We start from the raw sequence: 115,343 nt of genomic DNA, 5'->3' as shown, positions 1-115,343 counted from the left end.
ACCCATCTCGATCCGGGCATTCGGCCGCGCCATGGCCACCGCCGTCGCGCTGGCGGGCGCGCTGCATGCCGGCGCGACCGGCGCAGCCAGCGTCGCTGCGCCGTCAGACACCGACGCGCTGTCGCTGATCATCACGTACCAGACGGCACCCGCGAACCGGCCGGCGCTGCGGCACGAACTGGCACAGTCGACCGCGCGCGAACTCGCGCGGTGGAAACGCGACGGGCGGATCCGCCAATACAGCCTGCTGTTCAACCGCTATGCGGATTCCGGCAACTGGGATGCGATGGCCGTGCTGACGTTCGCGTCGCCGGACGATCTGTACCGCTGGCGCACGGTCGAGCAGGCGCAACCGGCGGCGCTGTCCGGCAAGGCGCTGGCGGTGACGACCGCGATCCGCACGACGCCGGTCGATACGAAGCGCGCGGACATGCCCGGCAAGCCATCGCCGAACGCCGTGTACGTCGTGATTCCGTACAAGACGCTGGTGTCGGCGGGTGAGTACGAGCAGTACGCGGACAGCTACGTGATTCCACAGTTCAACGGATGGATGGACGAAGGCGTGCTGTCCGGCTATTCGCTCTTTACGAGCCAGTTTCCGGCGGGCCGGCCCTGGACCGCGATGGTGGTCCTGCAATACAAGGACGAGGCTGCGCTCAGCGCGCGCGAGGCGGTGGTCGCGAAGGTGCGCGAGCGGCTGAAGAGCAATCCGGAATGGAAGGCGATCAGCGACAGCAAGAAGAACGTGCGGACCGAGGAACAGGTGGTGATCGCCGATCCTGTCGCCGTGAATCAATGAAGCATTCGCTTCGATGGAACTTCCAATGAAAAAGCTCCCCCTCGCTTTCGTATCCGCATGTCTGCTGGCCGGCCACGCATGGGCCGCCGACTCCGCCGCGCCTGCGGCCGACGTGCCGCCACAACGCATCGTCCTGCTGGTCGACGAGATCAAGGCGATCCGCAACTTCCCGGTCGTGCTGGCCGAGCGTCTCGGCTACCTGAACGACGGCAACGCAACCGTCACGGTGATGAACATACGCGACGACGTATCGACCGCCGACATGCTGAAGGACGGGCGTGTCGATGCGGTGGTCGCCTACTACCATCACAACGTCGTCAACCAGGCTCACGGCATCGACACGGAGGCGGTCGTCACGCTGGGCGTGACGCCGGGCGCGAAGGTGCTCGTCGCGAACCAGGCGAAGGAGAAGTACCGGAACGTGGCCGACCTCAAGGGCGCGCGCTTCATCGCGGGCGGCGCCGGCTCGTCGAAGAGCACGGTCGCGAACGCGCTCGTGCTTGCCGGCGGTCACGCGATCGGCGACTACACGCGGCTCGGGACCGATGGCAAGGACAGGAACGTCGACGCGCTGCGCAACGGCGCGGCCGATTTTGTCGTCGCGCCGACACCCGACGGCGACATCTACGAGTCGAAAGGCGTGGCCACGGTATTCGCGGACCTGACGTCGGTCGACGGCACGCGCCAGGCGCTCGGCACGCTGTTTCCGTCGAGCACGGTGTACATGTCGAGCGCGCGCGTTCGCGCGCATCCGGAGATCGCGCAGCATCTGGCGGACGCGTTCGTGCGCACGCTGCAGTACATCGGCACGCATGCGCCCGAGCAGATCATGGCCGTGATTCCGCCGGAGATCGTCGGCAAGGACCGAGCCGCATACCTGAAGGTGCTGAAGGAAGAGATCCCGATGTTCGCAAACGACGGACGCATGCCGGACGACGGCGCGATGAAGGAGTGGCAGGTGCTCACCGCGGCCACGCCGGCCTATGCGTCGGTGAAGGTCGACCGGACCTATACGAACGCGTTTGTCGAAGCAGCGCTGCGCGCTCGGCAGTGAGCGAGCACGTGAGGTATCGAGCGTTCGTTGCCGATCCGGCATGAGACTTCACGAAGTGGCGGTCAAATGGCCCGGCTGTCGGCACTTCATGGAATGCGGACGCCGACCTGCATTCCCATACGCAAAACCGCGGCGACGTTGCGTGCCGCGCTGCGCACGTTGAACGCCGCATCCCGTAACGCATCCTCGACTGAACAGGGGCGGCGAACCGCGCTGAACAACGCGTCGATTCCATGCGCGTGGACGGCATCCGAGTCATGCGACAACGAGCCTGCCAGGCCGATCACGGGAATGCCACGTACGGCCGCCACGCGCGCGACGCCAATGGGTGTCTTCCCGTTGATCGTTTGCGAATCCATGCGTCCTTCGCCCGTGATCACGAGGTCCGCGTCCGAGAGCGTGCCGACCAGATCGATGGCGTCCGTCACGACCTCGCATCCGGGGCGCAGCCGCGCATTCAGCACGGCGAGCAGTGCTGCGCCGATGCCCCCACCTGCACCGGTACCGGGAACGGCAGCGATGTCCTGGCCGAGGTCGCGACGAAGCACGGATGCGAAATTGCGAAGACATTGGTCGAGTTGCTCGACCATTTCTGTCGTTGCGCCTTTTTGTGGTCCATAGATCGCCGAGGCGCCACGTGGACCGACCAGAGGATTGGTCACATCGCAGGCTACGTCGATCTGACATTGCGCGATGCGCTTGTCGAGACCGCTCGCGTCGATCTTCGCGAGCCGTGCCAATTCCGCCCCGCCGTAACCTATCTCATTGCCGGTAGCGTCGAGAAGGCGCACACCGAGTGCCTGTATCAGGCCGGCGCCGCCATCGTTTGTTGCGCTGCCGCCGATACCGATCACGAATCGCCGCGCGCCGGCGTCGAGCGCATCGATCATGAGTTGCCCCGTGCCGAACGTGGTCGTGATGCGGGGATCGCGCATTGGCGGCGGGACCAGGCCGAGGCCGCTCGCCGCCGCCATTTCGATGACCGCGAGCCCGGATTGTGCGGTGTAACCGTAAGAAGCCGCGATCCGAGCGCCGAGCGGTCCGACAACATCGACAGTGCGGCGCGTGCCGCCCGTCGCATCGATCAATGCCTGAACGGTCCCTTCACCACCGTCTGCGACCGGGACTTTGACGTAGCAGGCATCGGGAAACACTTCTCTGAAGCCCGCTTCAATCGCATCCGCAACGTCGAGTGCGCCAAGACTTTCCTTGAAAGAATCCGGTGCAATGACGATTTTCATGTTGTCTCCCCCAATTCTCGAACCGGTACAGAGTCCGGATGCTTGCCCGATTCCAATAAAACTGTCGCTGCCACTGTCGGACTACCGCTGGAATCGAAAATTTCCGTTGAACGGACATGCGCGATCATCAAAATGCAGGACTCCGGAAATAACTGGGTCGACGACGCCGCGCACATGAGTTCTTCAGGCTTGGGTGATATGGAACAGATTTGTCGTGCCGGCTCTGCCAAACGGCATTCCCGCAGCGATTACGATGAGCGACCCCGGCGCCGCATAGCCTTGATCGCGCGCGATGGCAGAAGCCACCTCGACCATGCCGGGCATATCGTTCAGGTCGTACTTGACATGCACGGAATGCACACCCCATGCGAGCGCGAGGCGGCGCGCGGTCTGGATGTTCGGCGTGACGCTCACGATGGGTGTCGCCGGACGCTCCCGCGATGCACGCAGGCTGGTAAAGCCGGAGCGCGTGAAGGTGACGATCGATGCGACGCCCAGCAAGTCGGCTGTTTGCCGCAGCGAAGCGCAAACCGCATCGGCTACGGTTGCTTCCGGCGAGAAGCAGGACTCGTGAACCGCCACGGTGCAGTGGGGATCGGTTTCGACCTCGGAGACGATCGCATCCATCACGGCTACCGCTTCCCGCGGGTACTTGCCCGATGCGGATTCGGCGGAGAGCATCACTGCATCGGCTCCGTCGTAGACGGCCGTCGCGACGTCCGATGCTTCGGCGCGTGTCGGCACGGGCGAAGCGATCATCGATTCGAGCATCTGCGTGGCCACGACCACGGGCTTGCCAGCCCTGCGGCAGGCTCGCACGATCCGCTTCTGGATGCTGGGCACCTTCTCGGCGGGCAATTCGACACCGAGGTCGCCACGCGCCACCATGACGGCATCCGATTGCTCGACGATCGCATCGAGACAGTCGATTGCCGCGGGCTTCTCCAGCTTCGACATGACAGCGGCGCGACCCTTTACGATCTCACGCACTTCCTCGAGATCCGTTGGTCGTTGCACGAACGATAGTGCAACCCAGTCCACGCCGAGGTCGAGGCCGAACTCGAGGTCGGCACGGTCCTTTTGCGTCAGCGCCGATATCGGCAATACGACCGAAGGCACGTTGACACCCTTGCGCTCGGACAGCCGACCGCCGACGACGACAACCGTTTCCGCGAAGTCGGCGCCGCAATGCTCGACTCGCAAGCGGAGCTTGCCGTCGTCGAGCAGCAACTCGTGTCCGGGGCTCAATGCCGCAAAGATCTCCGGATGAGGGAGCTGCACGCGGGAGCCGTCACCGGGCGCACTCGCGAGATCGAGGCGAAAGCGCGTGCCTGGAACAAGCGTCACCGGGCCGTCGGAGAACGTCCCGATCCGCAGCTTCGGCCCTTGCAAATCCAGCAGAACGGCAATCGGACGGCCGACTTCCCGCTCGATATCACGAATGATCGAAAGCCGTTCCTTATGCTGCTCATGCGTGCCGTGACTGAAATTCAGCCGGAATACGTCGGCGCCCGCATCGAACAGCGCTCGAATCGTCGCTCGATCGGAGCTCGCCGGCCCGAGCGTTGCGATAATCTTTCCACGTCGCTGGCGTCGCATATCGAAGTAGCTCCTGTTCCAAAGTAGGGCGGTGAGCTACTGTAGCGTTGGCTTCGAATCGCGTCTAATGGCGGTTTTTCAACGGGGTCATGACTGGCAGGAATGGCGCCGGACGCATGCGCATCGGCGAGTCGCCGGTTGCTGCCCGAGTTGCGGGTTACTGGTAGACAGCCGACGGCCATACGTTGAACGTCGTTTCGAACAACGCGGACATGTGCGCGCGGCTCGCATGATCGCTGCGAGCAACGAGTGCGAGGGGGCAGTGCAGCTTGTCGCCCGCCCAGAACACGATATTCATGTCGGGACCGATTTCCCGCGCGAGCCGTTCGCGGACAAGGCACAAGCCGACGCCCGCGTTCACGAGTTCGATCATCGAGGATTCCTGGTCGGCCTGGACGACTGTTTGCCTCGAGAGTCCGCGCTGCTTCATGACTTTGTCGACGAGCGCCGTTTGCGAGCTGCCTGCTGGCGTGCCGATCCAGGGCATGGCCGCCAGTTCCGCCCAGGAAGATCGCGTCAAACGGTCACGCCATTCCGCAGGGCCGGCCACCAGGTAGGTTTCGATGCTCAATCGGATGACGGTGAGATCCGCGTCGTCGACCGTGCCGAGATAGAAGCAGGCGTCCAGTTCGCCGTCTTTCACGCGCTGCAGCACGGAGCCCGAAATTCCGTGCTCGAGAACCACCTCGACCTGAGGATGGTGCTGCCGCATCTCGCGCAACAGCTCTCCCAGCCTGATGGATTCCGGGTCGATGATCGTTCCGAGCTTCAATGTGCCGGTGAGATGGCCCTGGATCGAGCGGGCCAGGTTGGCCATCTCGGTGGCAGCGTCGACCGTGCGTTGGGCAAGCGGCGCCAGGCGTTTCCCCGCAGGCGTCAATGTCATGCCTGACGGAGATCGATTGAACAAGGTCAGCCCCAGCTCGTCTTCGAGTGCCTTGATCTGCTTCGACACGGCAGACTGCGTCAAATGCAGCTGCTCCGCCGCGCGCGTCAAATGCCCGACACGCATTACCGAAAGAAAGGACCGCAGCTGATAAATTTCCATTGCTCGTCAGGGTAAATCCGGGCCGATTTTGGCGGCGCCACGAGGCCGGCTGGCGCGTTGCTATCTTCCGCTTATCGGCCGCGCGCCGCAACACGACGCGTCCGGTTTACATTCCCGACGCGAGCGGCGGTGCGCTTTGCGGCGGACGGCGGACATGCGTCGCCTGCTCGAACGAGTAGGCGATCGACAGCAGCGCTGCCTCGCGCCACGGTTTGCCGAGGATATCCATGCCGACCGGCACGCCAAGCGGGGCGGTGGGTGTCGGGGCCGAGAATCCGGCCGGAACCGTGACGGCCGGGAAGCCCGTCACGGACGCGAGAATGCCGTTGCGATCGGCCTGATTGAGCTCCGTCAAGGGCACGACGAGCCGCTTTTGCAGCGGATAGACGATCGCATCGAGGTGGTTGTCGGCCATGACCTTCGCCAGCACGGCGCGCGTCCTGGCGTCACGCTCCAGTCGAAGCTTGTAGTCCGGTTCCGCCATGCCGTCGCGGTAGGAGACGGAGGTCTTCAGGAAACTGTCGAGCGTCGCGTGGTTGAACCGGCCGCTCGCGTAGATCTGCCGGACCGTCTTCAGCGGGGCGTTCGGCATGGTCGTCGCGAGGTAGTGATTCATGACTGTCGCGAACTCGTATTTCTGCACGTCGTTATCGGCGATGAGCTTGTCCGATCCGAGTTCGGGCGCGTCGATATCGACGAGCGTCGCACCGGCCTTCTTCACTTGGGCGAGCGCCTGCTCCATGACGTCATTCACGGGCCGATGCTCGGGCGCGGAGCCGAACATCACGCGCAACACACCGATCCGCTTGCCCCGTAGCGCGTCCGCGCGCAGCGAAGCCACGTAGTTCGGATGCGGATGGCCTTCGGTGGCGGGATCGGCAGGGTCGGCCGCCGCCATGGTCTGCAGCATGGCGGCGACATCGACGACATGGCGGCCGAGCGGACCGATCGCGTCCTGCGTGCTCGACACCGGCATGATGCCGCTCAAGCTCAGCAGGCCATGTGTCGGACGCAGGCCGACAAGCGAATCGGCGGAGGCCGGCGAGCGCACGGAGTTCGCCGTGTCGGAACCCGTGCCGGCCATCGCCAGGTTGGCGGCGACCGCCGCGCCCGTGCCCCCGCTCGAACCGCCGGGCGTGCGCGTGAGATCGTAGGGGTTCAGTGTCTGGCCGCCGAGCGAACTCACCGTGGTGCCCGCGAGCGCGAACTCGTGCATGTTCGTTTTCGCCAGAATCACGGCGCCGGCTGCGCGCAAGCGGGCCACCACGAATGCATCCGTGGCAGGCCGCGCACCCTCGAGCGACAGCGAGCCGCCCGTCGTCGGCAAGTCGGCCGTGTTGTAGTTGTCCTTCAGCACGACAGGCACGCAGTGCAGCGGTCCGACCGGGCCCTTCTCCGAGAAGGCCGCATCGAGCCTGTCGGCGGTGGCGAGGGCGTCGTGGTTCAGCGTGAGGATCGCATTGAGCTTCGGCCCCTGTTCGTTGTAAGCGCTGATCCGGTCAAGGTACGTCCGGACGAGCGCATGACAGGTCAGGCGATGATCGTGGAACGCCTGCTCCAGTTGTGGAATCGTCGTCTCTTCGACGTTGAAACCCACAGCGAAAGCGGGCGTGGCCAATGCGGAAAGGACCGCGATCGTGGCGGCAAGGTGGCTTCTCTTCATGATTTCTCGACAAGGCGATAGGGTGACGCCGGAGCGCGCTGGATCGCGGACCGCAGGTGAATCAGGCGCCGGCTATCTCGTGCATGGAAAGCAATTCGATTGCCCGGCACAGCGCCGAGTGGTCGAGCTTGCTCATGCCGTGTGCGGCGCATGCATTCATCAGCTCCTGTGCAGAGGCGGTATGAGGCAGGGAAACCCCAAGTGCCTTGGCGCCCTGCAATGCGAGGTTGAGATCCTTCTGATGAAGCTCGATCCGGAAACCCGGTTCGAAAGTGCGCTTGACCATCCGCTCACCATGGACTTCGAGGATGCGCGACGCCGCGAAGCCGCCCATCAAGGCCTGTCGCACCTTGGCAGGATCGGCGCCGGCCTTCGACGCAAACAGCAGCGCTTCCGCGACGGCCTGGATGTTCAAGGCGACGATGATCTGGTTGGCAACCTTGGTCGTTTGCCCATCGCCGTTGCCGCCGATCAGCGTGATGTTCTTGCCCATCAGCTGGAACAGCGGCTTGACCTTCTCGAACGCGGCTTCGGGGCCGCCGACCATGATGGTCAGCGAAGCGGCCCTGGCACCGACTTCGCCGCCGGAAACCGGAGCGTCCAGGTACTGGCTGCCCAGGTCATTGATCTTTCTGGCGAACGCTTTCGTCGCGATCGGCGAGATCGAACTCATGTCGACCACGATCTTCCCGGGACCGAGCCCGCTCGCCACGCCATTTTCGTCGAACAGCACGGCTTCGACGTGCGGCGTGTCGGGCACCATCACGATAACGATGTCAGCGTGTCGCGCGACTTCACGACCGGACTCGCACGGCGTTGCGCCTTTCTCGATCAATTCCGCGGGAGGTCGATTCCGATCGTGCACGAACAATCGATGGCCGCCTTGCTGCAGATTGGCCGCCATCGGCGCGCCCATGATACCCAGTCCGATAAATCCAACGTTTGCCATCACATTACCTTTTCAATGAGTGTTTTGCGTTGCCGATATCGGCAACGCATCGCCGCATGGCCTAGAGCAGCACTTCGGGATTGACGCAGGTCTGCGGTTTCCCGCCGTTGAGTACGCTGATGACGTTGCCGGTCGCAATCTTGCCCATCGCGATGCGGGTTTCGGTCGTCGCCGACGCGATATGCGGCACCAGCACCACGTTGTCGAGATCGGCCAATCCGCTTTCGAGACTGGGCTCGTTCTCGAAGACATCGAGCGCGGCCCCGAAGATCACTTTGTCGCGCAGCGCGGCGACGAGCGCCTTTTCGTCGACGAGCGGCCCGCGGGCGGCATTGATCAGAATCGCCGTTCGCTTCATTTGCGCCAATTCCGGCGCGCCGATGTAGTGGTGCGTGTCGGGTGTGAGCGGCAGGTGCAGGGACAGATAATCGGATTCCCGCAACAGCGATTGCTTGTCGACGAAGGTCGCGCCCACCTGACGTTCGATTTCCGCATTGCGCCGGGCGTCCGTGTAGATCACCTTCATGTCGAACGCGGCTGCCTTGCGCGCGAATTTCGCTCCGATTCGCCCCATGCCGGCGATGCCGAGCGTCTTGTTGTCGACGTCCTGGCCGAGAAAGGCCATCGGCGCCCAGCCTTGCCATTTGCCGTCGCGCACGTAGCGTTCGGATTCGGAGATGCGTCGCGCGCTCGCAAGCAACAGCGCCCATGCATGCGTGGCGGTGGCGTCGTCGAGCACGCCTGGCGTGTTGGTCAAGATCACGCCGCGCCGGGTGGCTGCCTCGAGGTCGAAGTTGTTGAATCCGACTGCGTAGTTCGCGAAGATCCTGCACTGCGGACCGGCTGCATCGATCACGTCGTCATCGATCGTGTCGGTCAGCAGCGTAATCACGGCGTCGCGGCCCCGCACTGCCCGCAGAAGTTCGTCACGCGTGAGCGCACGATCATGCGGATTCACCTCCACTTCATGGAACTGGCGCAGATCATCGATGCTTTGCTGCGGAATCATGCGTGTGACATAAATATTGGCTCGTTTCATGGGTGCTCTCTTCGTAAGGATCTGACTCAACTTCGTTGCCGCGCCTCATCCGGCGACGCGTATCGAGCGCCGAAACGGGCGAGTTCATCGGCCATGGCCTGGTCGTCGGCAGGCGCGAGGCCGCTGACGCCGATTGCACCGCTCACACGCCCGTGCCGGTCGGTCAACACTGCGCCGCCAGGCAACGCAGTCAGCAACGGATCGCAGAAGTAGCTGAGCGGAATGTTTTCCTGCCGCAGCCGGTCGAGCAGCGCGACGGTCGTCACGCCCATGCGGACGCACGTATAGGCTTTTTGCTGCGAGATCTGGATGCTGCGCACGGGTGCGTCGTCCATCCGGAGAAAGCCGGCCAGAAAGCCGTGACCGTCGCATACCGCGATGCATATCGGCTTGTCGAATGCGTTGCTCGCGTTGTCGGCTGCGTATGCGAGAAGCGCCTGCACCAGTTCGAGATTCAGGTTGTCCACTGCGTGTGTCCTTCGTTCATTTGTCGATGGAACCGATCAGCGACAGAGCGTCACGCTCGTCATCGCGTCGCGCGTCTTCATGGACAGCAGCCTGCCCATTCAGCAGCGCCTGTTTCTTTTGCGCTCTCCGGAATACCCAGGCGGTCAGGATCGGCGTCAGCACCGCGGTTACGATCACGGATGCGGCCACCTGGATGGTGGCGGCCGGGGCGATCGCGGCAAAAGAGTGATCGGCCATCGCAATCGCCTGTGGCGTGCCTGCGGCGTTGCCGGCGGTGCTCGACGCAGCCGCGCCCGCCACGCCCGAGCCACCCAGCACCCGGTCGGCAAGAACGCAGACGATGCCGGTAATGGCAAATACCGCCATCCCGAGCACGATGCCCGGCATGCCTGCCGCGAATACCGATTTCAGATTGATCCCCTGGCCGAGCGTGAAGGCCATGAACGGGACGATCAGCGGTTCGTGCTTGCCGAAGAAATCGCGCAGCTCGCTGTCGAGATTGCCGAAGATCGCGCCCGCAAAGATCGGTGCAATGACCGACAACATGGTCAGCCACGGGATATTCGCCAGACCCGCGCCGACCAGGACGATCATGGTGACGAACGGCCCCGTCTCGATGCTCTGTGCGACGTAAGTGCCGGAATCTTCCTTGTTGCCGAAGGTGCTGGTCAGTGCGAGAAACATGCCGCCGTTCGTGTCGTTCATCGCGGCCAGAACGGCGAGCGTGCTGAGACCCAGGACACTCCCATGAAAGAAGCTGGCAATGGCGAGGGCAATCAGCACGGCAATGCCCACCTTCGCAAACAGGATGCCGAAGCCGCGCTTGAGCATGCTGGGCGCCGCTCGCAAGGTCATCTTGGTGCCGACGGTGAACAGGTACATCGCGAGAATCGTCGGATACCCCTGGTTGGTCAGCGCCTGGGTGAACCCGCCGATCTTCAGCGCGTTCGGAATGAAGGTATTGACCAGCATTCCGACAAAAAGGGGGACCACCATCATCCCGCCCGGCACCTTGTTGATGAACTGATAGATCCGCATCGCTACTGTCTCCTTGGCAGCACTTCATCTCGGCCCGCAACGGGCCAGCCCGCACGGACACTCGCACTATGCATTTTGTATTCAAAACACGATCATGTTATATGATGACTTTGAGGGCGCTCGCAACGTGTCGTAAACCCTGATTCGATGTTTGTTGCCCGCTGGATAAGGCTTTTGATGAAAATTCAGGCCCTGCGACCAACGCCGGGAGCTGGGCTGGCTATTTTCAGGAATGGATTTTGCATGCAATTTATGACGTTGCAGTACAGCATCGACTCAACGCGCTGAAACGCCCGATGGCCGGGCAAGCGAGGCAGGCACTGGCGCGATGAAGGGCCGGAATGTTGCGGCGTTGCGGCAGCGCGGCGTGGCGGACGCGTTCGGCACCACGCCGGCTAGCCTGTCCGATCTCGACCAACAGCTTGCTCGGGTCCGTTTGGCACTGGGCGGCCGGTCGGGCAACGCGCGGGCTGTTGCGCGGAAGCGTACTCGCAATCGACCGGTCAACGACGTGACCGCGCACCACGCGACTTTGTTCCGAGACCGATGCTCGGTGCGCCGCGCCGGGCGCATGACTCGCGTGCGCACCGGCCCGAAGGGTTCTCACCGGGCGTCATGATGCGCGTGCGGGACATTGTCGGGCGCAAACGATAACGGCGATTGATCCGGCCGGCCGCGTGCGGCGACGCCACGCAGAATGGCGGTCCACATGGGTCCCCACGAACGGTCGTCGAATTAGCCGCGCTCCGGAATTCTGCGTTTCACCCACATACGGCCGGGCGGCTCGAAGTACGTGCCGAACCGCACGAGTCCGGCCTTCTTCAGATGGCACGTCATCTCGAAACTCACCAGCACGCCCGGATCGTCGTTCTCGAGGATGTCGACGTCGATCGAGCGGATGCGTGGCTCATATGTCAAGAGAGTCGCTTCCATCTGCTGCTTCAGCATGTGGGCCGAGGCGGGCAGCGCCTTATAGATGTTCGTCAGGTCCGGCAGGCCGTAATCGGGCAGATGCTTGAGTGCGCCGGCGCGCGTGTTCAGGATGCGCTGCACGTTCTGCTGCACGCTCATGCATTCCAGCATCCGGTCGTCGTAGGCGTCAAGCGGCTCACCGCCGATCTGGCCGAGCAACATGTCGTAAAGGGAAGGCCCCGCCTGCATGGTCTTCCTCTGTCCGTTACGCTACGACGGGGGCGGGCTCTGTCGTCCCGGCTGCAACGTCGTCCCGATCGACGAAATCGATCGTCAAGTTGCCCTCGGCCGAGCTCGACAACACGATCTTCGCGGGCGCGGCGCCGGCCGCCATGCGCGCGAGCAGTTCACGGGATACGGTGGGCAGGATGCGCTGGTTGAGGAACACATCGACGTTGCGCGCGCCGGACTCGCGCGCGAGGCAAAGCTCGGCCATCGCTGCGATCAGCGACGCGTCGCACGCCAGCTCGACGTCGTGCTGCCGGCGCAGGCGCTCGGCGATCCTTGCCAACTTGAGCCGCACGATCGACGCAAGCGCGACGGCGTCAAGCGGCCGATAGACGAGCGACTGGAAGCGCGCGAGCAGCGCGGTCTGGAAGTGCGCGACAAGCTGCGGGTGAATCGCGTCGAGCAGCGCCGCCTGCGCGATGTCCGGATTATCGGCGGTGACCTCGTCGATCCGGGCGCTGCCGAGATTGGAGGTCATCAGGATCACGCAGTTGCGGAAATCGATTTCCCGCCCTTCGCCGTCGCGCATCATGCCGCGGTCGAACACCTGATAGAACATGTCCAGCACGTCGCGGTGGGCCTTCTCGACCTCGTCGAGCAGCACGACGCTGTATGGACGCTGCCGCACGGCTTCGGTCAGGATGCCGCCGCGGCCGTAGCCGACATAGCCGGGCGGGGAGCCCTTCAGTTGCGAGACCGTGTGCGACTCCTGATATTCCGACATGTTGATCGTCGTGAGCGCCGCCTCCCCGCCGAACAGCAGGTCGGCCAGGGCCAGCGCCGTTTCGGTCTTGCCGACGCCCGATGTTCCCGCGAGCAGAAATACGCCGAGTGGTGCATGTTCATTCTTGAGACCTGCCTTCGCGGTGCGCAGGCTCTCCGCGAGCGCAGCCAGCGCGTCGTCCTGAGCGACCACGCGCTTGGCCAACTGCTGTTCAAGGGTCAGCAGGCTCTGCAGTTCGTCTTCCATCAGGTTGCCGACCGGCACACCCGTCCATTCCGCGACGACGCGCGCGATCGCCGATGCGTCGACGTCCACGAAGACCAGCGGCGTCTTGCCTTGCCGATCGGCAAGCCGGCGTTTGGCGTCGTCGAGCGGGTCGCGGTCGGACGCTGAGCTGCCTTCACTGATCTCGGCCCGATGCTGGTGGACGAGACGGACCAGTTCGAGTTCGCCGACATAGCGGGCCTGCAAGCTTGTCAGGATATTGCGGGCCTCGGTCAACGCGCTTTCCAGCGCCGCGCGCCGGGCCGCAACATCGTCGACGCCGGCCCGCGCGTCCGAGTCGAGCGTCGCCTGTTCCAGTTCGAGCGCGGAGACCGCGGCGCGTGCACGCTGCAGTTCTGCCGGCGGCGATTCCAGGCCCATGCGCACGCGCGCGGCGGCCGTGTCAATCAGATCGACGGCCTTATCCGGCAGTTGCCGGGCCGGGATGTAGCGGCGCGACAGCTTGACGGCCGCGACGAGCGCCTCGTCGCGGATGTGCACGTTGTGGTACTTCGCATAGCGGTTCTTCAGGCCGCGCAGCATCAGGCAAGCCGCATCATCGTCGGGTTCGTCGACCTTGATGATCTGGAAGCGGCGCTCGAGCGCTGCGTCGCGCTCGAAGAATTCCTTGTACTCCGACCACGTCGTTGCCGCGATCGTGCGCAGTTCGCCGCGCGCGAGCGCGGGTTTGAGCAGGTTGGCGGCGTCAGCGCCGCCGGCGGCGTTGCCCGCGCCGATCAGCGTGTGGGCTTCGTCGATGAAGAGCAGGATCGGCATGGGTGAGGCCTGCACTTCGTCGATCACGTTCTTGAGGCGCTGCTCGAATTCGCCCTTCACACCGGCGCCGGCCTGCAGCAGACCGAGATCGAGCGTGAGAATGCGTACGTCACGAATGACGTTGGGCACGCTCCCCTCGGCGACGCGCAGCGCGAGGCCTTCGACGAGTGCGGTTTTGCCGACGCCCGGCTCACCAACGAGGATCGGATTGTTCTTGCGCCGGCGCGCGAGCACATCGACCATCTGCTGGATCTCGCGATCGCGGCCGAACACGGGGTCGATGTCGCCGCGGCGGGCCTTGTCGGTCAGATCGATCGCAAAACGGGCGAGGGTGTCGCCTTCAGTGGTTCGCCGGGGCGCAGGCGTCGTTGTCGCAACGCGTGCGGCCGTCTCTTTGGGGGTGTCTCCGGCCGGGACCGTCGCATTGTCATCCGCTCCGGCTTCGCTGCCTTCACCGAGCCGGCTCTCGCACGACCGATGGGCGAGGCGAGGCAGGAGCCGCTGGACCTGCGCGCTGCTGATGGACAGCAGCGGCCAGGCGTTCTGCGCACGCAGCACATGGGGCGTATCGACAATCGCCTGCAGCAGGTTGCCGGACCGGATGGTTGCCTCATCCGTCTCCGACGACGCGTGCATCCACGCATCCTGCAGCATGGTCGCCAGTTGCGGGGAGAGGGCGGGCTTGCCGCGCAGGTTGCGGGGAAGGTGTTCGATCGCGGCGATCAGCGCATCCCAGACGGTGCCGATGTTGATCCCGTAGTGCCGCAGAATCGCCGGAATGTCGCCGTCCGCCGCCTCGATCAGCTTGAGCAGCCAGTGCTCGACCGTAATTTCGTCCGCGAGACGCGTCTGGCATAGGCTCACGGCCGCTTCGAGCGCCTTGGCGCAGTGCGGATTCAGCCGACGGAGCAGGTGAGTAGTGTCGCGCGGAGTCATGTCGATGCCTGAGTACGGAAAGGCGCGAGCCGCAATCATCGGCGCGGCTCGCTCCCGGGTAGAAAGAGGCCAGCCAGAACAGGTCAGGCTGGCAAAGGAACCGCCAGAGGGCCCGGCGGTTCCGACCATACGATAAGGATCAGGAACGCTCGTTCCAGGTGTCTTTGTGGATGATGTTGCCGTCCTTGTACGACCACGTGATCGTTTCGTAGCGCAGCTCGACGTTTTCGAGGTGGTTGTGCTTTTCGTAGTCCGGGTTCTTGATGTCGTACATCACCGGATTCACAGCGACGATCTTGACGTTGTCGAGCTTCGTGTTGAAGTACTCCTTCTCCTTGCCGGCATCGTCGATCCTGTACCACTTGATCTCGACCGACTTGAGCGTCTGGCCGCTCGTCACCGCCTTGTACAGATACGGCGTCGCCGCGTCCGTTTCCTTCGTCAGCGTGATGGGCTTGTGCACACGCGTGCCCGTCAGCTTGCCGGTGTTGCCGTCGGTCGGGATGTGCACGCCGTGGTCGAACGCGACGAGTTCGACGCTGCCTTCACGGCCTTGAACCGTCACCGAACCCTTGATGTCGGCGCCGCCATCGTCCTTGAGCCACATATAGGCCGGAATTGCCATTGCTTCACTCCTCTGTACGTACTACTAAGATAGCCCGGAGCCAGCCCCCGAGCTTCAGAATCCCGAAGCGAAATGCTTCAGGGGCTAAAGTCTGCTCTTTACTTGGCCAAGTCCTGATGGTCGGGGAGATCCGGCACCAGCGTAATTTCCACGCGGCGGTTCTTCGCACGGCCGTCCGGCATGTCGTTGCTCGCGATCGGACGCGTCATGCCGTAGCCCTGGATCGCAAACTGCGTCGCCGGAATGCCCGAGGCATCGATCAGCCAGTCGCGCACGGCCTCCGCGCGTGCCGTGGAGAGCTTCAGGTTGCTGTCCGGATTGCCCACGTTGTCGGTGTAGCCGGCAACGAGAATTCGCTTGTCGGGATGTGACTTGATCATGTCGAGCGCGCCGACCATTGCGCGGTTCGAGCCGGGCTTCAACTGCGCGCGACCGCTGTCGAACAGCGACATGCTGTCGAGGGTGACGACAGCGGGCGGCGGCGGAGGTGGCACATACGATGCGATCGCATCGTTCAGCGCCGGCATCAACTGCGCACCTCGGTACATGCCGAACGACAGACGCAGCGGGATGCCCGTGCGCGCATACCGGTCAAGCTGATCACGATCGGCCACCAATGCCTGCAGCGCATCACGTTTCGCGGCGTCGTGATCGGCCGGGATCGTCGAATAGCGGCCGAGATCGGCACCCATTCGGGTCAGCAGGGTTTCGTTGTTCCTGGCCGCGCCCCAGAACGCGACGGCGGCGGCGCAAGCGAGCAGAGCGAGCGCGTGCGCCACGGCTGCCAAGCGAGGTGACATCCAGTATCGTCGGGGCATCGCCTCAATCAGCGGCTGCGGGAGTGGCCACGGCGTCGGCGAGGCGGCGGAGCTTGCACGTGTCACGCGAGTCTGCATTTCGACGTCGCGTTCCCACGGCGCGTCCGGTCCGCTTGCGGGTCCGCAGTCGATCCAGCCGGCGCCGAACAACGCCCACGGCGTCGCCGGCTGCAGTTGGTCCGCGAGCGCGCCGAGCACGACGCGCTGCGTCCAGCCCATGACCGACGCAAGGGCGGCTGCACGCGTCGCGGCCACGCGATCGCCGGGTGCACGCTGGACCGCATCCTCCGCCGCCCGGATCACGGGTTCGAGACGATCGGCGTCCGTCAGGTGGGCGGCCGAGGAAGCGCCGTACCACTCCGGCGTCGTGAGATCGACCGGGCCGGTGGTAAGCCGCTGATAGACCGCCACGTACCCGGGTAATCGCGTGCCCAGCATCCGGGCGGCATCGGCGACTGCCTGCCGAATGACGCGCAGATTTTGCATCAGCACGTCCACTCCCGTGTGCAACGCCGGCGCGACCGACAGAACGACGCCATCCGGGGCCCGGCCGTCACGCCATTGCCTGACCGCTACGGCCAGTCGCGGCAGATCCTGCGGACGATCGGCGCGCAGCCAGATGCCGCCGTCGCCGACGTGCACGTGCCGGGTTTCGCCAATCCGGTCGAACAGCGCGGGCAGACCATCACCGGTTACCAGCACGAGCGGCATGCGCGTGCGCAGGTTCACCGGAATGTCCGCCGTCGCGGCACCCAGCGCGGCAAGCACGCTCGTACTCTGCTCACGCGCGCGGGAAAGCCGCTGTGTGCGCCACCCCATCAGCGCGAGCGCCACGAGGCCGATGATTACCGCGAGCGTCCAGATGACGCCCGGACCGAGCGGCAACACCAGCCAGATAACCGCGAGTGCCAGCGCGGCTGCGAATGCGACCATGACCCGGGACGGATAGCCGAGCCCTTCGTGACCGCGATCAGGCGTCCACGTCGACGCCGCGGAGAGAACAGGCAGGTCGGATTTCACGGGCGAGCAGCCTTTGCTGTCACAAGATGCGCGAGCTGCACGTCGAGCGCCGTGGACCAGACGCCCCATACAACCGCCGCGGCAACGCAGGCGAGTCCGGCGATCGCCCATGGGGAAAGGCGGTAAAACCAATCGGAAAGCCGCCGTCCGGCACGATCCGCGATGAACGGTCGATCCGAGGTCGAGCGCAGCGTTTCCAGTTTGGCGTTGAGTGACGCAATCAACGCAGCGCGCTTCGCTTCGCCCTCGCGAGCGTACCGGCCGACGAATCCCATCTCGAGGATCGCCGAGTAGCATTCGAGCAGCGCGACCGACGGCGACGGCTCGCGCATGCGGGCGTCGAGCCGCTCGAACACGCGCTCGCCCGCTTCATGCAGGTTGAACTGCTCCACCTGCAGGGGCCTGTTCTCCCATCCGGACCGGGCGTCGCTCGGCAGATGTCGCAGTGCTGCCTCATCGAGCAGACCGCACTGTGCGACCAGCGCCTCGTTGCGTACATCGTCCGGAAAGCCTCGTCCCTCCAGGTCGCTTGCGAACTGTTCGACAAGCTGCTTGCACCGTCCGCGCAACGCGACCGGGTCCTGCGTCTGCCCACCCGAGCCGAGTGTCGTCACGAGCAGCGCCGTGTCGCGGAGCAGATCGCGAATCCCGTCGACGGTCGGGATGCCGGCGCCCGCCGCACTCTGCATCAGGGCAGTCTCGTTTCGGTTGGGATTCAGGGCGTTCATGAGCGCAGCACCGCGTAGAGTTCGAGCGAGGCGTCCGGTACCGACGCGGGAAGGTAGATCTGGCAGGCCCGCGCGGCGAGCATCTTCCCGTGTACGGTACTGGTCGAGTCCAGCGCGAAGTAGTGGTTGTCCAGACGCACCGGGATTGCGGCCGGCACCCGCTGCACGGCCTTGAGCGGAATGCCGAGCAGTGCGGAATTGATGATGTGCTCGACGTCGTCAGGCGCTCCGATCTTGCACAGCCGCGGAAACGTTTCAACAAGCTCGAACGCGGGAATCGGCGCGTTGACCGACAGGTACCAGTCTGCGGCGTCTGCGACGATTCGCTCATCGAGGAACTCGCCGGTCCAGGTGGTCGGCCCTTTGCGCGTGAGGCCGATCGAGACAACCCGGGACGGAATGATCGCGTCGAGCAGTTCTCGGATTGTCGACTCGAGCTTCGCAAACACCTCGTCGGCCCGCGCGTGGTCGTACGCCGGAATGTCGGTCAGCTGGGCGCCTGTCGAGAAAGTCATCAACGCGCTGGCCAGTTGTGCCAGCGTGGCGTACAGATGCTCCGGAGGCCGGCTCGGATGCGTCGAGAACAGCCGCAGCTCCGGCCACGCCGCATGGATGCAGTGAAGCAGCCAGAAGAGCTGCACGTCTGCCACGCCGTATTCGGCGACCTGCTCGATGCGCTCGCTACGGCGAGCACCGAGCGCGAGGCTCTTGGCGTGCAGGATGTCCGTCAAGCGATTGACCCGTTCGAGGTGCAACGAATGGCTGCCGAGCGTGAGGCAAGGCGGTACGAACCGCTGATCGATCTGGAACTGGCCGCTCGATCCACGCGTCAGTCGCGTGATCGCGCAGGTCGTGTCGTCGGCATGCGACTCGAAGTCGAACAAGAGCCTTACCGCATGCCGTTCCGCGGCGATCTCGGTCACGCCGGTTCCATTCAGGTCCGCGACCTTCACGAATTCACGGTATGAGCGCCGCGGGCGGGCAAGCGAGGTTTCGTCGAAACGGCAGTTGCTGCCGTTCGCATCCGGCAACGCCAGTGCTGCGAGCACGACGACGCTCTGAACGTCCGCCGGCACGCCTTGCGTCAGATCACGCGCAGAAGGCAGCGCATCGGCGATGCTCGTATCGACCGGGGTGCCATCCGGAAAGCACAGTCTCAGGCGGGTGAGTTTCAGGCGGCCCGTGGCCAGCGCTTCTTCGTCGACGTCGACGGCAAGCGTTCCCCACGGCTCTGCAATTGCCGCAGATACGTACTGACGTAGTGCAAATTCAGCCCATCGGTCCTGTTGCTGAAAATGCTGCTGCGTCAGGATGAGGCCCTCGTGCCAAAGTGGCTTCTCGATTCGCATGATCTCTCGTGTGGTGCGATTGTTCGTTATTCGGTGCAACGGCGTAACCTATACACGATCTTCTACGAAAGGCGCAACCAATACCGCTAAATCCAAGTAGTTTGGTTTACTAATGACTGTATCGAAGGGTGTGCGAAAACGTCAAATCCAAAAGCCGATTATTTCGAGATGGTTTGTTTTTGAGATTGTCCGGAACGCCACTGTGAAAATTGCAACGCAACAATCGTCAAGTCTCGCAAAGCAAGGCTATATAAGGGTTTGGCGTTGATGGCGCGTGGATGGAAACGATCTTTCGTGGTCGATATATTCTTTATTTGGATAAGGAGTGAGGTTGTGGAATGTGTAAGGTTATTTAAGATTTGACGGTTCGTGACATTTAAATGGCGTATCGATGGCGCGACACGCTTTGACGCGCGTCGGGTTTACCGTGTATAAGTGCCATGCGATTTCGCCGTACGAACGGAGACCGCACGATGAAGCATCGATCCGGGCACGCCGCGCATTGCATAAGTGTGCGTTGCATGGAACGGGTGAGCATCGTGCCGAATGCGTCGTGCGCCTGCCCAATGCTTGACCATTAACAATTAAGGATTGCAAATGGATAGCTTCCAGAGAGAAATTCCGAAGAGTCGCGTATCAATTACCCTGGATCTGCATACGGGCGGGGCCCAGAAGAATGTCGAGCTGCCGTTGAAGCTGCTCGTCGCCGGCGACTTCAGCGCGGGTCGCGAGCAGGCGCCGCTGGCCGAGCGAAAGAAGGTCAATATCGACAAGAACAACTTCGATGCCGTCCTGGCTGACTACGCGCCGGATCTCACGATTGCCGCGGAAAACACCCTGGCTGGCGATGGTTCGGAACTGCCGGTGAATCTCTCATTCCGCTCGATGAAGGATTTCGAGCCGGAGCAGGTTGCTCGCCAGATCCCGGAGCTGCAAGCGATGTTGGCGATGCGCAATCTGTTGCGCGACCTCAAGTCGAATTTGCTCGACAACGGCACGTTCCGCCGTGAGTTCGAGAAGATTCTGAAGGACAAGCGCCTCACCGACAAGCTGCGTGGCGAGCTGGCGCAGATCGTGACGGCCGCTACGCAACAGGAAGGTCATGCCTGAGCGCGGCCGGCCGAAGAGGGCCGTCACCGCCTCCCGCAACCACGCAGCCATACGAAACGGGACTGAGAGAGCCATGAAACAGAATGAAGCGAGTCAGCGCGCATCGGAAACGGTCGTGCTCGAGAATGACAGCGTTTACGCCGCGCTGTGCAACAAGATCAACCTGAAGCCGGTCGCGGAAGCGCGGCCGCTCGAAGCGTTTCGCGATAACGACACGCTGTCGGAAGCGTCGGCCGACGAGCGCGTTGCGCGCGGGATGGACGCGCTGCTCAACCTCATCGCGAAGGAAAGCAAGCCGGTCGACCGTCTCGACAAATCGCTGCTCGACTTCTACATCGGGCAACTCGATCGCCAGATCAGCCACCAGCTCGACGCTGTGATGCATACGCCGGACTTCCAGGCCCTGGAAGGTCGCTGGCGCGGCCTGAAGATGCTCGTCTCGCGCACCGACTTCCGCAAGAACGCTCGCATCGAAGTGCTGGACGTATCGAAGGATGCGCTGCAGCGCGATTTCGAGGACACGCCGGAACTGATCCAGAGCGGCCTGTATCGCCTGACCTACATCGAGGAATACGACACGCCGGGCGGGCAGCCGATCAGCGCGATGGTCAGCGACTTCGAGTTCACGCATTCGCCGCAGGACGTGGCACTGCTGCGCAACATCTCGAAGGTGGCGGCCGCCGCGCACATGCCGTTCATCGGCGCGGTCGGTGCGGCGTTCTTCGGCAAGAAGTCGATGGAGGAGGTCGCGGCCATTCAGGACATCGGCAACTACTTCGATCGCGCCGAATACATCAAGTGGAAGAGCTTCCGCGACACGGACGATGCGCGCTACGTCGGCCTGACGATGCCGCGCGTGCTCGGCCGCCTGCCGTACGGCAAGGATACGACGCCGGTTCGTGCCTTCAACTACGAAGAGGCGGTGAAGGGCCCCGATCACGACAAGTATCTGTGGGTCAACGCGTCGTTCGCGTTCGCGGCCAACATGGTGCGCAGCTTCGTGAACAACGGCTGGTGTGTGCAGATCCGCGGCCCGCAGGCAGGCGGCAAGGTCGAAGACCTGCCGGTCCACCTGTACGACCTCGGCACCGGCGTGCAGCCGAAGATCCCGACCGAAGTGCTGATTCCGGAGACGCGCGAGTTCGAATTCGCGAATCTCGGCTTCATCCCGCTGTCGTTCTACAAGAATCACGACTTCGCGTGCTTCTTCTCGGCCAGCTCGACGCAGAAGCCGGCGCTGTACGAGACCAAGGAAGCGACGGCCAACAGCCGCATCAACGCGCGCCTGCCGTACATCTTCCTGCTGTCGCGCGTCGCGCATTACCTGAAGCTGATCCAGCGCGAGAACATCGGCACGACCAAGGACCGGCGTCTGCTTGAGCTCGAGCTGAACAACTGGATCAAGGGGCTCGTGACCGAGATGAAGGATCCGGGCGACGAGCTGCAGGCGTCGCACCCGCTGCGCGAGGCGAAGGTGACGGTCGAGGACATCGAAGACAATCCGGGCTTCTTCCGCATCAAGCTGTTCATCATCCCGCACTTCCAGGTCGAAGGCATGGACATTGGCCTGTCGCTGGTGTCGCAGATGCCGAAGGCCAAGAGCTGATCTGACGTTCCAAGCATGATCCGCCGGGGCACTGATGGCGCTCCCGGCGGTGTGGTTGTGTGCCTGCACCTGAGAGAAAACCATGTCGATGATATTGCCGTCGCAAGCTTATGAATTGAAGCTGGCGCCGCATCCCGCGCCGACGTCCGTCCTCCGATTCACGGGCCGGGACGCGGTGAGCGAGTTGTACCGCTACGATATCGAGTTCACGAGTCCGATTTCCGGTATCCCGATGGACCAGGTAGTCGGTCGCCCCGCGAAATTCATCGTCGCCCCGGTCGATCCGAACATGGACTATCTGCGCAGGATGTTCGGCGAGAACGCGGAGCAATTCAGCAAGATGCCGCCGGCGTATTCGGTCCACGGCATCGTCACGCAGTTCGACGAGTTCAGCACGTCGGCCGATCAGACGCACTATCGGGTTCGGCTCGAGCCGAAGCTCGCCGACCTGAATCGAGGTGTAACGAGCCGGCTGTTTCAGAAGCAGTCGGTCGAGGAGATCGTTACCGACACGCTGCGTCATTACGGCTACCGGGCCGGGGTCGACTTCCTGTTTCAGCTGCGTGGCCAGTACAAGCGGCACGAGTACGTCACCCAGTATCACGAGACGACGTTTGCCTTTATCCAGCGCCTGTGCGCGGACGAAGGGATCTGGTTCCGGTGGGAGCAGAAGAAGGATCACGCGGTGCTCGTGTTCGGCGACGATCTGGACGCCTATGCGCGAAAGCAACGCACCGTGTCGTACCGGCGCGACTCCGGGCTCGAGAGCTCCGGTACGGACGCGATCAAGACGCTCGAAAAGCGGACCCGGCGCGTGCCGGAAGCCGTGCGTCTGCACGACTACAACCATCGGCAAGCCGGTGTGTCGCTGCTGGTCGAGGAAAACGCCGCGCGCGATGACAAGACGACGACCGGTGTCGATTACCGCTGGGGCGAGCACTATGAGACGCCGGAAGAGGGTAAGCGCGTCGCTCGTCTGCGGCACGAGGAGTTCCTGGCGACGCAGATCACCTTCAAGGGTAGCGGCAACCCGTTCTGGTTGGAGGCGGGTGAAGTCATGCGGCTCGATCCAAATCCGTCCGACGCGAAGCACGGGATCTTCGTCACATCGGTGGAGTCACAAGGCGGCCGCGACCAGTCGTATTGGGTGACTTTCGAGGGGATTCCTTCCGACCGCGTGTGGCGCACGTCGACGGCCTCGATTTCGCATCCGGTCATCGACGGCATCCTGCCGGCGCGCATCACGTCGCCCGGAAACTACAAGTACGCGTACCTGACCGAACAAGGTTGGTATGTGATCAAGCTGCCGTTCGACCTCGACGAGTGGAGTCCAGGTGGCACAAGCCGGCCGGTGCGGTTCGCCAAGCCATACAGCGGCGACAACTACGGCCACCATTTCCCGCTGATTGACGGCGCGGAGGTGGCGATCATCCACACGGGGGGCGACCCGAACCGTCCCGTGATCATCGGGGCGATGCACGACAACCTGCATCCGGACCTCGTCAACAACCTGAATCACACCCGGAACCTCATTGTGACCGCGGCAGGCAACACGCAGCGGATGGAGGACAAGGAAGGTGTCGAGCACATCCACCTGATGACGCCGTTTCAGGACAGCGAGCTCAATCTCGGGCACTTGGTCGACGGTGATCGCAAGGAGCGCGGGCACGGCGCGGAATTGCGCACCGACGGGCCGGTTGCTGTTCGGGGTGCAAAGGGCGTGTTGGTTACCGCCGAAGGGCAGCCAGGCGGTGCAGGCCAGCACCTCGCGATGCAGGATGCGGACATGACGCTCGAACAGGCCGAGCAGATCCTGCATACGCTTAATGACTCGGCGAACGCTGCAAAGGCGTTGCAGGCTGACATCGATCAACAGCGCGTGCTGATCCAGCAAAAGCTCAAGCGACTTCAAAAACCCGTCATCGTCGCGACAGCCCCCGATGGCGTCGGGCTCGCCAGTGGTCAGCAGATGCAGCTTGCTGCCCGCAAGCAAATGTTTGTCACTGCCGGAGACGGGCTCGACATCGGTGTCATGAAGCGTATCGCAGTCGCGGCCGGCGAAGCGATCTCGTTATTCGCGGCGAGGCTCGGGATTCGGATCTTCGCCGCGAAGGGGAAAGTCCAGCTCCAGGCGCAGTCCGACACGATGGAACTGATGTCGATGCAGGACATGACAGCCAGTTCCTCAGATGGAGAAGTGATCATCACGGGCCGCAAAGGTGTCACGCTCGGCGATGGGGCCGGCGCCTACATCAAGCTCTCGGGCGGCAAGATCATTCTCGGCAGTCCGGCCGGAGAAATCGAGGTCAAGGGCAACCTGAAAATCGACGACGCCGACGGTGGCAGCTTCAAATTCCCGACGTGGTCCACGGCGCCGTTGAACGACGTGAAGGACGCAACGAACTTCGGATTTTCTGAATAACGCTCAATAATGACAAGCCAACCTGCACCGAAGAAGCCGCAGTCGCCTACGCCGGCGCCAGCCAAGCTGAAGCCGTTGCCGTTCGCCTTTCCGTTTCTTCGGAAGGGACGCGGCCAGTCGGAGGCCTCCGCCCAGTTCACCGACGAGCACGAGATTTACCGGCTGCTGGCCGAACGCGAGCCGTCAGGCGCGTATCTCGTCAGCCGCAAGGGGGTGTGGCACGGTGGCATCCACATCACGGAGGCCGGCGCCGGGCAGTCGCTGGATCTCGAAGCGGGAATGCGCTGCATCGCCGACGGTGAGCTGATCGCGTTTCGCGCCAACAAGATATACCCGCTTAGCGAGATCGCCGAAGCCGGTAGTGGATCGCCCGTTCAGGCGCCGTATAGCACGGGCTTCGCGCTGGTGCGGCACAAGATGGAGTTCCCCCAAGGCACGAAGCTGACGTTCTACAGCCTGTACATGCACCTGATGTCCTGGGAGGACTACGCGAACTTCCCGAAGCGTGACAAGCCGTCTTACTGGCCGCGGCAATGGCAGGTGACGCAGTATGCGCAGGATAAACCCTCGCCGGGTCGCAACGGACAGGCCGCTGATCCGTCGCAGCAGGGGCTGAGGGTTCGCAAGACCCCCAATGGCACGCCGATTGGCATCCTGCCGCAGGCCGCAAGTGTGAGCCTCGGCAGGAAGGAGAAAGTGCACGGACGGGAGTGGGGCAAGGTGACGGACCTGCTCGGAGCTTCGCTGTACCCGCCCGAAGCCGGCGGCTACGTCGAGCCGTCCCTTGCAGTTGGCGGCTGGATTTCTATGGGCCAGGAAAATGGCGGACCGGTCGTCGAAGAGGTCATCGCGGACTCGATGTTCGACCGCGTGATCGTGACGACGAATCAGACGTGCACAAAGGGTGATCCGCAAGGCGATGGAGGCGGCATTCCGGTCAAGGCAGGCGACCTGATTGGCCACCTCGGCCGCTACGACTCGCTGAACCAATGCACGTCCGGAACCCGGATGGCGCACATCGAGGTGTACTGCGACGACGGCATCCAGTCGTTCCTCGAACAGGGTCGCGCATGGGTCAACCAGCACGGTCCGCACAAGGCGGACTGGGCGGCACTGGGCCTGCCATCCGAGCCAACAATCCTGCGGATCGCGCCGGGCACGGTGCTGTATCAACGTACCCAGGATAACAAGTTCGTTCCAGGCGCTGATCCGCAGTCGAGAAAGACGGACGCGGTTCAGGTGTATTCGCTCGCCGAACTGGCGCGTGAACCGAATCGGCGGATCCCCGAGCCGCATCCGCATCCCGATCCGGGTTACCCGGTGAGCTGGTGGCACGTTGACGGCGTGAATGCACAAGGTCAACCGATCGACGGTTGGGTGTGCGACTTCAACCACACGCCAGGGAGGGTGACGCGAGAATTCGCGCAGAAGTGGATCGACTTTGAATGCCTGGCGGATGCCCATGATCCCGCGCACACGATCTTTGCGACAACCCCGAAGTGGGTTGATTATGCGAGCGATGCGAATGCTGTTGACCTCGCTTCGCGTTCGAAGCTTAGCCCTTTGATGCTCAGGGTGTACGACGCCCTGTTCAAGAAAGGCGATGGCAAGCAGGCAGCAGATGAACTATGCACGCTATCGCAGACCGAGCGTGGCGGCTATCCGTGGCTGATGCAGGCGGCGTCCCGGCTGATCGTCAAGCACGAAAGCGAGTGGGCCAATCCATCAAAGTGGACGCAGCTAATTGCAGAGCTGGAGAAGCAGACGGGACCCAAGCCGCAGCACGAGGAAGAGCAGAAGCGGATTGAGAAGCTCGCGTGGTGGGATGACGTGAAGGCCAGGGTGCAGGGCTTTCCGGGTCCAGATGTACATCATGTTAACCCAATTGCCATCGCAGCAAATTTCTCCAGCAAGAATCTTGTGTGCAAGAGATGCGCTGCGATAGTCACATTAACCACAGAGTTCTTGAGAAAAATTGCCCCCGGCGCTGATGCCAACTTTGTCGTCGAAATGACCCGCGCTTCAGTTGAATTATTCCCGGAATATGGTGTAAATAGCTGCCGCCAAGTGAAGCATCTCTTAGCGCAGGCCAAGCACGAGACGCAGCGCTTTACAGCATTCAGAGAGTCGCTCAACTATGCAAGCTACACCGGGCAAAGACTGTATGGCATGGCCCCCACTGCTATCAACAACGGTTTTGCTCGTAAAAATATGACCTTTCCAACTCCTTTGGCAAAGATTGCATGGATTCAAAATCATCTGATTGCAAATGATGCCGCTTATGGTGAACACTGCTTTGGGGCCAACGAACAACCCGGAAAAGACTTTCGTGGTCGCGGCCTGCTTCACTTGACCCATTACGAAACCTACAAGCGCTGCGCGCAAGCGATTGGCTATCCTATTGATAGTCAGCCAGAGCTTGTCGAAAATAACCCCAGAGTGATTATAGAGACTGGATTATGGTTCTGGAGTGACAGGGGCATTGGTTCGATTGCTGACAATCCAACGGCCGTCGGAGATGGCGGCGTCAAGAAGGTTACTCACCCAATAAACCCCGGATACAAAGGTCTTTCTGAACGACAGCAGTTCAAAAGAGAGATTTCTGCCATATTCAATCAATATTTTTCATCGGGGTGCACTGATGATTAAGAATTATATTTTCTTGGCGATCGCTCTTATGAGCGGTTCGGCATGCGCGAAGAATACGTGTGCCGATATTCACGGCGCACAGAGTTACCCGCCGCTGAGCATAGAGAGCGGAATAATCTGCTTTGTTCGAGAGCAGGTATTGGATCCTAAGACTGGGGCGCAGGTCGGCAACGAGGCGATTTCCTTGTATTATATCGCCGATGGAAATTCCCCTTTAAAGGCCGAAGGTCGTGGGCTGCTCTATGACGATACACCCGGCGAAATTGTCGACGCATTTTCATTGAAAATTGATCAAAATTACCGAGAAAAAATCTTCGTAATCCACTCAGTGGAAGTGCGAGACTCTCTCGCGGAACCAAATTCATCTGGCAAGTTCTACTCTGTCGATGTTTTTGATCTGACCGGGAACGTCTTGCGTCGTAATGAGCGCGCTTCCGATTGGTTTGGGACGGGTTATAGCTTCATATCAGATGGGGCGAAAATGGTATACAAATTCCCTTACCTGTCAAGACTGGATGTTCGGCGGGCAATAGAATCTCCTTTCGCATCGCTGATGAGTGGGAACGGCAACATTCCTGTCCGAGTGAAGTTTAAAAGCTACCTGTTCGAATTACCGAACACTAGTGACAAGACAAGAAAATATCTGATCGAAGGAGATCGGGCTACAGTTGGAAAAGTTACAGCAGGATGGTGTCAAGTTAATTTCTCTGGAGGTGCGAACCCGCTAGAGATGTGGTTAATGTGTTCCGCGCTTGAAATTGAAGGGCGGACAAAGAAGGTGAATTGATATCAGAAGAAGCAGGTTGTGGATTTCATTGGTCGTTTGCACATTGCCATCGCTAAGAAGTCGAGCGGCTATAGCAATTCAGTAAGTGACTTCTTTCTATCTCGGTTAGGTCGCGCGCTTGTTCTTGATCAAGACGTCAACGCACCCGGTAATGTCTCTAAAGATCTTGGAACATCGATTAATACACTTCGGGCACGGCACACGGCATTGGGCACAGACCCGACGCAATGGGGTGACAGCAGATCGCAGTATGAAGCCGAACTTATTCAGATCTATGGCCCATCACGCCATATGAACTCTGCTGTAGAACGTTACAACCACCTTCGCGGGATGCTGTAAAACTCAAAATGATTCGTAGATCCATATTTTTGTTCTTGGCAGTACTGTCTGCCTGCGTTCAGGCCCAGGTAAGTATGTCGGGTGAATCAAGTGTTCTACAGTATACCAATCGCGGGCACGACGCCTACCGATCGCTTCGCTTTAAGCGGCCAGATGGCACGATGTTTGCCCCTTTCGATGAGGGATTGAAATTTTACGAGCCGGGCACGAACAGTCTGTCTCCGGACAAACAGTACCCAATCGTGAATTTTTCTGCTGAAGGAGATCTCGATGATTCCAGCGGTGCGTCTGTACATTCCGAGTATCTGTGTGCCTTCGTACGTATGAAGGACGGTTGCGTTGTGCATGTGGCGCAAGATGCAGTCTGTGGTGGAGAGTGGCGCCCGCCTCACCAGTGGTCCGTCAACATTGAGTCGATCTTCGATAATCCACCTAATGCAGCCGACATCTATGCCGCTTATTCGTCGAAACACAAAAGCGGATATCAAATTTCACAGCCGCCAATCCTAGCATATCTGACGGAAGGTACCACAATTGACAATCTGCTTGCATGCGATCCACCAGTTTCAGGGAACAGAAATGCTTATTCGAAATTACTTGTCCAATTACAGAGGGATGGAGACACCGAAAACGCCGCAAAGCTGAAGAAGATCCTGACTGGCGACCGGAATGGCACATCTATCCACGTGGCGCCAGTTGAGTCGGGCACCTGGGTCGGACATGCAGTGATTTCAAAGAGGGCATATCTATATGCAATGCCGGAGAAATCATCAGTTACCAGAGCCTACCTTGTGCAAGGTGACTCAGTATTGGTGAATGGCTCTAGTTTGTCGAAGGGGTTTGTGGTGTCAAGGTATCGTCAGAAGAACGGAAATATTATCGATCGATGGATTCGTTGTGAAGATGTGAATGCGTGTTCCACAGGTAGCCACCAGTAAAAATGTGATTGGAATTGCGGATTCCGGCAATGTTCGTGCCGTATCGAAGGCAGTGAACGGCGGCGCTATTGGTTATCCAGAACGCTTGATTGCATACAACAATGTCGCTCTAATTCTTTGGCTCCCCAAAGGATGTGGTTAATGTGCGCAGCGCTTGAAACTGAACGTCGGGCAAAGAGTGTAAATTGAGGATTGATTTATGTGTGCGATTTGAGCGGTAAAGTTAATTGCGAATGTTTTTGAAGTTCACGAGATAAATTGGAAGCGCCAAATGAAAAATTTCGCATATGAAGGTGACGCAACGAGCCACGGCGGCAAGATCCTGACTGGCTCGGATCGCATCAAGGTGAAGGGTCGCCGGGCCGCGCGCATTGGCGACAAGGTCTCGTGCCCGATCCACGGCGACAACGAAATCGTCGAAGGCAGCGGCAGGATGAAGGACGGCACCACACCACTTTCCCGCGATGGCGATCACACGCGCTGCGGAGCCGTCCTCGTTGCCTCGTCCACCGGGGCGCAGGTTCGGTAAGCGATGCCTGTCGATTTCAATCGCGTTCCGCCGCGGGTGAGGGTGCCGCTTCCGCCTAGGGCGTCGATGATCGTCTGGACGGTCCTGCTGGTGCTCGTCGTGGGAGCGGGGGCGGGGCTGACGATTGCATTCTGGCCGACTGACCGTCCGACGAATACGATGCGGTTCTGGTTTCGCGTCGTCGGTTATCCCTTCCTGGCCTGGGCTTTCCTGCTATTCGCTTGGCTCGGGTATGGCTACGCCCGTCGCAATCAGGCGATTGCTACTAACCGCGTCAGCGATGAGGCGGAGCAGCGGTGTCACGCCATGGCGGGCAGTCCGCTGGCGATACTGGGCCATGCCTGGTGCTTCGCCGCGAACGATGCGGAAAACTCGCTCGAAGGGATACTGACAGGAGCTGAACTGGCGCAACTCAGGCCGAGCGGCGCAGTCGCGGATAGCGAAGTCAATGCACGTTGGCTTGACATCCCCGAGATGCTTTTTCAGCCGGGTAACGAACTCGCTGAACATGCTCGCCATCGTGCCGTGTGTACGTGGCTGCTCGAACGCCTGATCGACCGTCTCCTGCCGCAACTCAGCACTCTTCCGCCGCGAACGAAGCTTCAAGTCGAGCTGCATCATCGGTCCAGGCTGAAATCCGAGGCCGTCGAGACCCGCGTACGGCAAGTGTTCGCTGAACGAGTGCCTGCATTGAAGGTGGACGTCGTGCAGGATGAACACCCGATTCCTCTCTTCCGGACGGACGCGTGGCTTGACAATCGAGATGTCAATACGGCCTACCTGCTGGTTGCCATCGAGCTTCGCGATGCAATCAGTGCCGTCCTGTCTGATGGCGTTGCGGAGGCCGGCGTCGCCCTGCTCATTGGGCACCCGCGCCTTACGTCACCGGCCATGCCCGTCGGGCTACGGCTGCATCGCCCTGCCAAAGGCACGTTTGATGCCGCCACCTCGACGCTTGAGCTTGCCGCCCGTTGGGGGCAATCCTTGCTCGACCGGCTGCGCACGGTGTGGGCGCATGGTCTGACCAGTGACAGCGCGAGCGCGGTTCGGCAAGCCGCGTCATTCCCTGATGAGACACGATGGATCAGGCTCGAGACCTCGGTGGGCGACTGTTCGGGCGCGGGGCCGTGGTTGGCCGTCGCCCTTGCCGCAGAAAGTGCCCGGACAACGGGTGACCCGCAAATTGTGCTGTGTGGCGAAGGTAAAGAACTGATCGCCCTCATATGTAGAAAGCAGACATGAACGGTAACAAGAACGACAACAAGACTCGACCGGCCGGCCTCTTCATTGGCATCGCTGCAGTCATCGTCTTCCTGGCGCTCAGTATCGCGTTATGGGTGGAGGGGCCTCATCACGGATGGTCTCGCGATACCCGGATCATCATCGAGCTTTCCTTGTTTTGCGTCTTGCTGATGGTGTTCCTGCTGCTCAAGTACTTCGAGCTTGTGCTGCTTTGGATTGCCTCGCTGAGAGCTTCCCGTTGGTTTGCCCGTTACGACACCGGCAAACGCGCAGCCTCCGTTAACCGCGACAATTCGGACGAGTCACCACGACAAGTCGACCGGATTGCTGCGCTCCGAAATTTTCTGCATGACCGCCACGGCTGGCGCTGGCGCTATCGCGAACGATGGGTACTCGTCGCCGGCGACTTACCGCTGGTGAAGCGTCTGGCGCCGGGACTCGTCGACACGGGATATTTGATCACCGGCGATACGATCCTGCTGTACGCCAGGCAAACCCGCGACACGCTCGAGACCGAATGGCTCGACCAGATCCGCCGCCTGCGCCGCCGTCGCCCGGTCGACGCGATTGTGGCAGTGACCCGTAACCGCAGTTCGGCCAATACACCATTCGAGACCGACGGGCTCGCCCAACGGCTCGCGCGCCATGCCCGTGCCCTGCGCTGGGCCGCGCCTGCGTATCTGCTCAACGTCACCGATTTCGGCAGCGAAACGTCGAGTCCCGACGAGGCGATCGGCTTCACATGGTCCAACGCGCGCGTAAGCGCGGATGAGATCGACATGTCATTGCAAGGCCTCACCTGCAATCTGGCGGATGCCGGTGTCGTACGCCTGACGAAGAATGCAGACGACCGCTATCCCGCCGAGCTGTCGCAGCATATTTCGAACCTTCGTAGCGCGCTGTCCGGTCTGGTACTGCAAACTTCCCAGTCCCGTGTATGGCGGCACGCGGTCCACGGGCTTCTTTTCGCACCACTGTTCAAGGAGCGTGAGCTGGCGCCGCCACTGCCCGTCGACGCGAACGACGACGAGCCGGCAGTCGGGCCTCAACATCGAACGATCTGGCAGACCGTCGCCGCGCATAGCCGCAGAATCCACGGCCGCCGCGTTGGCTTCTCGCTGTCGACGACAGCCGCTTGGATCACGACCGGCCTTGTCGGCTGCTGGATCGGCGGCACGATGCTGTCGGGATTCGTCAACCGTGCAACGATCCAGAACGCGGCCGATACGGTCGCGCAGCTGTCCACTGTCGAGGATCGCACGCAGGCCTTGCAAGCGCTCGATGGCCTTGACCGCCAGATCGATACGCTGGAAGTCCAGCAGCGTGACGGCGCACCGTGGACGGCGCGGTTTGGCTTGAACCGTGACAGCGCACTGCTCGACGCGCTATGGCCAGGCTACGCCAATGCGGCGAGCCGCATCCTCGTGGCCCCGATCCGCCAGAAGCTCGAGGCGCGCCTGCACCAGCTTGCGTCGCTGTCGGATGCCGAAATCGCCAGCGGTGGCAATGCGCAGATCCAGGCCGCCTACGACACGCTCAAGGCCTACCTGATGCTCTCGAAGCCCGAGCTGGCCGTGGCTGCCTTTCTGACGCCGCAACTTGTCGCGACGGCCGCGCCCGCACGTCCCGTCAATTCGCCGTTGTCGTCAGGCACTTGGGAAGATCTGCGTCTGCACGCAATCGCGTTCTTCGCGAACCATCTTGACCGTGACACTGCGTCGAATGCCACCGCGCTTGCGATCGTGCCCGACGGCAACCTGATCGCGTCAGCCCGCCAAACGGTCATTGGTGTGCGCGGCATTCAGAATTCCAAGGATGCGCTGTATCAGCAGATTATTGACGAGGCATCGCCGAAGTACCCCCCGGTGTCGCTTGCCACGTTGCTCGGTGACACCACGAGCCGCGGCCTGTTCAACACGACTTCAGCCATCCCAGGCATATTTACGCGCACCGCGTGGGACGAACGGATCTCGAAGGCGATCGATGACGCCAGCGCGCAGCGCGACGTGTCCGGCGACTGGGTGCTGTCGGACGCCAAGACCAGCAACCAGTCGCCGTCAACGCTGAAAGCCGAGCTGCGCCAGCGCTACTTCGATGATTACGCACGTGCTTGGGCGCTGTTCCTCAACAGCCTGCGGTGGCAATCCGCGCCGACGCTGTCGGCCACGGCCGACCAGCTGACGCTGCTGGGCGACCCGCAACGCTCGCCGCTCGTCGCGCTGATGAACGCCGTCGTTTATCAGGCGGGCGCGGGCGCGAACGCGCAGTCACTTTCCGATAGCTTGATCAACAAGGCACAGCAGCTTGTCGGTGCGGACGAGAAAGATCCGTCGAAACGGGCGCAGCCGCAGCTTGCGCCGCTCGCCGCAGCCTTTGGACCGATCCTGCGCCTGACCGGCAGCGATCTGGTATCCAGCGCCTCAGCCAACGGCAAGGCCGCCGCTCAACTGGCTGCGACGGGGGACCTCAGTCTCGCGCGCTACCTCGAACGGGTCACCGCAATGCGTCTCAAGGCATCGCAGATCGTCTCCGGCGCCGACCCGGACGCGATCGCACGTCTTGCCGCTCAGTCGGTCCTGCAAGGCAAGACGTCCGATATTTCGGACAGCCGCGACTATGCGAGCCGCGTGGCCGCGAGCCTCGGCGAGCAATGGGCCGGCTTCGGTGAGCTTTTTCGGGCGCCGTTTGACCAGGCGTGGCAGGTCGTCGTGCAGCCGGCCGCGTCGAGCCTGAACGAAATCTGGCGCACCGCGATCGTGGCTGACTGGAACAAGACGTTCGGCGGCCGCTATCCGTTCTCGGACTCGGACAATGACGCGTCGCTACCTGAAATGGCGCGCTTCATGCGGCCCGACAACGGCGTGATTGCGCAGTTCATCACGACCCAGCTTGCCGGCGTCGTTGAACGGCAAGGCGACCGGTGGGTGGCCGCGCAGGGTGCCGACCACGGTGCATTGGCGATCGATCCGGGCTTCCTGAGCAGCCTGAACAAGCTGACGCGCGTCTCGACCGTGCTGTTCCCGTCCGGAGACGCGCGCGTGCGGTACGAACTGCAGGCCGTGCCGACACCGGGTGTGACCGACATGAAATTCGTGCTATCCGGGCGGGAGCTGCGCTACTTCAACCAAAAGCAGGAATGGGTGCCATTCGAGTGGCCGGGCCAGTCGCTCGAAAACCTGTCCCACATCGAATGGCAGACCGAGCACGGTGGCTTACGTACGGCACTTGACTCGCAGGGCCGGTTCGGCCTGATCCGGCTGCTAGAGCGCGCGAAGGTGTCACAGCAGGACAACGCGCGCTATCTGCTGACCTGGACACCCGATATGAGCCAAGGCATTTCGCTCAGGGTGCAGTTGCGCAGCGAGGCGGGCGCGGGTCCGCTCGACGTGCTGCAACTGCGCAACTTTACGCTGCCGACACGGGTTTTCCTGACGGGTTCGGCGAAGTCGGGGCCCAAGCTCTCGGACGCGAATCCGCTGCCGCTGCCCCGGTCGATGATCGAAGCGGCAAAGCACGCCGCGGTGCCGCTTCCGCACGGCGCATTGCCGGAGGTCGAATGAAACTGGGGGGACTGTTCAAGGGCCTTTTCCCTGCCCGCGAAGACGCCGAGCAGCTGGTGCAAGCACGGCTCGACGCGTGGAATGCGTGGCTGCTCCCGCTCGCAGGCAACGATGGCGTCGGCCGCGATCCGTGCTACGAGGACGTGTTCTTCGAGCTCCGCGAGGAAACGCAAAAGCTTTCCGGCATCGACGATGGCCTGATCGTCAGGTCCTGCGAGCAGTTGATCAAGGAAATCGGCAAGGATTTGCGTCTGGCCGGCTACTTCGCATTCGCCCGGCTGCGTCAGGATGGCCCCGCTGGTTTCGCGGACGGGCTCGAGCTGGCGGCCGCGCTCGTCGACCGGTTCGGGGAAGCCGTATTGCCCGCGCGCGCCGAGGCGAAGAAGGGCGCGCTCGAAATGTTGGCCACCGCGCGCGTGATCGAACTGCTCGACAGCCGTGGCGCGTTTGCGCCGGCCGACCTCGAGCGTGCGCTCGCCGCGCTCGATGTGCTGGTAGCCGGCACGGGCGCGTGGCCCGAAGCCGCGCGCCCGAACCTGCAACCGCTCGTCTCCCGCTTTGAGCGCAAGGGCCAACCGTCGCGCGATACGGAAGCGGAAACCGTCGCGACAACAAGTGCGACCGTTTCAGCAACGTCCATCGCCATTGCCTCGACACGCGATCTGCTCGATCAGGCGCGCAGGATGGCGGTCTGGCTACGTGACCAGGAGAACGGCTACCTGCCGTCGGTGCGGCTCGTGCGCAGCATCCGCTGGGACACGCTGCATGAGGTGCCACCGGCGGATGCCGCAGCCCGCACGCGCCTCGTCCCGCCACGCGCCGAGCTGCGCCAGCAGATGAAACGGCTCGTGTTGCAGAAGCAATGGCACGAGTTGCTCGAACGCGTCGAGGGCGCGTTCATGGAGGGCGTGAACCACCTTTGGTTCGACCTCCAGTACTTCCAGCACGTCGCCCTCGACCACGTTGGCGCGCCGTACAACACTTGGCGCGCACTGATACGCGCGGACTTCGCGCTGTTCCTCGAACGACTGCCCGGCATCGAGCGGCTGGTATTCAACGACGGCACGCCGTTCGCCGACGACACGACGCTCGAATGGATCGCACGACACGCGGTCGTGCGCGACCTCGAAGCGGGCGAGGCTGTCGCGCCGCTGGCCGTGTCAGCCGACAGCGCAGGCGACGCCGCCGGCGATTGGCCGGAAATCGAGGTGCAGGCGCGGGAACTGGCCGGGCGCGAAGGCGTGGAAGCCGCATTCGCGTGGCTCGAAGCGCTGCCGGGCATGAGGACCGACCGCCACCGCTACCTGCAACGGCTTGTGATGGCGCGCCTTGCCGATCACGCCGGCCGCCCGGATACGGCACTGGCGCTGCTGGCCGAGCTCGATACGTCATCCCGGTCGCTGCCGCTGATGCGCTGGGAGCCGGCGCTGGTCTTCGAGGTCAAGCAACAACTGGTTCGTGCGTTGAAAGCGATGAGCAACCGCAAGGATGCCGACAAACCGGCGCTTGCGCGCCGCATCGGCGAACTGCAGGCGGAACTGACCGTGCTCGATCCGGCGCGCGCACTGACTCTCTCATAACAAGAATTCCAATGGAAAACGACGATCCGATCCTGCGCTACTACGAAGCGGAAATGCGCTACCTGCGCGAGTCCGGCAAGGAATTCGCGAAGGCGCATCCCGACCGTGCACGCCTGCTCAACCTCGATCGCGTCGGCGATCGCGACCCCTACGTCGAGCGACTGTTCGAGGGCTTTGCGTTCCTGACCGGTCGGCTTCGCCAGAAACTCGACGACGAGCTGCCGGAACTGACGGAAGGGCTGGTCAGCCTGCTATGGTCGCACTATCTGCGGATGATCCCGTCGCTATCGGTGGTCGAGCTCGTCCCGCTTGCAGAAAAGCTTCAGAAGACCGAAGTCGTGCCGGCGGGCGTGCCGGTGCGCTCCGCACCGATTGCCGTGCCGCCCTCAGCCGGCGCCGAAGGCACGACACCGAAAACGGTGCAGTGTGTTTACCGAACCACGCAAGCCGTCACGCTGCAACCGATCGCGATCACGCATGCTGGACCAACCGTGCGCCACGACGGCCGCTCGGTGATTCGCCTCGGGTTCGCGCTCGACGGTTCGGCACGCCGCAAAGAGACGGACCTGACGCGGTTGCGCCTGCATCTGAGCGCGGATCTGCCGACGGCGTTCGCGATGCACCTCGCATTCACGCGCCAGATCGACACCATCCACTGGCGCATTCCGGAAATCCGCAACGGCGAAGCGGTACCGCTCGCGGGCGTCACGATCGAGCCGGCCGGCTTCTCGATCGAAGAACGGTTGTGGCCGAAGGCCGATGCGGCATTCTCGGGTTACCAGCTGCTGCTCGAGTACTTCACATTCCGCGAGAAATTCCTGTTCGTCGACCTGTGCGGACTGGATATCACGAAGCTGCCCGAAAGCTCGACCCGTTTCGAGCTGGAGATCGTGCTGAAGCACGCTTATCCATCGGACCAGCGCTTCAGCGCGGAGAACGTACGACTGTTCTGCTCTCCCGTGATCAACCTGTTCGAACTGGATGCCGAGCCGATCCAGATCGACCATCACGAAACCGAATACCGCGTGGTGCCGGCGGGGCATCAAGGCGAGCATGTCGAAACGTATTCGGTCGACGCGATCGAGGCATTCGACCACGAAACGGCCGAACGGTACGAATACGTGCCGTTCGCGACGTTCCGGCATCGCGGCGGTATGCTGCGCCATGAGGCACCGGAGCGGTATTTCCACGCGCGGGTGAGGCCGGGCGTCTCCGGCCTTCACGAGACGTGGGTGATTCTCGGTGGTCACGCGTGGGAAACGATGCAGACCTTGCCGGAAGAAAGCCTGTCGCTGCGTGTGACGGGGACGAACGGGCTGTTGCCACGCAAGGGGCTGCGGGAAGCGAGCCTCAACGAGCTCGCGACCAGCACGCAGAATGTCGCCGGGGTGCGCAATCTCGTGTCGCCGACGCTGCCGCTGTACCCGCCAACGGAGGACCGTTTCCAGTGGCGCGTGCTGTCACATCTGGCGCCGAACTTCCTGTCGATGATGAACGCGGAAGTGCTGCGCGGGGCGCTCGCGCTTTACGACTGGACGGACGACGAACTCAACCGTCGGAGGCTCGCGGGCATTCTGTGGGTGTCGCAGGAGCTGATCGAGGAGGTGTCCGGCGGCTCGGTCGAGCGGGGCGTACTGATCGAGGTGACGCTCGACAGCCATGCGTTTGCGGGTGAGGGCGACGTGATGTTGTTCGGTGAGTTGCTGCATCGGTTCTTCGCGCTCTACGCCGACATCAATCTGTTCACGAAGCTCGCAATCGTCAGCCTGCCGTCGCAGGCCCGGATCGAATGGCCGCGCAGCAAGGCTGGGCGGGCACCGCTATGAAGCCGCACGACCTCCCCAATCTCGACCCGCTGGTCGCGTCGCTGCTGGCGCGCGCACCACGCATGAACTTCATGCAGCTGTGCCGTCTGCTCGAGGTGCGTGTGCCTGACCTGCCAGGGTTCGGTGCGCGGGATACCCTCGAGCATGAACCCGTGCGATTCCGGCCGCGGCCACGCATGGGCTTCCCGGCAGGCGAAGTCGCGTCGGTCGAGTTCGACGACGAACGACCTGATGCGCCGCCGACCGTACGCACGACTTTCATGGGTCTGTACGGCGTCGACGCAGCGATGCCTTCGCACATGATCGACGAGATCGTGCTACGCGAGGAAGGGCACGAGGTGGTCGAAGCATTTCTCGACCAATTCAATCACCGGTACGTCACGCTGCTGTTTCGAACCTGGCAGAAGTATCGCTATCCAGAACATTTCCGGCCCGGCGGTATCGATGCGCATTCGCGCAGTCTGCTGTGTCTGGCCGGGTTCGGCTGGGGCGACAAGCCGAAGCGTGCGGGCCTGCCCGATTCACGGATGCTGGCACTGCTGGGGCTCTTGATTCAGCGCACCCGCACGCCGGAAGGATTGGCCGGCGTCGTCGCGTTGGCGATTCCGCACGTCGGCGTGCGGGTCGACGAGTTCTGGCCTGTCGTGACGTCGACCGGTCGACCTCGGCCGCTCACTTCGGCGGGTGACGCCACGGGTATGCCGGAAAGCGGGAAACGCGACGGTCTGGGCGGCGGTTATGTGCTGGGCAAGCGGATGGCGTATCGCAGCCGGGCGGTGCGCGTGACGCTGCAGCCCGCCGATGCGGAACAGGCGCACGGCCTGCTGCCCGGCGGGACGCTGCATCGCGATCTGATGGCCTATGTGCAGCTGTATGTCGGCGTCAAGGCCGACGTGCACCTGCGCATGGAAGTGTCGTCACGTTACGCGCCGGAACCAGCGATCGGTGTGGGAAATGGCGGTCCGGCGCCTCGGCTTGGCTGGACTACCGTGCTGCCCGCTGAAGAGGACCGTGTCGTCAATATCGCACTCGGCGTCTACGAAGCGTTCGCCGCGCCCGGGCCCAATCCACACCTGACTCCATGACATGCATGACCGGAGAATGCCAATGCTCATCCGCTCCACGATTTCAATTGCTGCGTCCGTCCTGCTCTTGTCGGCATGCGGCGCGTGGCAAACCGTCTCGGACACCTCGTCAAGCGCTTATCACGCGGTGTTCTTCAAGCAAGTGAAGGTGCTCAACGTCGACCTGTCCGCTCGGGAGGCATTGAACCCCGACGACGCGGGCCGCGCGACTTCGGTCGCGGTACGCGTGTACCAGTTGAAGGATCGCAAGATGTTCGATGGCGCGTCCTACGAGGACTTGTTGAAGAACGACCGGACCATGCTTGCCCAGGACCTGCAGGCGAGCATCGCGTCCGTGCTGAACCCTGGTGCGTCAGCTAGCCTCACGCAGCCAATGCAGGCTGACACGAAATACGTCGCGATCGTCGCGTTCTACCGCAACCCCGGCAATGGTGACGGCTGGAAGTACGTGATCGAGAAAAAGAAGCTCGACGCGGACAAGCCGTTGAAGCTCGAACTCGTCGACCAGCTTCTGTTCGCGGGTGGCGCCGCACCAGAGAATTCATCAAGGTAGTTCATGGTTTCCCGGCCGACATTCCCGATTTTAAAAATGGAGAGATCGTTGCCTGCCCTGATCCTCGAACTCATTTAGTTTGCACCTCAAAGCAAAGCTACGCTGACCCTAAAGTGACCTAACCGGAAATTTGCGCCGAAATCAAAACCGTCTCAAGATCGCGCCTTCTTTCTCGAGTGCTCGAATCCGTTCGTCGTCGAACCCGTATTCGCGCAGCACTTGCGCCGTATGCTGCCCGAGGAGGGGTGCCGGCCGCGACGGCTCTTCACACCCCTCGGAAAAGTGGATCGGCAGGCCGAGCCCTCGAACGCGTCCAGCGACGGGATGCGCCGTTTCGACGATCATGCCGCGTGCAATCGCTTGCTCGTGAGCGGCAGCCTCGGGCACTGCGAGGACCGGCCCGCTCGGCAGGCCGGCTTCGTCGAAGCGCGCGAGCCATTCGTCCGTGGGCCGTTCGACGAGCCGCACACTCAGGATCTCCACGAGCGCCGCGCGATGCTTCATGCGCCCGGCGTTCGTGCGGAAACGCTCGTCGTCGGCGAGCCCGGGTATCTGCAGCACGTCGACGAGCCGCTCGTAGTTGCTCTGGTTGGCTGCACCGATGTTTATCCAGCCGTCCCGTGTTCGAAACGCCTGATAGGGCGCGCTCGTCGGATTGGCGGAGCCCGCTTTCGGCAGCACCGTGCCGTCGGCGAAGTAGTTGGCGAATGCCCAGTACATTTGCTGAAGACCCGCTTCGAAAAGCGACGTGTCCACCATTTGCCCGAGCCCCGTTCGCGCTTTTCCCGCATAAGCGGCGCAGATGCCGAGCGCCGCGAGGATCCCGGCGTTGATGTCCGTCACCGGCGAGCCTGCCTTGATCGGCGCCTGGCCCGGCTCACCGGTCATGCTCATGAGGCCGCTCATGCCCTGGGCGATCAGGTCGAACCCGCCCTTGTCGGCCATCGGTCCGCTGCGCCCGAACCCCGATATCGCGCAGTAGATGAGCCCGGGGTTCGCGGTCTTGAGCGTCTCGTAACCCATGCCTAGCTTTTCCATCGTGCCGCGACGGTAGTTCTCGGTGACGACGTCGGCAGTCGCGAGCATCGCTTGCAGCACCGCCCGTCCGCCCGCCGTCTTCAGATTCAATGCGATGCCGCGCTTGTTCCGGTTGACCATCATGAACGAAGCCGATTCGCCGCCTTCGAGAATCGGCGCGAAGCGCCGGCAATCGTCGCCGTCGGGGATCTTCTCGACCTTGATGACGTCCGCCCCCATATCGGCAAGCATCATCCCGCAGATCGGTCCCGACATGATATGCGCGAGCTCGATGACGCGCATGCCGGCAAGGGGGCCCGTGCCGGTCGTTTCGGTCTGGTTCACTTCAACACCCGTTGAATTTAGGTTGGACTTTATCGAGGAATGCCTGGTAACCCGTGCGGAAATCGGCGGTCCCGAAACAGGCGAAGCCCTCGTCGCGCTCTGCGGCCGACAACGGCGTCGGATCCAGCAGGCGTTTCACGAAGCGCTTGTGCCAGCGCGCGACGAGTGGCGCGCCATGGGCGATCCGGCGCGCCGTCTCGTAGCTGTGCGCGCTGACCTGGTCGTCGGGGACGACGCGCGTCACGAGTCCCTTGGCGAGCGCTTCGGCCGCATCGAAGATGCGCCCTTCGAGCAGGATCTCGAGCGCCACGGCTGGCCCCACGAGCCGAACGAGCCCCGCCAGTTCCGCGTGCGCCATCACGAGCCCGAGATTCTTGATCGGCACGCCAAAGCGGCTCGATTCGCCGCAGATGCGCAAATCGCACATCGCCGCGATCTCGAGGCCGCCGCCGACGCACACACCGTGAATCATTGCGACGAGCGGGTGGCGGCAAGCGTCGAGTGCCGCGAGCGTGCGATGCATGATCGCGCCATACGCCCGCGCTTGCTCCACATTGGCCCGATCGGTGCGGAACTCGCCGATGTCGTTGCCCGGTGAAAACGCCTTGTCGCTGGCGCCGCGCACGACGATACAACGCAGCGAGTCGTCGGCCGAGAGCGTTTCGATGGCCTCTCCGAGCGCGCCACATGTGCCTGGTCATCGCATTGAGCTTTTCCTGCCGATCGATGACGACGGTCGCGATGGTGTCATCTCGCTCGATTTCGATGGCGGACTCATTCATACTGACTCCTTCGTGCTGCTCATTGCCTTGTCGCAAGCGCAGCCGATCTGTCTCACGCCGGATTGCCGGCTCTCTCCGTCGTCGCTTCACGATGCTCGATCTCGAGCGAGCGGTCCGGACGCATCGTGAACGACAGCACGATTCCGATTGCCATCAGCGCCATCGATACGATGAACGGCAGGTTCCAGTTGCCGGTCCGGTCGATCAGCCAGCCACCGATGACAGGACTGATGATCGCGGCAAGCGCGGAGCCCGAATTCATGACGCCGCTCGCGATACCCGCATGCTTCGGCGCGACGTCCATCGGCACGGACCACATCGGGCCGATCGTCATCTCATTGAAGAAGAATCCGCCGCTCAGGCACAGCGCGGCCAGCGTGATCGACATGTTCGAGATCAGCATGATGGGCGCGAGCGAGAGCAGCGTGAGCAGCATGCAGGTGCCGACCATCACGTTGCGCGCGAGGCGCACATTGCCGCTTCGGTGCAGGATCGCGTCCGTGACCGTGCCGCCGAGCCAATCGCCGAGTACGCCGGCGAAGAACACACCCGACGCGAACAGCGCCGACTTGCCGAGCGCCATGTGATAGTTGTGCAGGAAGTACTGCGGAATCCAGCCCAGGAACAGCCACAGAACCCAGCCGTAGCAGAAGTACACGGCCGTCACGGGTGCCATGCGCACGAGCAGCGGACCCCACGGGGTCGACGCGCGTTGCCCGGAACCCGAATAGGCGGACAGTCGTGCGCATTCGGCGTCGGTGATGCGCGGATGCTCGCGCGGATTGTCGCGGAAGTACCAGATCCACACCATCGTCCACAAAAAGCTCACGACGCCGGCGACGATGAAGGCGCCGCGCCAGCCCGTCGCGACCATGAGCCAGACGACGAGCGGCGGCGCGACAGCGTTGCCGATCCGCGAGGCGGCGTGCGTCGTGCCCTGCGCGAGGCCGCGCTGCTCGGCCGGCATCCAGTTCGACATCGCGCGCGTCGCCGTCGGGAAGGTCGCGCCTTCCCCGAGCCCGAGCAGCAGCCGCGCAACCAAAAGCGACGCGAAGCCACCGGCGAGTCCGGTCAGCACGGTGGCGCCTGCCCACACCACGCCGCATACGGCGAGCGTGCGGCGCGGACCGAAGCGGTCACCGATCCACCCGCCGATGATCTGGAATACGAGGTAGGGGTAGGCGAACATCGAAAACACCAGTCCGACCTGCGTATGCGACAAATGCAGTTCGGCGCCGAACGCACTCGCGGCGGTACTGACATTGACGCGATCGACGTACGTGATGAAGTACATCACACACAGCAGCAACAGCACGCGCATCGTGGCACGACGTAACATGCTTGTCTCCTGATCTTGGTTTGATGGTGCGCTCCGGAGCGCAACCCGGCAAGGGCGCTCGAAGCGAACGGGCTCCCGTGCTTCGTCAGGGGGCGCCGACGGGGCCGGAGCACACTGCAGCCGGCAAACGCGAATCAGGGGATGTCGGGCTTGCGGGATCGTTTCATGTATGTCTCCTGTATTCGATGCGGATCGTCTTCGCGTTCCTCAGTTCATCGCATCGCAAAAGCGCTTCAACTGTCCATCAGAGCCATCGCGAGCACGCGTGCCACGTGCAGTGCTTCGCGCATGGCGCCGTCGGCGATCTGATGGCGGCAACTCGTGCCGTCGGCGACGATCAGCGCATCGCCCGCGTTGCGCACCGCCGGAAGCAACGACAACTCGGCCATCGCCATCGATGCGTCGTAATGCTCCGCTTCATAGCCGAAACTTCCCGCCATGCCGCAGCAGGACGATTCGATCGTCGACACGTCCAGCCCCGGAATCCAGCCGAGCACGGTCTGCACCGGGCGAAGCGCGTCGAATGCCTTCTGGTGGCAATGGCCGTGCACAAGTGCCTTCGTCTGAGGAAGCGCGTTGAGCCGAAGGTCCAGCCGCTGCGCCTGGCTCTCGCGCACGAGGAACTCCTCGAACAGATACGAGGCCTTCGACAGACGAATGGCTTCGTCGCCCCAGCCGTACGCAAGGAACTCGTCGCGCAACGAAAGCAGGCACGACGGCTCGAGGCCGACGATCGGCACGCCGCGCTCGACATAGGGCAGCAGCGCATCGAGCGTGCGTCTGGCCTCGGCCTTCGCGGCATCGACGTGTCCCGCCGCGAGGAAGGTGCGGCCGCAGCACAGCGGACGTTCGCTCGGCGCGGTGACGTTGAACCGCACCGCATAGCCGCCCGCTTCGAGCACGCGCCGCGCGGCGGCGGCGTTCTCCGGCTCCATGTAGTTGTTGAAGGTATCGACGAAGAGCAGCACCTCCTTTGCTGCATCGGCGCGAGATGCAGGCTGTGTCGCCGTCGACAGGAACGCACGCTTGAAGCGTGGCATCGAACGCTGTGTGGCCAGTCCCAGCCCCGCCTTGATCCATCCCGCCGCCAGCGGCGCGCGCTCGAGCGTCGCAACGAGTGCCGACATGCGGCTCGCGACAGGCGCATAGCGTGGCAGGAACGCGATGACGCGCTCACGCAGGCGCATCCCGTGGCGCCCGTTCCACGCCGCGCGCGCCTCGATCTTGAATCGCGCCATATCGACACCGGTCGGGCAGTCGCGCTTGCAGCCCTTGCACGACACGCACAGGTCGAGAGCGTCCTTGACGTCTTGTCCGGCGAGCCCGTCCGCGCCGAGTTGACCGGAAACGGCAAGCCGCAGCGTGTTGGCCCGCCCGCGTGTGACATGCGCTTCGTCCTTCGTCACGCGATAGCTCGGGCACATCGTGCCCGCATCGAACTTGCGGCAATGGCCGTTGTTGTTGCACATTTCGACGGCCCTGGCGAGGCCGCCCGTGAGGTCGCCGCCCGAGCCCGGCTCGCCTTCTTCGCCCGTCATCGGATCGCGCGTCACGTTCCACGGCGACCAGTCGAGCCGCGGGTTCAACGGGCGTTCGCCATAGCCGGGCGCGAAGCGGAAGTTCGCGGCATCGTCCATCCTCGGGGGATCGACGATGCGGTTCGGGCTCATCCGGCCGTCGGGATCGAAGAGCGCCTTGATTTGCCGGAATGCGTCGTTGATACGAGGGCCATACTGCCATGCGACCCATTCGCCGCGGCACAGTCCGTCGCCGTGCTCGCCTGAATACGCCCCCTTGTACTCGCGCACCATCGCGGCCGCTTCTTCGGCGATGGCGCGCATTTTTTGCGCGCCGTCGCGGCGCATGTCGAGAATCGGCCTGACGTGCAGCGTGCCGACACTGGCGTGCGCATACCAGGTGCCTTCGGTGCCGTGCTTGTGAAACACCTCGGTGAGACGGCGCGTGTATTCGGCCAGATGCTCGAGCGGCACGGCGCAGTCCTCGATGAACGACACCGGTTTGCCGTCGCCCTTCATGCTCATCATGATATTCAGGCCGGCCTTGCGAACGTCCCACAACGCCTTTTGTTGGGCGGCATCGGGCATCTCGACGACCGAGCCCGGCTGGCCGAGATCACCCATCAGCTCGGTGAGCCTCGCGAGCCGGGCAAGCTGCGCACCGTGGTCCTCGCCTGCGAACTCGACGAGCAGCACCGCCTGCGGCGAACCCACGAGCGCCTGCTCGATGACGGGCCTGAACGACGGATTGGACATCGACAGATCGATCATCGTGCGATCGACCAGTTCGACGGCAACCGGGCCGAGCTTCACGATGTGCTGCGTCATCTCCATCGCGTCGTGGAAGGACGCGAAGTTCACGACGCCGAGCACCTTGTGCGCGGGGATCGGCGCGAGCTTGAGCACCAGTTGGCGGCTGAAGGCCAGCGTGCCTTCCGAGCCCACGAGAAGATGGGCGAGGTTCGGCTCGCCGGTCGTCGTGTACGCGCGGGGGTTCTGGCAGTCGAACAGGTCGAGGTTGTAGCCCGACACGCGCCGCAGCACTTTCGGCACGCACTCGCGCAACGCGTCGCGCTCGCGCACCGCGATCCGGTGCACGCCTTCGACGAGCCGGCGCGTGCGCGCGTCCGCCGACATCGTCGAGAGCGCCGCGAAGCGCGCCTCGTGACCGTCGGCGAGCACGGCGTCGATCGCTTCGACGTTGTGAACCATGATCCCGTATTCGAGCGAGCGCGAGCCGCAGGCGTTGTTGCCGGCCATGCCGCCGATCGTGCATTGCGCGCCGGTCGACACGTCCACGGGAAACCAGAGGCCATGCGGCTTGAGCCACGCGTTCAGGTGATCGAGCACGATGCCGGGCTCGACCGTCACGGTGCGCGCGTCTTTATCGAAATCGACGATGCGGTTCAGCCACTTGCTCGTATCGACGACGAGCGCTTCGCCAACCGTCTGGCCGCACTGGCTCGTGCCGCCGCCGCGCGCAAGCAACGGCGTGCCGGTGTCGCGGGCGATCTCGAGCGCGCGCCGCAGATCGTCCTGATCCGCCGGCACGACCACGCCGATCGGCATGATCTGGTAGATCGACGCATCGGTCGCATAGCGGCCGCGTGCCGCGCGCTCGAACAGCACGTCGCCCCTGAGCGCCTTCGCGAGGCGCGCGGCAAGCGGCGTGAGCGCCGCGCGCGCCGACGCGGGCATCAGATGGATCGGGCGGACGAGTCCCTGCGAGGATGGAGTGGACATGGGTTTCACGGCCGGTTCGGTTCAGCGTGGGTCGGCGCTCGGTAGCGGAGCGGCACGTGCTCAGGCGAGCATCAGCTCGACGGGGGGCAGCCCTTCGATCGCACCCCGCGCCACGCCGGCTTCGCCCGGAAAATACATGCCCGTATAGGAACCGCACGTCAGCACGCAACCGGGTTCGAGCGTCAGTCCGCGCGACAGGCAGTGCCTGACGAGCCAGCCCGGCAGCCGGCGCGGATCGCCTGCAGGGTTGGCGGGCTTGCCCTCGACCACGTTCTTGCCATCGAACGTAAAGTGCATCGCCGGGGCGACGAATGGATAGCACGGGTCGTAGGGCACGCCTTCACCGAGAATCAACGCGCCGTGATTCTGCAGATCGGCGAGTTGCCAGAGCTTGTCGACGTTCGGCCATGCAGAAAAGCGGCTGGCGACCACTTCGATCGCCGCGTGCACGGATGCGATTCCATCGAGCACGGCATCGTCGGAGCAGGGCCCGCTGAGCGCCTTGAAGCGTCGCCCGAGCACGAAGGCGATTTCGAGCTCGAGGCCGGGCTTCACGAACGCGTCGCACGCAAGCATGGCGGGGCTTCGGTGAACGGTGCTGGCCGGCAACGGCGCGCCCTGGATCGGGCCGTCATGCGACTTCGAGCCGATCTTCCAGCCTGCGGGAGCCGACCGCATCGCGCGCAGCGTCGCGTGCTGGACGGCGTAGGCTTCGTCGGTGCATGCCGGCTGCAGGTACGCAGGCAGCGAGTCAAGCGCCGCGAAGGCGCCGCGACCGCGGGTCTCGGCCAGCAGGCCTGCGAGACGCTCGACGGGGGAGAGCAACCCCGCGGGCGCCGTCATGCTGCCACCTTCAGCGCCGGCGTGGCGGCGTGGTGCATCAGATGCTCCATGGCAGCGGCCACACCGCTTGCGGCGAGCTTGACGCCGGCGAGCTTCAAGCCCATTTCGCAACCCGCGAGCGTGGCCATGAGCGTGAGGTCGTTGCACTCGCCGAGATGGCCGATGCGGAACATGCGGCCCTTGATCTTGCCGAGACCCGTGCCGAGCGACATGTCGAAACGTTCGTAGACGAGCTTGCGCACGGCGTCGGCGTCGATCCCTTCGGGCATCATCACGCCGGTCAGCACGGGCGAGTAGACCGCCGGGTCCGCGCACTGGATCTCGAGGCCCCACGCGGTGACGGCGGCGCGGCAGGCGGCGGCAAGCCGCTGATGGCGCGCGAAGACGTTCTCGAGACCTTCGTCGAAGATCATGTCGAGTGCTTCGGACAAGCCGTACAGCAGGTTCGTGTTCGGCGTGTAAGGCCAGTAGCCTTGCTTGTTCATCTCGATGATTTCCGCCCAGCCCCAGAACGCGCGCGGCAGCCGGGCGCTCCGGCTCGCGTCGAGCGCCTTTTGCGAGACGGCGTTGAAGCTGATGCCCGGGGGCAGCATCAAGCCCTTCTGCGATCCCGAGACCGTGACATCGACGCCCCATTCGTCATGCCGGTAGTCGGCCGACGCGAGGCCCGAGATCGTATCGACGAGCAACAGCGCCGGGTGGCCCGCGGCGTCGATCGCATGGCGCACGGCCGCGATGTCCGACGTCACGCCCGTCGACGTTTCGTTGTGCACGACGCAGACGGCCTTGATCGCGTGGCCCGTATCGGCGCGCAGCCGCGCCTCGATCATGTCCGGCTGCACGCCGCGCCGCCAGCCTTCGATGCCCGGCAGGCCGAGAAACTCCGGCTTCAGGCCGAGGTTCTCGGCCATCTTTTTCCACAGCGTCGCGAAGTGGCCGGTCTCGACCATCAGCACGGTGTCGCCCGCGCTCAACGTATTGCACAGGGCCGCTTCCCACGCACCGGTGCCGGACGCCGGATAGATCACGACCGGCTGCGTGGTCTTGAAAATCTGCTTGATGCCGTCGAGCACTTTCAGGCCCAGCGCGCCGAACTCCGGCCCGCGGTGGTCGATGGTGGGATAGCTCATCGCCCGCAGGATGCGGTCGGGGACCGGGCTCGGCCCGGGAATCTGCAGGAAGTGGCGGCCGGCGGGATGAAAGTCTAGCTTGAGCATGTTCGTTTCCTCTTTTGAATTTTGCATGCAAAAAACTTTAGCTCAGGAAGGCAGCCGTGGAAAGCATGGATTCGCTAGGGGAAACCCCAGTAATATAGTGATACGTGGCAGATGCAGTAAAATCGCGACGGAATGATGTTTGGGAGAATTTGAATGCAAAATCCTGGTATGCCACCCGAGAAGGTCGCCCCGCTGTTGCCGAAAGTGGAGCGGCAACGCTTGCACGACACCGTGGTCGACCACCTGCGCACGTTCATCGTCGAAGGGGTGCTCGAGCCGGGCATGAAGCTGAACGAGCGCGAGCTGTGCGAGCGCCTCGGCATTTCGCGCACGCCTTTGCGCGAGGCGCTGAAGGTGCTCGCGGCCGAGGGGCTCGTCGATATTTCGCCGAACCGGGGCGCGTCGGTATCGCAGATGAGCGAAGCCGAGATTCGGGAGATGTTCGAGTTGCTGAGCGGCCTGGAAGCGTTTTCGGGCGAACTGGCGTGCGAGCGCATGACGCCCGCCGAGCTTGCCGAGATCAAGGCGCTGCACTACGAGATGCTCGCGTGCCGCGCGCAGAACGATCTGTCCGGCTACTACGTGCGCAATCAGGCGATTCACGATCGGATCAACGAAGCCGCGCGCAATACGGCGTTGCGGCAGGTTTATGTCACGATGAACCGGCGCTTGCAGGCGCTGCGCTTTCGCTCGAATTTCCAGAGCGCGAAGTGGGACAGCGCCATTCACGATCACGAGGAAATGATTCGCGCGCTGGAGGCGCGCGACGGGAAGAAGATGGCGGCGATCCTGCGCGCGCATCTTCTCGCGAAGCGCGACGCCGTGCTCATGCAAGCGTCGCTGGCTAGAGAGGCCGCGCACTCGGAAAGCTGAGCGGCGCTGACCGAACCCCGGTTTGACGTACAGCCCGTCACGACGGGAAGCGAGTCCCGACGGACGAACTGGCTGTTGCACGCGATGATGCGAGACAGGCCGGCAGCGAAGGGCAGACCGTGCCGGAGCGGAATCCACTCGCGCTGGAGCGGGGTTCGCCGATCCGGGTCAGCGTTTTCCCCGGCCATTCTTCTCGGACAATTGCTTTACAACTCAATTATTTATACCTAATGTAAAAGTGCATCCGACGGGGAACTCCCATGAAGATCGTCTGTATCGGCGGCGGCCCGGCCGGGCTGTACTTCGGTCTGCTGATGAAGCTTCGGAATCCGGCGCACGACATCACCGTGGTCGAGCGAAACCGGCCGTATGACACCTTCGGCTGGGGTGTCGTCTTCTCCGACCAGACGCTCGGCAATTTGCAACGCGCCGATCCGAAGAGCGCTGCGCAGATCCTCGATGCGTTCAACCATTGGGACGATATCGAAGTCCATATCCGTGGCCAGGTGGTGCGCTCGGGCGGCCACGGCTTCTGCGGTATCGGCCGCAAGCGGCTGTTGAATATCCTGCAGGCCCGCTGCGAGGAATTAGGGGTCAAGCTGCTCTTCGAGACCGACGTGCAGGATGACACCGCTTATGGCGATGCCGACCTGATCATCGCCAGTGACGGCCTGAACAGCCGTATCCGCACCAAGTACGCTGCCCACTATCAGCCCGACATCGACCGGCGCCGCTGCCGTTTCGTCTGGCTCGGCACGCACAAGTTGTTCGATGCCTTCACATTCGCATTCGAGGAAACCGAGCACGGCTGGTTCCAGGCGCACGCGTATCGTTTCGATGCCGACACCTCCACCTTCATCGTCGAGACGCCCGAGGAGGTGTGGCGCAAGGCGGGTCTCGAGACGATGGAAAAAGAGGAGGGCATCGCTTTTTGCGAGCGCCTGTTCGCCAGATACCTGGACGGCCACACGCTGTTGTCCAATGCTGCGCACTTGCGTGGTTCGGCACAGTGGATCCGTTTTCCGCGTGTGGTGTGCCAGCACTGGGTGCACCATAACGGGCGCGCTCCGGTCGTACTGATGGGCGATGCCGCGCACACCGCGCATTTCTCGATTGGATCGGGCACCAAGCTGGCGCTGGAAGATGCCATCGAGCTGGCAAGTTGCATTGGCCAGCAGCCCGGCGACCTCACGGGCGCGCTCGAACACTACGAAGCGGTGCGCAGCGTCGAGGTGTTGCGCATCCAGAACGCCGCGCGCAATTCGACCGAATGGTTCGAGAACGTCGCCCGCTACGCCAACCTGCCGACCGAGCAGTTCGCCTATTCGCTGCTGACGCGCAGCCAGCGCATCAGCCACGAAAACCTGCGCCAGCGTGACAAGGCGTACCTCGAATCCTTCGAAGACTGGATTGCGGCGCAGGCCGGCCTGCCGGGCGGACGGCGCGCATCCGATCATGGTCCCGTGCCACCGATGTTCACGCCATTCACGGTACGCGGCGTCACGCTCAAGAATCGCGTGGTCGTATCGCCCATGGCGCAGTACTCGTGCGTGGACGGCATGCCGGCGGACTACCACCTCGTTCACCTGGGTGCGCGTGCCATGGGCGGTGCCGGACTGGTGATGGTGGAAATGACTTGCGTGTCGCCCGACGCGCGCATCACGCCGGGTTGCCCGGGACTGTGGAACACCGGGCAGCGCGATGCCTGGGCGCGCATCGTTCGGTTCGTGCACACCAACACCGATGCCAAGATCGGCATCCAGCTTGGCCACGCCGGCGCCAAGGGCTCGGCGCGCGTCGCGTGGGAAGGTGTCGATCTGCCGCTGCCGAAGGGCAACTGGCCGTTGATCTCCGCTTCGCCGCAACAATATCTGGACGGCATCAGCCAATGGTCCCGGGCCATGACGCGCGACGATATGGACCGCGTGCGAGATGACTTCGTCCACGCCGCCAGACTGGCTGCCGACGCAGGGTTCGACTGGCTGGAACTGCATTGTGCGCACGGCTACCTGCTGTCGTCGTTCATCTCGCCGCTGACCAACCAGCGCAACGACGAGTACGGCGGTTCGCTGGAAAACCGGCTGCGCTATCCGCTCGAAATCTTTCGTGCGTTGCGTGCCGTGTGGCCTGCAACCAGGCCGATGTCGGTGCGCATCTCCGCGCACGACTGGGTGCAAGGCGGCATCACGCCGGACGATGCTGTCGAGATCGCGCGCATCTTCAAGGCAGCGGGCGCGGACATGATCGACTGCTCGTCGGGTCAGGTGAGCAAGAAGGAACAGCCCGTGTACGGCCGCATGTTCCAGACGCCATTTGCCGATCGCGTGCGCAACGAGGCGGGCATTGCCACCATCGCCGTGGGTGCGATTTCGGAAGCGGACCATGTCAACAGCATCATCGCGGCTGGCCGTGCCGACCTGTGCGCCGTGGCGCGTCCCCATCTGGCCAACCCGGCCTGGACGTTGAACGAGGCAGCGCGCATCGGCTATCTCGACATGCCGTGGCCCAAGCAATACCGCGCCGGCAAATTGCAGCTCGAGCGCAACCTCGAACGCGAGCGCGCGATGGCCGCGCAGGCGGCCGGGCTGTCGCCGCTGGAGCAGGCCAACCGCATGCAGGGGGTCTGATATGGCGATGCTTGCAGGGCACCATGCCGTGGTGACCGGCGCCGGCCGCGGGATTGGCGCGGCCATTGCCGCGCGCCTGGCCGCCGAAGGCGCGACGCTCACATTGATGGGCCGGCAGGCCGCCGCACTGGAAGCCATGGCCGCCACGTTGCCCGCCAGTGCTCGCGCCCGGGTGGTGACGTGCGATGTATCGGACTCGGGCAGCGTGTCCGCTGCGTTCAACATCGCGCGCACCGGCCTCGGGCCGATTTCGATCCTCGTCAACAACGCCGGCCAGGCCGAAAGCGCGCCGTTTGCCAGGACCACGCTCGACCATTGGCAGCGCATGCTGGCTGTCAACCTGACCGGCACGTTCCTCTGCACGCAGGCGGCCCTGGGCGATGTGCTGGCTTGCGGGCGCGGGCGCATCGTGAACGTGGCGAGCACGGCAGGGCTGCGTGGCTACGCGTACGTGTCTGCCTATGCAGCAGCCAAGCATGGCGTGATCGGCCTGACGCGCTCGCTGGCGCTGGAACTGGCGACGCGTGGCGTGACCGTCAACGCGGTGTGCCCGGGTTACACCGACACCGACCTCGTGCGCGAGAGCATCGGCCGTATCGCCCTGCGCACCGGCCGCAGCACGGAGGAAGCACGCGCCGAGCTGGTCAAGTGCAATCCGCAAGGCCGGCTGGTGACGCCGGATGAGGTTGCCGATACCGTCGCGTGGCTGTGCTCGGACGGCGCGGCGTCGATCACCGGGCAAGCCATCTCGGTCTCCGGCGGGGAGGTCATGTGAGCACGCTACGCAAACCGCGCAACCCCGCGCGGGCCGTGCGACCCGGCGGCGACTCCGGTCAGCACAAGCTGGTGCAGGCGCCGGGCGACGCATGGATTGGCCGGGAAGCGCGTGCCCAGGCCGACGACCACATGGACGTGAAGATCTGGTTGCGCCTGTTGGCCTGCAGCACGCAGATCGAACAACAGATCCGTCAGCGCCTGCGCACGCGATTCGGCACGTCGCTGCCGCGCTTCGACTACCTGGCCCAGCTCGACCGCCATCCGGACGGCCTGCGCATGAACGTGCTGTCGCGCTACCTGATGGTGACCGGCGGCAACGTGACCGGTCTGACGGACCAGCTGGAAAAAGAGGGGCTGGTGAAGCGCGAGGTCGATCCGGAAGACCGCCGCTCGTTTCGCGTGCTGCTGACCGAGCAGGGGCGCCGCCACTTCGCCGGGATGGCTGCCGAGCACGAGCGCTGGCTGATCGAGATGTTCGATGGCCTGGGGGCGGCCAACAAGGACGCGCTCTACGCGCAGCTCGGCCACCTGCGCATGCACCTCGCGCGCCGGGAAACGGAACGCAGCGAGCCGGACGCCCGCGACACTCAACCGTTACTGAACGCCTCCAAACCATGAACGCGCACATCGATCCGGCCCTGCTGACCGGCAACCGCCGCCCGCTTGCCGGCTATCAGGCCACCCATTTCCTCTGGCGCGTTGACGGCAATGTCGCCACCATCACGCTCAACCGGCCCGAGCGCAAGAACCCGCTGACCTTCGATTCGTACGCCGAGCTGCGCGATCTGTTCCACCAGCTCAAGTGGGCCGACGACATCAAGGCCATCGTGCTGGCCGGCGCCGGCGACAACTTCTGCTCCGGCGGCGATGTGCACGAGATCATCGGCCCGCTCGTGCAATTGAATGCGCCCGAGCTGCTGATGTTCACACGCATGACGGGCGAGCTGGTCAAGGCGATGCGCGTCTGCCCGCAACCCATCGTCGCGGCCGTCGACGGCGTGTGTGCCGGTGCGGGCGCCATCCTGGCGATGGCGTCCGACCTGCGGCTCGGTACCGCGCGCAGCAAGGTCGCCTTCCTGTTCAATCGCGTCGGGCTGGCCGGCTGCGACATGGGCGCGTGCGCGATCCTGCCGCGCATCATCGGCCAGGGCCGTGCCAGCGAACTGCTCTACACAGGCCGTTCCATGAGCGGCGAGGAAGGCGAGCGCTGGGGTTTCTTCAATCGCCTTTGCGGGCACGCCGAGGTGCTGGCCGAAGCCCAGGCGCTGGCGGCCGATCTGGCAGCCGGCCCCTCGTTCGCCAACGGCATCACCAAGACCATGCTGCACCAGGAATGGACCATGACGATCGAACAGGCACTCGAGGCCGAGGCCCAGGCGCAGGCGATCTGCATGTTGACGGAAGATTTCTCGCGTGCGTATCGCGCGTTTGTTGCCAGGCAAAAGCCGGTCTTCGAGGGCAACTGACATGAGCGACGTCGACTATTTGCAGTGGCCGTTCTTCGACGACAAGCATCGCCGGCTTGCGACCGAGCTGGATGCCTGGGCGGCCCGGCACGTCCCGCACGACCCCGGCCCGGATGTCGATGCCGAATGCCGTGCACTGGTGAAGTCGCTCGGCGAGGCCGGCTGGCTGCGCCACGCGATCGGCGGCACGGCGCATGGCGGCACCGGCGAGGCCATCGATACGCGCGCGATCTGCCTGATCCGGGAAACGCTGGCGCGCCATTCCGGTCTGGCCGATTTCGCCTTTGCGATGCAGGGACTCGGTTCGGGTGCCATCTCGCTGCACGGCACGCCTGAACAGCGCCAGCGCTACCTGACCAAGGTGGCACGCGGCGACGTCATCGCTGCCTTTGCGCTGTCCGAGCCCGACGCCGGCTCCGACGTGGCCGCCATGACCTGCGCGGCGCGTGAGGACGGCGACAGCTACGTGCTCGACGGCGAGAAGACGTGGATCTCCAACGGCGGGATCGCCGATTTCTATGTCGTCTTCGCCCGCTCCGGCGAGGCGCCGGGCGCGCACGGCATCTCCGCGTTCATCGTCGACGCCGACACGCCGGGTTTCGAGATTGCCGAGCGGATCGACGTGATCGCGCCGCACCCGCTGGCACGCCTGCGGTTCACCGACTGCCGGATCCCCGCCAGCCAGCGCGTGGGCGCGGCAGGCGAGGGCTTCAAGGTGGCGATGCGCACGCTGGATGTATTTCGCACGTCAGTGGCCGCCGCAGCGCTCGGCTTTGCACGGCGCGCACTGGACGAAGCGTTGACGCGCGCCATCTCGCGCAAGATGTTCAATGGCGTGCTGGCCGATTTCCAGCTTACGCAGGCCAGGCTCGCCCAGATGGCCACTGCCGTCGACAGTGCGGCGCTCCTGACCTATCGCGCCGCCTGGCAGCGCGACCAGGGGCGCGCCGTCACGCGCGAAGCCGCCATGGCCAAGATGACTGCCACGGAGAACGCGCAGCAGGTGATCGACGCCGCCGTGCAGATGTGGGGTGGACTTGGCGTCGTCAGCGGGCAGCCTGTCGAGCGCCTGTACCGCGAGATTCGCGCACTGCGCATCTACGAAGGCGCGACCGAGGTGCAGTTGCTGATCATCGCGCGCGATCTGCTGCGCAAGGCCGCGCCCGCAGCGACGCATTGATATTCGCCAGAGACGGAGGTCTCGCCATGCCCAGCGCCCATATCGATACCTTCGCCCGCGATCGCCTGCCGCCGGCGGAACGCCAGCCGGTCTACCGCTTCGATTTGCCGGCGCTGCAGTTTCCGCCGCAACTGAACTGCGCGACGGCATTGCTCGACCGGCGTATTGCCAACGGCGACGGCGATCGTCTGTGTATCCAGGCACCCGGCGGCGTGCGCTGGACCTATGCCGACCTGCACGAACATGCGAACCGCATCGCCAATGTGCTCGTGCACGAGATCGGCGTGGTGCCGGGCAACCGCGTACTGCTGCGCGCGCCCAACAACCCGATGCTGGCGGCGTGCTGGTTTGCGGTGATGAAGGTTGGCGCGATTGCAGTGTCCACCATGCCGTTGCTGCGCGCCAGGGAGCTTGGGCAGATTCTTGCCAAGGGCGAGATCGGCTTTGCGCTGTGCGACGCGCGGCTGATCGACGAATTGCGTGACGCGGCCGCCAAGGCTGCAGCGCCCGTGCACATCACCTGCTTCAACGATGCGGCGCCCGACGGCCTGGAAGCGGCCATGGCGCGCCAGCCCGATACGTTTGCCAACGTCGACACCGCAGCCGACGACACGTGCCTGCTCGCCTTCACCTCCGGCACCACGGGCGTGCCCAAGGCAACCATGCATTTCCATCGCGACGTGATGGCCATCTGCGCTTGCTGGCCGCCGCATGTGCTGCGCCCACGTTCCGACGACATCTTCATCGGCAGCCCGCCGATGTCGTTCACGTTCGGGCTGGGTGGCCTGCTGCTCTTTCCGATCAGCGTGGGGGCGTCGACCGTGTTGCTGGAACGGGCCTCGCCCGATGATCTGGTGGACGCCATTCGCGCGTTCGGTGCCACGGTACTGTTTACTGCGCCCACGACGTATCGCAACATCGCGGCTCGCGGGAACGAGCTTCGCGCGACGCCGCTGCGCCGTTGCGTTTCCGCCGGCGAGCCACTGCCCGTCGCCACGCGCACACTGTGGAAAGGCGCGACCGGCATCGAGTTGATCGACGGCATCGGCGCGACCGAGATGCTGCACATCTTCATTTCCGCCGCGGACGACGACGTGCGCCCTGGTGCCACCGGCAAGGCAGTGCCCGGCTACGTCGCGCGCGTGGTGGACGACGCCGGCGACTCCGTGCCGCCCGGCACGGTCGGCCGGCTGGCGGTGCAGGGGCCGACCGGCTGCCGCTATCTTGCCGATGACCGCCAGCGTGACTATGTGCGCGATGGCTGGAACCTGACCGGCGACGCCTACGTGCTGGACGAGGAAGGCTACTTCCACTACCACTCGCGTACCGACGACATGATCATCTCGTCCGGCTACAACATCGGTTCGCCTGAGGTGGAGGATGCATTGATGCAGCATCCGGCCGTGGCCGAATGCGGCGTGATCGGTGTGCCGGACGAGGAGCGCGGCCAGATCGTCAAGGCCTTCGTGGTGCTGCGCCCCGGACACGAGCCGGGGGCGGGGATGGTAAAGGTGCTGCAGGATTTCGTCAGGCAGACGATCGCGCCGTACAAGTATCCGCGCGCCATCGAGTTCCGTACCTCGCTGCCGCGCAGTGAAGTGGGCAAGCTGCTGCGCTATCGGTTGCGCGAGGGTAGCCATTCATGATGGCGCACTGCGCGTGGTGATTGCGGCGCCGCGCGATGTGCGGCGGGCGCTCGCAGCGTGTGTCCGACAACAAAAGGAATCGATGTATGCAGGTGCTTCTTCCTCCAGGCTGGCCGCGCCCGAAAGGCTATGCCAATGGCGTGTCCGCGCGCGGACGTATGATCTTCGTCGCCGGCATGATCGGCTGGGATGCGCAGGGCGTGTTCCATACCGATGACCTGGCCGGCCAGGTGCGCCAGGCGCTGCACAACATCGTCGAGGTGCTGGCCGAGGGGGGCGCCAGGCCCGAGCACATCGTGCGCATGACATGGTACGTGACCGACAAAAGGGCCTACGTGGCGGCCTACGCGGAGATCGGCGAGGCGTTTCGTGAACTGATCGGCAGCTTCAGTATTGCCATGACGGCCGTCGAGGTCTCCGCACTGGTAGAGGATCGCGCCAAGGTGGAGATTGAAGTGACGGCTGTCGTGCCGGAGTAGAAGATACGGTGCTCCGCTGCAGAGCGGAGCGCCGTTCCTGGACCGTTGTCTGTCATGTCGGAAGAATGCCGGCGGTCAACGGTAGCGACGGGGCGATCGACGTGCGCCGGGTCTGTCTTGATGCTGCATTCGAATCGGCGTCTAATTCGTCATGAGCCGACGAAGTCGAGTGACACGATGCGCTGCGCGGATTGCGGTTTCGAAAACGCTGGTGGAGCCAACTTCTGCGAACAGTGTGGCGCCAGGCTGGCGCGGATCTGTGCACGCTGCGGCCACGAACTGAGTGCAACCGCGCGCTTTTGCAACGCGTGCGGCGCACCTGTCGGCGATGCGTCGCCAGGATCGCCGACCGCCCCGATTCATTACACGCCGGCCCATCTGGCCGAACGCATTCTCGCCGAGCAGGCTGCAATCGAGGCCCAGCAAGGAACGGCAGTCGAACGCAAGACGATCACGGCGCTCTTCGCCGACATGGCCGGATCGACCGCGTTGATCCATGACCGGGATCCGGAAGATGCTCACCGCCTGATCGCGCCTGTCATCGCACTGATGATGGAGGCGGTGCACCATTACGAAGGGTTCGTCGCGAAGTCGCTGGGCGACGGAATCCTGGCGCTGTTTGGCGCACCGATCGCGCACGAAGATCACCCGCAGCGGGCGCTGTATGCGGCGCTGCGCATGCAGGATGCGATGCGGCGCCACGCAGACCGGATTCGTCTGCAGGAAGGCATCCCGCTCCAGATCCGCGTCGGCATCCATACGGGCGAGGTGGTCGTGCGCTCGATCCGCAAGGACGACTTGCATGCGGACTACGACCCGGTGGGCCACACCATCCATATTGCGTCCCGCATGCAGACGATCGCCGCGCTCTCGTCGATCCTCGTCAGTGAATCCACTCGCCGGCTGGCCGAAGGCTACTTCGAGTTCAAGTCCCTGGGTGCCACGCAAGTCAAGGGCATCCCCGAACCGCTCGAGGTCTATGAAGTGCTCGGCCTGGGCGCGCTGCGCACGCGCCTTCAGGTGGCGGCACACCGCGGCCTGGCCCGGTTCGTGGGCCGGGAGGCAGAGCTGCAGAGATTGCATGGCGCGCTGACGGAGGCGTCGGCCGGGCACGGGCAAATCGTCGGCGTGGTGGGCGAGGCCGGGGTCGGAAAGTCGCGGCTGTTCCATGAGTTCAAGGAGCGCTCGCAGCGCGGCTGCCTGGTGCTGGAGACGTTCTCGGTGTCGCATGGGAAGGCCTTCGCGTATTTGCCGCTGATCGAGCTGTTGAGGAACTACTTCCAGATCACGGCCCAGGACGATGAGCGCCGGTGCCGCGAGAAGATCACCGGCCGTGTCCTGACGCTGGAGCGCGGCCTCGAAGACCTTCTGCCTTATCTGCTGTTTCTGCTGGGCGTCAGCGACGCCGGCTCCTGCGTCGCGAACATGGACGCGCGAATCCGGCGCGACCGCACGTTCGAGGCGATCAAGCAGCTGCTGGTACGTGAGAGTCTCGACCAGCCGCTCCAATTGCTGTTCGAGGACCTGCAATGGCTGGACGGCGAAACCGAAGCGTTTCTCGCGTTTCTCGTCGACCGGGTGGCCAGTGCGCGGATATTGCTGCTCCTGAACTTCCGGCCCGAGTATCGGCCCGGTTGGACGCACAAGGACAACTACGTTCAGATGCGGCTCGACCCGTTGGGCTCGGCCGAGGCACAAGACCTGCTCGGCGTGCTGCTGGGTAACGAGCCCGGCTTGATACCGCTGAAGCAACGCATCCTGGAAAAGACCGAAGGCAATCCCTTCTTCATGGAAGAAGTCGTGCAGACGCTGGTCGAGGAGGGGGCGCTGCTCGGCGAGCCCGGCCATTACCGCGTTGCCAGGACGCCGGCGGCGCTGCAGATTCCGACGACGGTTCAGGGGGTGCTCGCCGCCCGGATGGATCGGCTGCCGGCAGCAGAGAAGATGCTGCTGCAGCATCTGGCGATCGTCGGCAAGGAATTTCCGTGGAGCCTGATCCGGAAGACCATCTCGCAACCGGAGGACGAACTGCGCCGCTTGCTGTCGCGCCTGGAAGCGGCGGAGTTCATCTACGAGCGGCCGGCTTTCCCGGAAGTCGAATATACGTTCAAGCACGCGCTGACCCAGGAGGTCGCCGCCAATTCGTTGCTGTCGGAGCAGCGCAGCGTGCTGCATGAGCGCACGGCGCAGGCCATCGAAGCGCTCTATGCCGATCGTCTCAATGAGTATTGCAGCGAGCTCGCGCACCACTACAGCCTGAGCAGCAATTCGCAGAAAGCCGTCGAGTATCTGCATCGCGCGGGGCAGCAGGCGGTGCAGCGTTCCGCAAGTGTCGAGGCGATCCGACACCTCGGAACGGCGCTGGAATTGCTTGCGCGCTTACCCGACACGATCGAACGCTCACGTTGCGAACTGATGTTGCAGATCGCGCTCGGCCCGGCCCTGATGGCTGCGCGCGGCTATGCTTCAGCGGAAGTGGCGGCGACCTACACACGTGCGCTGGCGTTGTGCGAACAGCTTGGCGAGAATTCGCAGCTCGCGCCTGTGCAACTGGGCTTGCGGACCTACTATTCACTTCGCGCGGAATACGCGACCGCACGAGAACTGGGCGAGCGGGTGCTCCGCCTCGCACGCGACGCGCAGGATGTCGACTTGCTGGTGGAAGCGCATAGTGCACTCGGGTCGAGCTCGTTCTTTCAGGGCGACCTGGGCACCGCTCGTGCCCACCAGAAGGCGCTTGGCACGCTGTACGACCCTCAACGGCATCGTGCTCATGCGTTTGTCTATGGCCTGGATCCCGGCATTCGCGGATTGAGCATTTCTGCGTGGACGCAGTGGTACCTGGGATTTCCGGATCACGCCGTCGAGCGGAGCGAGCAGGCGCTCGCCCTCGCGCACCGGATGTCGCACCCGTTCAGCCTCGCGTTCACGCTCGTCGCTGCAGCCATGTTGCGCGAGTTCCGGCACGAACCGAAACAGGCGCAAGAGTATGCGGAAGCGGCCATGACGCTCGCGACCGAGCAGGGCTTTCCGTACTACCTGGCATGGGGGACGATCATGCGAGGCTGGGCGCTGGCGGAGCAGGGGAATGCCGAAGAAGGGAGCAGGTTGATGACTCAGGGCCTCGTGGCCTATCAGGCGACCGGTGCCGAGCTGTCGCGCTCGTATTTTCTGGCACTGTTGGCGCGGATCTACAGGGGGGCCGGACAAGCGCAGGCGGGATTGCGCGCGCTGACTGACGCGCTCGCCATGGTTGACAGAACCGGGGAGCATTTCCACGAAGCCGAACTGCATCGGCTCATGGGAGAAATGATTCTCGATGGTCCAGGCGGTCAGGTGACCGAATCGGCGGAACAGCAACAGGCACAAGCATGCTTTCAGAAGGCCATCGAACTCGCGATCGACCAAGGCGCGAAGTCGCTCGAGCTGCGCGCGTCGCTGAGCCTGGCTCGCCTGTGGCGAATGCAAGGCAAAGCGTCTGCCGTGAGGCTGACGCTGACCGGGATCCATGCCTTTTTCACGGAAGGACTCGACACCGCCGAGTTGCGTGAAGCCAAGGCGCTGCTCGACGAAGTGGCTGCGGACAAGACCACGTAGTCCATGACTCTGGCAGGACGAGAAATGCTGCAGTCATAAGATGACGCCTTCAGCCTGCCCGCCGCACGCGCGATGCACTGTTTCAAGAATGAAACATGTCGAAGGATGCAAACCCGTATCGCGAAAACCGGCAAGTATTCATAGGATAGGTAAACCGCGCGCACACATGCCGCGGCGATCACTATCGATACGGGGTGTCGGTGGTGCGTGGAACCCGGGTGGTGAAGTTTCGCAGCGGCCGCAACGCATCGAGACAGGCGCGCGGCCGATCGCGATTGCCCAATCCGGGTCCGTCCGTCTTCACGGGGGGCAGCATGGTGAACTGGATCAGCCGTTGGGCGATGCGTCACGCCCCGACGCCGGAAAAAACCGCGGCGTCGATGCTGGTGACTGCACGCATGGAATTGTTCGCCGCCGAGCAGCGTGTCATCGATGCAAAATTACGAGCAAACTACTGGAGCACGCGTGTTGCGTTTCTCGAAGAAGTGCAGCAGCAGGGCATCGATCCTTGGGTAAGCGCGCTGCCGTCGCCACGGCCTGAAGTGGAGTTCACGACGCTTGGCGCGAGCCCGCGTCTGGCCGCCGGCACTTGACGTCCTACGCTACTTGATCGATCGCGGCTTGCACCACCGTGCCGCGTGATTGGACGCGCATCTGCGACGCGACAACTCGCTGGTGCGCGCACTTCATCGCGCGTGTCGCGCGCGCGACGACCTCACACCATCTCCCGCTTCATCACGGCCGACTGCGAATCACGTGAGCGTGCGGTGCGCGCGATTGCCTGCCAGTCGTCGACATGATGCCGGTCGGCTCCTCGGCCCCGCGTTCGGCCGCCGCCGCGTCGGCTAGCCAGTCGAACGGGCGCACGCTTCCATATATTGGGGCCCGATTATTTTCGTGGCGCGCTGCAAGCGTCCATCCAGGCTTCGACGTCCCGCCTAGCGCATGCCGCCACGGGCGGGGACCCGGCGATCGAGCTCAGGCAGGAAGGCCGTCCCAAGCCGCCGAAGCAAGGCCTTGTCCGCGCCACCCCGCGACAGCCATGGAAAACTGTATGGACATACAGTATAGTACTCGTCCGAAACCGAGCCGCACCGATGTCCGCATCACGGCGCGGGCGCCGTGCCTGCGAGCGTCCCGCAGCCTACCGCGCCGTGAACCCTGGCCAACTCATTCCGACGGGCAGACAAATTGTCATCCAATAATCTGATCCGCATTCGCGGAGCACGTCAGCACAATCTCAAGAATATCGATCTCGACCTGCGCACCGGCGAAATGACGGTCGTCACGGGCCCGTCGGGCTCCGGCAAATCGAGTCTCGTGTTCGACACCCTGTACGCGGAGGGCCAGCGGCGCTATGTCGAGACGTTCAGCGCGTATGCGCGCCAGTTTCTCGACCGGATGGACCGGCCGCAGGTCGACCGCGTCGACGGCGTGCCGCCCGCGATTGCGATCGACCAGACCAATCCGGTCCGCAGTTCGCGCTCGACCGTCGGCACGATGACCGAGCTCAACGATCACCTGAAGCTCCTGTACGCACGCGCGGCGGAGCTGTTCGACCGCAAGACCGCGCAGCCGGTGCGGCACGACACGCCGGAGACGATCTATGCCGACCTCTTCGCGCGCACGGCGGACCAGGATCCGCGGCTCGTCGTGACGTTCCCGGTCGAGTTGCCGGAAACCGTGACCGCCGAGGAAGTCGAGCAGTGGCTGTCGGCAAGCGGCTATACGCGGGTGCAGGCGCAGCGCGAAATCGCGTCGCCCACCGGGCCGCGCAAGGTGCTCGACGTGGTGGCCGACCGCTTCCGTCTGCATCAGGTCGACAAGGTGCGCGCGGTCGAGGCGATCGAAGCATCGCTGAAGCGCGGCGGCGGCCGGGTGAATGTCTACGTGCTCGCACAGGCACCGGAAAATTCGACCGACGCAGCAGCGGAGCCGCAGGTATGGCGCTTCTCCACCGGGCTCCATAACCCGGACAGCGACCTGCGCTACGCGGATCCGCAGCCGGCGCTGTTCTCGTTCAACTCGGCGTACGGCGCGTGCGAAACCTGCCGCGGCTTTGGCCGCGTGATCGGCGTCGATCTCGGCCTCGTGATCCCGGACGAGCGCAAGACGCTGCGCGGCGGCGCGATCAAGCCGATGCAGACGCCCGCGTGGAAGGAATGCCAGGACGACCTGATGCGCTATGCGGCGAAGGCGGACATTCGCCGCGATACGCCGTGGGCCGAGCTGACGTCTGCCGAGCGGGACTGGGTCATCAACGGCTCGCCGGACTGGAACGGCAAGTGGCAGAGCCAGTGGTACGGCGTGAAGCGCTTCTTCGGCTACCTCGAATCGAAAGCGTACAAGATGCATATCCGCGTGCTGCTGTCGAAATACCGCAGCTACACGCCGTGCGAGGAATGCGGCGGTGCGCGCCTGAAGACGGAGTCGCTGCTGTGGCGACTCGGCACGAAAGCGAACGCCGACGCGGCGCTCGCGGCGGCCGGCCGCTTCATGCCGCGCGGCGTCGACTGGACCCGCGCGCAGCTCGAGGCGCTGCCGGGCCTGACGGTGCACGACCTGATGCTGCTGCCGATCGAGCGCATCCGCCGCTTCTTCGACGACATCAGCCTGCCGAGCGCGCTGCTCGACGATGCGCTGAAGCTGCTGCTCGCCGAGGTGCGCACGCGCCTGAAGTACCTGTGCGACGTCGGGTTGGGCTATCTGACGCTCGACCGGCAGAGCCGCACGCTGTCGGGCGGCGAGGTGCAGCGGATCAACCTGACGACGGCACTCGGCACGTCGCTCACGAAGACGCTGTTCGTGCTCGACGAGCCGAGCATCGGGCTGCATCCGCGCGACCTGAACCGGATCGTCGAGGCGATGCAGCGCTTGCGCGACGCGGGCAATACGCTGGTCGTCGTCGAACACGATCCGTCGGTGATGCTCGCGGCCGACCGGCTGATCGACATGGGTCCCGGCCCCGGCGAGCGCGGCGGCACGATCATCTACGACGGCACGCCCGGCGACATCCGCTCGGCCCGCACGCTGACGGGCGAATATCTGGGCGGCCGCAAGCATGTCGCGCACGCGTCGCACTGGTCGCGCCGTCCGGTGGATGCGCACACGCCGCGGATCGTGCTCGAGGGCGCGAGCGAGCACAACCTGCAGGACGTCACGGTCGAGATTCCGTTGCAGCGCCTCGTCTGCGTGACGGGCGTATCGGGTTCCGGCAAGTCGACGCTGCTGCAGGACGTGCTCTATCCGGCGATGGCGCGGCACCTCGGCAAGGCGACCGAGTCGCCGGGCGCGTACCGCCGCCTCACGGGCGCCGAGCAGGTCAGCGATGTCGTGTTCGTCGATCAGTCGCCGATCGGCAAGACCACGCGCTCGAACCCGGCGAGCTATGTCGGCGCGTTCGACGAGATCCGCAAGCTGTTCGCGAAGGCGCCGCTCGCGCTGCAGCGCGGCTACGGTGCGGGCACGTTCAGCTTCAACTCGGGCGATGGCCGCTGCCCGACCTGCGGCGGCTCCGGCTTCGAGCACATCGAGATGCAGTTCCTGAGCGACGTCTATCTGCGCTGCCCGGACTGCGACGGCCAGCGCTACCGGGCCGAGGTTCTCGAGGTGCGGATCGAGCGCGATGGCCGCGCGCTCAGCATTGCCGACGTGCTCGACCTGACCGTCAGCGAAGCCGCGGCGTTCTTCGCCGCCGACGCCGAGGTGCTGCGCGTGCTGCAGCCGATCATCGACGTCGGGCTCGAATACGTGAAGCTCGGCCAGCCGGTGCCGACGTTGTCGGGCGGCGAAGCGCAGCGCCTGAAGCTCGCGGGCTTTCTCGCGGAATCGGCGAAGGTCGCCGGCGGGCGCCGTGTCGTCACGGAAGAGGCGCGCATCGCGCGTGCGCGGCTGTTCATGTTCGACGAGCCGACCACGGGGCTGCACTTCGACGACATCGCGAAGCTGATGCAGGCGTTCGGCAAGCTGCTCGCGAGCGGGCATTCGCTGATCGTGATCGAGCACAATCTCGACGTGATCCGCGCGGCCGACTGGCTGATCGACCTCGGCCCGGAAGGCGGCGACGGCGGCGGCCTCGTGCTGTGCGCGGGCACGCCCGACGACGTGAAAGCGTGCGCCGGATCGCATACCGGCGCGGCACTGCTGCAGTACGAGCGCGCGATGGGCGTCGAAGCCGAAGCCGAGGCCGACGAGCAGGGCGTGCCGCTGCAGGCCGCGTTGAACGCGGCGCGCGCGCGGCGGGCGATCGAAGGCGAGGACGTCGTGCGGATCGTCAATGCGCGCGAGCACAACCTGAAGGCGCTCGACGTCGATATTCCGCACGGCAAGTTCAACGTGATCACCGGCGTGTCCGGCTCGGGCAAGTCGACGCTCGCGTTCGACATCCTCTTTCACGAAGGCCAGCGCCGCTACCTCGAATCGCTGAACGCGTACGCGCGCTCGATCGTGCAGCCGGCGGGGCGCCCCGAAGTCGACGCGGTGTACGGCATTCCGCCGACCGTCGCGATCGAGCAGCGGCTGTCGCGCGGCGGCCGCAAGAGCACGGTCGCGACGACGTCCGAAGTGTGGCACTTCCTGCGACTGCTGTATGTGAAGCTCGGCCTTCAGCATTGCATCCATGACGGCACGCCGGTGACGTCGCAAACCGTCGAATCGATCGCCGCGCAGTTGCTGCGCGATCACCGCGGCGAGCACGTCGGGCTGCTTGCGCCGCTCGTCGTCAATCGCAAGGGCGTGTACACGGATCTCGCGAAGTGGGCGAAGGCGCGCGGCAACACGCATCTGCGCGTCGACGGCGAGTTCGTGACGGTGGACCCGTGGCCGAAGCTCGATCGCTTCCGCGAGCATACGATCGAGCTGCCGGTGGCCGATCTCGTCGTGTCGCCGGACAACGAGGCCGAGTTGAGGCAGCGCCTGGACGAGACGCTCGAGCTCGGCAAGGGCGTGATGCATCTGCTCGCGCCGCTCGACGGCCTGCATCATGCGATGGCCAACGATCATTCGACCGCGCAGGTCGGCGAGGTCAAGGTGCTGTCGGTCAAGCGCGCGTGCCCGGTGTGCGGCACGAGCTACCCGGAGCTGGACCCGCGGATGTTCTCGTACAACAGCAAGCATGGCTGGTGCACGACCTGCGTGGGCACCGGCCTCGCGCTCACGCGCGAGCAGCGCGCGGCCTATGACGACACGGTGCTCGTCGAAGACGGCCGCGGCCGCGAGCAGACACTGCCTTCCGACGAGCAGGAACCGGAAGGCGTCGGCGACGAGCCGTGTGCGGATTGCGGCGGCACGCGCCTGAATCCGTCCGCGCGCGCGGTGACTTTCGACGGCCATCCGATCGTCGATGTCGCGCAATGGACCGTGTCGGATACGCGCCGCTGGATCGACGGCCTGCAGCTCGGCGGGCGGGACGCGCAGATCGCGCGCGACGTCGTCAGCGAGATCGGCAGCCGTCTCGCGTTTCTCGAGGAGGTCGGGCTCGGCTATCTGAGCCTCGATCGCGCGGCGCCGAGCCTGTCGGGCGGCGAAGCGCAACGCATCCGGCTTGCGGCGCAACTGGGCAGCAACCTGCAGGGCGTCTGCTACGTGCTCGACGAGCCGACGATCGGCCTGCATCCGCGCGACAACCAGATCCTGCTGAACGCGCTGCGCAAGCTCGGCGACAAGGGCAATACGCTCGTCGTCGTCGAGCATGACGAAGACACGATCCGCCGAGCCGATCACATCATCGACGTCGGCCCGGGCGCCGGCAAGCGCGGCGGCACGCTGGTCGCGCAGGGCGGGGTCGCGGACCTGTCCGCGCAGGCCGACTCGTTGACAGGGCGCTTCCTCGCGCAGCCGATCGTGCATCCGCTGCAGCCGCGCCGCAGCGTGAGCCTGCCGCAACAGAAGAACGGACCGGCGGTGCCGGAGACGTGGCTGACGGTGCACGGCGGCAAGCTGCATAACCTGCGCGATGTCACGGTCGGTATTCCGCTTGCGCGGCTTGTCGTGGTGACGGGTGTGAGCGGCTCGGGCAAGTCGACGCTCGCGCGCGACGTGCTGATGACGAACCTGCTCGATGCGGTGGGCCGCTCGGTGCTGTCGTCGCCGGCCACGCGCCGCGCGCGCAAGGCCGCGCAGCAGGACGCGCCGCAGCCCGCAAATCGCCGCGCGAGCGTGCTGGCGCGCAGCGCGCCACGGCCGTCGCTCAACGTCACGCATGCGTGGCAGGGCTGCGAGTCGATCAGCGGCTGGGAACATATCGACCGCGTGCTCGAGGTCGACCAGACGCCGATCGGCAAGACGCCGCGCTCCTGCCCGGCGACCTACATCGGCGTGTGGGACGCCATCCGCAAGCTGTTCGCGGACACGCTGGAGGCGCGCGCCCGCGGCTACACCGCGTCGCGTTTCTCGTTCAACACCGGCGAAGGGCGTTGTCCGGCATGCGAAGGGCAAGGCGTGCGCACGATCGGCATGAGCTTCCTGCCCGATGTGAAGGTGCCGTGCGATGTGTGCCACGGGCAGCGCTTCAATCCGGAGACGCTCGCGGTCACGTGGCGCGGCAGGAACATCGGCGATGTGCTGACGATGGAGATCGACGAAGCGGTCGAGTTCTTCGCACCGCTGTCGAACATCGCGCATCCGCTGCAACTGATGAAGGACGTCGGCCTCGGTTACCTGACGCTCGGCCAGCCGTCGCCGACCTTGTCCGGCGGCGAGGCGCAGCGCATCAAGCTCGTCACCGAACTCAGCAAGGTGCGCGACGACATCACGCGGCGCGGCCAGAAGGCGCCGCACACGCTGTACGTGCTCGATGAACCGACCGTGGGCTTGCATATGGCGGACGTCGCGAAGCTGATCCGCGTGCTGCACCGGCTCGTGGATGCGGGACACAGCGTCGTCGTGATCGAGCACGACCTCGATGTGATCGCGGAAGCGGACTGGATCATCGATCTCGGCCCGGAAGGCGGCGTGGGCGGCGGCGCGATCGTGGCGGCGGCGGATCCGGAAGGGCTCGTGCGGGTGAGTGCGAGCCACACGGGGCGCGCGCTCGAACCCGTGCTGGCGCGAAGCGGCACGGACCGGGGCGACACTGTGCGATCGGGGGAAGCGGGAGTCGGTTGAACCGGACGCTTTCGATGAACGGCCCCGGTGAGTTCACAAAAACATCATCCGGATGTTGGTGGTCGAGGTGGCCGTGTCAGGCGCCGGTACGCTTCTTGTGCGCATCGGCATCGAGCGCCTGCTCGGCTGCATCGCCCGCGAGCCCCTTGTAGTAGAGGTGCACGCCAATGGCGAGCGAATCGTTGCGAATCTCGTGAAGCGCCCGCCACGCCTTTTCCGGATCGCGAAACAGCAGATAGTGCGTTTCCTCGGCGACGAGGCGGGCGACTTGATGCATGCCGTGTCGGTTCAGCGCCGCAACCAGCGCATCGAGGCTCATGTGCGTGCGCGCATCGGTGCGTGGATACAGCATGTGCAGAACGGCGACTGCCGGCGGAACCAGCTTGGCAGACAGCGCGGTGACGATGTCGTTGTGCGTGATGGATGTGGCAACACGCTCAGTGCCACTGAGGGCGTCGACAAACAGCGATTCGATATCGAACATGTGATTTTTCCTCCGATTCTCTGATCTTGCGGCACCGCTGGCGGCTCCTGAGCGAAAGCCACGACGTGACTGTCGCCCGCGAATCCATGCGTCAGCGTGCGGCGCCCTTGATCCCGGACATGATTTGCGAAGCGATCTGCCGCGCAACGGCTTTCGTTGCAGCCAACGGTGGTTCGCGCAGACTTCTCAAGATCAACCCTGTCACTGTCGAATGAATGAACGCTGCCGCCTGGTATGGGTCCAGGTCGGCACTCAGCTGGTTGTGCGTGATGGCCGCCCGCAATGCACGCGCCATCTGATGCTCGGCGCAGCGCCAGCTGGCATGCATGCGATGCCAGATCCACTCGGTTTCATTGGACAGCTCGCAGCGCATCAGCATGATCGAGTAAAAGCGCCGCGACGGACCTGCCGACAGCACCGCGGCCAGAAGCGCGGTCAGCCTGCTTTCGAGTTGCCCGAGGGGATCGCGCTCCCCCTCGGACCACGACATGACAAACGGGCAGTCCGCCAGCGAAGTACGCTCGAACAACGCGTCGAGTAGCGCCATCTTGTCCTTGAAATGCCAGTAGACGGCGCCACGGGTGACGCCCGCCAGACCGGCAATTTCGGTGAAAGAGGCGCGCGACACGCCACGCTCGACAAAGACCTGTTCCGCGGACTTCAGTATTTGCGCTCGCGTTTCGAGCGCCTCTCGCCTGGTGCGCTTCATGGCCGACCGTCATCAGGATTCGGCCACCGCATCGGCGGTCTCGACGTGACGCAGCTTGCGCGTCACCTCATCGAGCTTGTCGCCAAGCAGGCGCCGCACCGTCACGTAGAACACCGGAATCAGCAAGAGACCGAAGATCGTGGCAAACAGCATGCCGCCGATCACGCCCGTGCCGATCTCGTGACGCGACGCGGCACCCGCGCCGCTGGACAGCACCAGTGGCACGACGCCGACGATGAAAGCCAGCGACGTCATCAGAATGGGCCTGAACCGCTGCTTCGCCGCATGCGTGACCGCCTCGAAAAGCGTCATGCCTTGTGCTTGCCCGTCGACAGCGAACTCGACGATCAGAATCGCGTTCTTCGCTGCGAGCCCGATCACCGTGACCATGCCGATCTTGAAGTAGATATCGTTGGGCACCTTGAACAGGTGGCAGAACACCGTCATGCCCAGCAGGCCTAGCGGCACGGTCAACAGCACCGCCACGGGGATGGACCAGCTCTCGTAAAGTGCCGCCAGACAGAGAAACACCACCACGATGGACAACGCCATCAGCGCCGTTGACGAATTCCCCGCAAGGATTTCCTGGTAGGACTGACCGGTCCAGTCCGACGCAAAGCCTGCCGGCAGCGACTTGTTGACGATGTTGTCGAGGATCTGCATCGCCTGGCCAGTGGAGTAGCCGGACGCCGGCATGCCGACGATCTCGACTGCCGAGTAGCCGTTGTAGCGCGGCAGCGCCTGCGGGCCGACATCCCACTTTGTCTTCACGACGCTCGAGAGCGGCACCATGTTGTACGGACTGATGGCGCTGTTGCTCACCGACGGATTGACGGGGTTCGGCGCACCGCTCGGCGAAGTTCCTGCAACGTTTCCGCTGGCGGCGCCGCCGCCGGAGCCCGACGAAATGCCCGTCAAGCCGCTCGGCGTGTAGATGTGCCCCATGGCGTCGAGCCCCATCCGGAACGGCGCATCGGCTTGCAGGAACACGCGCTTCACACGTCCGCCGTACGTAAACTCGTTCACGTAGACGGGCGCGAGATCCATCTGGATGCTGTTATAGACATCGGGCAACGACAGGCCCATCGATTGCGCCTGAACGCGGTCCACGGCCAGTGAAAGCTGCGGGGCCTCCGGCAACGAGTTGGCCCGAATGCCGAAGAGCCTCGGATCCTGGTTCGCCTCCGACAGCAGCTTGCTTTCCGCCTGTGCGAGCTCGGCCCGCGATTGGCCATTGCGCGCTTGCAGGAACATGTCGACGCCTGCGAACTGGCTCAGTCCGCGTATGGTGGGCAGGTTGGTGACGAAGATCCTCGCACCGTCGACGCCATGCAGAATCTTGTTGGCCTGCGGGATCAACTGCATCGCGCTTTGCGAACGTTTTTCCCAATCGGTGAGCTTGATGAACGCCATGCCGACGTTTTCGCTTTGGCCGACGAAACTGAAGCCTTGGACTGCGAAGATACTGTCGATGTCCTTGCCGATCGGGCTCTTCTTGAGCTTGCCGTCAATCTCGTCCATGACCTGCTGGGTACGCGACAGTGTTGCACCGGAGGGCAGGTTGACGATGGCCAGCATGAAGCCCTGGTCCTCATCGGGGACGAACGCCGTCGGCAGGCGCGTGTAAAGCACGCCGGCCAGCGCGGATAGCGTGACGAACAGGATGATCCAGCGCGGCACGCGCCGGATCATCCGCGCGACGCCGCCGCCATACGCGTTGCCGAACCGGTCGAACCCGCGGTTGAACCATTGAAAGACGACGTTCGAGCTCGCATGATGCGAAGGCTTGAGGATCGACGCACACAGTGACGGCGTGAACGACAACGCGAGGAATGCCGAGAACGCCATCGATACGGCGATCGTCAGCGCGAACTGCGAATAGATGATGCCGGTGGCGCCCGGCTGCATCGCGGATGGGACGAACACCGCGGCGAGCACCACCGTGATCGCGACGATCGCCCCCGAGATCTGGCCCATCGCCTTGCGGGTCGCCGCCCTCGGACTGAGACCTTCCTCGCGCATGAGGCGCTCGACGTTCTCGATCACGACAATCGCGTCGTCCACCACGATGCCGATGGCGAGAACCATCCCGAACAGGTTGAGCTGATTCAGCGAGAAGTGCATCAGCGAAAGGCCGATGAACGTGCCGAGCAACGCGACCGGAATGACGAGCGTCGGAATGATCGTGGCGCGGATATTCTGCAGAAACAGCAGCATCACGAAGAACACGACGACGATCGCCTCGATGAGCGTATGCACGACGTCGGTGATCGAGGCCGTAATGAACGGCGTCGTATCGTACGGTACGTTCCATGTCACGCCGGGAGGGAAGTCGCGAGCCAGGATCGTCATTTCGGCTTTGACGGCCTTGGCCACGTCGAGCGCATTCGCACCGGGCAGCAGATAGACGCCCAGGTCGCCCGCGGCTTTGCCGTTGTAGGTGGCGGCGGTGCCGTAGCTCTGCGCGCCGAAGCTGACGCGCGCGACATCGCCCAGGCGAACCACGCTGCCGTCGTTGTTCGTCCGCAGGATGATGTCGCGAAACTGCTGCATCGACGAAAACAGCTTGTCACCCGATACCGTTGCCGTGAAAGCCTGGCCATTGACGGCCGGATCCGCGCCCAGCGAACCGGTTGCGAACTCGGCGTTTTGAGCCTTGACGGCATCCATCACTTGCGAAGTCGACAGGCCATAGCCTTGCAGCTTGTCGGGATTCAGCCAGATCCGCAAAGCGTATTCCGAGCCGAGCATGAAGGTGTTGCCGACGCCGTTGATGCGACCGATGACAGGTTGTATCCGCGACGCGACAATGTCGCTGAGGCGAGCCGCATCGACGGACGGGTTGGTCGATTGCAAGCCGATGAACATCAGAATGTCCGGGCTCGCCTTCGCGACGACGACACCTTGCTGCGTCACCTCGGCGGGCAACAGCGGCTGCGCGAGCGCCACCTTGTTCTGCACCTGGACCTGCGCAATGTCCGCATTGGTGCCCGGCGCGAAGGACAGCGTGATGGTGGCCGTCCCGTTGCCGTTGGACGTCGAGCTGAAGTAGATCAGGTTGTCGATGCCGGTCAACTGCTGCTCGATCACCTGCGTAACCGTCGATTCCATCGTCGCGGCGCTTGCGCCCGGATAGGTCGTCGTGACGGTCACCTGGGGCGGAGCAATGTCCGGATACGAATCGACCCCGATGTGCCCCAGCGAGATCGCACCGAACAGGCAGATGAGAATCGGGATCACCCACGCAAAGACGGGCCGGTCGATAAAGAAACGTGACATCGGATATCCCCTTACGATTTGCTGCGGGCATGATGATCGCCCGATGACGGAGCCGGGCCGGACTGCGACAAGCGCGTGCTTTCGTCGGCACCCCGCCACGGCGTTGCTTTGGCGATCATCCCCTCGCGTACGCCCTGCATGCCCGCGACGATCACGCGATCGCCGGCCGCCAGCCCGCTCGTGACAATCCAGTCGTTGCGGTAGCTGTCGTTGGCATCGACATCCTTCCGGGACACCTTGCCATCGGCGCCGACCACCATCGTGTAGGCGCCGACCGTGTCGCGCTGTATCGCTTGCTGGGGAACCAGGTACACGTCGTTGCGCTGGCCGAGGTCGACATCGAGCGATACGTACATGCCGGGCAACAGTTGATGCTGCGGGTTGGGTATCTGCGCGCGCAGGCTGACCGCGCCGGTGGCCGAGTTCACGGAAGCATCGGTGAAATCCAGCGTGCCGGGATGATCGTACGGCGTGCCGTTGGGCAGGACGACCTGAACGGTGGTCCTGTTTTGCGCGGCGAGCGCGACATCCCCTTTGCTCTGCGCCTGCTTCAGCGTGATCAGGTCGGCGGCGCTGATCGTGAAGTTCACATAGAGCGGATCGATTTGCTCGACCGTGGCAAGCAATGTCCCGCCTGAACCCGCGTCGTTCGTGCCGTTACCGACAACCGCGCCGGCAGTCACCTGCTGCTGACCGGCGACGCCGATAATGGGCGAGATCACCTTCGAATAGCCGAGATTCACGCGCGCGCCTTCGACGGCGGCTTCGTCGGCCTTGACCTTCGCGGCGGCACTGCGTTCAGCCGCGTCGGCATCATCCACTGTTTGCTGCGATACGGAACCGATCGGCAACAGCTTGCGATTTCGGTCGGCGGTGATCCGGGCGTTGACGTAGGTCGCCTGGTCGTGGGCGAGCGTGGCGAGGTCGGTATCGAGCACCGTCCTGTAATAGGTCGGATCGATCTCGAACAGCGTCTGTCCTGCCTTGACCTCGCTGCCTTCCGTATAGAGGCGTTTCATCAGCACGCCCGAGATCCGCGCCGTTACGTTGGCGCTGTAGTAGGCGGACAATCGTCCGACGAAGTTGCGGTTCAGCGGTACGTTGCCGGGCTCGACTTCCACGACGCCGACTTGCGCCACGGGCGGCGCGGGCGGCGGGTCGTTCTTGCCGCAGCCGAAAAGCGTCAGGAGACCGATGGAAATGATGGATGAGCGTAGACGTAGTGACATTGTCGAAACCGTGCGAGCGAAATAGGGGAATGGGACCAGCGCGCAAACCTGCCGGGCATGCTGTCAGCGGTTGGCACTGGACGACGCGACGGCGTCGGCGGGCGCCGCCTTTGCTTCGTTCCATCGCCATCCACCACCCAGGTTCTTGATCAGCGTCACGCTGCTCAGCGTCAGCGACGCCTGCGTGTCCGCGAGGTTCTGTCCGGCCAGCAGCAACGTGAGCTGCTGGCTCAGGAGACTTTGCCTGCTCGCGGTGCCGAACCGGAACTGCGCTTGTTCGCTGTCGAAGAGTCGCTTGTTCCGTTGATAAATGTCCGCGTACGCGTGTTCCTGTTGCGAAAGATGGTTCCAGGAAGACAGGCTGTCCTCGACGCTTTCGAATGCGGACAGCACCGACTGGCGATACGCCGCCACCGTTCCGTCGTAGGTCGCGCGCGCTTCGTGCACGGCAGCCTTTCGGGCGCCTCCGTCGAAAATCGTTCCTGCCAGTTCGGGGCCGAGCGTCCAGAAGCGGTTCGGCACGGAAAACAGATTGGCGAGCGCGCTATGCTGGAACCCACCTTGTGCCGAAAGCGTCAGGGTCGGAAAGAATGCCGCTTCTGCCACGCCGATCTTTGCGTTTGCCGATGCGGCGTTGCGCTCGGCACTCACAACGTCGTAGCGCCGTTCCAGCAATTGCGAAGGCAACGAGAGCGGAACGGCTGGGGCGACGAATGCATAGTGCGGTTCGGGCGCTATCGAGAACTGGGCGGGCGGCACGCCGGTCAGGACAGCGATCGCATGTTCGTACTGTTCGCGTGACGTCAGCGTCGCCTGAAGATCGGCGATGATGAGTTCAAGTGTGTCCTGCGCGGCCAGTACGCCGTCGTTCGACGTCTCGCCTTGCGCGTAACTCGCCCGCGTCATGTCCAGAATGCTGGTGTCGATCCGTTGCTGTTGCTCGAGCAGGTCGATATCGACATCCGCCCGGCGAAGTTCGAAGTAGTCGGCCGCCACGCTCGCGGCAATCGACAGACGCGTGCCGGCCAGTTGCGCGTCGCTGGCCTGCGCACTGGCCTTGCTGGATTCGATCTCGCGACGGATTTGCCCCCACAGATCGAGTTCCCAGCTGGCGGCGGCGTCCGCAGTGATGGTGTTGTGCACACCGGAATTCATCGCGCTGCCCATTGCCGCGCCTGGGCCCGCTCCCGCGCGCGAACCTGAAATGCCGGCCGAGATCGTCGGAAAGAGACTCGCAGTGTTGGCGGCCACGGTAGCTTGCGCCAACCGGTACGCCGCCTCCGCTTGCGCGATCGATTGATTGCTCTTGAGCGCCGCGTCCACCAGGTGCGTCAGCGCATCGTCGTGATAGTCGCGCCACCACGTGCTCGAGAGCGTGGCCTGGGGATCGACCTGTGCCCGTTGCCATTCAACCCCCTCCTTGAAGCTGGTCGGGATATCGGCAATCGGCTTGCGGTAGTCTGGCCCCACCGCGCAACCCGCGGTCATCAGCGTCGCGGCAACCGTGCAGCTGCAAAGCACGGCACGCCGGACAGCGCGCCAGCGGCGTCGCGGCACGCCATCGCGAAATCGGCAAGGAACGTTCATATTCAACCTGTTGGTAAGGGCCCGAAGGGCGGGTTGGCGTGGACGGCGAATCCAGGCGCGATGACGGTGCCGGGTGTGCCGCCTTCGACCTCGGACACCGATGCGAAAACGAGCCGCGTGGACGTGTCATGGACACTCGTCGACGCACGAGCTCGTGTTCGCCTCCATGCGTTTTCGAGTAGAAGGGTCGTACGTTTGCAGGTGGAAGTAAAATAGATTGATTTGACTGATTGATCAGATAATCTGATCGGGGTTCGGAGCGCCATGGATCTTCGCCATCTACGCTATTTCGTTGCCGTCGCAGAGGAAGAGCATTTCGGCCGCGCCGCTAAACGGCTCCACATCGTGCAGCCCGCGTTGAGCATGCAGATTCGCTCGCTGGAGGAGGAACTGGGCGGGCCGCTGTTCCAGCGCACCAGCAGGCGTGTGTTGCTGACCGAGGCTGGCAGCATGTTGCTCGAGGATGCGCGGCGTCTGCTCGCGCAAGCAGACCGGGTGCGTCAGGATGTCCAGCGTTCGCTGAAGGGCGAAATCGGCAGCGTGCGAATCGGTTTTGTCGGGCACACCGTTTTCGGCGGTGACCTGATAGAGGACTTGCGTCGCTTCCGGCAGTTGTATCCGGACGTGGAACTGCACCTGAACGAAGTTGCACCGCGACAGCAGGTCGAAGCGTTGCTCAGCGGCGAATTGGACGTCGCGTATGGCCCGAGCGTTCTCCTGCCTTCCGATTCGCGCTTTCGCGCTGAGCGCGTGGGGTCCTGGTCGCTCGTCCTGGCGCTGGCAGACGACCATCCGCTTGCTTCGAAACGGCGCGTCTCGGCGCGGGACCTGCAGGCCGAACGAATCATTCTCGCCGCGACCGAGAAGGACGAGGAGGGATCGATGGCGCTGGCGCGCGCGATCGTCGGTTCCACTGTTCGTGCCATCGAAAGCGCGTCGAGCACGAACGCATTATTCGCGATGGTGGCAGCCGGGATGGGGATCGCGCTCGTTCCCGCTGCGCTCGCGAGGATGCCGGTGCCCGGATTGATCGTACGGCCCCTCTCCGGCGCCTCCCGTGTCGCAGTCATCGTCCGGCTCAGTCGCGCCGAAGAAACCAGCGGCGCGGTCCGTGCCTATCTGGATTGTGCCCGCAGCGTGAAGGGACGGCCTTGATTCTGAAAGGTCTGCCGGAGCAGGGCAGCCTGGCCGGCATTTGAAAAGCGTTTCCATCCCGACCGCCGGCGCACGCGGCACGGAAGTTTCATAGGTGATCGATGGCTCGATTGCACGCATAGCGCGGCGCGTTCCCGCCTGGTGCGCATGGCAGCCGGCGTCCTGACGCACGGCGAGCGTGATTGTCATCGCGCTGTTGCAGGCGCGCACTGCCCATATCCGTGCCGTTCCAAGCAGGCACGAAATCCCCATTCTCGTCACGCTTGTCTGCCCCGTCGTCCCGAGGCCACGGCCGGAACACGATCCGGCAGGCGCGGTGCGCTCGCAGGCTTCGCAAGACCATCGGCGTGGACGCCTCCCTTCCTATCGTTAACCCGCCCGCCCACACATTCGTTCAATTTCGGTGTTAAAGTGACTTGGTGACTTGCTGTCGTCAAGTTCGCAGAATGTCGACGGCTTCGACGAGGTCAAAAAAAGGAGGCTTCATGTTCAAGAGAAATCGACTGCTGGAAATGCTGGAGCGGGACGAAATACCACTGGGGATGCAGTGCTTTACCGGTCATCCGGCATTGATCGAGGTCATGGGGATGACGGGATTCGATTTCGTGATGATCGACTGCGAACACTCGGGCAACGATGTCCGCGCGATGGAGGGCAGCGTGCGGGCCGCCCAGCATGCCGGCCTTGCGCCGTACATCCGGGTGCCCGATCACGCGGACGAAACTGCGATCAGGCGAGCGTTGGAAGCAGGGGCCGAAGGTATCTTTCTGCCGATGATCCGCTCGGCTGACGACGTCCGTCTGGCCGCGAAGCACGCATTTTTCCCACCAATGGGCGAGCGCGGAATCTGCCCCGCGACGCGTGCCGCACGCTATGCATTCAGGAACTTCGATCAATACACCGCCTGGAACAACGCGGAAATCGCGCTCGTGCCGATGATCGAACACCCTGATGCGGTCAGGAACATCGATGAAATTTGCGCGCTCGATGTTGTGAAGATCATCGTCTTCGGCGCGGGCGACCTGGCCTACGCGATGGGTGAAGGCACGCTGATGATGAAGAGCCCGCGCGTCCAGGAGGCGTATCGGACCGTGCTCGACGCCGCGCAACGGCACGACGTCGCGGTGATCGGCGGTCCCGTTCTCGATCCGTCGCCTGCGGCGTGCCGGAAGTCGCTCGACGACGGCGTGCGCATCTTCTGTCTCGGCCTCGACACACTTGCGTTCAGGCGCGCCTGCGAGCAGACGGTCGCCGCGCTCGACACGGGTGTCGACGGTACGTCTTTCAAACGTCCTCCTGCACCGGAAAGCGCCTTCCCGGGTTGAAACCTGAAACGTCAAAAGTGAAGTCATTCTTTCAACGCATAGGATTCCAAAATGAGCAGATGGAATTGGAAACGATATGTAGTCGGTCCCGACAGGAACGGAAAATCCGCGGTATTGATGGAAGAGGCCGCCAACGTCCAGCATAACCCGGGAATCTTCTACCGGGCGACGTTGTGGAGCGCCGCTGAAGTGCCTGTCGACAACTCGATCGAAGAGGATCGCGCCAATGCGATCAAGACGCGAGAGCCGCTTCCCGGTGGCCTGCTGTTTCGTGCGCTCGAAATTCCACCCGATACCGCGGACAAGGCACACCACGTCGATCAGTTGCAGAAGCTGAATGTCGAGGTGCAGCAAAAGCACGCGCCAACGGTCGAGGATCTCGCGCGCCATCCGAGCATGCACCGTACGGATACGCTCGACTGCATCACCTGCGTCAAGGGTGAGATCTATCTGGTAACGGACGTTGACGAGGTACTGATGCGTCCTGGCGATACGGTGGTCATTCGCGGGACGAATCACGCATGGAGCAATCGCTCCAATGAGCCGTGCCTGCTGTGCGGCTGCATGATCGATGCGACGCCCCGTTAGCAGCTGCATCGACACCCGCTGAATCACCAGCTTCGACGAACAGGATCGGCCCTCCGATGAGCGGGCCGACAAGGAGGAGGCAGATGCGATTCAAGAAGCAGGCCGCCGGTACCGCAATCACGGTGGCCTCGATCACATGTTCCGGCGGTGCATACGCCTATGAGCCGGGTTATCCGGGATGGTCGATTCCCCCCGGCGCGATGCAGACGTTTACCGCGGCGTCGCCGCCGCCGGGCTTTTACAGCTTCAACGAAATCTACACGGCTCAGGGCCATCGTCACGGCCCGGGGGATCCGACCGGATCCACGCCGCTGCATGTCGCGTCGGCGGTGACGGGGATTCTCTGGACGCCGGACTGGACGTTCCTCGGGGCCCGCTACGAGGCGCTTGTCGTGCAGCCGTTCACGATGGCTGACGCAGGCGCGCCGCTCAATCAACAGAGCTCGGGCATTCACAACACGCTTATCGCGCCCGTGCAACTCAGCTGGAAACTGGGTGAGACGGGCTTCTACGTGAAGACCGGCGTCGCGGTCACCGTCCCGGACGGAACGATCACCGGCGCCAACGGCCTTGTCGATCCTGGCGCGCCGTGGTGGATCATCCAGCCGCTGCTGAGCATTTCCTACATCAAGCATGGGTGGAATCTGACCGGCAACTTTTCGCTGGAAATGAATACGCCCAACACGAAAACACGCTACAGGACAGGCGACATCCTGCATGCCGACTTCACGGCCACGAAGAAATTGGGCAACTGGTCCATCGGGCCGGTCGCATCGTACATAGGGCAGGTCAGCAACGACACGTCGAGCCCGTTTTATCACGGCGCCATCAACGTAAATCGATACAACCTCTTCGCGGTCGGTGGCCTCGTCGGCTACGACTTTGGGCGTGCCACCGTCAATCTGTGGGCAACCAAGGACATCATCGCAAGCGCGTCCGGCGGACCGAGCGGACCCGACAGGGCAACGATCCTGAAGGGCTACAAGATCTTTGCCAATCTCAACTTCCGGTTCTAGCAGGCGAGCCGATGCAATGACGGAGACATCCATGGAAGCGAAGCACGAACTGGATCTCGAGGCGATCATCGATGAGGGCGAGGTCAAAGGCCTGCAGATCGTCATCTTTCTGCTCTGCGGGCTGATCGCAATGATCGATGGATTCGACACCCAGGCGATTGCTTTCGTCGCACCGCAGATTATCGGCATGTGGCACGTGGCGCCGGCAACATTCGGGCGCGTGTTCGGCGCCGGCCTTCTGGGCGGCCTTGTCGGGGCGCTCGTACTCGGCGCCGCGGGGGATCGCTTCGGCAGAAAGACGACCATGTCAGGCTCGGTGCTATTGTTTGCGATTGCATCGTTGTCGACACCGTTTGCGCGATCGATCGCGGAACTCACCGCGCTGAGGCTTGTTACGGGCGTCGGACTCGGCGGCGCGTTGCCGGCGTTCGTCTCGCTCACGTCGGAATATGCGCCGAGGCGTCTGAGGAGCACGCTGGTCGGCATGATGTTCTGCGGCTTTCCTCTCGGTGCAGTGATTGGGGGCATCGCATCCGCTGCGCTGATTCCGGCGTTCGGCTGGAAATCCGTGTTCTACGCTGGTGGAACGCTGCCCCTGCTCATTCTGCCGCTCTTCCTCGCCGTGGCGCCCGAGTCGGTGAGGTATCTCGCACTGCGTAACAATCGAGATGCAATCGTACGCATCCTGCAGCGTCTCGATGCGCTTGCGCGATGGAACGGCCAGATCGGCTCTCACACTGACGCGCTGCATTCGCCCGTGTCGAGCCTGTTCAGGAACGGACGCGCGGCGACCACATTGCTTCTCTGGATCGCATTCTTTCTTAGTCTGCTTCTGACTTATTTCCTGATCAACTGGATTCCCGTCGTGGCTCGCGGCAATGGCCTCGATATCGAACAGGCCGTGCTTGCCGTATCCATGCTCAATCTCGGCGCGGTGACAGGCTGTGTTGCGCTGGGTCGTCTGTCCGATCGTTTCGGCGCCCCGAGCGTGATTGGCTCAGCATATTTCGCAGGCGCATTGGCGATCATGGCGATCGGCTTCGCCGGCCGGTCGCCGGAACTGCTCTACGTCATGACTTTCGTCGCGGGTGCATTCAGCCTCGGTGCACAGATGTGCACCGTCGGCCTCTGTGCGGTGTACTACGACACGTTTCTGCGGGCGACGGGCATCGGTTGGGCGATGGGTATAGGCCGCATCGGCGCGATCGTAGGACCGGTGCTGGGCGGCGTTCTGCTCGGCGTGGGGGTCACGGCGGGAACGCTGTTTCTGGTAGCGGGCGCGACATCCGCTGGCGCGGCGGTTGCCGTGCTGATACTGGGCAGGTTCGTCAGCAGGGAGGCCGGTCACAACGAAGGCGGCCGCATGGCGAGTCGCGCCCAGGGGCCGTCGCGCGGGGATCCGGGTTCGCTCACATGTACGACTACCCCTCACTGATCAATCATTCGACTCAAGGAAAACGCAACATGCACACACTGTCACTCGAACAAGCCACGGCAATCGTCGACGGCGCACTTCACAAGGCGCGTCAAACGGATTGCGCGCCCATGACTGTCGCGGTGCTCGACGCCGGCGGCCATCTCGTCGCGTTCAAGCGGGAGGACGACAGCGGCATCTTGCGGCCGCAGATTGCGCAGGCAAAGGCCTGGGGTGTACTCGGCATGGGCGCGGGCGGTCGCGCGCTTGCGCAGCGTGCGAGTGCAGCGCCAGCCTTCTTCGCCGCGCTGACGGACATCTCGCAAGGACGTATCGTACCCGTCGCGGGGGGTGTGCTGATTCGCGATCGCGAAGGCTGCGCGATAGGTGCAGTCGGAGTGAGCGGCGATCACCCCGAAAAGGACGAAACCTGCGCGGTATTCGGCATCGAAGGGGCCTGCCTGATGGCAGACGTTGGCTAGATAAGAGGATAAGAGGAGCTCAAGATGAAGATCGTTCCATTCGCCCCTGGCAACTGGATGAAAGACCATCCGACCGGCGCCATCGCCTTTCAGCACATGCTGAAGGGGGATGACCCGACCTCACTCGAGAATTTCATGTATATCCTCGCGAGGCAGGATGCCGACTTCCATATGCCTCGACATCGCCACAATTTCGAACAGATTCGCCTTCCATTGAAGGGGCCGTATCATGTCCAGCCGGGCCTGACGCTGGAGGAAGGGCAGATCGGCTACTTTCCCGAAGGCCTGGCGTATGGGCCGCAGGAGGACCCGATTACCGAGCAGACCCCGGCGGGTCGTCTCTTGCTCACGTTGCAGTTCGGCGGATCGTCGACGTACGGGTTCATGAGTATCGAGCAGCGACGTCAAGCATGGAAGGAACTCGAAAAGCGCGGGCGATTTGACGGCCCCTTTTACGTCCGCTCCGACGGCAAACGCGAGTGGGGGCTCAATGCCATATGGCAGCAAGTTTTCGGCGGCAAGCTGAAGTATCCTCATCCGCGCTACAGGAAGGTGATTGTGGCGGATCCCAAGCACTTCAACTGGCTGATGTTGAAAGGATCGCCTGGTGTCGATCACAAATTCATGGGGAGCTTTTCGGAACGCGGTGTGTGGATCGAGATGGTGCGCCTGCGCGGTGAGGCCAGTTGGTCGTCGGTGGACGAGTCTTCACAGCGTTTGTTTGTTGTCCTGACTGGTGAAGGGACCGTAGATGGCAATCCGTTGACACCCTTGACCGCGTTGCAGGTCTATCCGGGGGAAAAGCTCGAGATCGAGGCGACGTCGACAATGGAGCTGTTTCAGGTCGGATTGCCGCCCATCGAACTGCCGGTTGTCGAGTCGGATCAGTTCGCCGAGGAGGAAATGAGGCCGGAAGACCAGCTTGAGTAATTGGGTTCAGGCGCATAAGGAAATGTGCGCCTGCTTCATGACTCTTCGTTGCCACGCAGTATTCGGCACCGATGGGGCTCGCCTGATGGCAGACGTTGGCTAGCGCGCTTGCCGACTAGATCAATCCTTGAAATTCACGGCCATTTCGCAGCGGATCTGGCGGTGGGAAAATCGCCAGACTCCGCTCGTGTCCTTGCACAGTTGATCGAAAACATCGTTCACTCTCAACTGAGCAGGCTTGTCGTTGCCGAGCGACTCGAAGGTTAACTGAAGCGCGGTGGTCGATGCGGTGTCCGGCGTCAAGCTTGTGACACGAAGATTGGACCACGCATGCCGTGTCTTCCGGTTCGGGATGGCAAAGCGCACTTCACAGTCCTCGGCAATCCTCGTGCGTCCCTCCGATCGACGGTTCCCGATGGACAGCACGCCTTCTTCGGTGAAGAGGTGCGCCAGGCCCTCTGCGTCACCGTGGTCCGCACAGAACGCGAAATCGCTGAATAACCGCTCGATAGCCTCCAGGTCGGGCTGCGTCATTGATGTCTCCGGTAGGTTGAATGCAGTATCGCTGGCGTCCATTTGAATCGAAGAGCGCGCGAAAGATAGTAGGTCACCAAGTGTCTTGGCGAGTATAGTATCATTACGCTATTCAGGTCCAGCAAAAAGGAAGACACCATGCATGGTTCGGCGGAGAGCACTTGGCAACCGTCGCGTCGTCTCGCAAGAGGAAACGCGGCAGAGCAGATTCTCGAGGATCTGCGTAGCCGCATTCTGGACGGGCAACTTCCCCGTGGAAGCAAGCTGCCGACGGAGAAGCAACTGGCCGAAGGCTACGGCGTCAGTGGGCCGACCGTTCGCGAGGCGATCCGGGGGCTGACGACGGCACGGCTCGTCGAGGTGCGCCACGGCAGCGGCGCCTATGTCACCGCAGATGTGGATCAACTCATTGGCATTTCGCTGAGCTCGATGATGCAGCTGGAGCGGGTAGGGTTTGCCGACGTCCTGGGCGTCCTTGGCGTGTTGATCGGATACGCGGCCGAACTTGCTGCGGCGAGGGGAAGCGAGGAAGACGTCGAAGCGTTGCATGGCGCCCTTCGACAGATCGACAAGGGCGCCGATGCCGAGGCCATTGCGGACGGCCTGCATAATTTCGTAGGCGCGTTGGCGAAAGCGTCCGGAAATGCGCTACTGGCCGTGTTGTGCCGGTTTCTTGCCGGCGTACAGATTGCGCTGGCCAAGGAACTCACGGGGGACTTGCTGGATACCTGGAGAAAAACGACGCGGTTACTGGCCAAGGATCGGTTGCGTGTGGTCGAAGCCATTGCTGCGCATGATGGGAAGGCGGCTCGGGACGCTGCTCATGCGTATAGTGTGCACTCGATGAAGGTCATCACGTCTTTGCCTGCCGCACTTGACACGGTGCTGTCCGATCGGGCGATGACACCCCTCATCAAATCTCTGCTGCACCGTGGCTGAGCAAAACCACTGCAGTATGCCGACGAGCGCCGGTATCGATTGAGGGCAATTGCGCCAGGTCCACGACGTCGTGCTCAAGCTCGCGGGTGCCAGACAGGACGTGCGATGGGCAGTCGCGTCAGCTTCGTAGCCATTGGCTACGTTTCGTGATCGCCAAGCGTCGCATCTCGGAGCTGATTTCGCCTGATTGCTCGATTGGATTCGCGGTCGCGGAGTGCTCCGGAGCAAATGTGTGGGTATATAGATCTAGTTGGGACGGGGCTTTGCGGGCTGTAGGGGTCCGAAGCTCCATAGATTTTCGACCACACAGAATTTGCAACTTGTACGCGTCTTGCTTGGCGAAGGAAGCAAATCCATGTGGTTGGGATGTACGGTTTTTTTTACCGGTGAAAATGTATGCTCAGGGCGACATTCTCGATCGTGTCGCCGCGCGTCGCGTCGGCATCATCGCCCAACGGGGTCTCGATCGACACAGGTTGCTTCGTTATTCTTGTTATACCTTGCACTTTTCCCGCGAATATCTCCATCCTCTCGGCAGGGACGGCGGGGTGCGCTTCCTGTTCCACCGGAAAAGCGAGTGGCACGCCAGTCTTGCGAACGACGAGGTGTCACGATGGCCGCTGGTCCTTTTCTGTTGCGTCGGATCCTTGGCCGGGCAGTGAGCCGAACATGTGCTGTTTGCATTGCGCTTCGCACCATGCCGCTTTCAGCTTGAGGCCCGATGACATCAGGCGCCCGATGGGAAGCATCTGCTCGCCGGCCAGGATACCGAGCAGGCCGATCAGCGCAACAGTGGGCGGGGCCGGCGACTGGACACCGAGCGTGTAGTAGACCGCACCGGCAAGCATGCCGGCGAGCAGCGAAAGAATATACGATTTCATGATGTGAGTCTCGTTGACTATCGATCAGCTATAGGCTCTGCGCGGAAAATTGATGGGAAGCGTATTGGGCTTTCTGGAATAAAGAAAGCGTCTCCAGGATCGCTTTTCGATGAAAAATTGCGAATGATGCCAACTTTTTCTTTGAATTTTTCCTCGTGTTCTTCACGCTCAGTAACCATTGGAATCGGCATATTTCATACCTCCGCCATCATATGCGGTTTATCATATCGATTAAAACCCTAACAATTGCCTGAGGAGCGGGACGGCTTGAGCACCGATCAACATCCCGAGCAAGCCGATGAGAGCAACCAGCGGCGGCGCAGGCGATCGGACCTTCACTGCGCTGTAGATCACCCCTATTAGCGCGCCTGCAAATAGTGATGCCAAATACGGTTTCATATGATCAGTCACTCCATGAAGTTGGAATACAGGCCACTGCATCGCAGTAACCCCAGCACACTTGCTATCCTTCCGGATGCGGAGCTCTTGTACACCCACTCGTCCACGGTGACAGAGACCAAACCTCTCGAGTGCGTTCGTTTCGTCCGCTGACTCGATGCGGCGACGAAGTTATTTCTGCAACCTAATAGATTGATGGATCTCCATTTCGATCACGACTGGAACATCCCCGTTTGAGTCGCGAATAAATTCACATCACCGACATATGGCAGCGGTGCAGGGTGACCGCAAGCAAAGTGCTAACCGATATGCGATGGGTCGCCATCAGAATTTCGTCTGCAAACCGATCCGCGCCAGTGTCTGTGAACGGTTGCTTGCTGCCGCGCCGGGTTGAAGCAGCCCATTGATCCACGCTCGCGTCGTTGCGGAGTCGCCGCCAGCACGCTGATAGACGGCCTCGACGTACGCCATCGTCCTCTTCGAAAAGTGGTATTGCACCGCTGTGGTGATCTGGTGCGCCTTATTGTTCTCGAGCACCTCGTTTCCCTTCATGTACTGGTAGTCGAGTCCTGCCGACCAGGCACTTGAGTCCGTCCAATACGTGCCTGCCTTGTAGACGTCAATCTTCGCGCCGCTCGCCGTATTCTTTGTATCCGTGTACAGCAGCATGACGAGCGCGCCGCCGAACCTGTAGTGTGCGCCGGCTCCAAAGTTGCGAATTCCGTCATGACCGTTACCCAGCTCGGGATATTTGGCCTCGATGTACGCGACCCCGACACCGAGCGGGCCGTTCTCGTAGTTCATACCGGCACTGATCGTCGAATTGGCGGAAAACGAACCCGCGACGCCGCCAAAACCATATAGCGCGCCAAAACTGAATCCCGCGAAGGATGGGCTGCGATACTTGACCGCGTTCGCCACACGCGTTGCGCCGGCCAGGCGGTCAAAATCAAACGAACCGGTTGGATTTTGCGGCACACCCAGCGCGCTGAATGGTCCCTGGCGAAAATCATAAAGGCCGCCAAAAAGGAATGCGCCATCGAAGAGACCGAGCGTCAAGGTGTCGAACATGAAGTCGTACTGGTTGCCAAACGTAACGGCGCCAAGCCGCTCATCGGACAGGCCTAAGTACGCCGTGCGATTGAAAATCTGACCCGCGCCCGGGATGGTTGCTCCGCTACCGAGATCGAACTGCGAAGTCAGATTGAATACGGCCTTCGTTCCGCCGCCGAGATCCTCGCTTCCGTTGAACGTCAACACGTTTGGCGCAAAAATCCCGCTGTCGAACTGCGTCACTGAACCACCATGCTGGTTGTTCACATAGGTCACACCACCATCGACCATGCCCTGCAACGTGACACTGCTCTGGGCGTACAGACTGGCGTGGAAGCATGCCGCGGTCAGGCAGCTCGCCAGGCGTATCAGCGCGGCTTGTCTCTTCATTGCGATCGTTTCTCTGCCATCGACGATATTTGGATACCTTCCTGTCCGACATCGAGCCATACGTCCAGACTCCCAGCGAGCGGGACTAGCCGCCGTACCTGGCATGGCGTGATCGAGGTCGGCAGTGAGTGACGGCTCCGGGTCTATCCAGGAAGCTCGTTGCGTGTCGACGTTGGACATTCGTCGGACATTACAGATGCGCGCGGACAGGCACAGCAACCGACCGCGCGCGTGACACGTCAGTTCTTGTCGTACGAGAACTGGATGCCGGCGGTGCCGCCGGTTTCGATGAACAGGTTAATAAACGCCGGTACGGTTTCGCTGCGTGCCCAGTCGCGTTGCAGTTCGCAGAAGAGCTGGGCGACACTGATCATCTTGGCGCCTGCCTGTTCGATACGGCGCAATGCGGCTTCGTGCGCTGAGACGGACGTGCCGCCGACCGCATCGACGACCACATATACCTCGTAGCCGGCCTCCAATGCATCGAGCGCAGGGAACGTCAGGCAGGCTTCCGTCCAGAGCGCAGTCATAATCAATTTCTTGCGGCCGGTTGCCTCGACGGCCTTGCGGAATTCGACGTCTTCCCAAGAGTTGATGCTCGTGCGATCGTAGGTCGGATAGTCGCCAAGCACTGCGCGCAGTTGCGGGATGGGCGGCTTGTTCAGTCCAGTCTTCACGTTGACTGTCGAATGGACGATCGGCAGCTTGTACGCGATCGCAGCCTTCGAGGCCCCCACAATGTTGTTAATCAGCAGCTGGCGATCCATCGACGCGATGGAATTCACCTGGACTGGCTGGTAATCGATGACGATAAATGCCGCATTCTGCGGTGTGAGCAGGTGATCGCTCGCGGGGTCGCGAATGGGTTCGCTTGCCATGGTTGCCTCCAGAAACAGTGCAGGATGTGAACAAGGAGTCCCGATGGTCGATGCTTCGAACATCCGCAACGTCGGGACAATCGTTGCGGCTTGCCATCTCCAACTGTCGCAAACATCCATCCGGCTGCGCAGTGGGCGAACGCTTCAAGTTTAGTTACGCCGTCCGTCGGGCGATGTATGGGGCCTCGGGAAGTTGCGCGTTAAGCCTTCCGGCACCGGCGATCCGTTCATGCCGATCTCGAAGCGAGTGATCAGCATCGTCGACCAACCGAAATGCGTCGCCAGGTCAAACTGCGCCGCCAGGTTGTGCCTGGACTCGTCTGGGACAGTGTCCTGCGCGAGTGACAGCCACCCAACGTGCCGATCCATCGGAAGAATAGCAGCGGCTTTCTCGTGAACAGGCCCAGGTTTCGCGCGATCATGTGAGCTCCGCGACAGAGTCAATCTGCATGAACCAAGATCCTATTCGTGGAGCAAGCCGGCTTCCAGTCTCGTAAAATGCCCTCAGTGTTCTACGAGTGGAACAATCATGGATGATCTGAACGATCTCTATTATTTTGTGAAGGTGGTCGAGCACGGGGGATTCACTCAGGCGGGGCGGGCGCTGGACCTACCAAAGTCGACGCTGAGTCGGCGAATCGCGGAGCTGGAGGCGAAATACGATGTGCGGCTGTTGCAGCGAACTACACGTCATTTCACCGTCACGGAAACCGGACGCGAGTTTTATGATCGCTGCCTCGGCGTCCTGCTGGAAGCCGAGGCAGCGCGTGAGGTCATCGAGCGCAAGCACGCCGAGCCGCAAGGCATCGTCCGCCTCAGTTGCCCAACAGCGCTGCTCGAGTATCGCGTCAGCAACCTGATGGCGCGATTCATGGCAATGCACCCCAAGGTGCAGGTGCATCTGGAAGCCACGAACCGCCGCGTCGATCTGTTGAGCGAGGGTTTTGACCTCGCACTCCGCGTGCGCTTTCCTCCCCTGGAAGACAGCGACCTTGTCATGCGAGTTCTCGGTGACAGCCCGCAGCGGCTGGTGGCGGCTCCTGACTTGCTGAGGGGGCGCGATTTGCCGACGGACCCTGGCGAATTGGCGGGCGTTCCGAGCCTCGATTGGGGGCCACCACGACACCATGTATGGCAATTCGTGGGGCCGCAGGGCATAGAAGCGCAATTGCGCCATTATCCTCGCTTCATCACGGACGACATGCATGCGCTACGCGATGCCGCGATAAATGGCGTCGGAATCGCACAACTGCCATGTATGGTTGTTGATGATGACTTGCGCAATGGCACCCTTGTCGATGCCCTGCCGGGCTGGGTCCCCAAGGGAGGCGTGATTCATGCGGTATTTCCGTCCCGGCGCGGCCTTCTTCCGCGCGTGCGCTTACTCATCGAGTTTCTGGCACGGCATATTCAGAAAGACTGAGGTGAGTGTTCCCTGGCACCTGCCTCCTCATGTTCATTTTGGCCTTCTGATCGGGTCGGCCGAGCGTGACATCTCAACTGTAGACCTTGGCCGCCTCTTCTTTGGGCGGCCAGGAGGCCTTTCAATGATTATCACAGCCCTGGGGATCGCTAATGAGCATGGGGTTGTAACTCCGGAACGAGCTGTTCGGCGACCAGCGCATTTGTTAGTGCTTGCGTATGCGCTTGTTCAATGATCCCGGCACCTCAGCTTCGGGTAGTGCTTCATTTCATTGCGCTGTCCGCGCTGACGCGCCGTGAAGCGCATACGGTCGAGCAGCTGAAGACGGCAGCGCAGCACTTGGTGGCAGCGACTCCGGCGCGCCGTCGGCCGCTGCGAGGCATCGAATCAATTGCGAGGAAGTGATCTGTCCATCCGACCAGGATGACGAAGGCCGTATCGGCGGCTACGCGCAATTGTTCGGCGACGGCAGCATTGAGCTGACCGGCTGCCTCGACGTACATTCAACCGATGGCGGCGGCTCAGCCATTCATCCGGCGCAGCACGAACTCCCGTTCGTGCAGGAGTGAACGGCTGCTCTCGCTTGCGGATTCAACCCGTCGATGCAACACACTTGAAGCTGCATAGCAGCAAGGAGTGTTGCAATGAAACAGAGACGGCGGATCTACTATACAAACAGTCAGAAAGCGTTAATGTGGGAGCGCTGGCGCAAGGGCGAGTCGCTGCAGCAGATCGCTCAGTTGTTTGACCGGAACCATTCCTCGGTACAACGGATTCTGGCCGAAACGGGCGGCATACAGCCGAAGCAACGGCGCCGTTCAAGATTGGCACTGACCTTTGCCGAGCGGGAGGAGATCTCGCGCTCAGTGGTTGCTGGTGATTCGATTCGCGCGATTGCGCTTCATCTCGGAGCCAATCGAGCATATGCTGCTGCTCGGCTAACCGACAGTTTGTGGCTTGCGCAGGCGCCGCATCCAAACTTGTACGACCTGGTATACACGCCGGTCACTACTTCGATTTTCTCCGGCCCGACGTCGTTCAGACGTGCGGCGACGATCAATACGCTTGGCGCTTACGCGCAGGACCAACTGAGGTCGGACCGCTGGACGCTGACACTCGGCAGCCACCCGGCAAGTACCTGACGCTGAACACGGAGATCTACCAGATCAACCGGACCAACGTGCCGACACCGACAAACCTCGACGATACGGACACGACGTCGATGCAGACGGGCGAGGTGCGTTCGCGCCGCATGAGGTGAGCACGACCGCCAAGGTCGCACCGAACATGTCGATCATCGCGTCGGATGTGATATGTGTATCAGGACGTGAAGAACATGAAGGCGAACGACGCGTCGCGGAACAACTGGTCGGTCGACAGCCCGCGCGAGATGGCATCGCTGTGGACCGACTGGACATGGCATACGGGGCCGCTCGCGGGTTCGGGCTCGGCGGCGGCATCCGCCACCAAAGTGCACCGGCCAACAAACCTGACAATTCGCTGACGGCGCAGAGTCATATGCTCTACGACGACGCGCTGCACTACGACACCCGCAACTGACGTCTCGCGCTGAACGCGACGAACCTGTTCGACCGTCACTACGTCAGCGGTTGCCAGTCTTACGCAGTCTGCGAATTCGGCAACGAGCGAACCGTGCCGGCGACCGCGAAATACGACTGGTGACGAAGTCCCGTAGATTTTCTGAATCGACGCATGGGGGGGAGATCTATCCGTGCCGCGGCAACCACGGAGCTTGCCGCGCACGATGCATGACATCTTACGGCAGCATTCGAGAATATATGCCGCTGGAGAAAAGTATTTTTCCTGCGCAGCAAACATTCACAACGAAAAAATCAATCATAATAAAAAAGCGGGATGCATTGACCGGATTAAAATTAAATATCTCAATACATCGGACGATATGCCGCCGGGTGTTTCGTCGTTCGGATTCGTTTAAATTCGCTGTCGCTGTGCCTAGTCGACATCGCACCACTCGCGGTGAAATTCATGCATTCCGCGCCAGTATGAATATCAATTTAACGTTTGCGGAACCGGCGTCGGACGAACGTGCATCCGATGGCACGGACGTGCTCCGGCAGCCTGTTTGCTGCTGCCCCCCCCCCCCCCTCATATCTAGCAGGCGTGAAGCTTTTAAAGGGCGTGATCGACTCTGATCGAATGAATTTCGATTTCAATCCAATAACACCCGCGAAGTGGTTCGTCGCGAGGGCGCAATGATTGAGCGCATGACAATATTTAAATATTCAATGTTTTGAAAATCATCGATCCCACCTCATAATTGCGCCCGGAATGCGAGAGAAGCTGATCTTCTATTAAAAGGCAGTGGCTAGCCATAACGCGTCCGGACCAGGCGCTTTTGAAGAAAGATTAAAATTCGATGAAATGTCACCATCTGAACAAGAGCGGCGCTTCGAGGGCAGCTTGGCAGGCGCGAGCAAGGCGATTGACGCAACAGGTGTTGGCCAACATCGCCAACAGAAAGCGTGGGCGTTTGCTGAGCCGAATCAGCGATCTGGAGGCGGAGAATTCCCGGCTCGCACAATTGGCGATCACTGACCACTTGACCGACGCGTTTAACCGCCGTCATTTCGACGACATCGCCAGGCGCGACTGGTCATGGTCGGCTACCCGGCGCTCGATGGCCTTCTGCCTGTTCGATGTCGACAACTTCAAGGCCTACAACGACTCGCGCGGGCACCTCGCCGGCGACGAAGCGCTGCGCCAGATTTCCCGCGTCGTGATGAGCCAGCTTCGGCACGGTCAGGATTTTTTGTTCAGGCTCGGCGGCGATGAATTTTGCGTACTGCTCTATCTCGACTCGGCGGCTTCGGCGTTCGATATCGTCGATCGCGTGCGACGCAGCGTCCGCGACCTGGCATTGCCCGATCCGCGGGGGTGTGACGGGGGCGTTCTGACGATCAGTTTCGGCGTCGTTTGGCGCGATGGCCAGCATGCGCCGATGGCAACACCTTGGCAGCTCTATCTCGATGCGGATCGAATGCTGTACGAAGCGAAGCACAGCGGTCGCGACCAGATCAAGCTGGCGATCCTCTAACCCGCCGTTCGATTTCTGAGGACGGACGCCATGGGCGTCGTGACGAAGGGTGGTCGTCTTGAAACATTGTTTAGGAAAACAAAAGAAACACGGATGATATCGCTATGCCAATGAAAGTCCTGACCGTCTTCGGCACTCGGCCCGAAGCCATCAAGATGGCACCGCTCGTCACGGCGCTCGACAATGAGCCGACGATCGAGAACGTCGTTTGCATCACCGGCCAGCATCGACACATGCTGGACCAGGTCATGACGCTTTTCGGGCTGGAAGCCCGTTACGACCTCGACGTGATGGTGCCGAACCAAACCCTGAATCGCCTTTGCTCGAGAACGATGTCCCGGATCGAGGCGGTGCTCGACACGGAGAGGCCGGACTACGTCCTGGTGCACGGCGATACGACAACCGCATGTGCGTGTGCCATTTCCGCGTTTCATCGGCGCATTCCGGTGGGACACGTCGAGGCCGGCCTGCGCACGGGCGATTTGTCGATGCCGTTTCCGGAGGAAATGAATCGGCGTGTCATCGATGCGATGGCCGGCTGGCTGTTCGCCCCGACTGCAATCTCGAAGACCAATCTGCAGCGCGAAAATCTTTCAGGCCGCATCGTCGTCACCGGCAACACCGTTATCGATGCGCTTGCCGCCGCCTGCGCGAAGCTTCGCGCGGGCTCGCCGCTCGAGCGGGAGATCGCGGCGCGCTACCGGTGGGTCGATGCGAAGCGTCGTCTCGTGCTCGTGACCGGACATCGGCGCGAGAACTTCGGCGCGGGCTTTCGCAACGTCTGCGCGGCGTTAGCCGATATCGCGCGCCGCAGCGACGTCCAGATCGTCTATCCGGTTCATCTGAATCCGGCCGTACGCGACATGGTGATGGCCGAACTGGCCGATGTCCCGAACGTTCATCTCGTCGATCCGCTCGACTACATCGATTTCGTCTGGTTCATGCAGCAGGCCTACGTTGTCGTCACGGATTCCGGCGGCGTGCAGGAGGAGGCGCCGTACCTGGGCAAGCCGGTCCTGGTCATGCGTGACGTCACCGAGCGTCCGGAGGCCGTCGCGGCGGGCACGGTCGCACTCGTCGGTACCGACCGGGAGCGCATCGTCGAGAGCGTGCGGCGCCTGCTCGACGACACCGGTTATCACGCGTCGTTCGCGCGTCGCGTCAATCCATATGGCGACGGGCGCGCGGCCGCGCGGATTGTCGACGCACTGTGCGGACGGCCCGTCGACGAGTTCGCCGTAACAGAAGCGTCGTCGCATCAGTTCGCCTGATGGGCCCGGACCACGAATTCACTCACGGACATTTCCATGCGGTTATCTATCTGCAAGCTCAAGTCGCACATTGCGACAGGCCTGAACCTTGGCGTCATGGTCTGCACTTCCATGCTGGTGCCGAACATCGGCTATGCAAGCCCGCTCGGCGACGGCATCCGTCTACTCGGCGCTGACGCGAACGTGACTCGCAGCGTCACGCTCGCCGATCTCGGCTTGACGGCGCCCGTCGTACTCGCCGGCGACACGAATCACGACTTCTATCTGCCGGTTCCAAAAGGCGTACCGCTCGCGGACGCATCGATCGCGTTCGACGGCCACTATGTCAAGGGCGAGCCAGGCACAGCCGCGATGGTGGTTTCCGTCGACGGGCAGCCGATGGTCTCGCAGGCGGTTCCGGACGGGGACGGTCCCGTGCAGCGGTCGATCGCCGTGTCGGCGCGCCCGCGCGAGACGGGCTTCGTGCGTCTCGGCGTCAACTGGCAATCACGCGTCGGAACGCGCCGCTGCGACGACGATCGCTCGATCGCGAATTCCGTCACGATTTCTCCGCAAACGCGCTTGAGCTACCGGATCGATCCGCGGTCGATCGGCAATCTCGATGATGCATGGAACGCACTGCCCGGCACGCCGACGCTGCTTGTTGCGGGCAATAAGCTGGAAAAGGATGCGTTCGACAGCGCGTGGCGCATTGGCGTGACGCTCGAACGAAGCGGCAAGCACGTCGCGGTGCGTGCGTTGCCGACGGTTGGCGACGTCGTGGATACGCGGGGGCTCGCCGTTCCCGCCGCACTGGCAGGCATGCCGGCATTTTCCGCGTTGCGCGACAACGTGGCCGCGCACAAGATCGCCGGTCCGGCGGAACTGGGCGCGCTCCTGATGCTTGGCGCGCCGAGCGCAAGCGCGGACGTGGTCATCGGGGACGGTGCGATGCGCGCGCGCCTCGCCGCCGCGTTCGACGCTTTGCAGGATCAGTTCGCCGGCGACGCCGACGCGCGTGACGCATTCAAAGCGTGGCGATCGCAATACATGCCGCTTGACGGCGACGCGCTCGGCAGCAAGCAGATCCGACTTCTGGAAATGGGGCGTCGCGCTGTCATCGCCGTGGCGGCCGATGCAGGCACTCAGGCAGCCGCATTGTTCGACACGTCGATGCGCCGGCTGCTCACGGGCAGCGCGGTCACGGCTCCCGTTGCGTTCATGCCGACCGTCGGCGACGAGCAGGCCGTGCGCCTGTCGAGCCTCGGGGGAGCGTCCGACAGTTTCGACGTGATGGCGCGCGGCGATTGGACGGTCGCGTTTCCGCTCAGTGCCGTGTCTTCCAACGGGCGCATGCCGAGCGAGCTGACGCTCTATCTCTCCGCGGCGCCGGGGCCTGCTGCTTCGCGTCCGGTTGCGACGGTGTACTGGAACGGCATTCTCCTCGCCGCGAAGCAACTGGCCGCAAACGGACACCCCGAGCAGCTCAAGGCGCGCATTCCGGGTTATGCGCTTGGCGTCGGCAATACGTTGCGCGTGTCGGTCCAGCGGCAGCCATATTCGGCCGATTGCAACGAGATTCCGCAGGCCTATCCGGTCAACGTCCTGCCCGCCGCGAGCTACATCGTGCCAGGCGACGCCGAGCCGGACGGCACCTTCGTCGGCTTGCTGCCGCTGATGGCCGGCAATCCGCAACTGATCGTTCCGGCGCGTTACCTCGCAGCCGCGCCAGAAAGTATCACGCGTATCGTCGGCATCGCTTCGGCGAGCGGCCTGTCGCCGTCTCGCTCCGAATTGACGATCACCACAGGCAACGAGGAGGTCAAGCCGTCCAGGCCGTTCCTGGCGATGGAAGTGGCAGTCGACGGGGCGAAGCCATCCGTCGTCGTGACGGACCGCCAGCACCTGCAAATCGGCAACAAGGAAGTGCGGTGGCTCGACGTCACCGGATTGCAGCGGCTGTCGACGGTCGAGGTCGTCCATGGCGACGGCCAGGACGGCATGCTCTGGCATGCGCTCGGTGAGCCGCCGGCAGACTGGGGAACCTCGTTCCTGCTCAATCGCGGCAATCTCGCGCTGATCGGCCCGTCGGGCCCCGTGATGTGGTTTGACAGCAGTCACCCCGATAGCCGGTTGCCGCCGGATGCGGACGGCGAGGGGAGCTTCCACGCATGGCAGCGCTACGTTACGTGGGGCGTGCCGTTGGCTGCCGTCGCGACGCTTGCATTCGTTGCGATCGGCATCCGTGCGTGGCGCGCGCGTCGCAAACACCCAGGCAATTGACTGCGGACACGACTGCGATGATTTCACCACTCTATTTGCCGTTTCTGCTGGCGGATTATTTCCGCGTGCTCGAAATTCTGGGCGGCGTGGTCGGTATCGTGATCTGCCTGTCCAGCATCGACGATTTGTTCGTCGACGCCTGGTATTGGGTTCGCGAGATCTATCGTTCGCTGACAGTGCGGCGGCGCTACGAGCCATTGCGCGCGTCGCAGTTGCGGGCGGTGGAAGAGCAGCCGCTGGCGATCATGGTGCCGGCGTGGCTCGAATACGACGTCATCGCACCGATGCTCGAAAGCATGGTGGGCACGCTCGAGTACAAGAACTACATGATCTTCGTCGGCACCTATCGGAACGACGACCGCACCAAGGCCGAAGTGGAACGCATGCGCCGGCGGTATCGGCAACTCGTGCGGGTGGAAGTGCCGCACGACGGGCCGACATGCAAGGCGGATTGCCTGAACTGGATCGTGCAGGCGATTTTCCGGCAGAACACGATGCAGCCGGTGCCGTTTGCGGGCGTCATTCTGCACGACAGCGAGGACGTTCTTCATCCGCTCGAGCTCAAGTACTACAACTACCTGTTGCCGCGCATCGACTTCATCCAGTTGCCGGTCACGTCGCTCGAGCGTGAGTGGCACGAGTTCGTCGCCGGTACCTACATGGACGAATTCGCGGAATGGCATACCAAGGATCTCGTCGTGCGCGAGAGCCTGTCGAGGATGGTGCCGTCGGCCGGAGTCGGCACGTGCTTTTCTCGGCGGGCGCTCGAGCAGCTGGCGGCCGAGACGAATAACCAGCCATTCAATACCGACACCCTGACCGAGGACTACGACATCGGCACACGCCTTGCGCGCCGCGGCATGAAGCAGATCTTCGGCAAGTTCCCGGTCGAGTACGTGACGAAGCGAAAGCCGTTGTTCGGCTTCGGCAAGGAGAAGATTTCGACGATCTCGATGCCGCTGGGCATTCGCGAGTACTTCCCCGACACGTTCAGGACGGCCTACCGTCAAAAGGCGAGATGGACGCTCGGCATCGGCCTGCAGGGCTGGGCACAAGTCGGTTGGACGGGTTCGCTGGCTACGCGGTATCTGCTGTTCCGCGATCGCAAGGGACTGGTGACGTCGTTCGTCGCGATCATGGCTTATGTGCTGTTGCTGAATTTCATGCTGCTTCTGTTCGCGGACCGCATGGGCTGGTGGACGATTCATTACCCGCCCGCCTTTTCCCCGACCGGCTGGCTGGCGACGCTGATGGGCTTCAACGCGATCGCGTTGTCACTGCGTGTCCTGCAGCGCAGCTGGTTCGTCTACCGGATCTACGGCTGGGAACACGCACTGTTGGCCGTGCCTCGCATGGTGATCGGCAACTTCATCAACGCGATGGCGGCGGCGCGTGCGTGGCGCCTGTACATCGTTCATTTGATCACCGGCGAGCGCCTGGTGTGGGACAAGACGATGCACGACTTTCCTTCCGTCGACCAGCTCACGCAGCAACGGCAGCGCCTGGGTGAACTGCTGCTGTCCTGGCAGGCAATCGACGACACGAAGCTCGCGTACGCGCTCGAGATGCAGGCGCGCGAGCGGCGTCCGCTTGGCGAGATTCTGATGCAGCTGGGGTGGCTCGACGAAGCGACGCTGCACGAAGCCATTTCGTTTCAACAAGAAGCGGCGGGCGGCACGACGCCGGCGCCGGCCGCGAGCTGATTTGTTCATGAAACTTCCGATTCATTCCTTCATGCTGACCGCCGTGCTGGCGTGCAGTCCGCTCCTGGCGCCTGCTCAAGCGCTTCAGGCGGACGGAACCGCCGAAGCGCCGCTGACGGGCGCGGCATGGCGCTACGCGAATCGAGCGTATGCGGATTACCAGGCCGGACGCTATGCGCGCTCGGCAGAACAGGCCGCGGCTGCGATCAGGATGCGTCCCGACGTTCTGCGTTTGCGTTTGCTGTTGATTTATTCGCTGCAGAAGGCGGGCAGGCTGAATGAAGCAAGGCGCGCAGCCGATGCGGCACTGGACGCGAAGCTGGACGCCGACGCATTGGGCGCGGCGAAGGCGAACCTGAATGCGCCCGATGTCGATGCGAGAGATACGGCGAGCGCCGCATATCGTCGCGGTTTTCCGATCGCAACGCGCGCGTACGCCGAGTACAACGGCAAGGACTACGCCGCCAGCGCGCGCGACGCCGAAAGCGCGCTCCGGGCTGATCCGTCGCGAGGTGCGTGGGCGTTGCTTTGGCTCGATGCGCTCGACGCACAGGGCAAGTATCGCGAAGAAGTCGAGGCCGCGGATGCGGCCCTCGCACTCGGAGCCCCCAATCGTGATGATCTTGACGCCCGCCGGCAGACTGTCCGGCGGCGCATGGCGATTGTCCCGGCGCAAAAGGGCTATCAGGCGCTCATCGCGAACAACCCCGCGGCAGCGGTGCCGTTTGCCCGCGAAGCTGTCGCGCTCGCTCCCGATGTCGATAGCCATCGGCTGCTGCTCGTGACGTCGCTGATGCTCGACGGCCAGCTCACAGCGGCAGAGGAGGCCGCGGGCGACGCGTTGCAGCAGGACGACGGGAATACCGTCGCGCGGGTGATGCGCGGATATCTTCGGCAGCGTCAGCGCGAGATGGCGCCGGCGTACGAAGACTTCGACGCCGCGCTGAAGCAAGACTGGCTCGATGACGCCCAGCGCCGGAACATCCGCCTGATCGCCATCGATGCCGCGTTGGCCGTGGGCGACCGGGCGCGCGCGCTGGCCCTGTTGCAGCCGCTCGACGCCAAAGACAAGGCCGTGGTCCGTCGCGTGCGCGAAGCGAACGCGGATCGTCACGCGCCGGAATTGCTCACGCTCGCCAACTATCCCGCGCCGATTCAGGATTGCCGCGATACGCCCTACGGTACGTCATGCGAACTGTTGCCTGCCGACGCAGTGGGGGCGGGCGGCCCCGGTGCGCGCGCATACGCCGCCTTTGCGCGTCAGGATTACCAGGAGGCGATCGCGCAGGCCCGCAGGGCGGTCGAGCAGGACCCGAAAAATCCCGCGATGCAGCGGTTGTTGACCACCGCATTGTCGGCGGGCGGCACGGCACAACAAGCCGAAGCGGCCGGGCGGCTGGATGCCGAACTCCGCACGCATCCGGGCGACCCCGATCTGTTGATGCAGCGCGGCTATCTGGATCAGCGCCGCGGGCAGTCCGACAAGGCCGTGGCGGATTTCAAGGCGGCACGGGCGACAGGCAACGCGCCGCCCGCGGCCATCCTCGACGAGGGGTATGCGCTGGCGGGCGCGGGCGACAAGCGCGCCGCCGTGAGTACGTTCAGGGAGGCCATCGACCTGAATGATGCGGGCACGCTGCCGATGACGGCGCAGCAACGCTTCGACACGCGCAGCACGGTTGCGGGGCTCGCTCGCGAGTGGGGCGCAACCGTCTCGACGGCTTACCGCGGTTCGCGGCCGGCCGGCGCCAGCCTCGGCGGCGCGCCGATCACCGTGCCGGGCGACGCCGTGTTCGGCACGGCGGAAGTGTTCTGGCGGCCGTCGAACTTCCTCAATACGACGACGCGGGTGTTCGAAGTCTATGGCCGCCTGTCCGACACGCTCGCCAACGGCAACGGCACGACGCCGGGGCAGAGCGTGACCGATCCGTGCACGGGCGCGCCGGTGAACCTCAACGAGAGCGTCAACAACGGGCTCGCGGGCATTCCGACGGCGACCGGCGCGCTGGGTCTGCGCTTCACGCCCTCCACCGAACTGGGGCTCACGTTCGGCATCGAGCGTCAGTTCATGCTCGGTTCCGCGACGCGCTCGGGCACGTTGACGCCCGAATCGCCCGAACTGCGGTGCCGGTTGAGCGGGCGCAATCCCGCCAACCCGACAGGCCCGGCACTGACGGGGCCGATGACCGCGCATTTCAGCTCGAAAGCCGGCAACGGCGGCTGGCTGACCTATGTGACCTACGGATACTACAAGGGCACGATGCTGCGCCTGGATCAGCCGAGCTGGTTCACGATGGAAGCCTATATGCAGGGCGGCTATTCGTGGCAGGACATGCCGGCGGCATTCTGGCTGACCGACCAGGCGACGGGCGAAACCCGGGCGCGCGCGTCGGGACGCTTCAAGCGCGATCAGCTGTTCGGCGCCTACGAAGTGCGGGCCGGCCGCAGTTACCGCATCGACGCGATCAGCGACCGGCTGGTGCTCTTTCCGTACGTCGTGGTAGGCGGCGACATCATCGACGAGAACGATCGGGTGGACGTGCCGGGCGTCGGCAACGGCGCGATTGCGCTGCAGGGCAACGGCAAATCGTGGTCCATGGGCGCTGGTGTCGGCGTCAATGTCCGTTACTGGTTCCGGGAAGACCATTACGACGCGCCGCGTTCCTACCTCGACTGGTCGACCCAGTATCGCTTCAACGTCGGCGGCGGCCAGGCGGATCGCGCGAAGGGCCTCTTCATGACCGTGACGCTGTCGTATTGATCGACCTGCCGGCCGTGCCCGATCGCCGACACGCGCGGTCGGCCAGCCGGATTCAACGAAGGAGTAGCTGCATGATTCAGGAATTGACCGCGCGATATCGCGCCGTCGCGGCGGGTACGCTGCGTCGTCTCGCATACGGTGCCGCGGCATGTGCCGTCGCGCTCGGCGCGGCGGGTGCGCATGCGCAACGCACAACGTCGATCATCATCAAGGGCAAGGACGGGTGGCTGTTTCCCGGTTGGGGCAGCCTCACGCAGGTCGACACGCGCGGCATCGACAGCACGACTCGATTGATCGGTCAGGTACGCGACCTGCTCGCCGCACGTGGTGTCAAGCTCGAAGTCGTACTGCTGCCCGACAAGACGCTGTTCTATCAGGACAAGCTGCCCGACGGCCGCGTGCTGAGTCCGGAGGTGAAGGGACGCTATGCGTTGATTCTCGGCAAACTGAAGCAAGCGGGCATCTCGACGTTCGACGACGAGGTCGTATTGCGCAGGCTGAAGGATGCCGGGCAGGACGTCTTCTACCGTACCGACCAGCACTGGACCCAGGTGGCGGCCGATGCGACTGCCGACGCCACCGCGCAGATGATCGCGCGCGACGCACCGAAGCTCGATGGTCAGCCCGGTACCGGCATGGCGCTTGGCGCGTCGTTCAACGAACGGCGCTATGGCGACCTCGCCGAACTGTTTCTGACGGCCGACGAAAAGAAGCAGGTCGGCCGGGAAGTCTATTCGGTGCGCCGACAGACCGACGGGCAGAGCCTCGTCGACGACGCACCGGCGCCGGTGCACGTGACCGGGCACAGCATGGTCCAGCCGTACTTCGGGTTCCCGCAGAAGCTCTCGAATCTCGTCGATCGACCGGTGTCGGTGAACTGGAAACCGGGCAACGTCGGGCCGTGGACCGTCCTGCTCGAATACGTCGAATCACCGGCGTTCAGGCAGCAGCATCCGCAAGTCCTGGTGTGGCAGATGTTCGAGCCGACCTTCGCTCAAGGTCCCGACGCGGCCGGCCTGTGGGACAACGCGTCGATCATGTCCACGAACGCGTGGCTCGATCGCGTGAACGCCGCGCTGAGTCGCTGACATGGCATCGCAAATGGATCACGCGACGTCGCGCGGACATCGGATCGGCGCATGGGCGTGGAGCGCGTTGCTGATCGCCGGCATCGCCTCCGGAGGCTGGCAGCTTCGCCACGCGAGCCTGACGGCTGCGGACATGCGTTTCGCCGCATGGCTCGACGGCTCGGCCGGGGCGGCGCTCGGCAAGTCGCTGCGGTTGCCGGCGCAGCCTGCGATCGACATGGCCGGTGCGGCGCTCCGCTATCGCCTGCTCGGCGATCTCGGGGAGCAGGTGGCGCCCGGCTGCCCGCAATGGATGTTCTATCGGGACGGCCTGCGCCCGCAGCCCGGCGTGGGCCCCGGCGTGCTCGACGACCGCTTGCGGCTGATGCGCTACTGGACACGGCAGTTGCGTGCGCAACATATCCAGGTCCTGGTCGTCGCCGTGCCGGATAAATCCCGCATCGAAGCGGCGCACCTGTGCGGGCAACCGGTGTCGCAGCGCATGCAGGCGCGCCTCGATGTCTGGCAGGACGCGCTGCGGCGAGAGGGCGTGTCGTTCGTCGATCTCCGTCCGGCGCTGTCGGCGCTCGCCCAGCCCGCTTTCTTCCGCACGGACGTGCACATGAACGCCGGCGGTGCGAAGGCGGCGGCCGAGGCCGTTGCGCATGCGGCGTTGCCGCTGCTGGGCGGCGTCAAGGGCACGCAATCCTTCACGGTGGCCGCGCCCGGCCGGGCGCAAGCGCGCATCGGCGATCTGCTGGTGCTGTCGGGCCTCGCGCATGCGCCGCAAGGCTGGCGACCGGACGTGGACTATGCGGCGCCGCAGGCCATCGAGCCGGTGCGCAGCGGCGGCCTGCTCGACGATGCGCCGCCCGCCGAGGTGCTGCTCGCCGGCAGTTCGAACGGCCGGCGCAGCCACTTCGCGGAATGGCTCGGAATCGGGCTGGGCCGCGAGGTCTGGAACCTGAGCATGGACGGCGGTCAGTTTTCCGGTGCGCTTCTCACCGCGCTTCACGCACGCCCCGCGTGGCCGACGACACTCAAGCTCGTGATCTGGGAGTTCTCGGAAAACGCGTTGTCGCTACCGCTCACCGACGACGAGAAGGCCGTGCTCAAGGCCATGCCCGACGGCGCCAATTCGATCTGAAACGCACTCCGACATGCTGTTCAATTCCTATCTCTTTCTGTTGCTGTTCCTGCCGGTCGCGCTGGCAGGGCATTACGCGGCCGGCGCGATCAGCGTGCGGCTCGCAGCCGGCTGGCTGTGCCTGGTGTCGTTCCTGTTTTACGGCTGGTGGAACCCCCAGTTCGTTGCGTTGCTCGCCGCGTCGATCGCGTTCAACTATGCGATGAGCGTGATCGTCGTGCGCAACGCGGCGCGCCCGCGGCTGCAGAGCCTGCTCGTCGGCGCCGACGTCGCCGCGAATCTCGCGGTGCTGTCGCATTACAAATACTTCGCGACGCTCTTCAATTTCCTGGGCGAGCTGGGCATCACGCACGGCACGATGAACACGCCGATCCTGCCGCTCGGCATTTCGTTCTTCACGTTCACGCAGATCGGCTATCTGCTCGACTGTCGATCCGGCATCGTCAGGGAGCGCAGCCTGCTGAGCTACGTGCTGTTCGTGACGTTCTTTCCGCATCTCGTCGCAGGCCCGATCCTGCACCACAAGGAGATGATGCCGCAGTTCGCGCAGCGGGAGAATTACCGTTTCCGCGCGGAAAACCTGTCGGTCGGCGGCGTGCTGTTCGCGATCGGCCTCGCAAAGAAAGTGCTGCTCGCGGACGCCATCGCCCCCTATGCCGACGCCGGTTTCGCGGCGCCCGGCGATCTGCAGCTATGGGCGGCCTGGGGAACCAGCGTCGCGTACGCGCTGCAACTGTATTTCGACTTCTCCGGTTATTCCGACATGGCGATTGGCCTTGCGAAGATGTTCGGCGTCCGCTTTCCCCTCAACTTCAATTCGCCGTACAAGGCGAGCAGCATCATCGAATTCTGGGCGCGCTGGCACATCACGCTCACGCGCTACCTGACGTCCTATCTGTATTACCCGGTCGCGATGGCGATTTCCCGGGCCCGGGAACGCCGCGGCTTGCCGGCGGGTTCGAGCGCCGCACGGTCGCCCGGCGGATTCGCGGCCACCATCGTCGTGCCGACCGTATTCACGATGGGCATTGCCGGCGTGTGGCACGGCGCCGGTTTCCAGTATCTGGTGTTCGGTTTGCTGCACGCGGCCTATCTGTCGATCAACCATGGCTGGCGCATCTTTGTCGTCGGCCGCAAGCCGGTAGCAGCGCGCGGCCGCAGCGTGATCGTGCACGCGCTGTGCGTCGCGATGACGTTCGTCGCGGTGCTGGTCGCGCAGGCCTTTTTCCGGGCGAATGGCGTGAGCGACGCATGGCTGCTCGTCAAGGGCATGCTCGGCTTGCGCGGGGTCGAGCCCGTGCAATCGATCGTCCATGCGGCGGGAATGAGCATCGGCGATGCGTGGCGTTTGCTCGTCGGTCATCACCTCCAGCTGGTACAGGTGACGACGTTGCTCGGCATCGCATGGTTCGCCCCGAATGCCCACCAGATTCTCGGCACGCATTCACCGGCATTGTTCAAGGTGCAACAGGCATCGAGCGCGTTCATGCGCTGGCGCCCGAACTTGCCGTGGCTCGCCGCGACCCTGCTGCTGCTGTTCCTGTGCATTGCGAGCCTGCACAAGGAAGCGCGCTTTCTTTATTTCCAGTTCTGATCCTCATCATCTTCGGAGAATCCCCATGTCCGTGACCGATATCGAAACCCTGGTCGCCCAACTGATCGAAAACCTCGTTCTGACGTCCGTCGATCCCGACACGTTGCTGATCGATTCCGGGCTCGTCGACTCCCTGTCGGCCGTCGACGTCGCGCTCGCCGTCGAGCGCGAATTCGGCGTGAAAATCCCGCCGTCCGAAATCGACGTGCATCTGGAATCCGTGCACACGCTCGCGCAATACATCGCGTCGCAGCGCCTGCGATAGACGTGACCGTTCCGTTGTATGGAGAACACCATGCATTTCGATTTTGAACGTTTTGATTTCGTTGCGATCGACGCGGCGCCCGATGCGCCTGCCGTGATCGATGCCGAACGGACGCTGAGCTGGTCGGCGCTGCGCGATGCCGTCCGGCGCTGGACACTCGACGCCGCGGCGGCGGGCGTCAGGCACGACGTCCCGCTCGTCATTACCGGCCACAAGGAGGCCGAGTTCGTCGTGGCGATGCTGGGGTGCTTGCGCATGGGTGTTCCGTTCGTGCCGGTCGACGTCATCAACCCGCCGGAGCGCATCGCGCGCATTGCCGAACTGGTGTGCGCCGGAGCGCGTTATGACACGCAGGCGTGCGCATTCGTCGCCACCGGCTTCGACGCGGCGCCGCTCGCCGAGAAAGGTCTGGCCTACCTGATGTTTACGTCCGGCAGCACCGGCGATCCCAAAGGCGTGCAGATCGGACGCGAAAGCGTCGGATTGTTCGGCGCGTGGATTCGCGATTGCCTGGCGCTCGGCGAGACGCCGGTGTTCATGGACCAGATGCTGTTCAGTTTCGATTTCTCGCTGTTCAACTGGGTCGGCGCGCTGATCACGGGCGGGGCGTGCGCGCTGTGCGCACGCGAGGTAATCGAGGACGGGGCGGCCTTCGCCGCGCATCTTGCCGGCGCGCGCGTCAGCGTCTGGGCCTCGACACCGTCGTTCCTGCGCCAGAAACTGCTTGACCCGGTGTTCGACGCGCGGCACTTGCCCGACCTCCATACCTTCGTGTTCGGCGCCGAATCATTGACGCCTGCCGTAGCCGAAGCGCTCTGGAGCCGGTTTCCGCATGCGCGTATCGTCAACTCGTACGGCCCGACCGAGGCGACCTGTTCGACGACCTGGGTGGAAATCGACCCTGTGCTTCGCGACGCGGCGCCGCTGCCGTTTCCGATCGGGCGAGCAAAGCCGTATGCGGACGTGTTCATCGACGACGGCGAAATATGCGTCGCCGGCGATCACGTGATGCGCGGCTATCTGAATCGGCCGGACCTGAACGAGACCCGCATGTTCAGCCGCAACGGCAAGCGTGGCTATCGCACCGGGGATTTCGGCGAGCTGGGGGCGGACGGACTCGTCACGTTTCGCGGCCGGCGAGACGACCAGATCAAACTGAACGGCTACCGGATCGAACTGGCGGAGGTGGACGCCGCACTCGCGACGTTGCCGGGCATTCGGGCCGGCGCGGCGGTGGCGCTCAGGCGGCCGGACGATCAGGTGGTGCGCATGGTCGGCTTCGTCGATCCCGGCGAGCCGGGGCCTGACGGCCTGCTGCCGCCGCCGCCGTCGCTCGCGGACTGGCGGGCGCAGCTCGGGCGACGCTTGGCGCCTTACATGATCCCGTCGGAATTGATCGTCTGTCACGGCTTTCCGCTGACCCAGACCGACAAGGCCGATCGTCGTGAACTCGCGCGCCTGTATGCATCGGCGCGCATTCGTACCACAAAGGAATCAAGCTAATGAACCGGGCATCCGCGCTCTTCTTCAATCTGGCCGCAAGCAGCGCATTCGCGATGGCCGCCGCCGGCCCAGCACATGCCGAAGGTGCATTCGCGCAACTCTATGCCGCGCGTCCGCCGGCCGGCTCGTCGTTCGTCCGTGTCGTCAATCCCGGTTCGGTGCCACTGCGCGTGAAGATCGCCGACGGACCCGAGCAGACGCTGGCGGGCAGCCGGATCGCCAGCACCTATGCAATCGTCAAAGGCAACGCGTCGTTCGTCGTCTCGCTCGACGGCAAGACGGCCACGCTGCAGGTGGCGCCGGACAATTTCAGCACGCTGGTGCCGAAGCGCGAAGGCGCTCACGCGTCGCTCATCGTGATCGACGACTCCGGGGGCACGCAGGATGCGCTCAAGGCCGACCTGCGCTTCTACAACCTGACGGGAAACTGTACGGGCGCACAGCTCGAGGTTTCTCCTGCCGGTTCCGTGCTGTTTCTGAATATTCCGCCGAGCGGGGTGGCCGGACGCGCGATCAACCCGGTGAGCGCGAAGCTGGCGGCGGCATGCGGCGCGTCGCGAACGGCGCCGTACACGTTGCCGGCACTTCAGCCGGGCGATCACTACAGTCTGTTCCTGACCGGCTCGGCGATGAAACCGGTGCTGCGGGGCCAAGCGAGCGAGACCGATCCATACCGGCAATAAATAATCAAACCGTCAGCAGATCGACGGCGAGGTCGCCGCCATCGGCAAGAGGAACACATGCGTACAGTATTCCGGGACGATCACTCGATGTTTCGTGATCAGGTAGAACGCTTCATCGACAAGGAGATCCTGCCGTATTACGCGCGCTGGGAGCGAGATGGTATTACGCCGCGGTCGCTGTGGCGCAAGGCGGGTGATAGCGGTTTGCTCAATTGTGCATTGCCGGCGCCGTACGGACGGGATGGCGACTTCGGTCACGCCGCCGTCGTCATCGAAGCGCTGGCGCGAGCGAATTGCCTCGGCATCGGCTTTTCGATTCACTCCGATATGGTTGCGCCTTACTTGTGGCATTTCGGCACCGACGTGCAGAAGGATCGCTGGCTTCCGCGCATGGCAGACGGCGAGCTGATCGGCGCGGTCGCGATGACCGAGCCCGGGGCGGGCAGCGACCTGAAGGCGATTCGCACGCGGGCGCGGCGCGACGGCTGTCACTATGTGCTGAGCGGGCAGAAGACGTTCATCACGAACGGCGTCAACGCCGGCGTGATCGTGGTACTTGCCAGCACGGAGCCCGAGCTCGGCGCGCGCGGCCTGTCGCTGTTCGTCGTCGAGGAGGGCTTGGCGGGGTTCTCCAAGGGGCCGCCGCTCGCGAAGATCGGGCAGCATTGTCAGGATACCTGCGAGCTGTTTTTCGACGACGTGCGTGTGCCGGCCGATCATCGGCTGGGTGAGGAAAACGCGGCGTTCGAATACGTCACGCGCGAATTAGCGCAGGAGCGCCTCGCGATCGCGTTGCGCGCCGCTGCTTCGCTCGAGGGCATGATTCGGGTGACGACCGACTATGCGGGGCAGCGCAAGACCTTCGGGCGCCGCGTGCTCGATTATCAGAACACGCGCTTCAAGCTTGCCGACGCGGTCGCGAAAAGCACGATGCTGCGCGTGTTTCTCGACGATTGCCTGGCGCGCCACCTGGCAGGTGAACTCGATGCGGTGACGGCGGCGATGGCCAAGCTGAATGCGACGGAGTTGCAGGGGGCGATTCTCGACGACCTGCTGCAACTCCATGGCGGCTACGGCTATACCGCCGAATTCGATATCGGCCGCGCGTGGGTCGATGCCCGTGCGTTGCGCATCTTCGGCGGGACGAGCGAGATACTGCGCGAGATCATCGGCAAAAGCCTGTGATCGCGCGCATCAGGCGGGCAGCGTGCCGCCGAGCGCGGCCTGCCAGCGCTGCCTGAGCGCCCGGGCTTCCGGCGTATCGCCGAGCACCCAGGGATCGACCGCGAACGCGACGATCCGTTGCGCGCCGTAGCCGCGCGCGATGTCCCACTGTGCCTCGATGCGCCGGAACGAAGCGGAGCGTGCGTTGAAATCCGTGCCGTCCGCTTGCTTGGGTGGCAACTGTTCGAACAATTCCAGTATCAGATCGAACTTTGCGTGGCGCTCGACGAGCATGTCGTGGAGCGCCTGCAGATTCCGATAGTTCTCGATGCCGGCCACGCCGACGCCATCCTGGATCATCGGGCGCAGTTTCACGCGGTCCAGCAGCACGCGCCACATTGTGCTCAGCGTGCTTGTTGAAGGCAGTGCGCTGAAGTAGGTCGAAATGGCGGGTTCGTGGCCGCTCGATGCAATGGCGGCCTCCGAGAATGCGTTCAGCCAGCCCGCCAGGCGATCCATGCGTGCCGGCGTGCCCCAGCTGTGCTGCTCGAGTTCGTACGGAATGTACCAGCCTCGAAAGGCCTCATGCGATGTCCAGCGCGCACGTTGCATGTACTCGCATCCGCGGTTGCCCGTGTCGCGCAGAAAGACGGCGAGGGCCGTCTCGTCGGTGGCGCCGATCGCATTCCACCATCGCTCATCGTACGGCAATCCGAAGTGGACACCGATGCCGCGGCTGCCGCATTCGTCGAGGATCAATTGAAGCAGGGAATCCGGCGCGCGCCAGGTTTTTTCCGGGGCGCCGTCGATGCCAACCCATTGCAGGAAAATTTCCCGGCATCCGAACGCATGAGTGGCTGCCAGTTGCCGTTGCCACTTCTCGCGAGTCCACTCCAGATGGCTGCGCCAGAGTTGCACGAAGCTGCCGCCGAGCATCGGCGACGGCGTGCAACCGACAAGCGGCAGGCAGATCGCATACAGGGACGCCTTGAGGAGGCGCCGTCGCAATGGTGATGCAGGCAGATTCATCGGGAACGATCATCCTCGGCAGCGACGTGCATGCCGGTCGGCGCCAACGGCGCGCGCCCGGCTGCATGCGAAGCGGTTTGAGTAGGCAGCGCGGGCTCCTCGCGGCTTTTCAGTGACTCGATGAGCACCTCGATTCCTTGAAAGTCCAGCGCATCGAGGTGCTTTTGCACTTCCTGGAGAAAGCCCGCATGACCGGAGTCGGCCGCGTGTCGTTCGATCCATTCTTCCACGTCGGTCAGACGGCCGTTCCTCACGAATCGAGCCAGCTCATCGAGGGCCCCGACGGTCGGGTAGCGTGAAATGTTCGGGACAGCGGCGCGTGTTGCATCTGCCTCCGGCGAGGCCAGCCGAGCGAGCTCCGACGGCGGCACGAGTGTGCGTCCGACTGCACGTGCAACGATCTGGAAGGAAAACGACGTGCCGACGCCCGGTTTGCTGGATACGACCAGTTCACCACCCATGGCTTTGACGATGCGCTGTGCGATGAACAGGCCGAGTCCGGTTCCGCCGTCGACGGCATGGACCTGCTGATACGCCTGGAAGATGTCGGCATTTCCGTCGACGTCGATGCCGATTCCGGTGTCGACAACCTCGAGGCCGATGCGGTATCCGGCCGCTTCCTGGCGCGCATCGACAGTTAGCGTGACGACGCCGTTACGCGTGAACTTCGACGCGTTGGACAGGAGGTTGAGCAACACTTGCTGAAGACGGGTTCCGTCGATCACCAGCGTTTGCGGCAGGGACGTGAGCGGCCGATAGACGAAACGGTTGTCCTGCTGCGCGCACAGCGCAATCGCATAGCTGCCAATATCGTCCAAAAGGCCGGGCAGGCCCGTGGCGTTTGGCGTGACGCTGAGCGGTTGCAGTTCCGCCTTCGTGAACTCCAGCAGTTCGTCGATCAGAGTCAGTTGATAACGGATGCTCCGATCGATGGATTGGATCAGCCTGGCCTGGTTCTGCGTTGCACTTTCCAGCAGGAGCTTCGAATACCCGTTGATCGTGGACAGTGGTGCGCGCAGATCGTGGCTCACGTACCCGAGGGTTTCGATTTTCTGCTGCATGTTGGTTTGCGCCTGATGGAGTGCATCGTTGAGCGCGACCGTCCGTTTCGCGACCTCATCTCGCAGGCGATCCTGTTCCGTCATCTGCCAGTGCTCCAGCCGCTGTCTCGCTTCGGTGCGTTGCCGGCCCACATGGTTGATCCAGGCGGCCAGAACCACGAGATGCGTGGCGAGGCCGATGATTGCGATCACGGGGTTGGGATAGATATCGGACTTCAGCCATGACAGCGCGGGAGGGAGCGCATCGAGTCCATCGATCGTCCGTATCAGGAAATTGAACAACCCAAAGCTGACCGTCACCAGCATCAGGCGGCCGGTAGGAGTGCCGCGTCTGGCAAGCAGCAGCACGATGCAGACATTCACGACGCCGAACACGGCGTTCAGACGTACGCAAAATTGTACGAAGAAATGGAGGTCACCGAACGCAGCGCCCACCATGCCGACGCATTCAAGGACGAGTATCACCAGGTACGCAATGCGCACCGGCATTCGGATCTTTTCGCCGCGGGCGATCTTCAGAACGAACACAATGAAGCATGCGAGGGCAAGAAATGCGAACAGGGTTTCGCTGCGGGCAGACCATTCGGGCGAAAGAGGCCAAAGATACGCATGCGTGTAGCCGCGAATGCCTGCTTCAAACAAGGCCGTGCTGACGGACAGCGCCGCCAGCAGATAGAAGGCGCCGCTGCGGGAGAAGAAACCGATCAGCAACGCGCACCACGCGAGCGCCAGCAGCCCGCCGAGGAGCCCGCAGTCCCACATGGCGGCGCGTATCTCATTTGCATGCCACACCGGCCGAGTGACGGCAGTGGGTTCCAGGCGCATCGCTTTGCGCGAGGTGACGCGCACCAGCACGGGAAGCACTTCCCGCGGCGGGAGGGTCACATTGAGCAACGGATACCGAGACCGTGTCGCAATTGCATCCACGCTGGTCGGCGGAAATACGGCTTCAAGTATCCATTGGCCGTTCCGGAAAGTATAGAAATCGGCTCGATCGACGCGTGGGTCGTGGAGCGCCAGCACGAGCGGACGCTCCGCGCTGTCGTGATTGACCACGGTAAGATGAATCCACCACGCGGACCGCGAAAATCCCGGATTGAGCCGTTCCTCGGTCGCCGGCAAGAAGCCGCTTTGCGCATTCGCGAGGCGCGCGAGCACCTGGTCGGCAGACATCGCGGCCGTCGCATCTTCGAATACCGATACGCGTTCCAGCAGCGCGGGATGTTCGGCCGCCGCGGCCTGGGCGGTCGAATGGGCGATGCACGCGAGCAGCAGGCAGAGCAGGAAGATTCGCCCACCAAGGGCACATGCCACGCAGAATCTACGCATCGGGCTGTTGAACTTCGGCAGAATCGTGGACGTTGACCTGGCCGCGCTGCCGTCGCCAATCGGATGGCGTCATGTTGAAGCGCTCGCGGAACGCGGTGGCGAAATTGCCCGCAGTAGAAAAACCGATCTCTTCCGCGATGTCCCCGATGCCCATCGACGTATCGACAAGAAAGCGCTGAGCCGTTCTCAGCCGCGTGTCGCGCAGATATTCGAACACCGTCTGCCCGAGCGTGTCGCGGAACACGCGGGACAGGCGCTTTTCGTGGGTGCCGACCTGTTTGGCGAGTTCCTCGAGTGCGGGAGGATTGCGCAGGTCACGCAGCAGAATCCCGCTGGCTGCGCGTACGAGGGAGGCATCCGGACTGTCGGGAAGCGCGGGCAAGTGTTCGTCGGCGCCTCTGCGCAGCACCTTCTTCAAATGATTCCGAATCCGTGCGATCACTTCTGCCGGTTCGAATGGCTTGACGATGTAGTCCATCGCGCCGATCTCGAGCCCTTCGATGCGATTGTCGAGATCGCCGGCTGCGCTCAGGAAGATGATCGGGATGGCTTGCGTCGAGGGCGTTGCGGTCAACAGGCGGCACGCGGCAAAGCCATCCATACGGGGCATCCGCACGTCCATCAGAATCAGGTCGGGGGCGACTGCCTGGGCACGGTGATACGCCTGCAAGCCATCGAACGCGATGCTGATCCGGCAGCGCGCGGTACGCAATATCTCGATCAGAAGCTGAAGCTCGTTCGGGCGGTCATCCACGACAAGAATATGCGCGCCGGAGATATCCGGCGCGGCATGCAGCGACGTCGAACTGGACAAGCGAGATGACATGACTACGAACGAGTTGGGAGGTAAATATTACGGAGGGGACATCGCGATCCGCAGACGCGCCATCTTTGCAAAAAATTATAAACGGATAGAAATAATGGAGGGGAATATTGCGCGGCCGCCGTGGTGTCACGGTGCTGCAACATACTGGCTGTCCGCTACAGAGTCATGTCAGCGAACGAGTGCCGACGCGCAGCGACACCGCGCTCGCCGGACGATTCGAAGCGGTCCGCCGGCGGCCGCTTTGCACCTGATTGATACATGGGTTGCGCGAGCACTGCCTCTCCGTCGGAGCCGGCCACCGTCAACCGCTTGTCGATCTATCGATTCGTTACCTGAAGGGCTGGTTCGTCCGAATAGTGGGAAGCTGCCATCTTGCGAACCACGCACCCGAGGGGCGCAGGCTGTTCGAGAGCGCAGCCCGCTGCATATATCCTCCGCGCGGATATCCGCATGCTTGCGTTCATCGACGCGAAACTGCGAAATCCGTCAGGTGAGTGGAAATCGTGCATTATTTCCAGTCGAATTAGAGGATATTTTTTGAAGAATTACGGGATCGCGCATGGGATTATTTCAGCATTGGAAGGGATAGTGGTTCGTGTGAAATGTTCAGATTTTCCCCTCGGGAAAACACTTTTTCCGCCCGAAAAAATGTATGGCTGGCTGGATGACTACACACTGTTCGGTACATCCTCGCAATCGGCGCCGAGGCAACAGTGACGGCTTTGTGACAGTGTGTCGAGGGGGCGAGCGTACATCGAGTCGATCGTGTTATCGGATGCCGACCATCCACATTGTGAGTTTGATTGCGGGAATGAATGGAAAGTGTAATAAATTAATGATTTTTGTGGTTTTGAAAATAGCTAAATAAATAAGCATTCAGGTGGAGCGGCGGCGGACGAATTTCGGTTAATAAATGCGTCACATTAGCGAATTGGCGTGGCGCTGCTGATTGCTCGATGAGGACGAAAATTCGTTAGCCGCGACATAGAAAAAAATGCGTTGCCCTTGGCAGGCGGACTTGCCGCCTCGCGGGTCGGGGCAATCATGTGCAGGCTCTACCGAAATTAACAGGGCACAGAATGATGAGCATTGTGGGCGCGGTGACGCAGGGGAGTGGCTCGTCGGAGCCAATGTCAGCCATCGACGAATATTTGGCCGCGGCATTCCATTCGGCCGCGGGCACCGTACGGGGCCACGCGCCTCCCTGATCGATAAGTCGTCGGCTGCCTGGCGCTCCAGGCAGGCGGGTGCATTCGCCATTCCGACGACAATCCTCTTTCCACTCAGCGTCTTCCCGCGAGGCGGGACGATAGCTTGCGTTCGTGCGTCTTTTTCGTGTTCGAGGGATGGCAATGCTGTCGCACCGGTGATCTTCGCGGTCCCTGGTTCGATTGTCCGCGTTTGCCGCTCGAGACGGCACTGTATGCGGGGCGACCGGATGGGCGAGACGACCGGTCGCATGCTCATGGACGCAGCCTCATCAGAAAGAAAGATTCTTCGGAACTGTACTTAGTCATCCGAATGTTTTGTTGGCACGAGGAACGAGGTGAGCGATGGACAAGATTGCGGGACGCCTTCGCTCTTTGATGCGTTGGTTATTGCGTCATCCAGCACGTAGATAACGAGTGGAGCATAGATGAACAAGTCATTCAAAACGATCTGGAACGAAGCATTGGGGGCTTGGGTTGCGGCGTCCGAGCTTGATCGGGCGCGCGGGAAGCGTGTTGCGTCGTCGAGAAGCGACGCGACGGATGGCGCGGAAGCGGGCGAGTCGAGCAGCGAGAACGGCCACCGGAATATCTCGCCACGAGGCTTGATCGCGCTGCTGCTGATGGGGGCGGGCGGATTGGCCGCGCAGGCGCAGGCTCAGGTGAACTGCTCGACGGCACCCTACAACTTCTATAACGGCAGCGTCACGTGTGTGGGTTTTCAGTCGACAGCCAATGGATCCGGGGCTCTGGCGATAGGCTACCAGGCCAATGCAAACGGACAATACACGGTCGCACTCGGCCAGGGCGCCTCGGCCACGGGCACGGGAGGCGCGATGGCGCTAGGCCAGGGCTCGGTTTCAAGCAACGTCAATTCAGTGGCGCTAGGAGTCGATGCCAGTGCTACTGCAGCCGGTTCTAGCGCGTTGGGCACCTTCGCCGTTGCCGCGGGGGGGAACTCCACCGCGCTCGGTGTCAGTTCCACCGCGTTGGCGGCGTTTTCATTGGCGGCTGGCTGGTCGAGCAGCGCCAGCGCGCAAAACGCCGTCGCTTTCGGCTATCAGTCCATCGCGAGCGGTCTCAATTCCATTTACCTGGGCGCGCGCAGTGCCGCAGGCACCGGATCGACCGGGCAAGCGTCCATTGCCATCGGCACCGACGTGACCTCTACCGCAGACTATGCCACGGCCGTCGGCTATCAAACGGTAGCGAGCGGGGCCGAGGCCGTCGCGATGGGTTATGGGTCCAGCGGCGCTGCGCAGCACGCTACCGCTCTCGGTTTTCAGGCCATCGCCAGCGGTCTCAACGCCGTGTATCTGGGGGCGCGTACCGTCGCGGGCACGGGCGCAACGGGGGCGGGGGCGGTTGGCGTTGGCACGGATGTCACTTCATCCGGCCCATCTTCGCTGGCTGCGGGGACGGTTGCCGTTGCCTCGGCGCAGAACGCCGTTGCGTTGGGGGCGGGATCGGCCGCCACTGGCGTGAACGCGCTCGGCATGATGAATGGCTCCAGCGCCAGCGGCGCAAACTCGATAGCGTTGGGTGGGGCTGATTCCGTCGCGGAAGGCGGTTCATCTGCGCCGGCTGCAGCGACAGGCGCCGCGGCGTCGGGCATTCGCGCCATTGCGATTGGCACCGGCGCCAGCTCGGCTGGCGCCTCGTCCATTGCGATCGGCGACTCGGCTCAGACGGGAGCCAATACCAATGCCATCGCCATGGGCACGAATGCAACGGCGTCAGGAAGTAGCGCCATCGCGTTGGGCAACCAGACGGTTGCAAGCAATGGCGATGCGACAGCTGTCGGCTTTAAGTCGCAAGCCCTCGCGACGTCGACACTGGCCATCGGCGACACCGACACGGTGGCGGCGACTGCCGGCACCGGTTCGATAGCGGGTGGCCACAACTCCAAAGTGCTTGGTGGCACCGGCGCGGTAGCCCTCGGTGAAGGGCAAACGGTGAGCGGGAATGGCGCCGTGGCAATCGGCGATCCGAGCAGCGCGATCGGCACCGGCGCCGTGACGGCGGGCTCGAACAACACCGCAAACGGCAACGGTGCAGTGGCCATCGGCAATTCGAACAATGCCCAGGGACAAGGCTCGGTCGCGCTCGGCAACACGTCGACGGCAGCCGCCGCCGGCGCGGTTGCGTTCGGTTCTTCCGCCGTCGCCAACAATGCGGGTGACGTCGCGCTGGGTTCCGGCTCGGTGACTGCCGCGCCGAATCCCACGGCGAGCGCGACGATCGGTGGCACCACGTACAGTTTTCAGGGAACGAATCCCACCAGTGTCGTGAGCGTCGGCGCTGCGGGCAGCGAGCGGCAGATCACCAACGTAGCGGCGGGGCGAATCAGCTCGTCGAGCACGGATGCGATCAACGGTTCGCAATTGAACGCGACGAATCTCGCGATCAACACGTTGTCGACGTCCACGTCGACCGGTCTCTCATCGGCAAACAGTTCGATCGCTTCGCTGTCCACGTCGGCGTCGACCGGCATCGGTTCGCTGTCGACCGGCCTTTCGTCGACCAACAGCTCGGTTGCATCGCTGTCGACCTCGACCTCGACGGGACTTTCGACCGCGAAT

General features: G+C 63.2%; 85 protein-coding genes and 3 pseudogenes (1 of these 88 running past the window's edge). 53 read left to right on the top strand and 35 right to left on the bottom strand.

Translation table 11 applies throughout. The features are described 5' to 3' along the window. On the top strand, positions 1 to 799 hold the 3' portion of the coding sequence (locus ACV229_RS09025; protein ID WP_448082779.1) for a hypothetical protein. It extends 5 nt beyond the left edge of the window; 799 of the gene's 804 nt are visible here — the last part of the coding sequence; its start codon lies off the left edge, out of view; its stop codon occupies positions 797 to 799. 25 nt (positions 800 to 824) lie between these two features. After that, entirely contained in the window at positions 825 to 1,853 is a 1,029-nt protein-coding gene (locus ACV229_RS09020) for an ABC transporter substrate-binding protein (RefSeq protein WP_448082778.1), read from the top strand. 86 nt (positions 1,854 to 1,939) lie between these two features. Here ACV229_RS09020 and ACV229_RS09015 read toward each other — a convergent pair whose 3' ends face one another. The 14 genes from ACV229_RS09015 to tssK all read right to left on the bottom strand — a co-directional run bounded on the left by ACV229_RS09015 (position 1,940) and on the right by tssK (position 19,339). Continuing rightward, complete coding sequence (locus tag ACV229_RS09015; protein ID WP_448082777.1) at positions 1,940 to 3,094, bottom strand: glycerate kinase; 1,155 nt, start codon at positions 3,092 to 3,094, stop codon at positions 1,940 to 1,942. A gap of 183 nt (positions 3,095 to 3,277) precedes the next feature. Further along, positions 3,278 to 4,693, bottom strand: coding sequence for a pyruvate kinase (pyk, locus tag ACV229_RS09010; RefSeq protein WP_448082776.1), 1,416 nt, complete (start codon positions 4,691 to 4,693; stop codon positions 3,278 to 3,280). Between the two features lie 157 nt (positions 4,694 to 4,850). After that, positions 4,851 to 5,741 carry a LysR family transcriptional regulator gene (locus ACV229_RS09005; protein WP_448082775.1) on the bottom strand — a complete coding sequence of 297 codons (891 nt, stop codon included), beginning with the start codon at positions 5,739 to 5,741 and terminating at the stop codon, positions 4,851 to 4,853. 106 nt (positions 5,742 to 5,847) lie between these two features. Continuing rightward, complete coding sequence (locus ACV229_RS09000) at positions 5,848 to 7,404, bottom strand: amidase family protein (protein ID WP_448082774.1); 1,557 nt, start codon at positions 7,402 to 7,404, stop codon at positions 5,848 to 5,850. Between the two features lie 61 nt (positions 7,405 to 7,465). Next, positions 7,466 to 8,353 (bottom strand): 2-hydroxy-3-oxopropionate reductase, encoded by an 888-nt coding sequence (gene glxR / locus ACV229_RS08995; protein ID WP_448082773.1) that lies wholly within the window; start codon positions 8,351 to 8,353, stop codon positions 7,466 to 7,468. Between the two features lie 61 nt (positions 8,354 to 8,414). Then, entirely contained in the window at positions 8,415 to 9,392 is a 978-nt protein-coding gene (locus ACV229_RS08990; protein ID WP_448082772.1) for a 2-hydroxyacid dehydrogenase, read from the bottom strand. Positions 9,393 to 9,418: 26 nt separating this feature from the next. Next, on the bottom strand, positions 9,419 to 9,859 hold the full coding sequence (locus tag ACV229_RS08985; protein WP_448082771.1) for a GlcG/HbpS family heme-binding protein: 441 nt from the start codon (positions 9,857 to 9,859) through the stop codon (positions 9,419 to 9,421). 16 nt (positions 9,860 to 9,875) lie between these two features. Beyond that, positions 9,876 to 10,898, bottom strand: coding sequence for a 2-keto-3-deoxygluconate permease (locus tag ACV229_RS08980; RefSeq protein WP_448082770.1), 1,023 nt, complete (start codon positions 10,896 to 10,898; stop codon positions 9,876 to 9,878). A 735-nt stretch (positions 10,899 to 11,633) separates the two neighbouring features. Next, on the bottom strand, positions 11,634 to 12,059 hold the full coding sequence (tssE, locus tag ACV229_RS08975; protein WP_448082769.1) for a type VI secretion system baseplate subunit TssE: 426 nt from the start codon (positions 12,057 to 12,059) through the stop codon (positions 11,634 to 11,636). 16 nt (positions 12,060 to 12,075) lie between these two features. Continuing rightward, positions 12,076 to 14,799: a type VI secretion system ATPase TssH gene (tssH, locus tag ACV229_RS08970; protein WP_448083000.1), complete on the bottom strand. Its 2,724-nt coding sequence runs from the start codon at positions 14,797 to 14,799 to the stop codon at positions 12,076 to 12,078. A gap of 139 nt (positions 14,800 to 14,938) precedes the next feature. Continuing rightward, positions 14,939 to 15,424, bottom strand: a complete 486-nt coding sequence (locus ACV229_RS08965; RefSeq protein WP_448082768.1) for an Hcp family type VI secretion system effector — start codon at positions 15,422 to 15,424, stop codon at positions 14,939 to 14,941. Positions 15,425 to 15,522: 98 nt separating this feature from the next. Next, positions 15,523 to 17,262 carry an OmpA family protein gene (locus ACV229_RS08960; protein ID WP_448082767.1) on the bottom strand — a complete coding sequence of 580 codons (1,740 nt, stop codon included), beginning with the start codon at positions 17,260 to 17,262 and terminating at the stop codon, positions 15,523 to 15,525. Further along, entirely contained in the window at positions 17,259 to 17,990 is a 732-nt protein-coding gene (locus ACV229_RS08955) for a DotU family type IV/VI secretion system protein (protein WP_448082766.1), read from the bottom strand. The genes ACV229_RS08960 and ACV229_RS08955 overlap by 4 nt, the downstream gene beginning before the upstream one ends. Beyond that, positions 17,987 to 19,339: a type VI secretion system baseplate subunit TssK gene (gene tssK, locus ACV229_RS08950; protein WP_448082765.1), complete on the bottom strand. Its 1,353-nt coding sequence runs from the start codon at positions 19,337 to 19,339 to the stop codon at positions 17,987 to 17,989. The genes ACV229_RS08955 and tssK overlap by 4 nt, the downstream gene beginning before the upstream one ends. Before the next feature lie 597 nt (positions 19,340 to 19,936). Here tssK and tssB point away from each other — a divergent pair. From tssB to tssJ, 14 genes are all read left to right on the top strand, one after another. Beyond that, on the top strand, positions 19,937 to 20,449 hold the full coding sequence (gene tssB, locus ACV229_RS08945) for a type VI secretion system contractile sheath small subunit (RefSeq protein ID WP_448082764.1): 513 nt from the start codon (positions 19,937 to 19,939) through the stop codon (positions 20,447 to 20,449). Between the two features lie 73 nt (positions 20,450 to 20,522). Further along, complete coding sequence (gene tssC / locus ACV229_RS08940; protein ID WP_448082763.1) at positions 20,523 to 22,055, top strand: type VI secretion system contractile sheath large subunit; 1,533 nt, start codon at positions 20,523 to 20,525, stop codon at positions 22,053 to 22,055. An 82-nt stretch (positions 22,056 to 22,137) separates the two neighbouring features. Continuing rightward, on the top strand, positions 22,138 to 24,477 hold the full coding sequence (locus ACV229_RS08935) for a type VI secretion system Vgr family protein (protein ID WP_448082762.1): 2,340 nt from the start codon (positions 22,138 to 22,140) through the stop codon (positions 24,475 to 24,477). A gap of 9 nt (positions 24,478 to 24,486) precedes the next feature. Continuing rightward, positions 24,487 to 27,126, top strand: coding sequence for a glycoside hydrolase family 19 protein (locus ACV229_RS08930; protein ID WP_448082761.1), 2,640 nt, complete (start codon positions 24,487 to 24,489; stop codon positions 27,124 to 27,126). Beyond that, positions 27,119 to 27,913 (top strand): hypothetical protein, encoded by a 795-nt coding sequence (locus ACV229_RS08925; protein WP_448082760.1) that lies wholly within the window; start codon positions 27,119 to 27,121, stop codon positions 27,911 to 27,913. Before ACV229_RS08930 ends, ACV229_RS08925 begins: the two co-directional genes overlap by 8 nt. 18 nt (positions 27,914 to 27,931) lie before the next feature. Beyond that, positions 27,932 to 28,252 carry a hypothetical protein gene (locus ACV229_RS08920; protein ID WP_448082759.1) on the top strand — a complete coding sequence of 107 codons (321 nt, stop codon included), beginning with the start codon at positions 27,932 to 27,934 and terminating at the stop codon, positions 28,250 to 28,252. 161 nt (positions 28,253 to 28,413) lie between these two features. Beyond that, positions 28,414 to 29,190: a hypothetical protein gene (locus ACV229_RS08915; protein ID WP_448082758.1), complete on the top strand. Its 777-nt coding sequence runs from the start codon at positions 28,414 to 28,416 to the stop codon at positions 29,188 to 29,190. Between the two features lie 271 nt (positions 29,191 to 29,461). After that, positions 29,462 to 29,719, top strand: a complete 258-nt coding sequence (locus ACV229_RS08910) for a PAAR domain-containing protein (RefSeq protein ID WP_448082757.1) — start codon at positions 29,462 to 29,464, stop codon at positions 29,717 to 29,719. Between the two features lie 66 nt (positions 29,720 to 29,785). After that, the gene (locus ACV229_RS08905; protein ID WP_448082756.1) at positions 29,786 to 30,961 is read left to right on the top strand and encodes a hypothetical protein; all 1,176 of its coding nucleotides are present in this window, start codon (positions 29,786 to 29,788) and stop codon (positions 30,959 to 30,961) included. After that, positions 30,958 to 34,521, top strand: coding sequence for an ImcF-related family protein (locus ACV229_RS08900; protein WP_448082755.1), 3,564 nt, complete (start codon positions 30,958 to 30,960; stop codon positions 34,519 to 34,521). Before ACV229_RS08905 ends, ACV229_RS08900 begins: the two co-directional genes overlap by 4 nt. Next, entirely contained in the window at positions 34,518 to 36,101 is a 1,584-nt protein-coding gene (tssA, locus tag ACV229_RS08895; protein ID WP_448082754.1) for a type VI secretion system protein TssA, read from the top strand. Before ACV229_RS08900 ends, tssA begins: the two co-directional genes overlap by 4 nt. An 11-nt stretch (positions 36,102 to 36,112) precedes the next feature. Then, the gene (gene tssF / locus ACV229_RS08890) at positions 36,113 to 37,927 is read left to right on the top strand and encodes a type VI secretion system baseplate subunit TssF (RefSeq protein WP_448082753.1); all 1,815 of its coding nucleotides are present in this window, start codon (positions 36,113 to 36,115) and stop codon (positions 37,925 to 37,927) included. After that, positions 37,924 to 39,012, top strand: a complete 1,089-nt coding sequence (tssG, locus tag ACV229_RS08885) for a type VI secretion system baseplate subunit TssG (RefSeq protein ID WP_448082752.1) — start codon at positions 37,924 to 37,926, stop codon at positions 39,010 to 39,012. The genes tssF and tssG overlap by 4 nt, the downstream gene beginning before the upstream one ends. A gap of 22 nt (positions 39,013 to 39,034) precedes the next feature. Further along, positions 39,035 to 39,565: a type VI secretion system lipoprotein TssJ gene (gene tssJ, locus ACV229_RS08880; protein ID WP_448082751.1), complete on the top strand. Its 531-nt coding sequence runs from the start codon at positions 39,035 to 39,037 to the stop codon at positions 39,563 to 39,565. A gap of 141 nt (positions 39,566 to 39,706) precedes the next feature. Here the strand turns inward: tssJ and ACV229_RS08875 are convergent, their stop codons facing one another. From ACV229_RS08875 to ACV229_RS08850, 6 genes and pseudogenes are all read right to left on the bottom strand, one after another. Continuing rightward, entirely contained in the window at positions 39,707 to 40,885 is a 1,179-nt protein-coding gene (locus ACV229_RS08875) for a CaiB/BaiF CoA transferase family protein (RefSeq protein WP_448082999.1), read from the bottom strand. Positions 40,886 to 40,928: 43 nt separating this feature from the next. Continuing rightward, positions 40,929 to 41,709, bottom strand: a pseudogene (locus ACV229_RS08870) (enoyl-CoA hydratase/isomerase family protein). Between the two features lie 52 nt (positions 41,710 to 41,761). Beyond that, positions 41,762 to 43,048, bottom strand: a complete 1,287-nt coding sequence (locus ACV229_RS08865; protein WP_448082750.1) for an MFS transporter — start codon at positions 43,046 to 43,048, stop codon at positions 41,762 to 41,764. A gap of 233 nt (positions 43,049 to 43,281) precedes the next feature. Continuing rightward, positions 43,282 to 46,308, bottom strand: coding sequence for an FAD-binding and (Fe-S)-binding domain-containing protein (locus tag ACV229_RS08860; RefSeq protein WP_448082749.1), 3,027 nt, complete (start codon positions 46,306 to 46,308; stop codon positions 43,282 to 43,284). Positions 46,309 to 46,368: 60 nt separating this feature from the next. Continuing rightward, positions 46,369 to 47,151 carry a fumarylacetoacetate hydrolase family protein gene (locus tag ACV229_RS08855; RefSeq protein ID WP_448082748.1) on the bottom strand — a complete coding sequence of 261 codons (783 nt, stop codon included), beginning with the start codon at positions 47,149 to 47,151 and terminating at the stop codon, positions 46,369 to 46,371. Continuing rightward, the gene (locus ACV229_RS08850; RefSeq protein ID WP_448082747.1) at positions 47,148 to 48,368 is read right to left on the bottom strand and encodes a pyridoxal-phosphate-dependent aminotransferase family protein; all 1,221 of its coding nucleotides are present in this window, start codon (positions 48,366 to 48,368) and stop codon (positions 47,148 to 47,150) included. The genes ACV229_RS08855 and ACV229_RS08850 overlap by 4 nt, the downstream gene beginning before the upstream one ends. A 153-nt stretch (positions 48,369 to 48,521) precedes the next feature. On the opposite strand from ACV229_RS08850, the gene ACV229_RS08845 reads away from it, so the two are divergent. From ACV229_RS08845 to uvrA, 11 genes are all read left to right on the top strand, one after another. Then, complete coding sequence (locus tag ACV229_RS08845) at positions 48,522 to 49,241, top strand: GntR family transcriptional regulator (RefSeq protein WP_448082746.1); 720 nt, start codon at positions 48,522 to 48,524, stop codon at positions 49,239 to 49,241. 260 nt (positions 49,242 to 49,501) lie between these two features. After that, on the top strand, positions 49,502 to 51,868 hold the full coding sequence (locus ACV229_RS08840) for a bifunctional salicylyl-CoA 5-hydroxylase/oxidoreductase (protein WP_448082745.1): 2,367 nt from the start codon (positions 49,502 to 49,504) through the stop codon (positions 51,866 to 51,868). 1 nt (position 51,869) lies between these two features. Then, positions 51,870 to 52,643 (top strand): SDR family NAD(P)-dependent oxidoreductase, encoded by a 774-nt coding sequence (locus tag ACV229_RS08835; protein WP_448082744.1) that lies wholly within the window; start codon positions 51,870 to 51,872, stop codon positions 52,641 to 52,643. Between the two features lie 71 nt (positions 52,644 to 52,714). Further along, entirely contained in the window at positions 52,715 to 53,263 is a 549-nt protein-coding gene (locus ACV229_RS08830; protein WP_448082998.1) for a MarR family winged helix-turn-helix transcriptional regulator, read from the top strand. Continuing rightward, entirely contained in the window at positions 53,260 to 54,111 is an 852-nt protein-coding gene (locus ACV229_RS08825) for an enoyl-CoA hydratase family protein (protein WP_448082743.1), read from the top strand. Before ACV229_RS08830 ends, ACV229_RS08825 begins: the two co-directional genes overlap by 4 nt. 1 nt (position 54,112) lies before the next feature. After that, on the top strand, positions 54,113 to 55,291 hold the full coding sequence (locus tag ACV229_RS08820) for an acyl-CoA dehydrogenase family protein (RefSeq protein ID WP_448082742.1): 1,179 nt from the start codon (positions 54,113 to 54,115) through the stop codon (positions 55,289 to 55,291). A gap of 26 nt (positions 55,292 to 55,317) precedes the next feature. Further along, a complete protein-coding gene (locus ACV229_RS08815) occupies positions 55,318 to 56,937 on the top strand; it encodes an AMP-binding protein (RefSeq protein WP_448082741.1) in 1,620 nt (539 codons plus the stop codon). A gap of 86 nt (positions 56,938 to 57,023) precedes the next feature. After that, positions 57,024 to 57,416, top strand: coding sequence for a RidA family protein (locus tag ACV229_RS08810; protein WP_448082740.1), 393 nt, complete (start codon positions 57,024 to 57,026; stop codon positions 57,414 to 57,416). Positions 57,417 to 57,593: 177 nt separating this feature from the next. Further along, complete coding sequence (locus ACV229_RS08805) at positions 57,594 to 61,013, top strand: adenylate/guanylate cyclase domain-containing protein (protein ID WP_448082739.1); 3,420 nt, start codon at positions 57,594 to 57,596, stop codon at positions 61,011 to 61,013. Between the two features lie 314 nt (positions 61,014 to 61,327). Further along, positions 61,328 to 61,606, top strand: a complete 279-nt coding sequence (locus ACV229_RS08800) for a hypothetical protein (RefSeq protein ID WP_448082738.1) — start codon at positions 61,328 to 61,330, stop codon at positions 61,604 to 61,606. A 598-nt stretch (positions 61,607 to 62,204) separates the two neighbouring features. Then, on the top strand, positions 62,205 to 68,117 hold the full coding sequence (gene uvrA, locus ACV229_RS08795; protein WP_448082737.1) for an excinuclease ABC subunit UvrA: 5,913 nt from the start codon (positions 62,205 to 62,207) through the stop codon (positions 68,115 to 68,117). Between the two features lie 76 nt (positions 68,118 to 68,193). On the opposite strand, the gene ACV229_RS08790 is transcribed toward uvrA, so the two are convergent. The 5 genes from ACV229_RS08790 to ACV229_RS08770 all read right to left on the bottom strand — a co-directional run bounded on the left by ACV229_RS08790 (position 68,194) and on the right by ACV229_RS08770 (position 75,405). Beyond that, complete coding sequence (locus ACV229_RS08790) at positions 68,194 to 68,601, bottom strand: hypothetical protein (protein ID WP_448082736.1); 408 nt, start codon at positions 68,599 to 68,601, stop codon at positions 68,194 to 68,196. 91 nt (positions 68,602 to 68,692) lie between these two features. After that, on the bottom strand, positions 68,693 to 69,310 hold the full coding sequence (locus tag ACV229_RS08785; RefSeq protein WP_448082735.1) for a TetR family transcriptional regulator: 618 nt from the start codon (positions 69,308 to 69,310) through the stop codon (positions 68,693 to 68,695). Between the two features lie 12 nt (positions 69,311 to 69,322). Beyond that, a complete protein-coding gene (locus tag ACV229_RS08780; RefSeq protein WP_448082734.1) occupies positions 69,323 to 72,589 on the bottom strand; it encodes an efflux RND transporter permease subunit in 3,267 nt (1,088 codons plus the stop codon). A gap of 11 nt (positions 72,590 to 72,600) precedes the next feature. Then, complete coding sequence (locus ACV229_RS08775; protein ID WP_448082733.1) at positions 72,601 to 73,818, bottom strand: efflux RND transporter periplasmic adaptor subunit; 1,218 nt, start codon at positions 73,816 to 73,818, stop codon at positions 72,601 to 72,603. A 63-nt stretch (positions 73,819 to 73,881) separates the two neighbouring features. Then, on the bottom strand, positions 73,882 to 75,405 hold the full coding sequence (locus ACV229_RS08770; RefSeq protein WP_448082732.1) for an efflux transporter outer membrane subunit: 1,524 nt from the start codon (positions 75,403 to 75,405) through the stop codon (positions 73,882 to 73,884). Between the two features lie 264 nt (positions 75,406 to 75,669). Here ACV229_RS08770 and ACV229_RS08765 point away from each other — a divergent pair, with 264 nt between their 5' ends. The 7 genes from ACV229_RS08765 (at position 75,670) to ACV229_RS08735 (ending at position 82,315) form a co-directional block, all read left to right on the top strand. Continuing rightward, positions 75,670 to 76,560, top strand: a complete 891-nt coding sequence (locus ACV229_RS08765) for a LysR substrate-binding domain-containing protein (RefSeq protein WP_448082731.1) — start codon at positions 75,670 to 75,672, stop codon at positions 76,558 to 76,560. Positions 76,561 to 77,006: 446 nt separating this feature from the next. Beyond that, positions 77,007 to 77,885, top strand: a complete 879-nt coding sequence (locus ACV229_RS08760; protein ID WP_448082730.1) for an HpcH/HpaI aldolase family protein — start codon at positions 77,007 to 77,009, stop codon at positions 77,883 to 77,885. A gap of 51 nt (positions 77,886 to 77,936) precedes the next feature. Next, complete coding sequence (locus ACV229_RS08755) at positions 77,937 to 78,473, top strand: cupin domain-containing protein (protein WP_448082729.1); 537 nt, start codon at positions 77,937 to 77,939, stop codon at positions 78,471 to 78,473. An 83-nt stretch (positions 78,474 to 78,556) separates the two neighbouring features. Next, complete coding sequence (locus ACV229_RS08750; protein WP_448082728.1) at positions 78,557 to 79,489, top strand: SphA family protein; 933 nt, start codon at positions 78,557 to 78,559, stop codon at positions 79,487 to 79,489. Between the two features lie 31 nt (positions 79,490 to 79,520). After that, a complete protein-coding gene (locus tag ACV229_RS08745) occupies positions 79,521 to 80,924 on the top strand; it encodes an MFS transporter (RefSeq protein WP_448082727.1) in 1,404 nt (467 codons plus the stop codon). Then, on the top strand, positions 80,903 to 81,385 hold the full coding sequence (locus tag ACV229_RS08740) for a GlcG/HbpS family heme-binding protein (RefSeq protein WP_448082726.1): 483 nt from the start codon (positions 80,903 to 80,905) through the stop codon (positions 81,383 to 81,385). Before ACV229_RS08745 ends, ACV229_RS08740 begins: the two co-directional genes overlap by 22 nt. 24 nt (positions 81,386 to 81,409) lie before the next feature. Beyond that, positions 81,410 to 82,315, top strand: coding sequence for a hypothetical protein (locus tag ACV229_RS08735; RefSeq protein ID WP_448082725.1), 906 nt, complete (start codon positions 81,410 to 81,412; stop codon positions 82,313 to 82,315). Positions 82,316 to 82,435: 120 nt separating this feature from the next. On the opposite strand, the gene ACV229_RS08730 is transcribed toward ACV229_RS08735, so the two are convergent. After that, on the bottom strand, positions 82,436 to 82,849 hold the full coding sequence (locus tag ACV229_RS08730) for a nuclear transport factor 2 family protein (protein WP_448082724.1): 414 nt from the start codon (positions 82,847 to 82,849) through the stop codon (positions 82,436 to 82,438). Between the two features lie 138 nt (positions 82,850 to 82,987). Between ACV229_RS08730 and ACV229_RS08725 the strand changes: the two genes are divergently transcribed. Continuing rightward, the gene (locus tag ACV229_RS08725; protein WP_448082723.1) at positions 82,988 to 83,788 is read left to right on the top strand and encodes a FadR/GntR family transcriptional regulator; all 801 of its coding nucleotides are present in this window, start codon (positions 82,988 to 82,990) and stop codon (positions 83,786 to 83,788) included. 380 nt (positions 83,789 to 84,168) lie between these two features. Here ACV229_RS08725 and ACV229_RS08720 read toward each other — a convergent pair whose 3' ends face one another. From ACV229_RS08720 to ACV229_RS08695, 6 genes are all read right to left on the bottom strand, one after another. Further along, positions 84,169 to 84,354, bottom strand: a complete 186-nt coding sequence (locus ACV229_RS08720; RefSeq protein ID WP_448082997.1) for a sigma-70 domain-containing protein — start codon at positions 84,352 to 84,354, stop codon at positions 84,169 to 84,171. A 42-nt stretch (positions 84,355 to 84,396) separates the two neighbouring features. Next, positions 84,397 to 84,669 (bottom strand): XapX domain-containing protein, encoded by a 273-nt coding sequence (locus tag ACV229_RS08715; protein WP_448082722.1) that lies wholly within the window; start codon positions 84,667 to 84,669, stop codon positions 84,397 to 84,399. Between the two features lie 17 nt (positions 84,670 to 84,686). After that, positions 84,687 to 84,860: a hypothetical protein gene (locus ACV229_RS08710; RefSeq protein ID WP_448082721.1), complete on the bottom strand. Its 174-nt coding sequence runs from the start codon at positions 84,858 to 84,860 to the stop codon at positions 84,687 to 84,689. 40 nt (positions 84,861 to 84,900) lie between these two features. Then, a complete protein-coding gene (locus ACV229_RS08705) occupies positions 84,901 to 85,068 on the bottom strand; it encodes a DUF1427 family protein (protein ID WP_448082720.1) in 168 nt (55 codons plus the stop codon). 324 nt (positions 85,069 to 85,392) lie between these two features. Beyond that, complete coding sequence (locus tag ACV229_RS08700; RefSeq protein WP_448082719.1) at positions 85,393 to 86,511, bottom strand: porin; 1,119 nt, start codon at positions 86,509 to 86,511, stop codon at positions 85,393 to 85,395. Positions 86,512 to 86,750: 239 nt separating this feature from the next. Further along, positions 86,751 to 87,389, bottom strand: coding sequence for a hydrolase (locus ACV229_RS08695; protein WP_448078310.1), 639 nt, complete (start codon positions 87,387 to 87,389; stop codon positions 86,751 to 86,753). 529 nt (positions 87,390 to 87,918) lie between these two features. Between ACV229_RS08695 and ACV229_RS08690 the strand changes: the two genes are divergently transcribed. The 16 genes and pseudogenes from ACV229_RS08690 to ACV229_RS08615 all read left to right on the top strand — a co-directional run bounded on the left by ACV229_RS08690 (position 87,919) and on the right by ACV229_RS08615 (position 107,329). Beyond that, a complete protein-coding gene (locus ACV229_RS08690; RefSeq protein ID WP_448082718.1) occupies positions 87,919 to 88,812 on the top strand; it encodes a LysR substrate-binding domain-containing protein in 894 nt (297 codons plus the stop codon). A 401-nt stretch (positions 88,813 to 89,213) separates the two neighbouring features. Further along, the gene (locus ACV229_RS08685) at positions 89,214 to 89,381 is read left to right on the top strand and encodes a hypothetical protein (protein WP_448082717.1); all 168 of its coding nucleotides are present in this window, start codon (positions 89,214 to 89,216) and stop codon (positions 89,379 to 89,381) included. Positions 89,382 to 89,456: 75 nt separating this feature from the next. Beyond that, positions 89,457 to 89,723, top strand: a pseudogene (locus ACV229_RS08680) (helix-turn-helix domain-containing protein); the annotation flags it as partial. After that, positions 89,710 to 90,495: pseudogene (locus ACV229_RS08675) on the top strand (hypothetical protein); the annotation flags it as partial. The pseudogenes ACV229_RS08680 and ACV229_RS08675, both read left to right, overlap by 14 nt. A 781-nt stretch (positions 90,496 to 91,276) precedes the next feature. After that, positions 91,277 to 91,888, top strand: a complete 612-nt coding sequence (locus tag ACV229_RS08670; RefSeq protein WP_448082716.1) for a GGDEF domain-containing protein — start codon at positions 91,277 to 91,279, stop codon at positions 91,886 to 91,888. A gap of 110 nt (positions 91,889 to 91,998) precedes the next feature. Continuing rightward, a complete protein-coding gene (wecB, locus tag ACV229_RS08665) occupies positions 91,999 to 93,159 on the top strand; it encodes a non-hydrolyzing UDP-N-acetylglucosamine 2-epimerase (RefSeq protein WP_448082996.1) in 1,161 nt (386 codons plus the stop codon). Positions 93,160 to 93,255: 96 nt separating this feature from the next. Beyond that, on the top strand, positions 93,256 to 95,421 hold the full coding sequence (locus tag ACV229_RS08660) for a hypothetical protein (RefSeq protein ID WP_448082715.1): 2,166 nt from the start codon (positions 93,256 to 93,258) through the stop codon (positions 95,419 to 95,421). Between the two features lie 17 nt (positions 95,422 to 95,438). Next, positions 95,439 to 97,124, top strand: a complete 1,686-nt coding sequence (locus ACV229_RS08655; RefSeq protein WP_448082714.1) for a glycosyl transferase family protein — start codon at positions 95,439 to 95,441, stop codon at positions 97,122 to 97,124. A gap of 31 nt (positions 97,125 to 97,155) precedes the next feature. Then, positions 97,156 to 99,885 carry an NfrA family protein gene (locus ACV229_RS08650; protein ID WP_448082713.1) on the top strand — a complete coding sequence of 910 codons (2,730 nt, stop codon included), beginning with the start codon at positions 97,156 to 97,158 and terminating at the stop codon, positions 99,883 to 99,885. 71 nt (positions 99,886 to 99,956) lie between these two features. After that, positions 99,957 to 100,973 carry an alginate O-acetyltransferase AlgX-related protein gene (locus tag ACV229_RS08645; RefSeq protein WP_448082712.1) on the top strand — a complete coding sequence of 339 codons (1,017 nt, stop codon included), beginning with the start codon at positions 99,957 to 99,959 and terminating at the stop codon, positions 100,971 to 100,973. A 1-nt stretch (position 100,974) separates the two neighbouring features. Continuing rightward, positions 100,975 to 102,099, top strand: coding sequence for an alginate O-acetyltransferase AlgX-related protein (locus tag ACV229_RS08640; protein WP_448082711.1), 1,125 nt, complete (start codon positions 100,975 to 100,977; stop codon positions 102,097 to 102,099). Between the two features lie 13 nt (positions 102,100 to 102,112). After that, on the top strand, positions 102,113 to 103,693 hold the full coding sequence (locus ACV229_RS08635; protein WP_448082710.1) for an MBOAT family O-acyltransferase: 1,581 nt from the start codon (positions 102,113 to 102,115) through the stop codon (positions 103,691 to 103,693). 25 nt (positions 103,694 to 103,718) lie between these two features. Further along, positions 103,719 to 103,958, top strand: coding sequence for an acyl carrier protein (locus ACV229_RS08630; RefSeq protein WP_448082709.1), 240 nt, complete (start codon positions 103,719 to 103,721; stop codon positions 103,956 to 103,958). 30 nt (positions 103,959 to 103,988) lie between these two features. Then, positions 103,989 to 105,461, top strand: coding sequence for an AMP-binding protein (locus ACV229_RS08625; protein WP_448082708.1), 1,473 nt, complete (start codon positions 103,989 to 103,991; stop codon positions 105,459 to 105,461). Then, positions 105,461 to 106,144: an alginate O-acetyltransferase AlgF gene (locus ACV229_RS08620; RefSeq protein WP_448082707.1), complete on the top strand. Its 684-nt coding sequence runs from the start codon at positions 105,461 to 105,463 to the stop codon at positions 106,142 to 106,144. Before ACV229_RS08625 ends, ACV229_RS08620 begins: the two co-directional genes overlap by 1 nt. A gap of 57 nt (positions 106,145 to 106,201) precedes the next feature. Further along, the gene (locus ACV229_RS08615) at positions 106,202 to 107,329 is read left to right on the top strand and encodes an acyl-CoA dehydrogenase family protein (RefSeq protein WP_448082706.1); all 1,128 of its coding nucleotides are present in this window, start codon (positions 106,202 to 106,204) and stop codon (positions 107,327 to 107,329) included. 9 nt (positions 107,330 to 107,338) lie between these two features. Here the strand turns inward: ACV229_RS08615 and ACV229_RS08610 are convergent, their stop codons facing one another. Genes ACV229_RS08610 through ACV229_RS08600 form a run of 3 tightly spaced genes read right to left on the bottom strand, consistent with a single transcriptional unit; the run spans position 107,339 to position 111,553 of the window. Next, a complete protein-coding gene (locus tag ACV229_RS08610) occupies positions 107,339 to 108,337 on the bottom strand; it encodes a DUF4434 domain-containing protein (RefSeq protein ID WP_448082705.1) in 999 nt (332 codons plus the stop codon). Then, the gene (locus tag ACV229_RS08605; protein WP_448082704.1) at positions 108,334 to 110,727 is read right to left on the bottom strand and encodes a sensor histidine kinase; all 2,394 of its coding nucleotides are present in this window, start codon (positions 110,725 to 110,727) and stop codon (positions 108,334 to 108,336) included. The genes ACV229_RS08610 and ACV229_RS08605 overlap by 4 nt, the downstream gene beginning before the upstream one ends. Beyond that, positions 110,720 to 111,553 (bottom strand): response regulator transcription factor, encoded by an 834-nt coding sequence (locus ACV229_RS08600; protein WP_448082703.1) that lies wholly within the window; start codon positions 111,551 to 111,553, stop codon positions 110,720 to 110,722. The genes ACV229_RS08605 and ACV229_RS08600 overlap by 8 nt, the downstream gene beginning before the upstream one ends. 450 nt (positions 111,554 to 112,003) lie before the next feature. Here ACV229_RS08600 and ACV229_RS08595 point away from each other — a divergent pair, with 450 nt between their 5' ends. Next, positions 112,004 to 112,270 carry a hypothetical protein gene (locus ACV229_RS08595; RefSeq protein ID WP_448082702.1) on the top strand — a complete coding sequence of 89 codons (267 nt, stop codon included), beginning with the start codon at positions 112,004 to 112,006 and terminating at the stop codon, positions 112,268 to 112,270. Positions 112,271 to 113,189: 919 nt separating this feature from the next. Continuing rightward, positions 113,190 to 115,343, top strand: a 2,154-nt coding sequence (locus ACV229_RS08590; protein WP_448082701.1) for an ESPR-type extended signal peptide-containing protein, incomplete at its 3' end; no start/stop codon positions are given.

The sequence above is a fragment of the Burkholderia sp. MR1-5-21 genome, assembly GCF_053427715.1.
The sequence above is the reverse complement of the archived record's forward strand: the minus strand, read 5'-3'. Positions and strand labels throughout refer to the sequence as shown.

Excerpts from the sequence above, each read along its gene's own strand:
- ACV229_RS09020 (WP_448082778.1), top strand. The coding sequence starts at position 825 with ATGAAAAAGCTCCCCCTCGCTTTCGTATCCGCATGTCTGCTGGCCGGC.
- ACV229_RS09015 (WP_448082777.1), bottom strand. The coding sequence starts at position 3,094 with ATGAAAATCGTCATTGCACCGGATTCTTTCAAGGAAAGTCTTGGCGCA.
- pyk (WP_448082776.1), bottom strand. The coding sequence starts at position 4,693 with ATGCGACGCCAGCGACGTGGAAAGATTATCGCAACGCTCGGGCCGGCG.
- ACV229_RS09005 (WP_448082775.1), bottom strand. The coding sequence starts at position 5,741 with ATGGAAATTTATCAGCTGCGGTCCTTTCTTTCGGTAATGCGTGTCGGG.
- ACV229_RS09000 (WP_448082774.1), bottom strand. The coding sequence starts at position 7,404 with ATGAAGAGAAGCCACCTTGCCGCCACGATCGCGGTCCTTTCCGCATTG.
- glxR (WP_448082773.1), bottom strand. The coding sequence starts at position 8,353 with ATGGCAAACGTTGGATTTATCGGACTGGGTATCATGGGCGCGCCGATG.
- ACV229_RS08990 (WP_448082772.1), bottom strand. The coding sequence starts at position 9,392 with ATGAAACGAGCCAATATTTATGTCACACGCATGATTCCGCAGCAAAGC.
- ACV229_RS08980 (WP_448082770.1), bottom strand. The coding sequence starts at position 10,898 with ATGCGGATCTATCAGTTCATCAACAAGGTGCCGGGCGGGATGATGGTG.
- tssE (WP_448082769.1), bottom strand. The coding sequence starts at position 12,059 with ATGCAGGCGGGGCCTTCCCTTTACGACATGTTGCTCGGCCAGATCGGC.
- tssH (WP_448083000.1), bottom strand. The coding sequence starts at position 14,799 with ATGACTCCGCGCGACACTACTCACCTGCTCCGTCGGCTGAATCCGCAC.
- ACV229_RS08965 (WP_448082768.1), bottom strand. The coding sequence starts at position 15,424 with ATGGCAATTCCGGCCTATATGTGGCTCAAGGACGATGGCGGCGCCGAC.
- ACV229_RS08955 (WP_448082766.1), bottom strand. The coding sequence starts at position 17,990 with ATGAACGCCCTGAATCCCAACCGAAACGAGACTGCCCTGATGCAGAGT.
- tssK (WP_448082765.1), bottom strand. The coding sequence starts at position 19,339 with ATGCGAATCGAGAAGCCACTTTGGCACGAGGGCCTCATCCTGACGCAG.
- tssB (WP_448082764.1), top strand. The coding sequence starts at position 19,937 with ATGGATAGCTTCCAGAGAGAAATTCCGAAGAGTCGCGTATCAATTACC.
- tssC (WP_448082763.1), top strand. The coding sequence starts at position 20,523 with ATGAAACAGAATGAAGCGAGTCAGCGCGCATCGGAAACGGTCGTGCTC.
- ACV229_RS08935 (WP_448082762.1), top strand. The coding sequence starts at position 22,138 with ATGTCGATGATATTGCCGTCGCAAGCTTATGAATTGAAGCTGGCGCCG.
- ACV229_RS08930 (WP_448082761.1), top strand. The coding sequence starts at position 24,487 with ATGACAAGCCAACCTGCACCGAAGAAGCCGCAGTCGCCTACGCCGGCG.
- ACV229_RS08925 (WP_448082760.1), top strand. The coding sequence starts at position 27,119 with ATGATTAAGAATTATATTTTCTTGGCGATCGCTCTTATGAGCGGTTCG.
- ACV229_RS08915 (WP_448082758.1), top strand. The coding sequence starts at position 28,414 with ATGTTTGCCCCTTTCGATGAGGGATTGAAATTTTACGAGCCGGGCACG.
- ACV229_RS08910 (WP_448082757.1), top strand. The coding sequence starts at position 29,462 with ATGAAAAATTTCGCATATGAAGGTGACGCAACGAGCCACGGCGGCAAG.
- ACV229_RS08905 (WP_448082756.1), top strand. The coding sequence starts at position 29,786 with ATGATCGTCTGGACGGTCCTGCTGGTGCTCGTCGTGGGAGCGGGGGCG.
- ACV229_RS08900 (WP_448082755.1), top strand. The coding sequence starts at position 30,958 with ATGAACGGTAACAAGAACGACAACAAGACTCGACCGGCCGGCCTCTTC.
- tssA (WP_448082754.1), top strand. The coding sequence starts at position 34,518 with ATGAAACTGGGGGGACTGTTCAAGGGCCTTTTCCCTGCCCGCGAAGAC.
- tssF (WP_448082753.1), top strand. The coding sequence starts at position 36,113 with ATGGAAAACGACGATCCGATCCTGCGCTACTACGAAGCGGAAATGCGC.
- tssG (WP_448082752.1), top strand. The coding sequence starts at position 37,924 with ATGAAGCCGCACGACCTCCCCAATCTCGACCCGCTGGTCGCGTCGCTG.
- tssJ (WP_448082751.1), top strand. The coding sequence starts at position 39,035 with ATGCTCATCCGCTCCACGATTTCAATTGCTGCGTCCGTCCTGCTCTTG.
- ACV229_RS08875 (WP_448082999.1), bottom strand. The coding sequence starts at position 40,885 with ATGCGCGTCATCGAGCTCGCGCATATCATGTCGGGACCGATCTGCGGG.
- ACV229_RS08865 (WP_448082750.1), bottom strand. The coding sequence starts at position 43,048 with ATGTTACGTCGTGCCACGATGCGCGTGCTGTTGCTGCTGTGTGTGATG.
- ACV229_RS08860 (WP_448082749.1), bottom strand. The coding sequence starts at position 46,308 with ATGTCCACTCCATCCTCGCAGGGACTCGTCCGCCCGATCCATCTGATG.
- ACV229_RS08855 (WP_448082748.1), bottom strand. The coding sequence starts at position 47,151 with ATGACGGCGCCCGCGGGGTTGCTCTCCCCCGTCGAGCGTCTCGCAGGC.
- ACV229_RS08850 (WP_448082747.1), bottom strand. The coding sequence starts at position 48,368 with ATGCTCAAGCTAGACTTTCATCCCGCCGGCCGCCACTTCCTGCAGATT.
- ACV229_RS08845 (WP_448082746.1), top strand. The coding sequence starts at position 48,522 with ATGCAAAATCCTGGTATGCCACCCGAGAAGGTCGCCCCGCTGTTGCCG.
- ACV229_RS08840 (WP_448082745.1), top strand. The coding sequence starts at position 49,502 with ATGAAGATCGTCTGTATCGGCGGCGGCCCGGCCGGGCTGTACTTCGGT.
- ACV229_RS08835 (WP_448082744.1), top strand. The coding sequence starts at position 51,870 with ATGGCGATGCTTGCAGGGCACCATGCCGTGGTGACCGGCGCCGGCCGC.
- ACV229_RS08825 (WP_448082743.1), top strand. The coding sequence starts at position 53,260 with ATGAACGCGCACATCGATCCGGCCCTGCTGACCGGCAACCGCCGCCCG.
- ACV229_RS08820 (WP_448082742.1), top strand. The coding sequence starts at position 54,113 with ATGAGCGACGTCGACTATTTGCAGTGGCCGTTCTTCGACGACAAGCAT.
- ACV229_RS08815 (WP_448082741.1), top strand. The coding sequence starts at position 55,318 with ATGCCCAGCGCCCATATCGATACCTTCGCCCGCGATCGCCTGCCGCCG.
- ACV229_RS08810 (WP_448082740.1), top strand. The coding sequence starts at position 57,024 with ATGCAGGTGCTTCTTCCTCCAGGCTGGCCGCGCCCGAAAGGCTATGCC.
- ACV229_RS08805 (WP_448082739.1), top strand. The coding sequence starts at position 57,594 with ATGCGCTGCGCGGATTGCGGTTTCGAAAACGCTGGTGGAGCCAACTTC.
- ACV229_RS08800 (WP_448082738.1), top strand. The coding sequence starts at position 61,328 with ATGGTGAACTGGATCAGCCGTTGGGCGATGCGTCACGCCCCGACGCCG.
- ACV229_RS08790 (WP_448082736.1), bottom strand. The coding sequence starts at position 68,601 with ATGTTCGATATCGAATCGCTGTTTGTCGACGCCCTCAGTGGCACTGAG.
- ACV229_RS08785 (WP_448082735.1), bottom strand. The coding sequence starts at position 69,310 with ATGAAGCGCACCAGGCGAGAGGCGCTCGAAACGCGAGCGCAAATACTG.
- ACV229_RS08780 (WP_448082734.1), bottom strand. The coding sequence starts at position 72,589 with ATGTCACGTTTCTTTATCGACCGGCCCGTCTTTGCGTGGGTGATCCCG.
- ACV229_RS08775 (WP_448082733.1), bottom strand. The coding sequence starts at position 73,818 with ATGTCACTACGTCTACGCTCATCCATCATTTCCATCGGTCTCCTGACG.
- ACV229_RS08770 (WP_448082732.1), bottom strand. The coding sequence starts at position 75,405 with ATGAACGTTCCTTGCCGATTTCGCGATGGCGTGCCGCGACGCCGCTGG.
- ACV229_RS08765 (WP_448082731.1), top strand. The coding sequence starts at position 75,670 with ATGGATCTTCGCCATCTACGCTATTTCGTTGCCGTCGCAGAGGAAGAG.
- ACV229_RS08760 (WP_448082730.1), top strand. The coding sequence starts at position 77,007 with ATGTCGACGGCTTCGACGAGGTCAAAAAAAGGAGGCTTCATGTTCAAG.
- ACV229_RS08755 (WP_448082729.1), top strand. The coding sequence starts at position 77,937 with ATGAGCAGATGGAATTGGAAACGATATGTAGTCGGTCCCGACAGGAAC.
- ACV229_RS08750 (WP_448082728.1), top strand. The coding sequence starts at position 78,557 with ATGCGATTCAAGAAGCAGGCCGCCGGTACCGCAATCACGGTGGCCTCG.
- ACV229_RS08745 (WP_448082727.1), top strand. The coding sequence starts at position 79,521 with ATGGAAGCGAAGCACGAACTGGATCTCGAGGCGATCATCGATGAGGGC.
- ACV229_RS08740 (WP_448082726.1), top strand. The coding sequence starts at position 80,903 with ATGTACGACTACCCCTCACTGATCAATCATTCGACTCAAGGAAAACGC.
- ACV229_RS08735 (WP_448082725.1), top strand. The coding sequence starts at position 81,410 with ATGAAGATCGTTCCATTCGCCCCTGGCAACTGGATGAAAGACCATCCG.
- ACV229_RS08730 (WP_448082724.1), bottom strand. The coding sequence starts at position 82,849 with ATGACGCAGCCCGACCTGGAGGCTATCGAGCGGTTATTCAGCGATTTC.
- ACV229_RS08725 (WP_448082723.1), top strand. The coding sequence starts at position 82,988 with ATGCATGGTTCGGCGGAGAGCACTTGGCAACCGTCGCGTCGTCTCGCA.
- ACV229_RS08715 (WP_448082722.1), bottom strand. The coding sequence starts at position 84,669 with ATGAAATCGTATATTCTTTCGCTGCTCGCCGGCATGCTTGCCGGTGCG.
- ACV229_RS08710 (WP_448082721.1), bottom strand. The coding sequence starts at position 84,860 with ATGCCGATTCCAATGGTTACTGAGCGTGAAGAACACGAGGAAAAATTC.
- ACV229_RS08705 (WP_448082720.1), bottom strand. The coding sequence starts at position 85,068 with ATGAAACCGTATTTGGCATCACTATTTGCAGGCGCGCTAATAGGGGTG.
- ACV229_RS08700 (WP_448082719.1), bottom strand. The coding sequence starts at position 86,511 with ATGAAGAGACAAGCCGCGCTGATACGCCTGGCGAGCTGCCTGACCGCG.
- ACV229_RS08695 (WP_448078310.1), bottom strand. The coding sequence starts at position 87,389 with ATGGCAAGCGAACCCATTCGCGACCCCGCGAGCGATCACCTGCTCACA.
- ACV229_RS08690 (WP_448082718.1), top strand. The coding sequence starts at position 87,919 with ATGGATGATCTGAACGATCTCTATTATTTTGTGAAGGTGGTCGAGCAC.
- wecB (WP_448082996.1), top strand. The coding sequence starts at position 91,999 with ATGAAAGTCCTGACCGTCTTCGGCACTCGGCCCGAAGCCATCAAGATG.
- ACV229_RS08660 (WP_448082715.1), top strand. The coding sequence starts at position 93,256 with ATGGTCTGCACTTCCATGCTGGTGCCGAACATCGGCTATGCAAGCCCG.
- ACV229_RS08655 (WP_448082714.1), top strand. The coding sequence starts at position 95,439 with ATGATTTCACCACTCTATTTGCCGTTTCTGCTGGCGGATTATTTCCGC.
- ACV229_RS08650 (WP_448082713.1), top strand. The coding sequence starts at position 97,156 with ATGCTGACCGCCGTGCTGGCGTGCAGTCCGCTCCTGGCGCCTGCTCAA.
- ACV229_RS08645 (WP_448082712.1), top strand. The coding sequence starts at position 99,957 with ATGATTCAGGAATTGACCGCGCGATATCGCGCCGTCGCGGCGGGTACG.
- ACV229_RS08640 (WP_448082711.1), top strand. The coding sequence starts at position 100,975 with ATGGCATCGCAAATGGATCACGCGACGTCGCGCGGACATCGGATCGGC.
- ACV229_RS08635 (WP_448082710.1), top strand. The coding sequence starts at position 102,113 with ATGCTGTTCAATTCCTATCTCTTTCTGTTGCTGTTCCTGCCGGTCGCG.
- ACV229_RS08630 (WP_448082709.1), top strand. The coding sequence starts at position 103,719 with ATGTCCGTGACCGATATCGAAACCCTGGTCGCCCAACTGATCGAAAAC.
- ACV229_RS08625 (WP_448082708.1), top strand. The coding sequence starts at position 103,989 with ATGCATTTCGATTTTGAACGTTTTGATTTCGTTGCGATCGACGCGGCG.
- ACV229_RS08620 (WP_448082707.1), top strand. The coding sequence starts at position 105,461 with ATGAACCGGGCATCCGCGCTCTTCTTCAATCTGGCCGCAAGCAGCGCA.
- ACV229_RS08615 (WP_448082706.1), top strand. The coding sequence starts at position 106,202 with ATGCGTACAGTATTCCGGGACGATCACTCGATGTTTCGTGATCAGGTA.
- ACV229_RS08610 (WP_448082705.1), bottom strand. The coding sequence starts at position 108,337 with ATGAATCTGCCTGCATCACCATTGCGACGGCGCCTCCTCAAGGCGTCC.
- ACV229_RS08605 (WP_448082704.1), bottom strand. The coding sequence starts at position 110,727 with ATGCGTAGATTCTGCGTGGCATGTGCCCTTGGTGGGCGAATCTTCCTG.
- ACV229_RS08600 (WP_448082703.1), bottom strand. The coding sequence starts at position 111,553 with ATGTCATCTCGCTTGTCCAGTTCGACGTCGCTGCATGCCGCGCCGGAT.
- ACV229_RS08595 (WP_448082702.1), top strand. The coding sequence starts at position 112,004 with ATGCTTGCGTTCATCGACGCGAAACTGCGAAATCCGTCAGGTGAGTGG.